Origin of the sequence: Phyllobacterium sp. CCNWLW109 (assembly GCF_037203905.1) — a bacterium.
GTDB classification, from domain to species: Bacteria; Pseudomonadota; Alphaproteobacteria; order Rhizobiales; family Rhizobiaceae; genus Phyllobacterium; species Phyllobacterium ifriqiyense.
This window is the reverse complement of the sequence record NZ_JBBCBK010000004.1, coordinates 748,112-863,454: the sequence shown is the minus strand read 5'-3', so window position 1 is coordinate 863,454 and position 115,343 is coordinate 748,112. Positions and strand designations below refer to the sequence as shown.

The 115,343-nt window shown below is 53.1% G+C and carries 101 protein-coding genes and 3 tRNA genes (1 of these 104 cut by a window edge); 37 read left to right on the top strand and 67 right to left on the bottom strand.

Translation table 11 applies throughout. The annotated features are described in order from the left end of the window. Positions 1-737: the 3' portion of a heparan-alpha-glucosaminide N-acetyltransferase gene (locus V9K92_RS19580; protein WP_337354721.1), read on the top strand. 229 nt of this gene lie to the left of the window's left edge; the window shows 737 of its 966 coding nt (coding positions 230-966); its start codon lies off the left edge, out of view; the stop codon is at positions 735-737. Between the two features lie 4 nt (positions 738-741). On the opposite strand, the gene V9K92_RS19575 is transcribed toward V9K92_RS19580, so the two are convergent. The 6 genes from V9K92_RS19575 to V9K92_RS19550 all read right to left on the bottom strand — a co-directional run bounded on the left by V9K92_RS19575 (position 742) and on the right by V9K92_RS19550 (position 6,913). Next, positions 742-1,128 (bottom strand): MerR family transcriptional regulator, encoded by a 387-nt coding sequence (locus V9K92_RS19575; RefSeq protein ID WP_115053294.1) that lies wholly within the window; start codon positions 1,126-1,128, stop codon positions 742-744. Positions 1,129-1,239: 111 nt separating this feature from the next. Next, a complete protein-coding gene (gene mgtE, locus V9K92_RS19570) occupies positions 1,240-2,652 on the bottom strand; it encodes a magnesium transporter (protein WP_336440056.1) in 1,413 nt (470 codons plus the stop codon). A 50-nt stretch (positions 2,653-2,702) separates the two neighbouring features. After that, positions 2,703-4,151 (bottom strand): aldehyde dehydrogenase family protein, encoded by a 1,449-nt coding sequence (locus V9K92_RS19565; protein ID WP_440809227.1) that lies wholly within the window; start codon positions 4,149-4,151, stop codon positions 2,703-2,705. Between the two features lie 150 nt (positions 4,152-4,301). Continuing rightward, complete coding sequence (locus V9K92_RS19560) at positions 4,302-4,898, bottom strand: anthranilate synthase component II (protein ID WP_337354719.1); 597 nt, start codon at positions 4,896-4,898, stop codon at positions 4,302-4,304. Next, entirely contained in the window at positions 4,895-6,289 is a 1,395-nt protein-coding gene (gene pabB, locus V9K92_RS19555; RefSeq protein ID WP_337354718.1) for an aminodeoxychorismate synthase component I, read from the bottom strand. The genes V9K92_RS19560 and pabB overlap by 4 nt, the downstream gene beginning before the upstream one ends. 201 nt (positions 6,290-6,490) lie before the next feature. Beyond that, the gene (locus V9K92_RS19550) at positions 6,491-6,913 is read right to left on the bottom strand and encodes an Lrp/AsnC family transcriptional regulator (RefSeq protein ID WP_337354717.1); all 423 of its coding nucleotides are present in this window, start codon (positions 6,911-6,913) and stop codon (positions 6,491-6,493) included. A gap of 133 nt (positions 6,914-7,046) precedes the next feature. On the opposite strand from V9K92_RS19550, the gene rocF reads away from it, so the two are divergent. Both rocF and rocD read left to right on the top strand, forming a co-directional pair. Continuing rightward, positions 7,047-8,036 (top strand): arginase, encoded by a 990-nt coding sequence (rocF, locus tag V9K92_RS19545; protein ID WP_307285255.1) that lies wholly within the window; start codon positions 7,047-7,049, stop codon positions 8,034-8,036. 24 nt (positions 8,037-8,060) lie between these two features. Further along, positions 8,061-9,269, top strand: a complete 1,209-nt coding sequence (gene rocD, locus V9K92_RS19540; protein WP_307286544.1) for an ornithine--oxo-acid transaminase — start codon at positions 8,061-8,063, stop codon at positions 9,267-9,269. 45 nt (positions 9,270-9,314) lie between these two features. On the opposite strand, the gene V9K92_RS19535 is transcribed toward rocD, so the two are convergent. After that, positions 9,315-9,953, bottom strand: a complete 639-nt coding sequence (locus tag V9K92_RS19535) for a LysE family translocator (RefSeq protein ID WP_307285258.1) — start codon at positions 9,951-9,953, stop codon at positions 9,315-9,317. Positions 9,954-10,180: 227 nt separating this feature from the next. Here V9K92_RS19535 and V9K92_RS19530 point away from each other — a divergent pair, with 227 nt between their 5' ends. After that, positions 10,181-11,221, top strand: a complete 1,041-nt coding sequence (locus tag V9K92_RS19530; protein WP_337354716.1) for an LLM class flavin-dependent oxidoreductase — start codon at positions 10,181-10,183, stop codon at positions 11,219-11,221. A 1-nt stretch (position 11,222) separates the two neighbouring features. On the opposite strand, the gene murI is transcribed toward V9K92_RS19530, so the two are convergent. From murI to V9K92_RS19515, 3 genes are read right to left on the bottom strand one after another with little or no spacing between them, the layout of a single operon-like run. After that, entirely contained in the window at positions 11,223-12,026 is an 804-nt protein-coding gene (gene murI / locus V9K92_RS19525; RefSeq protein WP_337354715.1) for a glutamate racemase, read from the bottom strand. Further along, positions 12,019-12,885: an RNA methyltransferase gene (locus V9K92_RS19520; protein ID WP_337354714.1), complete on the bottom strand. Its 867-nt coding sequence runs from the start codon at positions 12,883-12,885 to the stop codon at positions 12,019-12,021. The genes murI and V9K92_RS19520 overlap by 8 nt, the downstream gene beginning before the upstream one ends. Next, positions 12,872-13,171, bottom strand: a complete 300-nt coding sequence (locus V9K92_RS19515) for a hypothetical protein (protein WP_307285270.1) — start codon at positions 13,169-13,171, stop codon at positions 12,872-12,874. The genes V9K92_RS19520 and V9K92_RS19515 overlap by 14 nt, the downstream gene beginning before the upstream one ends. Between V9K92_RS19515 and V9K92_RS19510 the strand changes: the two genes are divergently transcribed. Together V9K92_RS19510 and V9K92_RS19505 are read left to right on the top strand one after the other, a co-directional pair. Continuing rightward, positions 13,170-14,384, top strand: coding sequence for an NADP-dependent isocitrate dehydrogenase (locus V9K92_RS19510; RefSeq protein ID WP_307285273.1), 1,215 nt, complete (start codon positions 13,170-13,172; stop codon positions 14,382-14,384). The genes V9K92_RS19515 and V9K92_RS19510 overlap by 2 nt on opposite strands. Positions 14,385-14,538: 154 nt before the next feature. Continuing rightward, on the top strand, positions 14,539-15,759 hold the full coding sequence (locus V9K92_RS19505) for an aminotransferase-like domain-containing protein (RefSeq protein ID WP_337354713.1): 1,221 nt from the start codon (positions 14,539-14,541) through the stop codon (positions 15,757-15,759). A gap of 217 nt (positions 15,760-15,976) precedes the next feature. On the opposite strand, the gene V9K92_RS19500 is transcribed toward V9K92_RS19505, so the two are convergent. The 3 genes from V9K92_RS19500 to recA all read right to left on the bottom strand — a co-directional run bounded on the left by V9K92_RS19500 (position 15,977) and on the right by recA (position 20,688). Next, complete coding sequence (locus V9K92_RS19500) at positions 15,977-16,429, bottom strand: hypothetical protein (RefSeq protein ID WP_337354712.1); 453 nt, start codon at positions 16,427-16,429, stop codon at positions 15,977-15,979. A 308-nt stretch (positions 16,430-16,737) separates the two neighbouring features. Then, positions 16,738-19,395: an alanine--tRNA ligase gene (gene alaS / locus V9K92_RS19495; protein ID WP_337354711.1), complete on the bottom strand. Its 2,658-nt coding sequence runs from the start codon at positions 19,393-19,395 to the stop codon at positions 16,738-16,740. Positions 19,396-19,593: 198 nt separating this feature from the next. Beyond that, complete coding sequence (gene recA, locus V9K92_RS19490) at positions 19,594-20,688, bottom strand: recombinase RecA (RefSeq protein ID WP_115052980.1); 1,095 nt, start codon at positions 20,686-20,688, stop codon at positions 19,594-19,596. A gap of 319 nt (positions 20,689-21,007) precedes the next feature. Between recA and V9K92_RS19485 the strand changes: the two genes are divergently transcribed. Both V9K92_RS19485 and V9K92_RS19480 read left to right on the top strand, forming a co-directional pair. Beyond that, entirely contained in the window at positions 21,008-21,958 is a 951-nt protein-coding gene (locus tag V9K92_RS19485; protein WP_336440048.1) for a carbohydrate kinase family protein, read from the top strand. 10 nt (positions 21,959-21,968) lie between these two features. Then, entirely contained in the window at positions 21,969-22,892 is a 924-nt protein-coding gene (locus tag V9K92_RS19480; protein WP_337354710.1) for a pseudouridine-5'-phosphate glycosidase, read from the top strand. Here V9K92_RS19480 and V9K92_RS19475 read toward each other — a convergent pair. Beyond that, positions 22,882-23,544, bottom strand: a complete 663-nt coding sequence (locus V9K92_RS19475) for an OmpA family protein (protein WP_307285291.1) — start codon at positions 23,542-23,544, stop codon at positions 22,882-22,884. The genes V9K92_RS19480 and V9K92_RS19475 overlap by 11 nt on opposite strands. A 187-nt stretch (positions 23,545-23,731) precedes the next feature. Here V9K92_RS19475 and V9K92_RS19470 point away from each other — a divergent pair, with 187 nt between their 5' ends. Further along, a complete protein-coding gene (locus tag V9K92_RS19470) occupies positions 23,732-24,445 on the top strand; it encodes an SDR family oxidoreductase (protein WP_337354709.1) in 714 nt (237 codons plus the stop codon). Here the strand turns inward: V9K92_RS19470 and V9K92_RS19465 are convergent. Continuing rightward, the gene (locus V9K92_RS19465) at positions 24,442-25,137 is read right to left on the bottom strand and encodes an ArsR/SmtB family transcription factor (protein ID WP_336440045.1); all 696 of its coding nucleotides are present in this window, start codon (positions 25,135-25,137) and stop codon (positions 24,442-24,444) included. The two genes, V9K92_RS19470 and V9K92_RS19465, sit on opposite strands and share 4 nt — an antisense overlap. Positions 25,138-25,329: 192 nt before the next feature. On the opposite strand from V9K92_RS19465, the gene V9K92_RS19460 reads away from it, so the two are divergent. Then, on the top strand, positions 25,330-25,659 hold the full coding sequence (locus V9K92_RS19460; protein ID WP_307285298.1) for an NIPSNAP family protein: 330 nt from the start codon (positions 25,330-25,332) through the stop codon (positions 25,657-25,659). Further along, on the top strand, positions 25,656-26,003 hold the full coding sequence (locus V9K92_RS19455) for an antibiotic biosynthesis monooxygenase family protein (RefSeq protein WP_115052974.1): 348 nt from the start codon (positions 25,656-25,658) through the stop codon (positions 26,001-26,003). The genes V9K92_RS19460 and V9K92_RS19455 overlap by 4 nt, the downstream gene beginning before the upstream one ends. Here the strand turns inward: V9K92_RS19455 and V9K92_RS19450 are convergent. The 4 genes from V9K92_RS19450 to V9K92_RS19435 all read right to left on the bottom strand — a co-directional run bounded on the left by V9K92_RS19450 (position 25,994) and on the right by V9K92_RS19435 (position 32,548). Further along, complete coding sequence (locus tag V9K92_RS19450) at positions 25,994-26,137, bottom strand: hypothetical protein (protein ID WP_337354708.1); 144 nt, start codon at positions 26,135-26,137, stop codon at positions 25,994-25,996. The genes V9K92_RS19455 and V9K92_RS19450 overlap by 10 nt on opposite strands. A gap of 261 nt (positions 26,138-26,398) precedes the next feature. Continuing rightward, entirely contained in the window at positions 26,399-28,843 is a 2,445-nt protein-coding gene (locus tag V9K92_RS19445; RefSeq protein WP_337354707.1) for a GcvT family protein, read from the bottom strand. Beyond that, entirely contained in the window at positions 28,840-31,287 is a 2,448-nt protein-coding gene (locus V9K92_RS19440; RefSeq protein ID WP_337354706.1) for a GcvT family protein, read from the bottom strand. The genes V9K92_RS19445 and V9K92_RS19440 overlap by 4 nt, the downstream gene beginning before the upstream one ends. Before the next feature lie 28 nt (positions 31,288-31,315). Further along, entirely contained in the window at positions 31,316-32,548 is a 1,233-nt protein-coding gene (locus tag V9K92_RS19435; RefSeq protein WP_337354705.1) for an aromatic ring-hydroxylating oxygenase subunit alpha, read from the bottom strand. Between the two features lie 151 nt (positions 32,549-32,699). Between V9K92_RS19435 and V9K92_RS19430 the strand changes: the two genes are divergently transcribed. Continuing rightward, positions 32,700-33,608, top strand: a complete 909-nt coding sequence (locus V9K92_RS19430; RefSeq protein ID WP_337354704.1) for a LysR substrate-binding domain-containing protein — start codon at positions 32,700-32,702, stop codon at positions 33,606-33,608. Here V9K92_RS19430 and V9K92_RS19425 read toward each other — a convergent pair. Both V9K92_RS19425 and V9K92_RS19420 read right to left on the bottom strand, forming a co-directional pair. Next, positions 33,595-34,086 (bottom strand): thioesterase family protein, encoded by a 492-nt coding sequence (locus V9K92_RS19425; protein WP_337354703.1) that lies wholly within the window; start codon positions 34,084-34,086, stop codon positions 33,595-33,597. The two genes, V9K92_RS19430 and V9K92_RS19425, sit on opposite strands and share 14 nt — an antisense overlap. 79 nt (positions 34,087-34,165) lie before the next feature. Next, entirely contained in the window at positions 34,166-35,146 is a 981-nt protein-coding gene (locus V9K92_RS19420) for a helix-turn-helix domain-containing protein (protein ID WP_115052968.1), read from the bottom strand. A 78-nt stretch (positions 35,147-35,224) separates the two neighbouring features. On the opposite strand from V9K92_RS19420, the gene V9K92_RS19415 reads away from it, so the two are divergent. Genes V9K92_RS19415 through V9K92_RS19390 form a run of 6 tightly spaced genes read left to right on the top strand, consistent with a single transcriptional unit; the run spans position 35,225 to position 42,177 of the window. After that, positions 35,225-36,130 (top strand): 3-keto-5-aminohexanoate cleavage protein, encoded by a 906-nt coding sequence (locus V9K92_RS19415; RefSeq protein ID WP_337354702.1) that lies wholly within the window; start codon positions 35,225-35,227, stop codon positions 36,128-36,130. Between the two features lie 4 nt (positions 36,131-36,134). After that, on the top strand, positions 36,135-37,199 hold the full coding sequence (locus V9K92_RS19410) for a carnitine 3-dehydrogenase (protein WP_307285322.1): 1,065 nt from the start codon (positions 36,135-36,137) through the stop codon (positions 37,197-37,199). A gap of 4 nt (positions 37,200-37,203) precedes the next feature. After that, positions 37,204-38,367, top strand: a complete 1,164-nt coding sequence (locus V9K92_RS19405; RefSeq protein WP_336440037.1) for an acyl-CoA dehydrogenase family protein — start codon at positions 37,204-37,206, stop codon at positions 38,365-38,367. A gap of 11 nt (positions 38,368-38,378) precedes the next feature. Further along, a complete protein-coding gene (locus V9K92_RS19400; protein ID WP_337354701.1) occupies positions 38,379-40,451 on the top strand; it encodes an acetate--CoA ligase family protein in 2,073 nt (690 codons plus the stop codon). After that, a complete protein-coding gene (locus tag V9K92_RS19395) occupies positions 40,448-41,230 on the top strand; it encodes a carnitinyl-CoA dehydratase (RefSeq protein WP_307285331.1) in 783 nt (260 codons plus the stop codon). Before V9K92_RS19400 ends, V9K92_RS19395 begins: the two co-directional genes overlap by 4 nt. Further along, entirely contained in the window at positions 41,227-42,177 is a 951-nt protein-coding gene (locus tag V9K92_RS19390) for an alpha/beta hydrolase (protein ID WP_336440035.1), read from the top strand. The genes V9K92_RS19395 and V9K92_RS19390 overlap by 4 nt, the downstream gene beginning before the upstream one ends. A 1-nt stretch (position 42,178) precedes the next feature. Here the strand turns inward: V9K92_RS19390 and V9K92_RS19385 are convergent, their stop codons facing one another. The 9 genes from V9K92_RS19385 to V9K92_RS19345 form a co-directional block, all read right to left on the bottom strand. Continuing rightward, a complete protein-coding gene (locus V9K92_RS19385) occupies positions 42,179-43,840 on the bottom strand; it encodes an ABC transporter ATP-binding protein (RefSeq protein ID WP_115052961.1) in 1,662 nt (553 codons plus the stop codon). Next, positions 43,840-44,664, bottom strand: coding sequence for an ABC transporter permease (locus V9K92_RS19380; RefSeq protein WP_337354700.1), 825 nt, complete (start codon positions 44,662-44,664; stop codon positions 43,840-43,842). The genes V9K92_RS19385 and V9K92_RS19380 overlap by 1 nt, the downstream gene beginning before the upstream one ends. A 10-nt stretch (positions 44,665-44,674) precedes the next feature. After that, a complete protein-coding gene (locus V9K92_RS19375) occupies positions 44,675-45,634 on the bottom strand; it encodes an ABC transporter permease (RefSeq protein WP_115052959.1) in 960 nt (319 codons plus the stop codon). Positions 45,635-45,647: 13 nt separating this feature from the next. After that, positions 45,648-47,237: an ABC transporter substrate-binding protein gene (locus V9K92_RS19370; protein ID WP_115052958.1), complete on the bottom strand. Its 1,590-nt coding sequence runs from the start codon at positions 47,235-47,237 to the stop codon at positions 45,648-45,650. 117 nt (positions 47,238-47,354) lie between these two features. After that, positions 47,355-49,358 (bottom strand): CocE/NonD family hydrolase, encoded by a 2,004-nt coding sequence (locus tag V9K92_RS19365; RefSeq protein WP_337354699.1) that lies wholly within the window; start codon positions 49,356-49,358, stop codon positions 47,355-47,357. Between the two features lie 194 nt (positions 49,359-49,552). Continuing rightward, positions 49,553-50,311: an ABC transporter permease gene (locus V9K92_RS19360; RefSeq protein ID WP_115053290.1), complete on the bottom strand. Its 759-nt coding sequence runs from the start codon at positions 50,309-50,311 to the stop codon at positions 49,553-49,555. A gap of 92 nt (positions 50,312-50,403) precedes the next feature. After that, positions 50,404-51,117, bottom strand: a complete 714-nt coding sequence (locus V9K92_RS19355) for an ABC transporter permease subunit (protein ID WP_162802511.1) — start codon at positions 51,115-51,117, stop codon at positions 50,404-50,406. A gap of 117 nt (positions 51,118-51,234) precedes the next feature. Continuing rightward, positions 51,235-52,017 carry a transporter substrate-binding domain-containing protein gene (locus tag V9K92_RS19350; RefSeq protein WP_370878825.1) on the bottom strand — a complete coding sequence of 261 codons (783 nt, stop codon included), beginning with the start codon at positions 52,015-52,017 and terminating at the stop codon, positions 51,235-51,237. Between the two features lie 52 nt (positions 52,018-52,069). Continuing rightward, on the bottom strand, positions 52,070-52,888 hold the full coding sequence (locus V9K92_RS19345) for an ATP-binding cassette domain-containing protein (protein WP_115052954.1): 819 nt from the start codon (positions 52,886-52,888) through the stop codon (positions 52,070-52,072). 170 nt (positions 52,889-53,058) lie between these two features. Between V9K92_RS19345 and V9K92_RS19340 the strand changes: the two genes are divergently transcribed. Genes V9K92_RS19340 through V9K92_RS19325 form a run of 4 tightly spaced genes read left to right on the top strand, consistent with a single transcriptional unit; the run spans position 53,059 to position 57,354 of the window. Continuing rightward, entirely contained in the window at positions 53,059-53,931 is an 873-nt protein-coding gene (locus V9K92_RS19340; protein WP_307285351.1) for a dimethylarginine dimethylaminohydrolase family protein, read from the top strand. Then, positions 53,928-54,584, top strand: a complete 657-nt coding sequence (locus tag V9K92_RS19335; RefSeq protein ID WP_115052952.1) for a TetR/AcrR family transcriptional regulator — start codon at positions 53,928-53,930, stop codon at positions 54,582-54,584. Before V9K92_RS19340 ends, V9K92_RS19335 begins: the two co-directional genes overlap by 4 nt. Then, a complete protein-coding gene (locus V9K92_RS19330) occupies positions 54,584-55,771 on the top strand; it encodes a pyridoxal phosphate-dependent aminotransferase (RefSeq protein ID WP_307286555.1) in 1,188 nt (395 codons plus the stop codon). The genes V9K92_RS19335 and V9K92_RS19330 overlap by 1 nt, the downstream gene beginning before the upstream one ends. After that, the gene (locus V9K92_RS19325) at positions 55,768-57,354 is read left to right on the top strand and encodes a 5-guanidino-2-oxopentanoate decarboxylase (RefSeq protein WP_337354698.1); all 1,587 of its coding nucleotides are present in this window, start codon (positions 55,768-55,770) and stop codon (positions 57,352-57,354) included. The genes V9K92_RS19330 and V9K92_RS19325 overlap by 4 nt, the downstream gene beginning before the upstream one ends. 28 nt (positions 57,355-57,382) lie before the next feature. Here the strand turns inward: V9K92_RS19325 and V9K92_RS19320 are convergent, their stop codons facing one another. Then, the gene (locus V9K92_RS19320; RefSeq protein ID WP_337354697.1) at positions 57,383-58,807 is read right to left on the bottom strand and encodes an aldehyde dehydrogenase family protein; all 1,425 of its coding nucleotides are present in this window, start codon (positions 58,805-58,807) and stop codon (positions 57,383-57,385) included. Positions 58,808-59,084: 277 nt separating this feature from the next. Between V9K92_RS19320 and V9K92_RS19315 the strand changes: the two genes are divergently transcribed. Continuing rightward, positions 59,085-60,086: a glycine betaine ABC transporter substrate-binding protein gene (locus V9K92_RS19315; protein WP_115052948.1), complete on the top strand. Its 1,002-nt coding sequence runs from the start codon at positions 59,085-59,087 to the stop codon at positions 60,084-60,086. A 56-nt stretch (positions 60,087-60,142) separates the two neighbouring features. Here V9K92_RS19315 and V9K92_RS19310 read toward each other — a convergent pair whose 3' ends face one another. Beyond that, complete coding sequence (locus tag V9K92_RS19310) at positions 60,143-62,185, bottom strand: NADH:flavin oxidoreductase (protein ID WP_337354696.1); 2,043 nt, start codon at positions 62,183-62,185, stop codon at positions 60,143-60,145. Between the two features lie 258 nt (positions 62,186-62,443). Next, positions 62,444-62,525: transfer RNA gene (locus V9K92_RS19305), tRNA-Leu, on the bottom strand. A 228-nt stretch (positions 62,526-62,753) separates the two neighbouring features. Here V9K92_RS19305 and lipB point away from each other — a divergent pair. Next, positions 62,754-63,473, top strand: a complete 720-nt coding sequence (gene lipB / locus V9K92_RS19300) for a lipoyl(octanoyl) transferase LipB (RefSeq protein WP_337354695.1) — start codon at positions 62,754-62,756, stop codon at positions 63,471-63,473. Here the strand turns inward: lipB and V9K92_RS19295 are convergent. After that, positions 63,470-65,482, bottom strand: a complete 2,013-nt coding sequence (locus V9K92_RS19295) for an acetyl/propionyl/methylcrotonyl-CoA carboxylase subunit alpha (RefSeq protein ID WP_337354694.1) — start codon at positions 65,480-65,482, stop codon at positions 63,470-63,472. The genes lipB and V9K92_RS19295 overlap by 4 nt on opposite strands. A gap of 62 nt (positions 65,483-65,544) precedes the next feature. Beyond that, a complete protein-coding gene (locus tag V9K92_RS19290; RefSeq protein WP_115052935.1) occupies positions 65,545-66,471 on the bottom strand; it encodes a DMT family transporter in 927 nt (308 codons plus the stop codon). A 181-nt stretch (positions 66,472-66,652) separates the two neighbouring features. On the opposite strand from V9K92_RS19290, the gene V9K92_RS19285 reads away from it, so the two are divergent. Continuing rightward, on the top strand, positions 66,653-67,027 hold the full coding sequence (locus V9K92_RS19285; protein WP_115052934.1) for a helix-turn-helix domain-containing protein: 375 nt from the start codon (positions 66,653-66,655) through the stop codon (positions 67,025-67,027). Positions 67,028-67,151: 124 nt separating this feature from the next. Further along, positions 67,152-69,257: a DNA topoisomerase IV subunit B gene (gene parE, locus V9K92_RS19280; protein ID WP_337354693.1), complete on the top strand. Its 2,106-nt coding sequence runs from the start codon at positions 67,152-67,154 to the stop codon at positions 69,255-69,257. Positions 69,258-69,443: 186 nt separating this feature from the next. Here the strand turns inward: parE and V9K92_RS19275 are convergent, their stop codons facing one another. Genes V9K92_RS19275 through yajC form a run of 4 tightly spaced genes read right to left on the bottom strand, consistent with a single transcriptional unit; the run spans position 69,444 to position 73,369 of the window. Continuing rightward, positions 69,444-70,280, bottom strand: coding sequence for a phytoene/squalene synthase family protein (locus V9K92_RS19275; RefSeq protein ID WP_337354692.1), 837 nt, complete (start codon positions 70,278-70,280; stop codon positions 69,444-69,446). Positions 70,281-70,307: 27 nt separating this feature from the next. Further along, on the bottom strand, positions 70,308-70,697 hold the full coding sequence (locus V9K92_RS19270) for an Mth938-like domain-containing protein (RefSeq protein ID WP_337354691.1): 390 nt from the start codon (positions 70,695-70,697) through the stop codon (positions 70,308-70,310). Between the two features lie 2 nt (positions 70,698-70,699). After that, positions 70,700-72,970: a protein translocase subunit SecD gene (secD, locus tag V9K92_RS19265; RefSeq protein WP_307285405.1), complete on the bottom strand. Its 2,271-nt coding sequence runs from the start codon at positions 72,968-72,970 to the stop codon at positions 70,700-70,702. Between the two features lie 57 nt (positions 72,971-73,027). Further along, positions 73,028-73,369, bottom strand: coding sequence for a preprotein translocase subunit YajC (yajC, locus tag V9K92_RS19260; RefSeq protein ID WP_106663125.1), 342 nt, complete (start codon positions 73,367-73,369; stop codon positions 73,028-73,030). Between the two features lie 158 nt (positions 73,370-73,527). Between yajC and V9K92_RS19255 the strand changes: the two genes are divergently transcribed. After that, positions 73,528-74,391, top strand: a complete 864-nt coding sequence (locus V9K92_RS19255; RefSeq protein WP_443094484.1) for an ATP-binding protein — start codon at positions 73,528-73,530, stop codon at positions 74,389-74,391. Positions 74,392-74,446: 55 nt separating this feature from the next. Here the strand turns inward: V9K92_RS19255 and V9K92_RS19250 are convergent, their stop codons facing one another. From V9K92_RS19250 to V9K92_RS19190, 13 genes are all read right to left on the bottom strand, one after another. Further along, a complete protein-coding gene (locus tag V9K92_RS19250; protein WP_337354689.1) occupies positions 74,447-75,706 on the bottom strand; it encodes a M23 family metallopeptidase in 1,260 nt (419 codons plus the stop codon). Positions 75,707-75,841: 135 nt separating this feature from the next. Continuing rightward, the gene (locus tag V9K92_RS19245) at positions 75,842-76,495 is read right to left on the bottom strand and encodes a protein-L-isoaspartate(D-aspartate) O-methyltransferase (protein ID WP_115052927.1); all 654 of its coding nucleotides are present in this window, start codon (positions 76,493-76,495) and stop codon (positions 75,842-75,844) included. After that, positions 76,492-77,250, bottom strand: coding sequence for a 5'/3'-nucleotidase SurE (gene surE / locus V9K92_RS19240; protein ID WP_115052926.1), 759 nt, complete (start codon positions 77,248-77,250; stop codon positions 76,492-76,494). Before surE ends, V9K92_RS19245 begins: the two co-directional genes overlap by 4 nt. Positions 77,251-77,267: 17 nt before the next feature. Continuing rightward, positions 77,268-78,551, bottom strand: coding sequence for a serine--tRNA ligase (gene serS, locus V9K92_RS19235; protein ID WP_337354688.1), 1,284 nt, complete (start codon positions 78,549-78,551; stop codon positions 77,268-77,270). A 63-nt stretch (positions 78,552-78,614) separates the two neighbouring features. Continuing rightward, the gene (tatC, locus tag V9K92_RS19230) at positions 78,615-79,430 is read right to left on the bottom strand and encodes a twin-arginine translocase subunit TatC (protein WP_307285424.1); all 816 of its coding nucleotides are present in this window, start codon (positions 79,428-79,430) and stop codon (positions 78,615-78,617) included. Further along, the gene (gene tatB / locus V9K92_RS19225) at positions 79,427-80,047 is read right to left on the bottom strand and encodes a Sec-independent protein translocase protein TatB (protein WP_115052923.1); all 621 of its coding nucleotides are present in this window, start codon (positions 80,045-80,047) and stop codon (positions 79,427-79,429) included. The genes tatC and tatB overlap by 4 nt, the downstream gene beginning before the upstream one ends. Positions 80,048-80,113: 66 nt before the next feature. Beyond that, positions 80,114-80,341, bottom strand: coding sequence for a twin-arginine translocase TatA/TatE family subunit (locus V9K92_RS19220; RefSeq protein ID WP_115052922.1), 228 nt, complete (start codon positions 80,339-80,341; stop codon positions 80,114-80,116). 179 nt (positions 80,342-80,520) lie between these two features. Then, positions 80,521-81,252, bottom strand: coding sequence for an SMC-Scp complex subunit ScpB (scpB, locus tag V9K92_RS19215; RefSeq protein WP_370878826.1), 732 nt, complete (start codon positions 81,250-81,252; stop codon positions 80,521-80,523). Further along, positions 81,236-82,078, bottom strand: a complete 843-nt coding sequence (locus tag V9K92_RS19210; protein ID WP_370878827.1) for a segregation and condensation protein A — start codon at positions 82,076-82,078, stop codon at positions 81,236-81,238. The genes scpB and V9K92_RS19210 overlap by 17 nt, the downstream gene beginning before the upstream one ends. A 28-nt stretch (positions 82,079-82,106) precedes the next feature. Continuing rightward, entirely contained in the window at positions 82,107-83,126 is a 1,020-nt protein-coding gene (gene nagZ / locus V9K92_RS19205; protein WP_115052919.1) for a beta-N-acetylhexosaminidase, read from the bottom strand. 79 nt (positions 83,127-83,205) lie between these two features. After that, positions 83,206-85,725, bottom strand: a complete 2,520-nt coding sequence (locus V9K92_RS19200; RefSeq protein WP_337354687.1) for an SPOR domain-containing protein — start codon at positions 85,723-85,725, stop codon at positions 83,206-83,208. Between the two features lie 100 nt (positions 85,726-85,825). After that, the gene (gene argS, locus V9K92_RS19195) at positions 85,826-87,583 is read right to left on the bottom strand and encodes an arginine--tRNA ligase (RefSeq protein WP_337354686.1); all 1,758 of its coding nucleotides are present in this window, start codon (positions 87,581-87,583) and stop codon (positions 85,826-85,828) included. A gap of 64 nt (positions 87,584-87,647) precedes the next feature. After that, the gene (locus V9K92_RS19190) at positions 87,648-88,856 is read right to left on the bottom strand and encodes a deoxyguanosinetriphosphate triphosphohydrolase (protein ID WP_337354685.1); all 1,209 of its coding nucleotides are present in this window, start codon (positions 88,854-88,856) and stop codon (positions 87,648-87,650) included. A 190-nt stretch (positions 88,857-89,046) separates the two neighbouring features. Between V9K92_RS19190 and erpA the strand changes: the two genes are divergently transcribed. Beyond that, on the top strand, positions 89,047-89,382 hold the full coding sequence (gene erpA / locus V9K92_RS19185; protein ID WP_115052915.1) for an iron-sulfur cluster insertion protein ErpA: 336 nt from the start codon (positions 89,047-89,049) through the stop codon (positions 89,380-89,382). Between the two features lie 63 nt (positions 89,383-89,445). On the opposite strand, the gene V9K92_RS19180 is transcribed toward erpA, so the two are convergent. After that, positions 89,446-90,936: a nucleobase:cation symporter-2 family protein gene (locus tag V9K92_RS19180; protein WP_337354684.1), complete on the bottom strand. Its 1,491-nt coding sequence runs from the start codon at positions 90,934-90,936 to the stop codon at positions 89,446-89,448. 118 nt (positions 90,937-91,054) lie between these two features. Here V9K92_RS19180 and xth point away from each other — a divergent pair, with 118 nt between their 5' ends. Then, positions 91,055-91,834: an exodeoxyribonuclease III gene (xth, locus tag V9K92_RS19175; protein WP_115053287.1), complete on the top strand. Its 780-nt coding sequence runs from the start codon at positions 91,055-91,057 to the stop codon at positions 91,832-91,834. A 76-nt stretch (positions 91,835-91,910) separates the two neighbouring features. Here the strand turns inward: xth and V9K92_RS19170 are convergent, their stop codons facing one another. After that, complete coding sequence (locus V9K92_RS19170) at positions 91,911-92,705, bottom strand: tetratricopeptide repeat protein (RefSeq protein WP_435530139.1); 795 nt, start codon at positions 92,703-92,705, stop codon at positions 91,911-91,913. Between the two features lie 402 nt (positions 92,706-93,107). Between V9K92_RS19170 and V9K92_RS19165 the strand changes: the two genes are divergently transcribed. Beyond that, positions 93,108-93,350 carry a hypothetical protein gene (locus V9K92_RS19165; protein WP_337354683.1) on the top strand — a complete coding sequence of 81 codons (243 nt, stop codon included), beginning with the start codon at positions 93,108-93,110 and terminating at the stop codon, positions 93,348-93,350. On the opposite strand, the gene V9K92_RS19160 is transcribed toward V9K92_RS19165, so the two are convergent. The 5 genes from V9K92_RS19160 to V9K92_RS19140 all read right to left on the bottom strand — a co-directional run bounded on the left by V9K92_RS19160 (position 93,351) and on the right by V9K92_RS19140 (position 101,145). Continuing rightward, entirely contained in the window at positions 93,351-94,589 is a 1,239-nt protein-coding gene (locus V9K92_RS19160) for an OmpP1/FadL family transporter (protein WP_337354682.1), read from the bottom strand. A 384-nt stretch (positions 94,590-94,973) separates the two neighbouring features. Then, positions 94,974-97,760, bottom strand: coding sequence for a valine--tRNA ligase (locus V9K92_RS19155; RefSeq protein ID WP_337354681.1), 2,787 nt, complete (start codon positions 97,758-97,760; stop codon positions 94,974-94,976). Positions 97,761-97,902: 142 nt separating this feature from the next. After that, positions 97,903-98,706 (bottom strand): PopZ family protein, encoded by an 804-nt coding sequence (locus V9K92_RS19150; RefSeq protein ID WP_337354680.1) that lies wholly within the window; start codon positions 98,704-98,706, stop codon positions 97,903-97,905. 197 nt (positions 98,707-98,903) lie between these two features. Beyond that, positions 98,904-100,331: a TolC family outer membrane protein gene (locus tag V9K92_RS19145; RefSeq protein ID WP_115052907.1), complete on the bottom strand. Its 1,428-nt coding sequence runs from the start codon at positions 100,329-100,331 to the stop codon at positions 98,904-98,906. 139 nt (positions 100,332-100,470) lie between these two features. After that, on the bottom strand, positions 100,471-101,145 hold the full coding sequence (locus V9K92_RS19140) for a protein-L-isoaspartate O-methyltransferase family protein (RefSeq protein WP_337354679.1): 675 nt from the start codon (positions 101,143-101,145) through the stop codon (positions 100,471-100,473). Positions 101,146-101,573: 428 nt separating this feature from the next. On the opposite strand from V9K92_RS19140, the gene V9K92_RS19135 reads away from it, so the two are divergent. After that, positions 101,574-102,125 (top strand): diguanylate cyclase domain-containing protein, encoded by a 552-nt coding sequence (locus V9K92_RS19135; RefSeq protein ID WP_115052904.1) that lies wholly within the window; start codon positions 101,574-101,576, stop codon positions 102,123-102,125. Here the strand turns inward: V9K92_RS19135 and V9K92_RS19130 are convergent. Together V9K92_RS19130 and V9K92_RS19125 are read right to left on the bottom strand one after the other, a co-directional pair. After that, positions 102,122-102,901, bottom strand: a complete 780-nt coding sequence (locus V9K92_RS19130) for an APH(3') family aminoglycoside O-phosphotransferase (protein WP_337354678.1) — start codon at positions 102,899-102,901, stop codon at positions 102,122-102,124. The genes V9K92_RS19135 and V9K92_RS19130 overlap by 4 nt on opposite strands. 33 nt (positions 102,902-102,934) lie before the next feature. Then, entirely contained in the window at positions 102,935-104,212 is a 1,278-nt protein-coding gene (locus tag V9K92_RS19125) for a hemolysin family protein (RefSeq protein ID WP_115052902.1), read from the bottom strand. Between the two features lie 457 nt (positions 104,213-104,669). Here V9K92_RS19125 and V9K92_RS19120 point away from each other — a divergent pair, with 457 nt between their 5' ends. Next, on the top strand, positions 104,670-105,680 hold the full coding sequence (locus V9K92_RS19120; protein ID WP_115052901.1) for a hypothetical protein: 1,011 nt from the start codon (positions 104,670-104,672) through the stop codon (positions 105,678-105,680). 342 nt (positions 105,681-106,022) lie between these two features. On the opposite strand, the gene V9K92_RS19115 is transcribed toward V9K92_RS19120, so the two are convergent. Continuing rightward, positions 106,023-106,421: a GlcG/HbpS family heme-binding protein gene (locus V9K92_RS19115; protein ID WP_307285472.1), complete on the bottom strand. Its 399-nt coding sequence runs from the start codon at positions 106,419-106,421 to the stop codon at positions 106,023-106,025. Next, positions 106,414-107,190: an SDR family oxidoreductase gene (locus V9K92_RS19110; RefSeq protein WP_337354677.1), complete on the bottom strand. Its 777-nt coding sequence runs from the start codon at positions 107,188-107,190 to the stop codon at positions 106,414-106,416. The genes V9K92_RS19115 and V9K92_RS19110 overlap by 8 nt, the downstream gene beginning before the upstream one ends. 81 nt (positions 107,191-107,271) lie before the next feature. Here V9K92_RS19110 and V9K92_RS19105 point away from each other — a divergent pair, with 81 nt between their 5' ends. After that, positions 107,272-108,198 carry a LysR substrate-binding domain-containing protein gene (locus V9K92_RS19105; protein WP_337354676.1) on the top strand — a complete coding sequence of 309 codons (927 nt, stop codon included), beginning with the start codon at positions 107,272-107,274 and terminating at the stop codon, positions 108,196-108,198. A gap of 441 nt (positions 108,199-108,639) precedes the next feature. Here V9K92_RS19105 and V9K92_RS19100 read toward each other — a convergent pair whose 3' ends face one another. The 4 genes from V9K92_RS19100 to V9K92_RS19085 all read right to left on the bottom strand — a co-directional run bounded on the left by V9K92_RS19100 (position 108,640) and on the right by V9K92_RS19085 (position 110,923). Further along, positions 108,640-108,984: a hypothetical protein gene (locus V9K92_RS19100; RefSeq protein ID WP_337354675.1), complete on the bottom strand. Its 345-nt coding sequence runs from the start codon at positions 108,982-108,984 to the stop codon at positions 108,640-108,642. A gap of 105 nt (positions 108,985-109,089) precedes the next feature. After that, positions 109,090-109,890: an endonuclease/exonuclease/phosphatase family protein gene (locus V9K92_RS19095; RefSeq protein ID WP_337354674.1), complete on the bottom strand. Its 801-nt coding sequence runs from the start codon at positions 109,888-109,890 to the stop codon at positions 109,090-109,092. A gap of 435 nt (positions 109,891-110,325) precedes the next feature. Further along, a tRNA-Cys gene (locus V9K92_RS19090) sits at positions 110,326-110,399 on the bottom strand. A gap of 206 nt (positions 110,400-110,605) precedes the next feature. Beyond that, positions 110,606-110,923: a hypothetical protein gene (locus V9K92_RS19085; protein ID WP_115052900.1), complete on the bottom strand. Its 318-nt coding sequence runs from the start codon at positions 110,921-110,923 to the stop codon at positions 110,606-110,608. 164 nt (positions 110,924-111,087) lie between these two features. On the opposite strand from V9K92_RS19085, the gene V9K92_RS19080 reads away from it, so the two are divergent. From V9K92_RS19080 to V9K92_RS19065, 4 genes are all read left to right on the top strand, one after another. Further along, positions 111,088-111,162 (top strand) — tRNA-Asn (locus tag V9K92_RS19080). A gap of 145 nt (positions 111,163-111,307) precedes the next feature. Continuing rightward, positions 111,308-111,589: a hypothetical protein gene (locus V9K92_RS19075; RefSeq protein ID WP_337354673.1), complete on the top strand. Its 282-nt coding sequence runs from the start codon at positions 111,308-111,310 to the stop codon at positions 111,587-111,589. 189 nt (positions 111,590-111,778) lie between these two features. Continuing rightward, on the top strand, positions 111,779-112,768 hold the full coding sequence (locus V9K92_RS19070) for a Bug family tripartite tricarboxylate transporter substrate binding protein (protein WP_115052841.1): 990 nt from the start codon (positions 111,779-111,781) through the stop codon (positions 112,766-112,768). Positions 112,769-113,387: 619 nt separating this feature from the next. Next, positions 113,388-115,160: an SLC13 family permease gene (locus tag V9K92_RS19065; RefSeq protein WP_337354672.1), complete on the top strand. Its 1,773-nt coding sequence runs from the start codon at positions 113,388-113,390 to the stop codon at positions 115,158-115,160. Positions 115,161-115,343: the final 183 nt, after the last annotated feature.

Sequence of the window (115,343 nt, the reverse complement as noted above, 5' to 3'; positions counted from 1 at the left end):
ATAGTCGCGGCATTCGCTGGCGACCCTTCGGCATCCGACTAGCGCAAATTGTTGCCGCAGCGCTGGCAATTACAATTGCCACCTATCAATTCACCCCGGACAGCTTTGTATTCTTTGGTATACTCCATCAAATTGCGGCTGCGAGCCTTCTTGGCCTGCTTTTCTTGCGCTTGCCAGCATTTATCATCGCTTTCGCCGCTGCTGGAGTTGTTGCCGCGTCCCATTTTCTGGCATCATCGGCGTTTGATGCCCCGTGGCTATGGCCGCTGGGTCTTTCCGAAATTACGATCCGCTCCAATGATTTTGTACCGATATTTCCTTGGTTCGGAGCGGTATTGGTGGGGATGGCCCTCGCCAAAACATTCCAGCATCTCAATTTGCTGACCTTGTTTGCGGGCAATATCAAACCGGCTTGGCTGGACAAAGGGCTGCGCTTTATCGGTCGCCATAGCCTTGCCTTCTATCTGATTCATCAACCCGTGCTTATCGGTTGTGTCTACGTTATTTCCCAGATTTTTCCCCCATCCCTGCCTGCCAGCCGCTATGCGGGTGAATGTGTGCAAAGCTGCGAAGTGACCTATGACAAGGCCCTTTGCGAAAACTTCTGCGGATGTGTCGTGGGTAGATTTCAGGCAGACGGAATATTCGCTGACGCACTATCGGGAAAGCGAAATCCGCAAACCGATCCGCAAATGCAGGAAATCCAGCAGATTTGTCTTAACGAAACCGGTCAGTGAGACTTCAGGTATTAACGCCCAGCTCAGCGAGCCGCTCAATGCAGCCCTCTTCCACCTGATCTAGTTCTGCCAAGGTTTCTTCGATATCCCGGCGCTTCTGGCGCAGCTCACTGCGTTTTTCTTCCACGCGCTTCATCATAAGATGAATCTGTCCAAGCTCACCGGGGGGCGCCTTGTACATCTGGATGATTTCCTGAATCTCGGAGATCGAGAAACCCAGGCGCTTGCCACGAAGAATCTGCTTTAGCAGATGCCGATCAGAGGGACGGAATAAGCGTGTGCGCCCGCGCCGCACAGGATGGATCAGGCCTTCATCTTCATAAAAGCGCAATGTCCGGGTTGAAACACCGAACTCCCGTGTCAATTCTGTAATTGAATAATATTCGCGGATAGCAGACACAGATCATTCTCTCTTTAACCGATTGAATGTAGTGGTCACGAATTTACGTAAAAGTCAATTGAACGATTGTACTCGGTTGAAAACTTTGGTGCATAACAACTTTTATTTGAAGCCAAACCACCATGTTGCAAGGCCGAGAAATGACGAAAAGCCAACCACATCGGTGATTGTTGTCACGAATACCGCTGAGGCAATCGCCGGATCTGCGCCGAATCGGTGGAGGAGCAGCGGAATGAGGATTCCGCCAAGCGCGGCCGCCAGCATGTTGATTATCATCGCGCAAGCGATGATGCCGCCAAGATTGACGCTGCTGAACCAGAAAGCCGCGACCAGACCTATCAGTATTGCAAAGATGACGCCGTTGATCAGTCCCACGGATGCTTCACGTCTTATGATACGGCCAGCATTATAGATATCCATGTCACGTGTCGCCAGCGCGCGCACTGTAACAGTCATCGTCTGCGTGCCTGCATTGCCGCCCATGGAGGCAACAATCGGCATGAGCACGGCAAGCGCGACCATCTGCTGGATCGTGCCGTCGAAAAGCCCAATGACAGATGCCGATAGAAATGCCGTGAACAGATTGACCACAAGCCACGGCGTACGCGAGCGCGAGGTGGAAAGGATCGAGTCGGAAAGCTCTTCGTCGCCGACGCCGCCGAGGCGCATAATATCTTCCTCGGCCTCTTCTTGAATAACGTCAACGATGTTTTCAATTGTCAGAACACCGACCAGACGCTCATTTTCGTCGACAACAGCGGCAGATAGCAGATCATATTGCTCGAAAATTTGCGCAGCTTCTTCCTGGTCCATCGTTGCCGGGATCGCATGCCGTGTTTCGTGCATGATATCTTCGATCTTCGTATCGCGGCGCGTGCGCAAGATGCGATCAAGATCAATGGCGCCCAGCAGCCGAAACATCGGATCAATGACAAATATCTGCGAAAAGGATTCCGGCAGATCATCATTCTCGCGCATATAGTCGATGGTCTGCCCCACCGTCCAGAACGGCGGCACAGCCACAAACTCGGTCTGCATGCGGCGGCCAGCCGTCTCTTCCGGATAACCCAGTGAACGCCGGAGGCGCACTCGCTCGGTAAATGGCAATTGCGCCAGAATCTCGTCGCGGTCTTCCTGATCGAGATCTTCAAGAATGTAGACGGCATCGTCGGAATCGAGGTCCTGAACGGCCTCGGCAATCTGCCTGTTTGGCATTGCATCGACGATTTCGAGGCGGACAGCCTCGTCCACCTCGGTGAGCGATGCAAAGTCGAACTCATCGCCAAGCAATTCAACCAATGCGCGCCGCTGTTCTGACTGCAAGGCTTCAAGAACATGACCCAACTCGGATTGATGCAGCTTGCCAACATGCGAACGCAGAAACAGCACATCGCGATCGGCAATAGCCGCGCCGACGCGAGCGAGATAAGACGAGCGCACAGCGCCATCTTCGCCATAGATGTCCACGTCCTCAACGTCAGGCGCGGCATTGCTCAGGCGTTCTGTTTCATCCATTCTGTCCGCACCCGTCTGCTGGCATCAATCGTCGTTCAGGCAATACAGGCTCAAGCGGTGCTGTCTTCCCAACCGCTTATGGCCTTCACTTCCAGGAAGTCTTCAAGGCCCCAATGACCGCCTTCGCGGCCGATACCTGACTGCTTATAGCCACCGAAAGGTGCATCTGCCGCATGGCTCGCGCCATTGATACGCACCATGCCTGCACGAAGCTGCTTCGATACGCGTTTGATGCGCTCAACATTACCGGACTGAACATAGGCGGCAAGGCCATAGGGCGTGTCATTGGCGATTTCGACAGCCTCCTCTTCTGTATCAAAGGGTATCATCGTCAGAACCGGACCGAATATTTCTTCGCGAGCAATGGTCATGCCGTTGTTCACGTCAGCAAAAACGGTCGGGCGGACATAGTAGCCACGATTGAAACCCTCGGGACGTCCGGTTCCGCCGGCAATGAGCCGCGCGCCTTCCTTGATGCCCTGTTCTATCAGACCCTGCACCTTGTTGAACTGAAGTTCGGAAACCAAGGGGCCCATATGGTCACCTTCCTGCGAAGGATCGCCAACCTTGGTCGCTTTGGCCGTTTGTGCGGCAACTTCTGTTGCCTTGTCATAGACAGAACGTTCGACGAGCATGCGTGTCGGCGCGTTGCAGGATTGTCCGGTATTATTGAACACATGGGCAACGCCGCGCTTTACCGCTGCTTCAACATCCGTGTCAGCGAAAACAATGTTTGGTGATTTGCCACCAAGTTCCAGCGAAACCCGCTTGACCGTATCGGCAGCAGCTTTGGTGACAGCAATGCCAGCGCGCGTAGAACCGGTAAAGGACATCATATCAATGCCTGGATGACGTGACATAGCTTCGCCCACAGTCGGCCCATCGCCATTGACGAGGTTGAAAACACCTGCGGGCAAGTCAGAAGCGTCAATAATTTCCGCAAAGAGCATGGAGGACATTGGTGCAACTTCAGATGGCTTCAGAATGACTGTGCAGCCCGCAGCAATCGCAGGAACGACTTTCAGCACCACCTGATTCATCGGCCAGTTCCAAGGTGTAATGAGGCCGCAAACGCCAATTGCCTCATAGGCGATACGTACATTCTTGTTGTGTGCATCAAGCGGGCGTTCGAATTCGAAATTCCTCAGCGCGCGCTGAAAGGCCTTGAGGTGCCCCATTCCTGAAGCCGCCTGTTCTTCGAGCGCCATGGTCATGGGTGCACCCATCTCAGACGATATTGCCCTGGCCATATCGGAGAGGCGCGATTCGTAAATGGCGATCAGGCGTTCCAGCCAAGCGAGGCGATCCTCGCGGGTGCTGATACTCCACGTGGTGAAGGCATTGCGGGCAGCGATAACTGCTTTGTCCACATCAGCGGCAGAACCAAGAGAGATCGTGGCAAATGCTTGCTCGTCAGCCGGGTTGATCACTTCAAGCTCTTTGGCGACAATTGGAGCTATCCATTTTCCATCAATATAGAAATCGGTCTTGCGCAGCATGATCTGTCTCCTGCTCATTTGCTTTGTAAAAGGCGATTGTAACAAGACCGCCCACGATCGGCGGACGTCATATTGTGTGTGTAGCGAGGATAGGCGAAACGTCCAACAGGAATATCGAACAAAGAGGCGAAAATTGCGGCGCGCGCTAATTTACACCTTTATTTGTTCGCGATTGAACTGCCGTGCAAGCCGCAAAAAATTCCCGAGCATGGCATGACCATACTCGGTCAATACGGATTCCGGATGGAACTGAACGCCATGGGTTGGGTGGCTTGCATGGGTCAGCCCCATGATTTCACCCGAGCTGGAACGCGCATTAATCAATAATGGACCCGCTTGCGGTTCGTACTCCACGATCAATGAATGATAGCGTCCCGCTTTAAGGGGGCTCGGCAGGCCCTTGAAAACACCCGTGCCGTCATGCTGGATTGCCGACGAGCGACCATGCATTGGTTCGCGTGCCCGCACAACGCTGCCGCCAAACACTTCTCCAATACATTGATGGCCAAGACATATGCCGAGTATAGGAATTTCCCCGCTCAGCTGTTCGATAATTGCCAGCGACTGCCCGGCCTGGCGCGGTCCGCATGGTCCCGGTGAAAGGATAATGGCCTCTGGAGCGAGGTGCTTTACTGCTTCAGCTGATATGGCGTCGTTTCGAACCACTTTCGGGATCGTGCCAAGCTCTGCGAAATAGCGTGCAACGGTAAAAACAAAAGAATCGTAATTATCGATGATCAGGATCACGGCGCATCCTCTTCAAAAACGCTGAAGATGCGAGCGGCTTTATCAAGGGTTTCCTGATACTCGGCTGCCGGATCCGACAGCGCTGTTATCCCGCCGCCAGCTTGAAAAACAGCCTTGCCGCCCTGAAACAACACAGTTCGGATCCCGATATTGCTGTCGCAATTACCATTGAAACCCATATAGCCTATCGAACCGCAATAAATGCCCCGCGCCTGCCGCTCGATCTCGGTAATGATCTCCATTGCCCGCAACTTTGGAGCGCCGGTTATTGATCCTCCGGGGAATGATGCAGCGATCAGATCCATCAATGATGTGTTTTTGGCCAACTCGCCAGTCACCACCGAAACCAGATGATGAACGCTGGCATAGGTTTCCAGACCGCAAAGCACTGGCGTCAGAACCGAGTGTGGACGACAAACGCGCGACAGATCATTGCGCATCAGATCGACAATCATCAGATTTTCGGCCCGGTCCTTTTCAGATCCAAGGAGCATGTCGGCTAGTTGCTTATCCTTCACAGGATCGGAAGATCGCGGCATTGTGCCTTTGATCGGCCGTGTCTCGACGTGGCTTCCAGTGACAGCGAGAAACCGCTCCGGTGAACTTGACGCAATAATGATGTCACCATGATCGAGAAAAGCAGCGAAAGTTGCAGCATTTTTCTGGCGCAATTGCTTGTAGAACTGCCAGGGCGCATAATTTTCGGGAAGGTTTGCGCTGAAACACTGGGCAATGTTCGCCTGAAAAATATCTCCATCGAGAATATATTCCACGACTCGGCTCACCGCCTGCATATAGCTTTCACGGTCAAAATTGGAGTTCCACTCTGTACGGGGGATGGCTGGCTTTCGTTCCGCAACGCCGCTTTCCAATCTGGTGAGTTGGTCTAAAAACAGTCCTGCCCTCTCCGCAGCGCGCTCTGCACGAGCACTTTTTTCCAGTTCCGGAAACCCGGTTGAAATCAGCCAAACTTTTTGTTCTGTGTGATCGAAGGCCAGAACGACATCATAAAAATTCCATATGGCATCCGGCATTGTCCCTTGTTCTGGCACTTCTGGCTTTGGCAATCGCTCAAGCAAGCGCCCGAATTCATAAGAGAAATAGCCTATCGCGCCTCCCTGGAATGGCGGCAATCCGGCTTGTTCTACCGTGCGGTATAATTCGAGATAATGTGAAATAGCGTCCCGTGCGGGCATACTCACCGGCTCATTATTCCATCTTACACTGCCCTGATCGGCGATCAGCTGACCGAACGGATCAGCGGCCACGTAGGAGTACCGTCCGAGGGATTCGTGACGCATCGCACTGTCGAGAAAGCTCAATCCTCCGAGCGTCCGCAAACGTTCGGCAGCATCGACAGGCTCCAGCCATGGAATTTCACGAATATGCAAATGGCTCTCCCGAGAGTATCAGCACCGGACATTAGATATTTTTACAGTAACATTATGCGTGGTTCGACGGGGCTCACCATGAGAAAAGTGGTTTGGCTGCTTTATAAAACAGCTCATAGAAACTGTCTTAAAATCAACTCACCTTCCTCATGGTGAGCCCCGTCGAACCACGCATAATGCTGGTGCAAACATTATAATCGCTTAGCTTTTACGCGTAGACAAAAGGATACTTGTCTCTGTTGAGGTGATTCCGTCAATGTGGCGAATATCACGCAACGTTTTGTCAAAAGCCTCAAGGGTCTCGACCTCAATCTCAGCAACAATATCCCAGCGCCCATTGGTGGTATGCATGGCCCGGATTTCCGGGAAACCCTGAAGGCGGCGAATAACCTTCTCGCCACCCTGCCCGGCAACTTCGATCATGGCGATGGCCCGTACTCCATAGACACCAGCGCCAGCTTTCAAGGTGAGTGTGAAGCCCTGAATAGTGCCATCATTGGTCATTTTGTCGATACGAGTGCGCACGGTGGCGCGCGATATGCCCAGGATTGTAGCCATCGATGAAACCGGCAGGCGGCAATCATCTCTCATCAATGACAAAAGCCGACGATCAATGTCATCCATACCTATCAAACCGATCAATATTATTAAGCAAACTGCTCATTATGTTGCGCATTTCTATCAAGATGCTGGCTTTTTGTCATCATTAAAAAATGCGAACATCAGGAAACGACAATCTGCGAAATGGCGACGATTCATGAATATGCACGGCAATTTTGATGATACTCAAAAGCAAAACCTGACCATTATCGGCGCCCCTATTGAAGAGGGCGCAGGTCGGCTTGGCGCATTGATGGGACCGGCCGCTTTGCGCACGGCAGGGCTTGTGCGTACACTTGAAGAACTCGGCCATGCTGCGGAAGATCGCGGCGACCTGCACCTTCCTGAAATATTGCCCAATGTCCCGCCGGTTAACGGTCTTGCCCATCATATTGAAGAAATCGCCGCATGGTCGCGCATGCTGGCGATCGAAACCTATAACGCAATGAAATCAGGCTCTTTTCCGATTATTCTTGGTGGCGATCATAGTCTTTCCATCGGATCGGTCGGCGGCATTGCGCGCTATTGTGAAGAGCAGAATCGTGAACTCTTCGTGCTTTGGCTTGATGCGCATTCTGATTTCAATACGCCTGCCACTTCGCCATCCGGCAACATGCATGGCATGCCTTTGGCTCTTTTGTGCCGGGAACCCGGCCTCGAAGGCGTTTTCGGCGATGAACCGCATGGTTTCGTCAAACCGGAAAACCTCCACCTTTTTGGCATCCGCTCAATTGACAGCACCGAGCGCGTGCTTCTGCGCGAACGGGGTATTGATGTCGTTGATATGCGCCAGATCGATGAGTTCGGCGTTGCACCGCTCCTGCGCCGAATTCTCGAACGCGTGCAAAAGGCAAATGGCGTTCTCCATGTCAGCTTTGACGTCGATTTTATTGACCCGTCCATTGCACCCGGTGTTGGCACCACAGTGCCCGGCGGCGCGACCTATCGTGAAGCACATCTCGTCATGGAAATGCTGCATGATTCAGGGGTCGTCTGCTCGCTCGATGTTGTCGAGCTGAACCCTTTTCTGGACGAGCGGGGCAAGAGCGCTTTGTTGCTCGTCGATCTCGTGGCCAGCCTTTTTGGCCGCTCAGTTTTCGGAAAACCAAATCGCGTTGATCAGGGCACAACCGCCATCAATGCTTGAATATGGCAATAGGAGGATATTTTGCTGCACACAGCCGCCGATCTCATTTCTACCGAATCCCGTCTTGGGGCACATAACTACAAACCCCTCGACGTAGTGCTGGAGCGCGGTGAAGGTGTCCATGTGTGGGATATTGAAGGCAATCGCTATCTAGATTGCCTGTCTGCCTATTCAGCGGTCAATCAGGGGCATTGCCATCCCAAAATTCTAAAGGCCATGACTGAGCAGGCCAGCAAGTTGACGCTGACCTCCCGCGCCTTTCGCAATGATCAGCTTGCCTTGTTTTATGAAGAACTGGCGGCACTGACCGGCTCTCATAAAATTCTACCCATGAACAGCGGCGCGGAAGCTGTCGAAACAGCGATCAAGGCCGTTCGCAAATGGGGTTATGAAGTAAAAGGCGTTCCGGAAAACAGTGCGGAAATCATCGTCTGTTCCGATAATTTTCATGGCCGGACCATGGGAATTGTTGGCTTCAGCACAGATCCTTCAGCGCGAGAAAACTTCGGACCATTTGCTCCCGGCTTCAAGGTGGTTCCCTTTGGCGACATCGATGCGTTCAGCGCCGCCTTGACCCCTAATACTGTTGCCTTCCTTGTTGAACCCATTCAGGGCGAAGCTGGCGTTATCATTCCACCCCAAGGCTATTTCACTAAAGTGCGCGAGCTTTGCACCAGCAATAATGTGACGCTTATTCTTGATGAAATCCAGACAGGGCTTGGCCGGACAGGCGCGCTACTTGCTGAAGAACATGAAGGCATCGAAGCCGACGTAACGTTAATAGGAAAAGCGCTTTCCGGCGGTTTTTATCCGGTTTCTGCCGTTCTTTCCAATACCGACGTGCTTGGCGTCCTAAAGCCTGGTCAGCATGGCAGCACGTTTGGCGGGAACCCGCTTGCCTGCGCAATTGCCAGAGCAGCGCTCCGCGTACTTACAGAAGAAGGCATGATCGAGAATTCCCGGGTCGAAGGTCAGTACTTCCTTGAACAGCTAAAGGGCATTCGTAGCAACATCGTGCGGGAAGTCCGTGGCCGTGGGTTGATGCTGGCCGTCGAATTGCATCCTGAAGCCGGTGGCGCAAACCGCTTCTGCTATGAGCTGAAAGAGCGTGGCATTCTTGCCAAGGATACCCATGGCGACACAATCCGCATTGCCCCGCCTTTAGTTATCAAGCGCGATCAGGTGGATTGGGCGCTCGAACAATTTGATGAAGTACTGACAAGGCTCAACTAACACAAAACCAAAACTGCTCTGTACTCTGAGTTGTGCGGAGCAGTTTTAGATAGCTGGCCGGTAAGTAGCCAGTTTCAGCCCAAACGCGATGAAAACAACGCCTGTCACCCCCTTGAGCCAGCGCTGGAATTTTCCTTGCCGTGTGAAGGCCGTCAGCTTTGAAAAAAGAAACACAATCGAGCCGAACCAGACAATATTGATCATGGAATGCAGGAAAACGAGCAGAAAAGCCGATGCTACGGGATGAGCATTCAAAGGAATGAATTGCGGGAAAACCGCAAGATAAAACATTGATACTTTGGGATTCAGGCCATTCGTCAGCAACCCCTCGAAGAACGCCTTCAAAAGAGTACGCTGACGCTTTGCGGGGGCGATCCTGGGTGCAGTTTCAACACCCTTGAAGGCAGCCATCAGCGCCTTAATTCCGATCCAGCACAAATAAGCCACGCCAATATATTTGACGATCATAAATGCCGTTGCGGATTTCATGACAATGATGGAAATACCCAGAATTGACAAAGCGCCATGTATGTAAAATGCGGTAAAGAATCCCGCAATATTGGCAAATCCGGCTGCGCGGCCAGAGGTCGGAACCGTCTTGGCAATCAACATGCCGTTGGGTCCGGGTGATGTGACCAAAAGCGTGGCAGTGATCACGAAGGCAAATATTACTGACCAGCTCATATGCGTCACCATCCTTTTGCTTTTGCATATATCTGACAAATGAACATGAATTAGTCACTGCGAATCTTGTCACGGTGGCATGTTCAGCCGGGCATTCCACGCAAATCACGTTTCGACTGCAAATTGAACGGTCACTTTTTGGTGCCTCGGACACTGAAATGTGCGTTCTTCACAATACGAGTCGACAAGCTTACCTACGGTCTAGTTTGAAAACGAAGAGCACAATCATGGAACTTGGCATTTATACATTTGCGGGTATGAGCCCGGACCCAACAACCGGTGTTGCGATTGATGCTCATCAAAGGATGCAGAATCTCATTGAAGAGATGGAACTGGCGGATCAGGTTGGGCTGGATGTATTTGGTATTGGAGAGCATCACCGCCCTGACTTTGTAATCTCTACACCTGCAGTAGCGCTCGCCGCTGGCGCTGCCCGCACCAAGAATATTCGCCTTACCAGCGCCGTTACCGTTCTGAGTTCAGAAGACCCGGTACGGGTGTTCCAGGAATATGCCACACTTGATCTGATTTCGTCTGGCCGCGCTGAGATCATGGCCGGACGCGGCTCTTTCATCGAGTCTTTCCCTTTATTCGGATATGATCTTCGCGATTATGATGAGCTTTTCACAGAAAAACTCGATCTATTGCTGAAGCTACGCGAAAGCACGCGTGTGACATGGCACGGCAAATTGCGGGCACCATTGGATAACATCGCTGTATATCCCCGCCCGGTGCAAAATCCCTTGCCCGTATGGATTGCTGTCGGTGGAACGCCGGAATCGGTTGTCAGAGCCGGCACGCTGGGACTGCCGCTTGCCGTTGCGATCATCGGCGGCGAGCCGCATCGCTTCGCGCCTTTGGTTGAACTCTATCGTGAATCGGGAAGCAAAGCTGGACATTCCCCAGAGACGCTCAAGGTTAGTATCAACTCGCATGGCTATGTGGCTGATACGTCGCAAGAAGCCGCTGATGGATACTGGCCATCTTACGAAGTTGTCATGAATAAAATCGGCCGCGAACGTGGCTGGCCGCCAAGCAATCGCGCGCAATATGAAGCTGGACGCACGCCTCGGGGCGCCCTCTTGGTTGGTTCTCCGCAAGAGATCATCGACAAGATCATGCTGCAATATACTTACTTCAAACATGATCGCTTTATGTTGCAGATTGATCTTGGCAGCTTGCCGCATAAGAACACGCTCAAAGCGATTGAGCTTTACGGTACGAAGGTAGCGCCGGTCATCCGCAAAGAGTTTGGTCAACTTGGCTGAGCTAGACCGGATTTAGTCCAAAACCCTGCAACAGACGCCGCGTTGGAAAATCCGGCAAGCCCGAGGTGAACACGGCGATATCGTCACCATGTTCCGGCTCCACGCCGTCGACATTGGGCTTGAGCAAGGATAATGCCCGCCTTGCTATGGCTTCAGCTGGATCAAGCCAATCCACAGGCCAGGGAGCAAGGCGGCGAAATACATTGACCAGTAGCGGATAGTGGGTGCAGGCCAACACCACGATATCCGTACGCTTGCCATCCTTCTCGTAGAAGCACGGCATAATTTCATCCAGCAGTGCCGTATCATCCAGCTTATCGCCACGCATGTGCATTTCAGCCATTCGGGCGAGTGTTTGACTGCCGACAAGCCTCACGTGGCATTTTGTGGCAAAAGACTGGATGAGATCACGCGTATAGGCGCGTTTCACAGTGCCCGGCGTTGCCAGAACGCTGATCAGACCTGAAGACGTTCTTTCGGCTGCTGGTTTGATCGCGGGAACTGTGCCCACAAACGGCACTGCTGGAAATGCTTTACGCAAATCATCCAGCACGAGTGTCGATGCCGTATTGCAAGGAATGATCACTATTTCAGGATCATAAGTTTTAATGAAACCATCGAAAAGGCCGATGATACGCTGCTTCAAAGCCTCTTCTTCCCAATCGCCATAAGGAAAACCGGCATCATCGGCGATATAGACAAAGCGGCGATCTGGAATGAGCACCCTCGCCTCGCGCAGGACTGTAAGACCTCCAATACCGCTGTCAAAAGCAATAATTGGTCTGTCGCTGGCCGTATTATTCATCGCTTGATGAATCCCTGTCCAAAGTTTGCATGTCATTTTCTGGCGGCATGGACTTTTCGCGCTTGCGCCCCTCGGGCGCGCCGGAACCGCGCGGGGTCTTTGGACTGAAGTAATCCAGCGAAACAACAACGCCGCGTAGCAGTCTTAATTCTGACTCGGAAAAACCAGCTCGCGTCAGTACTCCGCGCAGATTATTGACCATAATCTCCTTACGCGCCATGGGACGGAAGTAACCGCGAGCTTGAAGCGCATCTTCAAGATGGTTGAAAAATCCTTGCAATTGCTCTTTCGGAGCAGGCTCAAGTTCCGGGCCGCGAAAGGCCGTATCGGTTTCCTTTGCAAGTCCTGATTTCATCCACTCGTAAGACATGAGGAGCACTGCCTGCGCGATATTCAACGAAGAAAAAGCCGGATTGACGGGAAAGGTCACAAGTTCATCAGCGAGGCTGATTTCGTCATTGTTGAGGCCGAAACGTTCGCGACCAAACAGAATTCCGGTTTTTTCTTTATTGTTGAAACGTTGCCGCAATATCTGTCCAGCTTCAACAGGACCACGCACCTGCTTGAAAGCGTCACGTTCGCGAGCCGTGGTCGCATAGACAAAATGCAAATCCTTGATCGCCGAAGCCAGATCATCAAAAACCTTTGCATTATCGATAATATGATCGGCACGACTGGCAGCCGAACGCGCCTTCTCATTTGGGAAGGCTTCGCGCGGCTTGACCAATCTCAACTCGGCCAGTCCAAAATTTGCCATTGCCCGCGCCACCATGCCGATATTTTCCGGCAATTGCGGCTCTACCAGAATAATTGCCGGGCCTTCCGCAATAAGGGTGCGCTGTCTGTCAGTTCCGGCCATTTTCAATCCTTGCTTTGATTGCGCCGTAATAGCTCGCGTTTTTTTTACACAAAACCCCAAAAATCTTATTTTGACTGCTGGAGAAGGATTTTGCGCCATTAAAAGCGTTGCGGCGACCTTTGGGCATCAAAAAACAAGCATGGCGTTGTGATGCAATCCAACTGTTTGCGCGAAACCATGTGCGAGCGTCTTTGCGTAACTGTTTTCCAATGCTATAGGGGCGCGAACCCTCAATCAAACCAAAGCCGGCATCCCAAACCCGGCAAAAAAGAGGCCCAATATTCATGGCAAAGATCAAGGTTGCAAATCCGGTTGTCGAGCTCGACGGCGATGAGATGACTCGCATCATCTGGCAATATATCAAGGAAAAGCTGATTCATCCTTACCTCGATATTGATTTGAAATATTATGATCTGGGCATGGAACACCGCGATGCAACGGATGATCAGGTAACGATCGACGCTGCAAACGCTATCAAGCAATATGGTGTGGGCGTAAAGTGCGCCACCATTACGCCTGACGAACAGCGCGTTGAAGAATTTGGCCTGAAGAAGATGTGGAAGTCGCCTAACGGCACCATCCGCAATATTCTTGGCGGCGTTATTTTCCGCGAGCCTATCATCGCCAAAAACGTTCCCCGTCTGGTTCCAGGCTGGACACAGCCAATCATAGTTGGCCGTCATGCCTTTGGTGATCAGTACCGCGCGACAGATTTCAAGTTCCCCGGCAAGGGCAAGTTGTCGATCAAGTTCGTCGGCGAAGATGGCCAGACCATAGAGCACGATGTCTATGACGCACCAAGCGCTGGTGTAGCCATGGCCATGTACAATCTTGACGACTCAATTCGCGATTTTGCGCGTGCATCACTGAACTACGCATATAATCGCGGCGTTCCTTGCTATCTGTCGACCAAGAATACAATTCTCAAAGCCTATGACGGCCGCTTCAAGGACATTTTCCAGGAAGTCTTCGATACGGAGTTCAAGGAAAAGTTTGCTGAAAAGAAGATCGGCTATGAGCATCGCCTGATCGATGACATGGTTGCTTCGGCACTAAAATGGTCTGGCGGCTACGTATGGGCTTGCAAGAACTATGATGGCGACGTTCAGTCTGACATCGTTGCGCAGGGCTTTGGCTCGCTTGGTCTGATGACTTCCGTTCTGATGACCCCAGATGGCCAGACAGTGGAAGCAGAAGCTGCTCACGGCACGGTTACCCGTCACTATCGCCAGCACCAGAAGGGACAGGAAACATCGACAAACTCCATCGCGTCGATTTTTGCATGGACCCGCGGTCTGGCACATCGTGCCAAGCTTGATGGCAATGCTGAGCTTGATCGTTTCGCAAGCACGCTTGAAAAAGTCTGTGTCGACACCGTTGAATCGGGCTTCATGACCAAGGATCTGGCGCTTTTGATCGGCCCTGATCAGCCTTGGCTCTCAACAACAGGCTTCCTCGACAAGATCAGCGAAAATCTTACAAAAGCTATGGCTGCCTGATAAAACCACTTGAATTCAAAAGCCGCGTTCACACTGTGACGGGGCTTTTTTAGTAAATGCGGTCTTTTTTGCTCCAAAGCAATAAATATACGACAGCATTGTTGACATATTATCTATTTTGCAGTCGAGTGCCTGCAAAATTGCGGAGGAAGAAATGAGCAATCGCAACGACCGATATTCAACGCGCATCGATAATATGCGTGCTTCCGAAGTTCGCGAACTGCTCAAGCTCCTGGATCAGCCCGGCATTATCTCTTTTGCCGGCGGCATACCTGATCCGGCGCTGTTTCCGAAAGATGCGATTCAGGAAGCTTACAACGCGATTCTGAGTGAAAATGCTGGCGCAGCACTGCAATATTCGGTCAGCGAGGGTTATAAGCCACTGCGTGAGTGGCTCGTTGGCCATATGGCATCGCTCGGTGTTGAATGCACGATAGACAATATCATCATTACCACGGGTTCTCAGCAGGCGCTCGACTATCTGGGTAAGCTGTTTATTTCGCCAGGCGATACGATACTTACCACCTGGCCCACCTATCTCGGAGCACTTCAGGCATTCAATGCCTATGAGCCACGTTATGATCGTCTGACACCGGAAGGCGGCAATACGACCCCTGCAGCTTATATGCAGAGCGCAGAGAAAGCCGGCGGGCAGGTAAAACTCGCCTATCTCACCGCTGATTTTTCCAATCCGACTGGCGAAACAATCGGACGCAGCGAGCGTGCCAAGCTGATCGAGCTTGCCCATGAGCTCGATATTCCCCTCATAGAAGATGCCGCTTACCGGTCACTGCGGTTCAACGGCGAGAACGCCCCTTCCATGCTTGCTCTCGATATTGAGCGCGAGGGAGACATCGACAAGACGCGGGTTATTTACTCCGGCAGTTTCTCAAAAACCCTGACGCCCGGCCTTCGAGTGGGCTGGGTTTGTGCGGCAAAGCCCATCATCTCCAAGCTGGTCCTGATAAAACAGGCTGCCGATTTGCACAGCCCGACAATCAACCAGATGGTTATTCACCATGTGGCTGAGCGGCACTTTGACCAACAGGTCAGCAAGGCCTGCGATAGCTACAGGCTGCGCCGCGATCACATGTTGCAAGCCTTACAAAATTACATGCCAGAGGGTGTTACCTGGACAAAACCGGAAGGCGGAATGTTTGTGTGGATGACGCTACCCGAACATATGGACGGTGCGGATCTGCTGGCAAAATCGATAAAAGAAATCCAGGTGGCTTTCGTGCCCGGATCCGCATTCTTTGCCGATGGCAGCGGCAAGAACACAATCAGACTGAACTACTCCCTGCCAAATGCCGAAGCCATTGATACGGGTATGGCCCGCTTTGGAACGCTTATCAAACACCAATTGGCTGTTTGATAAGCGCCATTTTAATTAGCTCACACAATGTTGCCGGACATAGACAGTTCCCGGCGGCATTGGTTCAAAGATGATTCACAAATCAGTGCACAAGCGCGTTCCCGAATTGCAGCTGCATGGTGCCTTGACCGCAAACCGATTTTCAGCGCCAGCGTTGACCTTGTCCAAGGCATGATTGTGCAAATGCAGGTCTATACGAGCGATCTTAATGGTAATGCTATTGATCGCCCTCCTGCCCGGCCACAACCTGTTCTGCTGAAGAGCTTACAGATGGCGCGGCAGGTGGACCGAGTTTACTCTTGAGTTTCAGAGCATCGCGAAAGGCCTGTGGGTTCACCTTGCCAACCACCTTACCCGACTTGCCAACGAGCTCAAAGGCAAACCCATTGGACGACGCCTCCAGGAACTCTGCTTCGGTCAAGATCACAATGCCATTCGAAAAGACCATGCACGGCGCCTGAAAACATGGCTGCCTCTCGAAAGTGCCTTTGGTGAATTCAAGCCGTTTTCCAAAACTCCAGGCTTCCTCGAAATTAACCCTGTCAAAAGCCGCATAGACAGTTTTGAAGCCGTAACCGGCCGTCGTCGAATAGAATGGTTGAACTTGCAAGAAAGAGAATACTGCATAGTAAGCCGTGGCAATCGAACCATATGCCGTCTTGTCGTTCATATGAACATCGTTCACAACACTTGGTGGAGTTAAACAAGAACTCAGAGAAATCGAAATAAACAATAAACCAAGTATTCTCTTCACGGAATTCCCTAAATATTTAAAAGAAAATACAAATTTTGCGTGTGACTGTAAAATATACAATTCAATAAGATCAATAAGAAATATAAAGTATTTCAATGCACTTACAGAGTTTAAATAAAAACTCAAAACACGCAATAAACAATAAGTCTAATGACCAATATATGCCCAATAACAATTAAAAAGTGTACTCCTACCCGACTTACACTCGGGTAGGAGTACGAAAATTAATTCAGCAAAGCTTGACGAACCGCAGAGACTGCCTCTTCCGCCTTTGCCCCATCGGGACCCCCGGCCTGCGCCATGTCCGGGCGACCGCCCCCGCCAGCACCGCCCAGCGCCGCAGATGCAATGCGGACGAGTTCGACAGCGCTGTACTTCCCGAGCAGATCGTCGGTAACGCCAACCACAGCACTTGCCTTTCCATCGTCCGAGACGCCAACAAAAGCGACGATGCCAGAGCCAACTGTTTTCTTGGCATCATCTGCCAATGGCTTGAGGTCGCGTGGATTGACACCGGAAACCACTTTACCAAGGAAACCCACGCCATTGATGGTTTCAGACTTGGCACCGGCAGATGCTGCGCCTCCCAAAGCGAGCTGTTTGCGCGCTTCGGTAAGTTCGCGTTCAAGCTTGCGCCGTTCGTCGATGAGTGCCGTTACACGAGACAATGCGTCGGCGGGCGATGATTTGAGTGCGCCCGCAATTGCCTTTACCCGGTCATCCTGCTCTTCGAGATAACGGCGGGCAGCTTCGCCCGTCAACGCTTCCATGCGACGAACACCAGCTGCCACCGCGCTTTCAGAAACAACGCGAATAAGACCAATATCGCCCGTTGCGCGCACATGCGTGCCGCCGCAAAGCTCTGTGGAATAACTTTTTCCGGCCTTTTCTCCGTGAAGCGCAGTGCCCATCGAAACGACACGCACCTCGTCTCCGTATTTTTCTCCGAACAATGCCATTGCGCCTTCGGCAATTGCATCATCAACCGCCATCAGCCGCGTTGAAACGGGCGCGTTCTGCAAAACAATTTCATTGGCAAGATCTTCAATCGCCGCAAGTTCCTTGTCGGAAATCGGCTTGGGATGTGAGAAGTCGAAACGCAGGCGATCAGGCGCAACAAGCGATCCCTTCTGCGCCACATGGGTTCCTAATGTTTCGCGCAAAGCCTCATGCAATAAATGCGTTGCCGAGTGGTTGGAGCGAATGCGGTTGCGACGAGCGCTATCCACGACAAGCTCAACCGCCGCATCCACTTTTACTGTGCCCTTGGTGACTGTGCCAATATGAACGAACACGCCATCATTTTTCTTCTGCGTATCGCTGATGGTGATGCTGAAGCCTTCACCGGTAATTACGCCCGTATCGCCCTGCTGACCACCGGACTCGCCATAAAATGGTGTTTGATTGACCACAACAGATACGGATTGCCCTTCGCTGGCACTGTCGACCGTTTTGCCGTTTTGAACCAATGCGGTGACAACGCCTTCGGCTTTCTCCGTCTCATAGCCGAGAAATTCGGTCGAGCCCACCTTGTCTCGAACCGAGAACCACACAGTTTCGGTAGCAGCGTCACCGGAACCTGACCAATGCGCTCGCGCTTCAGCCTTCTGCCGCTCCATGGCAGCGGAGAACCCATCGGTATCGACATTGATGCCGCGCTGACGCAAAGCATCCTGCGTCAAATCAAGCGGAAAGCCAAAAGTGTCATATAGCTTGAATGCGGTTTCGCCATCCAGGCTGTCGCCCTCACCCAAAGATTCCGTTGCATCGCCCAAAAGTCCAAGACCACGCTCCAATGTCTTGCGGAAGCGTGTTTCCTCTAATTTGAGCGTTTCCGAGATCAACGACTCTGCGCGAACAAGCTCTGGATAGGCCTGTCCCATTTCCCGCACCAAAGCCGGAAGCAAACGCCACATCAGCGGATCGCGGGCACCGAGCAATTGCGCATGGCGCATGGCGCGGCGCATAATGCGCCGAAGCACATAGCCACGGCCTTCGTTGGATGGCAGCACGCCATCGGCAATAAGGAAGCTTGCCGAGCGCAGATGATCAGCGATCACACGATGACTGGCGCGAAACTTACCTTCGGCTTTCACGCCGGTTGCATCTTCCGATGCCCGGATCAACGCACGAAACAGATCAATATCATAATTGTCATGCTCGTTCTGAAGCACGGCAGCAAGGCGTTCAAGCCCCATTCCGGTATCAATAGAGGGACGTGGCAGCTCTATCCGCTCTTCCTTGGTCAATTGCTCGAACTGCATGAAGACCAGATTCCAGATCTCGATAAAGCGATCTCCGTCCTCATTTGCGCTACCGGGAGGACCGCCCCAAATATCCTCGCCGTGATCGTAGAATATTTCAGAGCAAGGCCCACAAGGTCCGGTATCGCCCATGGCCCAGAAATTATCACTGGTCGCAATGCGAATGATCCGGTCATCCGAAAGGCCTGCGATTTTTTTCCAGTATTCCGCAGCAGCGTCGTCCGTATGATAGACGGTCACAAGCAATTTGTCCTTGTCCAGGCCAAACTCCTTGGTGATCAAATTCCAGGCGAGAGAAATCGCTTCTTCCTTGAAGTAATCGCCAAAGGAAAAATTGCCCAGCATTTCGAAGAAGGTATGATGACGGGCAGTATAGCCGACATTATCCAGATCATTATGCTTGCCGCCTGCTCGCACGCATTTTTGCGAAGTCGTCGCGCGGTTATAGGGGCGCTGCTCAACACCTGTGAAAACATTCTTGAACTGGACCATTCCGGCATTGGTAAACATCAGCGTCGGATCATTGCGGGGCACAAGCGGGCTCGACGCGACAATCTCATGGCCGTTCTTCTTAAAATAGTTCAGAAATGTCGACCGTATCTCGTTGACGCCACTCATAATTCTCAGCCTCTGATCCTGTATATCCAATGCGGATTCACTACTTCCCCAAAATGAAGGGATAGAACGAAACGCTTGTAGCGATGCGTTCTGCCGCTGTCCAGAAAATCCCTCTTCCCGCGGCAATGGATTACAAAAAACCCGCAACCTTGAAGGTGTGCGGGTTATTGCAACTATCAAATAACGCTGTTTATCGGCTTAGCCTTCAGCAGCATCCAAATTGTCATCATCCTCAATATCATTCGGACCCTTGTCGAGCATCTGCTCGGAGATCAATCCCGCATTCTGGCGGATTGCAAGTTCGATCTCATTGGCCAGATCGGGATTTTCCTTCAAGAACAATTTGGCATTGTCTCGGCCCTGACCGAGGCGCTGCGAATTATAGGAGAACCAGGATCCAGACTTTTCGACCAGTCCAGCCTTGACACCAAGATCAACAAGTTCACCCGTCTTCGAAACACCTTCACCATACATGATATCGAATTCAACCTGCTTGAAGGGCGGAGCAAGCTTGTTCTTGACCACTTTTACACGAGTCTGATTGCCCACGACTTCATCACGCTCTTTTAGCGAACCGATGCGCCGAATATCAAGGCGAACCGAAGCGTAGAATTTAAGCGCATTGCCGCCAGTCGTTGTTTCGGGCGAGCCAAACATCACGCCGATCTTCATGCGGATCTGGTTGATGAAAATGACCATGCAGTTGGAACGTGAAATCGAAGCTGTCAGCTTGCGCAGTGCCTGACTCATCAACCGAGCCTGCAAGCCTGGCAGGCTATCGCCCATTTCGCCTTCAATTTCGGCACGTGGTGTCAGTGCAGCAACAGAGTCGATAACCAAAACATCGATTGCGCCAGAACGAACCAGCGTATCGGTGATTTCAAGCGCCTGCTCCCCCGTATCGGGCTGGGAGATCAGCAAATTCTCCAGATCAACGCCGAGCTTGCGTGCATAGACCGGATCAAGCGCGTGTTCCGCATCGACAAAGGCGCAAATCCCGCCCTTCTTCTGCGCTTCTGCAATTGTATGCAGTGCGAGCGTCGTCTTACCAGAACTTTCCGGTCCATAAATTTCTACGATACGTCCCTTGGGAAGACCGCCAACACCGAGCGCAATGTCGAGCGACAATGAACCGGTAGGCACAGTTTCAATCTCAACGACCTGCTCGTTGCGCCCCAGCCGCATAATCGACCCCTTACCAAAGGATCTTTCAATCTGCGACAATGCCGCATCAAGCGCTTTAGTTTTATCCACCGAATTACCCTCAACCAACCGCAAAGAATTCTGAGCCATGTTACACTACCCCTGTGATATGCATGAAGTCCGGATGTTCCTGTTTGTGAACTTATTTGTATCTGCTTTGTTCTTATTTTGCAATAGCGCTATGTAGCTGAAATTAATATAGAAATCAATTTTGTTCCCATAATGTTCTTGTCATGACTGCCACCGCCGTCCACATTTTGTTTTGACCTGTTTTACCAAGCACCGGGGTTAAGATCGCTCGATGTGGTCGAATCGCTCTCATTGTTGCGTCGGGCGATTCCGCGGTCTAGAGAAAGAGGAACGCGATCAACGTCGCAACCTTCAGTTTTATCCAGGCAAGTTTTCAACCATGGCCACATATATTAAACCGCTGCTCTTTGCTGTCGGCGGTGCTCATCTCGACCGGCGGGGCCAAAGCACAGTACCTTTTGTTCCTGGAGCCTCCAATCCCGGAATTATGCGCGAAGAAGCCGGCGGCGGTGTTTTCAACGCCCTCAGGCTAGCGGTGCAGCGCGGCATTTCAGCTGATATTCTTTCGGTGCGGGGTGCGGATCCTGCCGGGGATGCGGTGGCATTGGCAATGGAATTGGCAGGCATAAAGGACAGTTCTGTCGTGTTTATGGATCGGCCCACGCCAAGCTATACGGCTATCCTCGATGAAAACGGCGACGTGGTTGCTGCCATCGCCGATATGGCGCTTTACGAACTTGCGCTGCCAAAGCAATTGCGCCGTCGCAAGGTGCGTGATGCCATCTCATCCGCCAATGCGATATTCTGTGATGCCAACCTGCCGCCGGAAGGGTTAAAGCGCCTTGCCGAGCTGGCCGGCAGTCTGCCAATCTTCGCCTTGGCGATTTCCCCTGCAAAGTCTCTCCGCTTGCGCCCTGTCTTTCCCGAACTTGCTTGCCTTTTCATGAACCGGCGCGAGGCTTTGGCTCTTTCGGACCTGGAGCAAGATGCCTCACTTACTCAAATTCATGCCGCTTTACGCGATCAGGGGCTTCGTAGCGCAATTATAACCAATGGAGGTAACGCCGCGCTCGCCTTTAACAGCGATGACGTCTTTACGATCCAGCCGCCGGAGGTTCCCGGTATTGCAGATGTAACGGGCGCCGGTGATGCAGTAGCAGGAGGCACCATTGCTGCACTCATGCGCGGCGAGCCATTTGAGCAGGCGTGCCGCGAAGGAATGGCCGCATCCTTGCTGACGCTACAGGTCCACTCAGCCAGCCCCAAATTTTCACAACACGAATTCGACCAAGCGCTTGCGTGCATCCCCGCCGCAAATCCGCTCGCATAAGGAAGCGATAATGACAATGAACCTGAACCAATACACGGACATCTCCAGTGATGTGGAAAACGCTCTCGCGGCAGGAAAGCCTGTAGTTGCCCTTGAAAGCACAATAATTACGCATGGTATGCCCTATCCAGACAATAGCCGCATGGCAGCCGATGTGGAGGCCATCATCACGCAGGAAGGTGCTGTTCCCGCTACAATCGCTATCGTCGATGGGAGATTGAAAATTGGTCTTTCCATTGAAGAGCGCGAAGCACTTGCGCAAGTGAAGGGAGCGATGAAACTCTCCCGAGCCGATTTGGCATTTGCGCTGTCCGAAGGCCGCACCGGGGGAACAACCGTTGCAGCTACAATGCTCGCCGCTCATCTTGCTGGTATCAAGGTTTTTGCCACCGGAGGTATCGGGGGTGTCCACAAGGGTGCAGAAACCAGCTTTGACATATCTGCGGATCTGGAAGAGCTTGGCCGCACGCCCGTTATCGTCGTGTCGGCAGGCGCGAAGGCAATTCTGGATATTGAGAAAACGCTCGAAGTGCTTGAAACAAAAGGCGTGCCGGTAATCGTCTATGGTTCAGATACAATGCCGGCATTCTGGTCGCGGCAATCCCCGCTCAAAGCGCCTCTGCGCCTTGATGCGGCCGAAAACATTGCTGATTTTCAAAAAGCACGTGAAGCCATTGGCGTTATTGGCGGCATGTTGATTGCCAATCCCATTCCGCAGGCAAGCGAAATTCCTGCAGAAATCATGGCCGGCTACATAAGCGAAGCACTTTCCCGCGCCACAAGAAATGGCATTACCGGTAAAGCCGTAACGCCATTCCTGTTGTCGGAAATACTGACGATAACCAAGGGCGAGAGTCTTGTGGCAAACATCGCCCTTGTAGAAAATAATGCTCGTCTCGCCGCAAAAATCGCGGTGGCGCTCTCTACTCGGTAAGCGGCGAAATCTGAATCTCGACGCGGCGGTTTTGCGCGCGGCCGGACTCGCTGGCATTGCTGGCGACCGGCTCTGTCGGGCCATAGCCACGAACGTCGAAGCGGCGATTGTCGATGCCCTGCTGCGTCAGATAATTGGCAACAGAAAGCGCGCGGCGCTCCGAGAGCAACTGATTGTGTTCCATACTGCCGGTTGAGTCCGTGTGACCCGCAACGTCGACAATGGTCCGGTCAAACTTGCGCAAGACAACGGCAACCGACGCCAATGTTGAGAAAAACTCGGGTTTTACCTGGTCGCGATCAATATTGAAGGTGATGGCGGACGGCATATTGAGAATGATGCGATCGCCATTCCGGGTAACGGATACGCCGGTACCTTGCAGCTGCGCGCGCAACTCCGATTCCTGTCGATCCATGTAATTGCCGATAGCACCTCCACCGAGGGCACCAAGACCAGCACCGATCAGCACGGCATTGCGCTGCGCCCGTCCACTGCCACCAACTGCCAGACCGGCAAGAGCACCAGCCGCCGTACCAATCAAAGCACCGCCCGCGGTGTTCGACATTTTCTGCTCGCCCGTATAGGGGTCAGTCGTTGTACAGCCTGCCAGAAACGTCGCCGCAAGACAGGCGATGGCAAATTTCTTAATCATGGAATCAGTCCCCGTTGAATATGGCAGCGAATATACAATTGATTTAGGCGAAAAAACGCCAACGAATTCCCTTGGCCTGTCCTGTCAATCGTTCAATATATTTGAGCGAAGTATGGCCTGAAATTCATTTGCTTCAATGGCATTGATCGAACATGCTCTGCCAGTTCAATAAATCAAGGCAAATACGATGACCGATAAAACACAAGCTCCCGTCGCAATCATAACTGGCGGAGGGCGCGGCATGGGCGCCGCCATAGCTCGGGAATTGCACGATCGCGGCTACAGGCTTGGCTTGATGTCGCCATCGGGCAGCGCTGTTGAACTGGCTGCCGAGCTTGGGGGCATCGGTATCAAGGGTTCGGCTGGCGAGGCGAGCGATCTGGAGCAACTCGTGAATAAAACCGTCGAGGCCTATGGACGTGTGGATGCGGTCGTCAACCACACCGGCCATCCGCCGAAGGGCGATTTGATCGACATAACCGATGAAAAGTGGGTTGCTGGCAATGATCTGATGGTTCTGAGCGTTGTTCGCATGGCGCGGCTTGTAACGCCTTATATGCTCAAGCAAGGCAAAGGTGCCTGGGTGAATATTACCACCTTTGCAGCATTTGAGCCAAGCTTGGTATTCCCTGTGTCCTGCGCGTATCGGGCTGCTGTCGGCGCATATACCAAGCTTTATGCTGATCGTTATGGCGCAAATAACATCCGTATGAATGCGCTTTTACCCGGTTTTATCGATAGTTTGGATCACAAGCCAGGCACCGGAGACAATGTGCCGATGAAACGGGTCGGCACAATGAATGAAATCGCAAAAACCGCAGCTTTCCTGCTTTCAGACGATGCAGGTTATATCACCGGCCAAAACATTCGCGTCGATGGCGGTATCACAAGGCATGTCTAGGCGAGGTTAACGCCAAAGGTCGCGCGTAGCTGTCGCTGCCCATTGGGGGTTATCGAGACAGCACGCGTGCCTTCTATGCGCCTGATCCAACCTTGATCGAAACAGTGGCTGCATAAAGCGGCACCAATAGCGCCTGCGAGATGGGGCCTGCGCTCGCTCCAATCCAGGCATGGCCGGCAAAGAATACGGCTGCTCTTTGCCGTAATCGTTTCAACATTTATTCCCGCGCTTTCAAACAGCTTGATTCCGCTCAATGTCACCTCGCCTGCATCGATTCCAAGATCAATATGACCGGCATCGATCAACGTATCTGCAATGGACACGCCAAGATGTCCCGCCAGGTGGTCGTAGCATGTGCGCCCTGCCCGCAATGCTGCATCACGAGGCCCGGTTCTGACCGACTTGCCGCATGCGGCAGGTGCGGCCAGTCGCATGATGCTTTCAATCATCTGCGCCACTGCCGGGGAAGCAAGGCGATGATAGCGGTGACGGCCCTGTTTTTCGACCTGTAACAGGCCCGCTTCCGTCATGCGCATCAAATGACTGCTTGCAGTCTGCGCTGTAACCCCGGCCAACTGCGCTAATTCAGATGCGGTCAACGCACGCCCGTCCATAAGGCCGGTGAGCATGCTGGCGCGCCCCGGATCTCCGGCAAGGGCTGCTATTTCTGCAAATCGTGCATTGTTGGGCATGGTGCGGTTCCGTGTTGTCACTTGTGAGACATTGAGCGAAGCAAGGCCATGTTGCTTCGGAAATGGTCGAACTATCAAGACGCATCGCAAAGTCTCCTGACAGGTTCAAAAGGCTGCAACACTTCGATCATCCTCGAAGCATCAATAGTTCTGCACGCTCATAGTGAAGACAGTCACAAAGGAGCAACGAAAATGCCTATCACCTGTTTCATCCAATATGAGATAGACCCGTTTCAGAAAGATGCATTTGAGGAATATGCCCGCAATTGGAATGAAGCGATTCCTCGCTGCGGAGCCGACCTGATCGGCTATTATGCACCACATGAAGGGTCATCTACGCTGGCCTATGGGGTATATAATATTGAAAATCTCGCCGCATATGAAGAATATCGTTCCCGGCTTATGGCCGATCCGGTTGGGCGAGCAAATTATGAATTCGCAAGGGAAAAACGCTTTATTCGCCGCGAGGATCGAACCTTTCTGCGTCTTGTGACCGGTACGAATGGAGGATTAGTCAAATGATAGCGGTGATTTTCGAAGTCGAGCCAGCAGAGGGACGCGGCAAAGACTATTTTGAGCGGGCCGCAAATCTGCGGCCAATACTCGAAACAATGGATGGATTTATTTCCGTGGAAAGGTTTCGCAGCCTATCGGATGAAAACCGCTATCTGTCACTGTCATTCTGGCGCGACGAGGAATCAGTTGCGGCTTGGCGCAACACCGAAGAACATCGAATGGCCCAAAGTGATGGCAGAGCCGGAATCTTTGCTGATTATCGGCTGAGGATCGCGTCCGTTATGCGCGACTATGGATTGCGTGCCCGTGATGAGGCTCCGCTTGATGCGAGAGTATATCATCACGCCTGAACGCTGGATCCGTGATTGCGTTGCGCGCAAGCCGGTCCAGGACCACGCATATAATGGCGCTCTGGCCGATAGCTTGGAACAACAAATTCACGGACGATACGAAGCGTATCGCGCAGCTGGAAAATCATGGTCATTGTCGTGTGCCTTGGTTCATGCTCATGCTTGCCGGAAAAAGCCGGATAGCGATCAATTAGCTAAAACTTAACTTAAAAAGATGAACGGCTCCTGAACGCATTTGGTTAAAATCATCTGAATTCATGAAAAATTAGCTTTAACCAGTAAGGCAAACTGCAGCGCAACGGGCTGAATTATGCCCGTTTTGCTGGATTTTCAGGCAAGTAACAAACGTCTTCGGTTAAGCTTTTCCAAACGCGAAACTGCCCCTATTCGTTAATTTACATTCGCACCCGTTCTGCCTTCGGATCATAGATCGGCTTCAACGAAGCCTCCGCCTTGACGCGCGTTCCGGCAATTTCGATTTCATAGGAGGAAGCCAATATTTGATCGGCAGTCTCACCCTTTGCGGGGACGTAGCCGAGGCCGACTGCTCCACCAAGATGATGCCCATAATTGCCCGATGTAATCGTCCCGACTATCGCGCCGTCGCGTATGATTGCCTCGTTGTGAAACAGCAATGGTTCTGGATCGCTGAGGCGAAACTGCACAAGTCGCCGATCAAGCCCGGTCTCTTTTTTCTTCAACACGGCATCACGACCGATGAAGCTTCCCTTGTCGACCTTTACCGCAAAGCCCAATCCCGCTTCCAGAATGTGATCTTCATCGGTGATGTCGTGGCCGAAATGCCTGAAGGCTTTCTCGATACGGCAAGAATCAAGCGTATGCAGCCCACAGAGCTTTAAACCGAGTTCTCGCCCTGCCTCTTCGATCTGCTCGAAAACATGTGCCGTCTGATCGGTCGAGACATATAGCTCCCAGCCAAGTTCCCCGACATAAGTTACGCGGTGTGCACGCGCCAACCCCATGCCAATCTCGATTTCCCGCGCCGTACCGAAAGGATTGGCTTCATTGGAAAAATCATTGGGGCTGATTTTCTGGATCAGCTCGCGTGATTTTGGCCCCATGAGGCAAAGCACCGATTCTGCGGCGGTTGCGTCTGTGATGACAACAAACTCGTCCTTGAGATGTTTGCGCATCCAGGCCAGATCGCGTTGCAAAGTAGCCCCGGGCACGACGGCCAGAAATGACGTCTCGGAAAGCCGCGTGACTGTCAGGTCGCTTTCAATCCCTCCGCGATTATTGAGCATTTGCGTGTAGACGATGCGACCGGCTTCCACATCAAGCTGGTTGGCACAAAGCTTTTGCAGAAATGCAAGCGCATCGCGGCCCTCGATGCGGATTTTACCGAATGACGTCATATCGAACAGACCGACGCCGTTGCGTACGGCCAAATGCTCGTCGCGTTGATTATCAAACCAGTTTTGCCGCTTCCACGAATAGCGATACTCGCGTTCCTGGCCTTCTCGGGCAAACCAGTTTGCCCGCTCCCAACCTGCAACTTCGCCAAAAACGGCGCCGCGCACCTTGAGGTGTTCATGAATGGGCGAGCGACGAATATTGCGCGATGTTGCCATCTGGCGATATGGGAAATGATCGGCGTAGAGCAGCCCAAGCGTTTCAGAAACGCGCTCTTTCAGATAGCGCCGGTTTTTCTGGAATGGTTGCGCGCGGCGAATATCGACTTCCCAAAGATCGAATGGCGCTTCGCCATCATGTATCCATTGCGCAAGCGCCATTCCAGCACCGCCCGAAGATACAATGCCGATCGAGTTGTAACCGGCTGCAACCCAATAACCGCCCAATTCCGGCGCTTCACCAAGATAATACCGATCATCAGGCGTGAAGCTTTCTGGGCCGTTGAAAAACGTATGAATGCCAGCAGTGCCGAGCATCGGCATTCGGTTGACACCCATTTCGAGGATGGGTTCAAAATGCTCAAAGTCTTCAGGCAACTGGTCAAAGCAGAAATCTTCAGAAATGCCGTTCATGCCCCATGGCTTGGCAACGGGCTCGAACGCGCCAAGCATCATCTTGCCGGCGTCTTCTTTGTAATAGGCGCATTCGTCCGGGACACGAAGTACAGGCAACCGCCCCAATCCCTCAATCGGCTCGGAAACCAGATAGAAATGCTCGCAAGCATGCAGTGGCACAGTGACGCCGGAACTCGCAGCCAGATCACGCGCCCACATTCCCGCGCAATTGATCACAACATCCGTCTCGATTGTTCCCTGTTCCTCGCCCTTGGCCCAAGACACACCCGCAACCCGGCCATTCTTTTTGAGAACCTCGGTGACCTTCACATTCTCAACAATCTTCGCGCCGCGCTGACGCGCACCTTTCGCCAAGGCCATGGCGATATTGCCAGGATCACATTGTCCATCCAGCGGCAGATGCACAGCGCCAACTACATCCGCGATATTAAGATGCGGATACATCTCCTTGACTTCATTAGGAGATATTTCCCTAACGTCCACATCAAATGCTCGCGCCAGTGACGCCTGCCGATATATTTCGTGCTTGCGCTCTTCGGTCAGCGCGACTGTAATTGATCCGACCTGTCGCATACCAGTGGCGACTTCCGTTTCGGCCTCGAGCTTGACGTAAAGATCGGCGGAATATTTCGCCAGACGCGTCATATTTTGCGAAGCACGAAGCTGTCCGATCAACCCGGCAGCATGCCATGTTGTGCCGGAAGTTAGCTGTTTGCGTTCGAGAAGGACGATATCCGTCCACCCCAGCTTTGCCAGATGATATGCAACAGAGCAGCCGGAAATACCGCCGCCGATGATAACGGCCCGGGCCTTGGCCGGTAGAGAACTCATGCGCGGATTCTTTCGTTCTTTGGGTCCCAGAGAGGTTCATCCGGATGAACCATTGCTTTGTATCGTTCGCCAAAGATTTCCACTTCGACTTCGGTTCCAGGTTCAGTCAATTCAGTTTTCAACATGCCGAGGGCAATGGATTTATCAATGCGATGCCCCCAGCCACCGGACGTGGTTTCACCCACGATTGATCCATTATGCCAGAGTGTGGACATATACGGCGCGTCACAATCTCCGGCTTCCACCGTGAGTGTAACAAAGCGTTTCTTCACTCCCTGCTGCTTTTCACTTTCAAGCGCGCTCTTGCCGAGAAATTCTGGCTTCTCCCATTTGATAAAGCGCTCAAGACCACTTTGCAGGGGCGTATAGTCGGTCGAAAGATCACCCTTCCAAGCGCGATAACCTTTTTCCAGGCGCAATGAATCAAGTGCAAACATGCCGAATGGCTTGATCCCGTATTTCTGGCCGGTTTCCAAAACCGCGTCGAAAATCGCCGCAGTATCATCAATTTTCGTATGAATTTCCCAGCCAAGTTCACCGGCAAAAGACACGCGTACCAATTGGCAATAGCGCCCGGCGATCTGTGTCGTTTGATGCGACAGCCAGGATTTCTCAAGGTCCGCATCGCAAATATCACTGAACAATGCGCGTGCTTTTGGTCCCGTGACGATTTGGCATGAAAAATCATCTGTAACATTGCTGATCGTAATGGCGCTATCTTTTGGAAGATGATTCATCAACCAATCGCGGTCATGCCACTCTGCAACACCCGCAGTAATGAGAAAGAATACATCCTCATCAATGGCCATGATGGACATTTCGGTGACAACGCGGCCCTTGTCATCCGAGAAATATCCGAGTCCAATACGGCCCGGCTTTGGCACAATCCCTGTGACGAGTGTCGTCAACCAGGCGCGCGCACCCTCACCGCTCACTTTAAAACGCGAGAATCCCGGCAGATCGAGAATGCCGACCGCATCGCGAACCGCGTGGCATTCTTCGCGGATGCGCTTTTGCCATGGCCCTTCCCGCGTAAAAGTCTGTGTCGCTTCTTCGGAAATATCATCGCTGGGTTGCGCATACCAGTTTGCCCGTTCCCAACCATTATATGCGCCGAACTGCGCGCCCAATCCTGCAATACGATCATGGATTGGCGAAAGCTTTTTATTGCGCCCTGCTGGCCAAGTATGACGGGGGAAATGAATGGCATATTCGTGCCCGTAGACTTCCATGCCCTTGGCAACGCAGTAGTCCTTATCCGTAAAGCCGGTAAAGCGGCGTGGATCGCAGGACCACATATCCCACTCGGTCGCGCCCTCCATCACCCATTCTGCGAGCACTTTTCCTGCTCCTCCGGCCTGTGCAATGCCGAATGTAAATACACATGCCTCAAACGCATTGGGAACACCGGGCATAGGTCCGATCAGCGGATTGCCGTCTGGAACATAAGGAATGGGACCATTAATGATTTTCGACAATCCGGCAGTCCCGAGGATGGGAACACGCGCGATTGCATCGTTGAGATACCACTCCAATCGCTCAAGATCATCCGGGAAAAGCTGGAAAGAGAAATCGTCCGGCATTGGATCGTCTGCTGTTGCCCAATGCGCACGGCAATTGCGCTCATAAGGCCCAAGATTCATACCGTTCTTTTCTTGTCGAAGGTAATAAGAGGAATCGACATCGCGGAGAAGCGGTAGCTTTTGGCCGTGCTCCCTAGACCATGCTGCAATTTCCGGAATTTCATCAAAGAGCAAATATTGATGGCTCATCACCATCATAGGGACATCGCGCCCAAACAATTTTCCAATTTCTTGCGCGCGATAGCCAGCTGCATTGACTACATATTCGCAGCGAATTTCGCCTTGCGGGGTTGTAATGATCCACTCTTCATTTTCGCGCCGCGCGCCTGTAACGGGACAGAACCGAATAATCTTGGCGCCCAAATCACGCGCGCCTTTTGCCAAAGCCTGCGTGAGCTGTGCCGGGTCAATATCTCCATCATTGGGATCGTAAAGTGCACCGGCCAGCTCATGCGTCGCAATGAATGGATAGCGGCCATTGATTTCGTCAACGCCCAGCACGTCAATATCCATTCCTTGATATCGGCCCATGCTCTTGACGCGCTGAAACTCGCGCATGCGCTCCTTGGTATGAGCAAGGCGCAACGAACCGGTGACATGATAATTCATTGGGTAGTCAACTTCGGCAGCGAGCCCCCGATAAAGCTCGGCTGAATAACGCTGCATATTCATTACGGACCACGAAGCCGAAAATGTGGGTACGTTGCCCGCCGCATGCCAAGTGGAACCTGATGTCAGCTCGTTTTTCTCAAGCAGCACACAATCCGTCCAGCCTGCTTTTGCGAGGTGATAAAGCGAAGAAACACCGACCGCCCCGCCGCCTATGATGACGACGCGCGCCGATGTTGGAAAATCAGACATACATAGTCTCCCGCATTATCATGCTGTTTCAGGCCCGTGCGATTTCATCGAGGTACCACTGGATGTACCGCAACTCGTTATATTCCATTGGTGCGATTGGCCCCGGCACAAAGTAATGCGAACGAACACCCCGCGAGGTATGCTCGATAATCGTCTTGTCTTCGGCGGTGGTTACTTTCCACAACCAGGTAAGCTTTTCGAGATCGTAATCCTTGCCTTCTTCGGCATCGCCTCGCACCAGCCAGATCAACTCCATTTCACACGTATCGACTGTTTTCGGAATGAAGCGATAGATCATGCCATGGTCTGGATAGCAGACCAGAAAGCTCGTGCCTCCAAGGTGGATGGATGTTACCCCGCCATCAAATTGGGTGAAGCGGCCCATTAGCGGACCAACTGGCGATCCATCCTCGCTGCCGCTCGAAACGCCGTCATAAAGCGCATAGCGGAAAGTGTGGATTGCCTCATATCCCTGCGCTGAATTTTGCCAATGATCTCCCGTAGCAATATCTATACCGAGTGCGCAGGTGCGCTGCTCCATACGCGCATTAAGCTCTACGATTTTCTCTGCGGGCTGCTCCAGCGCATGGGTTTGCGAATATTCCGGATGAGCCGGACCGCAATGATAGCATTCGACGTAATTTTCAACGGCCAGCTTCCAGTTGGCATCAACTGGATAGGTTTCCCGATGTGCTACTTTGGCATCCGCCCAGCCATATTGCCCGCAAGTCGTGCGCAGTGACTGCTCTACAACTGAAAAATCCAGAGGTTCGTCGGCAAAGCAGATGAAAATCAAGCCTTCAGCAACACGCACATGCAATTTTTTCAATCCATGAGCGTTGCGGTCAAAATCTCTCGGCATAAGCCGTGCAGCTCGTAGGCTGCCATCATTGGTATAGGTCCAGGCATGATAGGGACACACGAAAAAGCGCGCATTGCCCTTGGATTTTGTGCAAACCTCTGCGCCTCTATGGCGGCAGACATTCAGAAATGCGTGGATGGAACCGTCTTCCGTGCGCGAAACAATGACAGCTTCCGTATCAATCTTGAACAGCTCAAAATCACCGGCATTCGGGATAATGCTGGCATGCCCGATACAATGCCAATGGCGGCGGAACACACGTTCCATATCCCGCGCATAGATATCCGGGTCTATGTAGAAGGCCCGAACGAGTCCATGACCCGCTCTATGTTCCGCGATTAGCCGATCAATCTTCTCCAGAGGCGGCGCAATTTCTGCAAATGCCTGTTCTGCACCCATTTTATTCTCCGAAAGCATTGTTCCCGGACGCTTGTTTTCTCAAAGTGCGCGTCTCAGTTTAGAATGATTCCGCATTGCGCAGCATTCAAGCGATGGTTACTCATAAAGACATGAATTATTCTCACCCGTCTCAATGTGAAAGTTTTCACCAATGATGTCCAAGCCAAGAATACCGCCGCTGGGTTCGCTCCGAGCCTTTGAGGCATCAGCGCGGCTTTTGAGCTTTCGGCTTGCAGGTGATGAACTTGGGGTGACGCAGTCTGCGATAAGCCACCGCATTGCAGAGCTTGAAACGATCCTTGGCGTCAAGCTGTTTGAGCGGCTGCCACGCGGCGTTTCGCTCACAGATTCCGGAACGCTGTATTATCCCTATATGCGCGACGCATTCGAAAAGATTGCACGCGGCACGGCACTTATAAACCGTATCGGCACTGCAGACGATCTCGCCATCGAGACCTATGCGACCTTCGCCATTCGCTGGCTCATTCCGCGCTTGACTGACTTTCGGAAGATCAATCCAAATCTTGCCATCCGCATCGGCACAAGCCAACTGGATTGGGAATTGAACATCGATAGCTCTGATATTGGCATTATCCATACCACACGTCCGGAGCGCATGAATCTGCATTATCGCCAATTGGTAAAAGCCCAAATGCGACCCGTATGCAGTCCGGCAGTTGCTGAGCGCATTACCGGGGATACCGATGCCAAAGCTCTTGGAAAAGTACCCCGCCTGGCACTTTACACTGCGCCGGAGGACTGGGGCACCTGGCTCGATGCTGCTGGTATCACCGACACGGCAAGAACTGATACTTTGAAGTTCGACACCTATCTTGCGGCGTTACAATCGGCGCTCGATGGTCAGGGAGTTGTCGTTGCCCCTGACTTTCTGGTCCAGGAAGATATCAAGGCTGGCAGGCTGGTCGCCCCGTTCTCGTTGAAGGTGCCACAGCCCGGTGCCTGGTATATGATCTGCCGCAAAGAGCGCGTTGGCGAAGCACGCATAAAAAAGTTCGAGAACTGGCTGGCCGATCAATTCAGCCGTGTCACTTCCTCTTGATGCCTATTGCCCGGCCTACGCGCTCAGGCCTTGGCAATTTCTCGTGTGCCTCTTTGTAAAATTCAAGCTTTGGCAACACATCGTCCGGAAACGGCACGACTTTCGGACCATTCATGTCAACATGCAATGACAGTACTTCCGCGGTCGCCGCCAGCCATCCGTCCACATGAACAATCTCATTATAGGTATGAAGGCGCTTGCCATCGAAATCAATGAGTTGGCTTGTAACCGTGACGAGATGGTCGAGATGAATTTCCTGAACGTAGCAAATATGCACTTCCGCCGTGTATATCGTAAGCCTGCGTGCGGCGGCATATTGGGGCCCAAAGCCCAGCTCGGCCAGAAACTCATCGCCACCACGATCAAACACTACATTGTAATAAGCCATGTTCAGATGGCCATTATAGTCAATCCACTCCTTTTCCATGGAGATCGGTGCTGACCTGTATAATTCTCCGGACTGATGATTGATTAGCATCGAGTGCTCCTGACTCTGGAAATTGATGTTTTAGCTTGAAGCATGGATGGGCAATTCATCGCTTTGTCAAAAGCGACTCTCATTGAACAGGCCGGAAAGCACTTGGCGGCTTGCCCTCAAAACTCCGAAATGTGCGGGTGAACGCTGCGGCAGAGGAAAATCCCGTTCGTGCAGCAATATCGGCAAGCGGCGACTTGGTATCGGTGATTAGTCGGCGCGCGACTTTCAAGCGCAAGCGCAGATAGTACCGCCCCGGCCCTTCCCCGACAGCTTTTGCAAATATCTTCTCAAGGCTTCGGGCACTAAGTCCGCATCGTTTGGCGATTGCTCCAACCGTCAGCGGCTGCTCGATATGACCTTCCATCAATCGGATAGCGACCGCTAGCTTTGGATGCACATTGTCCAGCCTTCCGAGTGAGACCAAAGGCTGTGCATCATTGGACGCATGGGCCTCGTCATAGATGAACACGCTTGCAACATCGAGCGCGACCGACATGCCGTAGCGCGAGCGGATCAAATGCAGCATGAGATCGAAAGTCGGCGATGCGCCGCCGCTCGTGAAAACCGGGCCATCAATGACATAGCGATCCGGTCTGATGTCCGCATCAGGAAACTCTGCGGTAAACTCCTCCATATCCTCCCAATGGGTGGTTGCGCGACGCCCGGTCAATAGTCCGGCACGCCCGAGCAACCATGAACCTGCCTCGATGCCGCCGATCATTTGATAATTGTGTACTGCCCGCCGAAGATTGGCGGTGAATGTCGTGCGTGCAATGTCCGCAGTGCCAAAGCCCCCGACGACCAGCAGCATATCGCCCTTTTCCGATGCATTAAACTGACCGGAAACAGCGATAGGCAAGCCACAGGTCGTCATGGTGGGTTTACCGTCAAGGGAAACGACTTGCCATTTGAACAATGATGCGCCTGAAACCCGGTTCGCTGCTCGCATGGGGTCAATTGTCGAGGCAACACACATCAGGGAAGCGCCACTGAATACGAGAACCGTTACATTTAACGGCTCGGTATTGGGCAAAAACAGTGGAGATATTTCGTTATTCATCAATTTCAATTCGTATATCGCAAAGCATTCCTTGGCAATGGGGGCATGATCAGGTCAATAAATAATGGGAGCAGACAAATGGGACTTACCCCCAATCGCGAAGTATTTATCACTTGCGCCGTTACTGGCGCTGGCGACACGACAGGCCGTTCGGACAAGGTGCCGGTAACTCCCCGCCAGATCGCTGATGAGTGTATTGCCGCTGCCAATGCGGGTGCTGCGATTGCTCATATTCACGTACGCGACCCGAAAACTGGTAAGGGTTCACGCGATATAACTCTCTACACGGAAGTCGTTGAGCACATAAAGGCCTCTGGCGTGGACATAGTGCTCAATTTGACCGCAGGCATGGGCGGGGATCTGACGCTCGGCAGTGTCGAGCAGCCTATGCCGCCTTCCGCAGATGGAACGGACATGGCCGGCGCGACGGAGCGTTTGGAACATGTGGCTAAACTTCGCCCCGAAATCTGCACGCTCGACTGTGGCACCATGAATTTTGGTGAAGGCGACTATGTCATGACCAATACGCCAGCCATGCTGAAAGCAATGGCAGCACAGATTCAGGCGCTGGGCGTTCGCCCTGAAGTCGAAATCTTCGACACGGGTCACCTCCTTCTCGCCAAATGGCTCTATGATCAGGGTCTGCTCGATGATCCTGTTATGGTTCAACTCTGCATGGGTATTCCTTGGGGTGCGCCAGACGATATTGGTACATTGCTTGCCCTGACCAACAACCTGCCCTCCAACTGGACCTTTTCCGCATTTTCTATTGGTCGCAACCAAATGCCCTATGCGGCAATGGCGATGCTTGCGGGCGGAAATATCCGTGTCGGTCTGGAAGATAATATCTGGCTCGATAAAGGCGTGCTGGCGACAAACGGCCCATTGGTAGAACGAGCCGTAAAAGTTGCCGAAGGCATGGGAGCCCGTATTCTCGGTCCTCAAGAAGTTCGTGAACGCATGAAATTGACAAAGGGCTGGTAAAATCATGGCAAGCATTCGCAAGGCAGCCGCTGTCGGTGGCGGAGTTATTGGTGCTGGCTGGGTAGCCCGCCTGCTTCTCAACGGAATTGATGTTTCAATATTCGATCCCGATCCGGAAGCAGAACGCAAAGTCAGCGAGGTGATGAAGAATTCGCGTCGCGCCTATAAGACGATGTTGCCGGATGGGTTGCCTAAAGAAGGCAAGTTGACTTTTGCCAAGTCGATTGAGGAAGCCGTTGCTGGTGCAAACTTCATCCAGGAAAGCGTTCCCGAACGTCTCGACCTGAAACACAAAGTGCTGGCCGAAATAGATAAATATGCCGATGTGACCGCGATCATTGGGTCTTCGACTTCCGGCATTCTCCCGTCTGACATGCAAACATCAATGAAACACCCGGAACGTCTGGTTGTTGGCCACCCCTACAATCCGGTCTACCTTTTGCCACTGGTGGAGATTGTCGGAGGCAAACTGACATCTCCGGAAGCGGTCGAAAAAGCGCGGGAACTTTACGCGTCTATTGGCATGAAACCTGTGGTCATTCGCAAGGAAATTGAGGCTTTTGTCGGTGATCGTCTGCTTGAAGCTGTTTGGCGCGAAGCTCTCTGGCTCATCAAAGATGACATCACGACCGTTGAAGAACTTGACGACATCATGCGCTACTCCTTCGGCATTCGCTGGGCGCAAATGGGTATGTTCCAGGTCTACCGCGTTGCTGGAGGCGAAGCCGGGATGCGTCATTTCATTGCCCAGTTCGGTCCGTGCCTGTCATGGCCATGGACCAAGCTCATGGATGTGCCGGAACTGACCGAAGAACTGGTCGACAAGATTGCCAACCAATCTGACGAACAGGCTCACGGACTTTCCATTCGTGAACTCGAACGCATACGTGACGACAATCTCGTGGCCATCATGGATGCTCTTTCCAAGCAGAATAAGGGCAAAGGATGGGGTGCTGGTGCGCTCTATAAGGACTATACGAAGCGCCTTTCAAAACTGGCACAAAAACCCGCTCTGTCCAAGGCAGCAGCAAAGGCCGTGACGAGTAAGCCCAAAAAGAAGAAAGGCTGAAACAATGGATTTTGGTCTTTCGGAAGAACAACGCCTGATCGTTGATACGACGCGGGCTTTTGTCGAGAATGAGCTTTATCCGCATGAGGCAGAAGTCGAACGCACTGGCATCCTGCGAAAAGAACTCGCGGACGAGTTGAAGCAAAAGGCCATTGAAGCAGGCCTTTATGCGGCCAACATGCCGGAATCAGTTGGCGGTGCTGGTCTCGATACTGTTACCTGGCTGCTCTATGAAAAAGAACTCGGCCGCGCAAACTATGCCCTGCACTGGACCTGTGTCGGACGTCCGTCGAATATATTGCTCGCGGGAACTGACGCACAAAAAGAGAAATATCTCTATCCATGTATTCGGGGCGAGAAATCCGATTGTCTGGCCATGACAGAGCCCGGCGCTGGTTCCGATTTGCGCGGCATGAAAGCATCTGCCGTCGAGAATAATGGCGATTGGGTGGTGAATGGCACGAAACACTTCATAAGCCACGCGCTTGAGGCCGATTTCGTTATTCTTTTCGTGGCTTCAGGCGAGGAAGACACGCCGCGCGGCAAGAAAAAGAAAATCACGGCATTCTTTGTCGATAAAGGTCATCCGGGCATGACCATCCGCGAAGGCTACCGCAATGTTTCGCACCGTGGATATAGCAATGCGATTATCGAGTTCGATGATTGCCGCTTGCCGCAAGATGCTATTCTGGGTGAAGTGCATAAAGGCTTTGAAGTGGCCAATACCTGGCTGGGCGCTACCCGTTTGCAGGTTGCAGCGACCTGTTTGGGTCGTGCTGAACGCGCACTCGCTCACGCAATTGAATATGCTGCACAGCGTCAGCAGTTCGGCCAGCAGATCGGCAAGTTTCAGGGTGTGTCGTTCAAATTGGCTGATATGGCAACTGAATTAAAAGCGGCGGATCTGCTCACGTTTGAAGCCGGCTGGAAATTCGATCAAGGCACCGTTACGGATCAGGATATGGCAATGGCCAAGCTCAAAGCCACTGAAATGCTGGCTTTCGTTGCCGATGAAGCGATCCAGATTCATGGCGGAATGGGATTGATGGATGATCTGCCGCTGGAGCGAATTTGGCGCGACGCCCGGGTCGAGCGCATCTGGGAAGGCACGTCCGAGATTCAGCGGCATATCATATCGCGCGCCCTGCTCCGTCCGCATGGCGCGTAACGGAGTATTTGATGGCGCATAAACTGGATCGCCTGCTTCGGCCCAAGACCATTGCTGTCTTCGGCGGCCTTCAAGCTGCCGAAGTCATAAAGCAATCGCAAAAAATGGGTTTTTCCGGTGAGATATGGCCGGTGCATCCCAAACATGATGAAATATGCGGGTTGAAAGTCTACCGCTCGGTTGCCGACTTACCGGCAGGTCCTGACGCCGCATTTATCGGAGTTAATCGCTTTCTAACGCTCGATATTGTGCGTGAACTGCGCGCGATCGGAACGGGCGTGGCAGTCTGCTATGCATCGGGTTTCCTCGAAGCAGGCGCGGATGACGCCGACGGCGCAAGACTTCAGGAAGAACTGATCGAGGCGGCGGGTGAAATGCCGATCATCGGGCCTAATTGCTATGGGCTTATCAATTATTGTGATGGCGCTCTGCTTTGGCCCGATCAACATGGCGGCAGACGGCTGGAGCCGGACGAACGGGGCGTAGCCATCATCACGCAGTCGTCCAACATCGCCATCAATATGACGATGCAGACCCGCGGACTGCCGATTGCTCACGTCATGACGGCGGGCAACCAGGCTCAGACCGGCTTGCCTGACATGGCGATTGCCCTGCTTGAGGATGAACGCGTCACAGCGCTCGGTCTGCATATTGAGGCTTTTCAATCGGCATCCAAATTTGAACTACTGGCAAAGCGCGCCCGTGAACTCGGCAAGCCGATCGTTGCGATGAAAGTTGGACGCTCAGAACAAGCACGAGCTGCGACAGTTTCCCATACGGCTTCGCTGGCTGGTTCGGATGCTGCTTCCGATGCATTTCTGAAAAGGCTGGGCATTGCTCGTGTCAATTCAATCGCATCGTTCCTCGAGACGCTCAAATTGTTGCACGTGCATGGACCACTTGATGGAAACACGCTCTGTTCAATGAGTTGTTCGGGCGGTGAAGCCTCTGTTATGGCTGACAGTGCTGAAGGCCGCCTGGTTCACTTCCCTGCTTTGACGCCGGAACATCGCGCCAAAGTGAAGTCGACGCTCGGACCTCTCGTTGCGGTGGCCAATCCGCTCGATTACCACACTTTTATCTGGAATAATGAACCAGCACTGACTGAAACATTTACGACGATGGTCGCGGGCGGGTTTTCTTTGAGCTGTCTTGTCCTCGATTTTCCGCGCAAGGACCGGTGCTCGGACGTTGATTGGTGGTCCACTGTTCGCGGCTTTGAGAATGCATTGCGCACGAACAATGCTAAGGGCGCTATCGTGGCCTCATTGCCTGAAAACATTCCGGAAGAATATATGGCGCAGCTCATCGCCAAAGGCATCGCCCCACTTTGCGGAATTGTCGAAGCTTTTGACGCTGCTGAGGCGGCAGCGTTCATCGGCAAGGCTTGGGTCACAGAAATTGCTCTGCCGGTGGCTACTCCCGGTAAAAACTTTGGCAACACGGCAGCACCTGATGAAGCTCAAGCTAAAACCATTTTGAAAGCCGCAGGCTTGCCGGTTCCTGAAGGTCAACGCTGTACGACGTCTGCTGAAGCCGTAGACGTCGCCAATAAACTGGCCTATCCGGTCGCCCTCAAGGCGCTCGGCATTTCCCACAAGTCAGAGCAAAATGCCGTCAGGCTGAATCTAAAGAATGCAGATGCAGTCAAAGCAGCGGCGGACGACCTGATTGATCTTGGTTCCGGCATTTATGTCGAGCGCATGGTAACAGGTACAGTGGCAGAACTCATTGTCGGCATTATCGACGATCCGCAGTTCGGCCCTGTTATGACGCTGGGTACTGGCGGGGTCATGGTAGAATTGCTGCAAGACACGGTAACGCTGCTTCTGCCATCAAGCCGCAGCGATATTGAAACCGCTTTGCGTTCACTGCGTATGTTCCCCTTGCTTGATGGCTTCCGCAATAGACCGAAGGCTGATCTGGATGCGGCTTTGGACGCTATTATGGGGATCGCTACATTTGCGGTCAAAAATGCAGGAAAAATTGTTGAACTCGATATTAATCCGCTGCTGATCTGTGGCGTGGCACAAGGTGCCTGGATCGCCGATGCGCTGCTGGTTACAAAGGGAGAACTTTCATGAATGATGTTGTCAGAACGCGGCGCGAGGGAGGCATTCTCGAAGTTACGCTTGATCGGCCAAAGGCCAATGCCATTGATCTTACAACCAGCAGACTGCTGGGCGAAACATTCAAAAAGTTCCGCGATGATCCGGAACTACGTGTGGCAATCGTACAAACCGAGGGTGACAAGTTCTTTTGCGCCGGCTGGGATTTGAAGGCAGCTGCCAGCGGCGATGCTGTGGATGGTGATTACGGTGTTGGCGGCTTCGGCGGCCTGCAAGAATTACTGGATCTTAACAAGCCGGTTATTGCTGCCGTCAATGGCATGGCGGTCGGCGGTGGTTTTGAACTCGCCCTTTCCTGCGATCTGATTTATGCCTCCGATCATTCGAGTTTTGCACTGCCGGAAATACGCGCTGGTACGCTGGCAGATGCCGCGACTGTAAAATTGCCAAAACGCATTCCCTACCATGTTGCAATGGACCTGCTCCTGACTGGCCGCTGGATGGATGTTGCTGAAGCCCATCGTTGGGGGCTGGTCAACGAGGTGCTGCCGAAAGACAATCTCATGGCACGCGTTTGGGAAATTGCCCGCATGCTTGAAAGCGGACCTCCATTGGTTTTCGCTGCCATCAAGGAAGTCGCGCGCGAAGCGGAAAGCATGGGCTTTCAGGAAGCCATGAACTGGATCACAAAGCGGAAATTCCGTACAGTCGACACACTTTATGCTTCGGAAGATGGGCAAGAAGGGTTCAAGGCATTCGCCGAAAAACGCGATCCCGTTTGGAAGGGAAAATGACCACTGACTACTCCACCCTGATCGACGAGCAGACCTGGGCTTTCATTGAGCGGACCAATAGTTTTTATCCGCCGGATTCTACGGATCATTCCATTGCCCGGCAACGCGAAATCTACAACACCATGTGCCGGGCATTCTTTTCGCAATATCCAGGATCGGTTTCCTCGACTAACAAATTCGTTCATACCGCAGAACAGCGGATACCGATCCGGGTCTACGAAAAGTCTGATAGCGATCCAGAGGCTGTATGCCTCTATTTCCATGGTGGCGGATTTGTCGTGGGTGGGCTTGAGAGCCATGATGATGTCTGTGCTGAGCTTTGCGACGCTACCGGCTTTCGTATCGTCTCGGTTGATTATCGTTTAGCGCCTGAACATTTGCATCCAGCAGCATTCCTTGACTGCCTCGCGGCGTTTGAACACGTCGCATCCACCTGCGAATTGCCGATCATTTTATGCGGTGACAGTGCTGGCGGAAATCTCGCCGCCGCGGTCACACATCATGTGCGCCGTCACGAACGTGCTCCCGTTGGTCAGGTTCTTATCTATCCCGGGCTGGGTGGTGAAACAGATCAAGGCTCGTATCTCACCCATGCTCAAGCACCAATGCTGACGACGCGCGATACGCTCTACTATGCTGAAATTCGCGGTGGTGGTTTTAATTGGTCAAACGATCCGCGCTTTGCACCTTTGAATGATCAGGATTTCAACGGATTGCCCGATACGATCGCCATCTCGGCGGAATGTGACCCACTATCCGACGATGGCCGCGACTATTGCAACAAAATCAGCGCTGCCGGGGGAAAGGCGCTCTGGAACAATGAACCCGGTCTTGTTCATGGTTACCTTCGTGCGCGCCACAGCGTTGATCGTGCGCGAGCGAGCTTTCGCCGGATCACAACCGCCGTACATTTGCTCGGCCAAGGCCGTTGGCCCGGCCAGATTTAACTTAGTTTCCAGCGCTTGCCATTCGCCTTGTCTTCATAGCCGTTTCCAGCCAGCCGAGTTCCATTTCTGGAACCGACGACAAGAGCAAATCCGTGTAATCGTCAAATGGCGGTTTCAACACGTCCGACTTCGGACCGTAGCGAACCACCTCGCCCCGATACATGACTGCGATGGAGTCGGATATGGATTTCACTGTCGCAAGGTCATGCGTGATAAAAAGATAAGCGACGTTTTCATCCTTTTGCAAATTCAAAAGCAGTTTCAAAATACCGTCAGCGACCAAGGGATCAAGCGCGCTGGTTACCTCGTCGCAGATGATGAGCTTGGGTTTTGCAGCCAGTGCGCGCGCGATGCAAACACGCTGCTTCTGCCCGCCGGACAGTTCTGCCGGATAGCAGCCAGCAAAATTTTTGCCCATTTCCATTTTTTCCAGCAATTCGGCAACGCGCTTGTCGCGTTCCTTGCCACCCATACCGAAATAGAATTCCAACGGACGGCCGATAATGGTTCCGACCGTTTGGCGTGGATTCATCGCGGTATCAGCCATTTGATAGATCATCTGCAATTCACGCAGATCGTCGCGCGTGCGATTGGCAAGTCGCGCCGATAATGTTCTGCCTTCAAAGGTAATCGCCCCTTCCATCGGCGGCAAAAGCCCAGTGATGACGCGAGCAAGTGTTGATTTACCAGAACCGGATTCACCGACCACAGCCAAGGTCTGACCGAGATGTATATCGACAGAAACGTTCTTGAGCACTTTGACCAATCCGCCGCCATAGGCAGCGGTGATGTTCCTCACCGATAGAATTGGCTTGTCGGCGGGACTTTTTTGTTCGTGCGGAATGTGATGCACGGACACAAGCTGTTTTGTATAGGCTTGGCGCGGCGCTTTGATTATCTGTTGTGTATCTCCGTATTCGACCTGTTTGCCATGGCGCAAGACGAGAATGTCGTCAGCGACCTGTGCAACCACAGCAAGATCGTGCGTGATATAGAGTGCGGCGACATTCGTATCGCGGATTGCATCCTTGATAGAAGCCAGCACATCAATCTGCGTGGTCACATCAAGAGCCGTCGTTGGCTCATCAAAGACAATCAGATCCGGCTCCGAACATAGAGCCATGGCTGTCATGGCACGTTGTAGCTGTCCGCCCGATACCTGATGCGGAAAGCGCTGGCCAAAAGTTTCAGGATTTGGAAGACCCAGCTTTTTGAAAAGTCCGACCGCGCGCTTTTCAGCCTCGGCCTTGGTGCATATTTTGTGAAGCAGCGCGGCTTCAATCACCTGATCCATCAATTTGCGCGCAGGATTGAAGGCCGCAGCAGCCGATTGCGCCACGTAGCAAACTTCGCGGCCCCGTATCTGTCGCAATATCTTGGCGCCGCCTTTCAGAATATCTCGGCCGTTCAACAGCACTTCACCACCGGTAATGCGTACACCACCCCTGCCATAGCCCATGCTGGAGAGCCCGATTGTCGATTTGCCCGCACCGGATTCGCCTATAAGTCCGAGCACCTTGCCCCGCTCAAGCTTTACCGACACATCGTCGACAATAATAATATTCCTGGGCGGTTCTCCAGGCGGATAACTGGTTGCTTCGATACGCAGATTGCGGATGTCGAGAAGAAGGCCTGTTTTGTCTTTCAATGGAGCTTTGACCATTATCCGCGACCTCCCTTCAGGCTGGTGGTTCGGTTCAATATCCAGTCCGCGACAAGGTTGACCGAGATCGCAAGCACAGCAATGGCCGCAGCAGGTATCAAAGCTGCAGGAATGCCAAAGACGATACCCTCCTTGTTTTCCTTCACCATTCCACCCCAATCAGCGTCAGGTGGCTGGACACCGAGGCCAAGGAAGGAAAGTGCCGAAAGGAAAAGAACTGCAAATATGAATCTCAGGCCAAGCTCTGCGATCAAAGGTGTCAGGGCATTGGGTAATATTTCCCGGAAAATAATCCAGATACGGCCCTCGCCACGAAGTTTCGCAGCCTCGACAAAGTCCATGACATTGATATCAACGGCTACTGCCCGGGCCAGCCGGTAAACGCGCGTCGCATCCAATAGCCCCATGACGAGGATCAATGTCATTATATTTGCCGGCAAAACCGAAAGCACGACAAGCGCAAAAATCAGGGTCGGAATAGCCATGATCAGATCGACAAACCGGGACATGAGCTGATCAAACCAGCCTCCGATTACGGCTGCGGCGAAACCTAGAACGGAACCCAAAATGAACGATAGTGCCGTTGCTGTGGCCGCAATGAAGATGGTGATGCGTGCGCCAAAAATCATGCGTGAGAGCAAATCGCGACCCAGATTATCTGTGCCAAGCAAAAATTTGGCCGACATCGGTTCCCATACGTCACCAACCGTCTCCCCCACAGGATAAGGAGCAACCCACGGCGCAAAAACCGCTGCGAAGACGAATACAGCAGTGACGAGAAGTCCGATCCACGCACTGATAGGAATATTTTTTACATTCAACATTGCGTGGGCCTCACTTCGGGTGTCTGAGGCGGGGATTGGAAACAATCGCCACGATGTCAGCAATGATATTCAGGCTGACATATACAGCCGCGAAAATAAGCCCACATGCCTGAACAACCGGCACGTCGCGTTTGGCCACGTGGTCCACAAGGTACTGTCCCATGCCGGGATAGACAAAGATAACCTCGACTACGACAACGCCGACGACCAAGAATGCCAGATTGAGCATGACCACATTGACGATCGGCGCGATGGCATTTGGAAATGCGTGCCGCGTGATGATCTGCAAGGGCGAAAGCCCCTTGAGTTCCGCTGTCTCCACATAGGCAGACTGCATGACGTTTAAAATGGCGGCGCGTGTCATGCGCATCATATGCGCCAGCACAACCAGTGTCAGGACCGTGACCGGCAAGGCAATGGCGCTGAGCCTTTCACCCAGCGGCATGCCTTCATAAACCGTTGAAACACTTGGGAACCATTGCAGACGAACGGCGACAAAGTAGATCAGCAGGTATCCGGTAAAAAACTCGGGCAACGAAGTTGAGGCCAGACCGAGGCCGGAAATGAGCTTGTCCACAAAACCATTGCGATAGCGCACTGCCAACAGTCCCAGACCAATAGCCAATGGAATGGAAACAATTGCTGCCCAGAATGCAAGGAACAAGGTGTTCCACAGCCTTCCTTTCAGTGAGCTTGCAATGTCCTGCCCGCTTGAGAGGGCCGTTCCCAAATCACCGGTCAATATGCCGCCAAGCCAATGGAGATAGCGGATATAGGCTGGATCATTCAGGCCCATATCACGTCGCAGGTTTTCAAGCGCTTGCGGCGTGGCTGATTGCCCGAGTATGGATTGCGCAACGTCTCCAGGCAGAATCTGGGTGCCTGCAAAAATCAGCACGGAAACTGCAAGAAGAAGAAGGATGCCCATCGCGATGCGTTGGGCAACCAGTTTCAGGACAGGTGTACTCATCTCACGCGGCCGATCAGGCGTTCAGCCAGCAACGCGACAATGCGTAACCGCCGCTCATCTCCTGATTGCCATCTGGTACCCAACCGCCCACCTTTGCGCTTGTCGCATCAATGAAGTCGTTGAACATTGGCACGATCACCCCACCCTCATCGCGCACGATGACTGACATGTCGCGGTACATCGACTTGCGCTTGGCTTCGTCCAGTTCGCCGCGTGCCGTAATCAGCATCTTGTCAAACTTTTCATTGAAGAAGCGCGTGTCATTCCAATCGGCGGTAGAAAGGTAGGCCGTCGAATACATCTGATCTTGCGTTGGACGCCCGCCCCAATAGGATTCGGAAAATGGCTGTTTGTTCCACACTTCTGACCAATAGCCATCGCCGGGCTCACGCTTGACCTCAATGGTAATGCCGGCCTTTGCAGCGCTCTGCTGATAAAGCTGAGCCGCATCCACAGCGCCCGGGAAGGCAACGTCGGATGTGCGAAGCAGTATTGGCCCGTCATGGCCTGACTTTTTGAAGTGGAAGGCGGCTTTATCAGGATCGTATGCGCGCTGCTCAATATCGTCAGAGAATAATGGATAGGCCTTGTTGATCGGGAAATCATTGCCGACCGAACCGTAACCACGCAGAATTTTCTGCACCATGTCCTCACGGTTCATCGCATATTTAAGCGCCAACCGCAGGTCGTTATTATTGAATGGCGCCGTGTTGCAATGAGCGATGAAAACGTAGTGTCCCTTACCGGCCACGTTCTGAATGGTAACGCCCGGCACGCGCTTGACCAGATCGACAATCTTCGGCTCGACCCGGTTGATCATGTGCACCTGACCCGACTGCAGCGCGGAAGTACGTGCAGTTGCATCATTGATCACGATGATTTCAATTTGCTCGGCATGACCGCGCTTGTCGCCATTCCAATAGTTTTCAAACTTTGCGCCGATATGGCGAACGCCGGGCTCGTCAGTCACGACCTTATAGGGACCCGTGCCAATACCGGCTGTGGGCTTGTCCTTGCCGCCATTCGGCTGAATCATGAGATGGTAGTCATCCATCAGGAATGGCAGGTCGGCATTGGCTTCTTTCAGTGTAAATACAACGGTATCGCCGTCTTTCTTCACATTGGAGATACCACCCATGACGCCTAGCGCACCGGACTTGGAATTCGCGTCGGAGTGGCGTTCCATCGTTGCCACAACATCGTCCGGCGTCATGTCCTTGCCGTCGTGAAACTGAACGCCTTTGCGGATCTTGAATGTCCAGACTTTGGCGTCGTCCGATGAGCCCCACTCTTCGGCAAGCTTGGGTTGCAGCGTTCCATCCGGTTGGATTTCAACGAGTTGCTCACCCCACTGGCGCCCAAACTTGTAGGGAACCTGACTTTGCCAGGTGGCTGGATCAAGACTGTCAGTCGATGCGCCACCCTGCATACCGGCTTTAAGCGTACCGCCTTTGACCGGCCCCTCAGCCAAGGCTGCGCTGGTCAGGAGTGAATTGGCAAAAACTGTGGTGACGCCGAGCGCAGCGGCGCGACCCAGGAAATCCCGGCGCGAAAGCTTTCCAAGTGCAACCCTGCGGCTGAGATAGTCGAGTTCATTAGACATTGAATTCCCCTTCTTGTCTAAGACGCTTTGCGCCTTCTGGTTTTCTCTAATTATGCGACCTGATAGCTATGTATTTCAACCTTTAGATACTTCTTCATGCGCGAATGCCGGACATTCTCATATGAAATTTCGATCAATTGTTTCCGCAAAATCACGCTCGAATACGAGATTGTCATTCTCATAGGCCTCGATCCGGCCCGTGAGATAAAATTTGTGCTTGTCAGAATGCATGCTCGTAAAAGTCTCAGTTCTGATACGCCAATTGTCACGCCCCGAAATCTCGGTCCAATGGGTTTCACCCCGCGCCGATAGCGGATCATCGGCCTGAATTTCCCAGCGTTCACGCGCCACACCGCCATGGATCAGACCGTGGTCCTTGTCTCGCGCTTCGCCGAAATCATCTTCGATCAACAATACAATCTTTCCACTGACCTGATCATGGACAATTGAGCGACTATTGGCACTGTCGCGCAACGTCTCCAATTGCCATGGCGATGCTGCTTCCGGCTCGGCGAAGGTCCACTCGTCACCCTCAGCCATTGCCCGCGACGGAACAGCAACTGTTCCAGATTGAATTGTCAGACTGACGGGTTCCGGTGAAGGCCAGACCATTGGCCAGTATGACGAGGATACGGCAACCCGCAACTTATGCCCCGCAGGGAGGCGATAAGCGATATCATCAAGCTTGAAGCTGATTTCATAGCTTTTGCCCGGCTCCAATGCTTCGGGTACAGCGTGACTATTGCGATGGCAAAGATTGAAAACACCATAGGTGATGCGTGTTGAGGCGCCGTCCGGATGCACATCGCAAAGTCGCACGGCAACCATGGCAACAGGCTTGTCGCTCGTCAGTTTCAATGTAATTTCGGGCGCACCGACAATATCCATCGACCGATCGAGTTGCATATCATAGCAAACGGAAAGAGCGTCATCGCGGCGCTGATCGCCTGGCATTTCCGGACCCAGCCAGATCGCGCAGTATTCGCCTCCCATCATCCCGCAATCCTGCGGCGATGACACCAGATGTGAAAATGCATCCGAGGCCTGCATGGACAGACTGCCATCCCCGCCAAGATGAAACTCTTCGCTTGCAATGGATTGCGATGGCCATTGTTCTTCTGCAATCCAGCGACCAGGCCGCTCCGTATACCAGCTTTTAGGCCGTACAGAATCCATCAGATAGCCGCGATAGGCCGGATCATTCTCAACGCCGGTCTCAATGTCCTTAAGCCATCGATCCCACCAGCGCAGAGCCTCTTGGAGAAAGCCGATACGCGGCCCCGGCACCGCAAAATGCGGATATTTGTGCACCCAAGGCCCAATAATACCTTTTACCGGCGCCGTAATTCCAGTCATCAATCTGGAAACGGCATTCTTGTAAGCGTCGCCCCATCCTCCAACTGCAAGTGTCGCGGCCTTTATCTTCGAAAAATCTTCGCAAACGGAGCCGCGCTGCCAATAGCCATCGCGCGTCTGGTGATTCAACCAGACAGCAGGCAAAAATGGCTCATTGTCCAAGCGCTCGAGCCACATACCCCGCCATTTTTCACCAACCAAGGCCGGATCAGGCGCCCGGGACGAATAGGACAGCATCGTTGCGCCCCAACCCAGATTTTCATTCAGCAGAAGACCGCCCTTATAGTGAATATCGTCGGCATAACGATCATCGGTCGAACAAAGCGTAATGATGGCTTTGAGTGCATCCGGTTGCATTGCCGCCACTTGAAGCGAGTTAAAACCGCCCCAGGAAATGCCCATCATGCCAACCTTGCCGGTCGACCAGGATTGAGCCGCAATCCATTTGATGACATCGCAGGCATCCTGCAATTCCTGTTCGGAATATTCGTCTTCCATCAATCCTTCGGAATCGCCATTCCCGCGCATATCAACACGCAAGCAGGCATAGCCATGCCCGGCAAAATAAGGATGGGTCAGATTATCGCGCGCGGTCGTTCCGTCACGTTTGCGATATGGCAGAAATTCAAGAATGGCCGGAACAGGATTTTCGTCAGCTTCCTCGGGCATCCAGACCCGCGCTGAAAGGCGGCAGCCGTCGGGCATGACGATGCCCATATCGGCTTGCTCTGTGATCTTATGCGGAAAAGTTTCGACTGTTCGCATTACCACCTTTCGCCCTCACATGGATACGAAAATGGCGATGCATACCGGGCGGAGCGCCCGCGAATGATACAATCCCATTTTCTCGTCTTTGCGAGGCGTTCCCTTATGCTCACACTATGCGCATTTGCCCACGATAACACACCAAACACTTGCGACATAAGTCCCGCCATTTGCGTCAAACATCAGTATATTCGTCAGCCAAGGCGAGAGGGAACAAGCCGCTCCAAACGCCTGAACAGGAAGACAATTATTCCGGTTATGATCAGGTAGCCCGCCGCCAGCAAAAGCAGCGGTTCATAGGTGATGAACGTATCCTGGCGAATCCGCGACGCCACCGAATAAAGGTCCACGACGGTAATCGTTGCTACAAGAGGCGTAGATTTCAGCTGCAATACCGCCTCACCCGCAAGTGTTGGCAGAGCACGATGAATAGCTTGTGGAAGCCAGATGCGCCTTAGTATCGTGAATCGGCGCATTCCAAATGCCCGTGCAGCTTCCAATTGTCCCTTGGGCACACCGGCAAAAGCACCGCGCATGACCTCACCTTCATAGCCCGCATAAGACAGCGTAAGGGCAAGCACCGCATAAGGCCATGCCTGCCTCAAATACGGCCAAAGCTCTGACCCGCGTATCCAGGGATATTGAGGGAAAAGTGACCCCAATCCGTAGTAAAGGAGCCAAAGCTGCAGGAGAAGCGGCGTTCCGCGAATGATCGTGCAAAACCAGCGTGCTGGAACAGCGAGAATGGCAGGCCCTGCAGCTTGCGCGAGACCCAGCGGAACCGCCAGCAGAAAGCCGAGAAACACTGTGACGCATAATATCCAGATGGTGCGCCATAATCCTTGGAGAATAAGTCCGCCATAATTGGGCAACCAATCCCAGCGCAGAAAGAATATCGCGGATGCCACGAGCGCCAGACCGATCAATATCAGAACAATCCGGTGCGGCTGCATCCACTCACGCGGTCGATCGGGGTCCGCATCCTTATGAATGGGAAAGGTCTCAAGGGGGATTTCAATTTTCGTATCAACAGTCAGGTTGGACATTACCCTGCCTCCCTGACCGACGGCATACCACGCCGCGCCCATTTCTCAATTCGCCCAACTATGAGATTGGAGAAAAGCGTGGTGAGCAGATAGAGCACCCCCGCAGCCATAAAGAACAGGAAATATGCTTTGGTCGTTCCTGCGGCTTGCCGGGTTTCCAGCGTCAATTCACTAAAACCGACAACAGCAAGTAACGCCGTATCCTTGGTGGCTATCAGCCAGAGATTGGCCAGACCTGGCAAAGCATAAGGCAGCATTGAGGGAAGCGTTATGCGGCGCATCATCAATATTGGAGACATGCCATAGGCGCGAGCTGCTTCTATCTCCCCATAAGGAATCGCCTTTATGGCACCGCGCAACACTTCGGTAGCATAGGCGCCCTGCACGAAACCAAGCACGACTATGCCGGCCACCAAGCCGCTAATATCAATACGTTGATATCCGGCCATCTCAAGAATGCGATTGATAAGGTCGGTACCCGCATAATAGAGCAGCAGGATCAATACGAGTTCCGGCACTGCCCGGACGATGGTTGTGTAAATCCCGGCCAGATCCCGAACCAAGGGCGATCCATAAAGCTTCCCATATGCACCCAGAGTGCCGATTATCAGCCCCATACCAAATGCTCCCAATGCGATCTGCAGTGAGTGCACAAGCCCGCGGAGCAGATTACCACCCCAGCCGGGTGGGCTGGGAGAAAGCAATGTCAGCATCTGCGATAGTGTTTCAGGAATAATCGACACGTCGGCCAAGCCGTCCTCGATTCAGCGCTGTCAGCGCAGTTCTGCAAGATAATCCGGGCGGGTCATACCCGCCCGGCCAAAGGCATATCAGCCACCATACATATCGAAGTTGAAATACTTCTTTGAGATTTCGTCATATTTGCCATTAGCGCGAATGCCTTTGATCGCGGCATTCATTTTTTCCTTGAGTGCCGTATCGCCCTTACGCAAACCAACACCGACGCCAGGTCCCAACACTTCGAGATCGTCGGCAACCTTGCCTTTGATTTCACAGCACGCTTTTCCGGCATCCGTTGCCGCAAAGGTTTCCAGTGCCAGCGCATCTGCCTGTGTCGCATCAATACGACCGGCCGCAAGATCCTGATTGGCCTCGTCCTGTGTCTGATATTCCTTGATCTCAGCTGCCGTGCCAGCGAAATGCTTCTTCACGTAGACCTGGTGTACTGTCGAAACCTGCACACCGATAATCCTGTCTTTCAACCCTTCCGGCGTAGGCTCCATCTTGATGTCTTTTGAGCCCAGGATAACAGTCGGCGTGTTGTAATATTTATCCGAGAAATCGATTGTCTTTTCGCGTTCAGCCGTGATCGACATTGAAGCGGTGATAATGTCGATCTTCTTGGTCGTCAGAGCCGGAATAATGCCATCCCACGAGACCGGAGTAATAACACAATCCAGTTTCGCTTCTTCACAAAGCGCCATGGCAATGTCGACCTCCCAGCCCTGCCATTTGCCCGATGCGTCCGGCGAGGCGAATGGCGGATATGGCTCTGCCGCAATGCCAACCTTGATTGTTTCAGCATTTGCCACGCCCAATCCGGCCAGAATAACAAAGGCCGCAACTGTTGATTTCAATAGTGTCTTCATCATTATCTCCACTCTTGCTGTTCCCCGGGATTATTCCCCGTATTATTGATTCAGTTTATGAGACAGTTCGGATAAACTGTTTTAAACGTTCTGATTTTGGTGATCCGAACAAATCTTCCGGTGGTCCCTCTTCCTCGACAATGCCGTTGTGCAGGTACATGACATGGCTTGCCACTTCGCGCGCAAACTTCATCTCGTGCGTAACGAGAAGCATTGTCCGGCCTTCCTTGGCCAGATCCGCAATCACTTTCAGGACTTCGCCGACAAGTTCGGGATCAAGCGCTGAGGTTGGTTCGTCAAACAACATGACACGCGGCTGAATAGCCAACGCACGGGCAATAGCGCCGCGTTGCTGCTGGCCGCCGGACAGATAAGCAGGATAAACATCACGTTTGGCAGACAGCCCAACACGCTCAAGAAGTTGTTCGCCCACGGCAATCGCTTCATCGCGTTTCACGCCAAGCACATGCACTGGCACTTCGATGACGTTCTGCAACAGTGTCATATGCTGCCAGAGGTTGAAGTTTTGAAAGACCATTCCCAGACGGCTACGAATACGCTCGATCTGGCGGCGATTGGCAGGATATTGCCCACCCACCCCGTCGCTGACCATTTCAATGTCTTCGCCATTGATGCGTATAACGCCGCTTGTGGGGTTTTCGAGAAAATTGATGCAGCGCAGAAAGGTGGATTTGCCGGAACCGCTACCACCGATCAGTGCAACGACATCGCCATCTCTGGCAGTCATGGAAACGCCCTTGAGTACCTCAAGCGAACCAAAGCGCTTATGTAAATTCCACACATGAATGGCTTCAGCCTGCTCAGCTGACTGCGGTTGGAGCGGGTCCGTTAAAACCGCATCGCTCACCGTCATGCGGGAGCTCCAGTCTGTCTTGGTCGTGCAGAATCACTCATGACAATCTCAATCCGCCTCTTTTGTCAGCACAGGTCTAATTTGCCTGAATTAACCGCATCACACCACTTGCGCTCTAATTATGCAAGCGTATAAATACGGGAAGTTGCAATTTTTTGAGAGCATCCGGCATGAGCGCATTCGGTTCCCAATCCATGGCCCTTCCCTTGAAACGCGTCATCATGCGTCTGCCCGATCGCGTTATGGCCGGTGCCGAGCGCGATGTCTGGCACTATGGACCTCAGTTTGATCCACGCAAGGCGTCTGAGCAGCACAGTGTGTTTGCAGATCTGGTCGCAAAATCAGGTGCCGATATTACCTGGATTCGTGACGGCAATGACGGGCTTTCAGACTCCATCTTCACCCACGATCCATCGCTCGTAACCGACAAGGGTGCTGTTCTCTTGCGCATGGGTAAAAGTCTGCGGCTAGATGAAACCGATCTTCACGAGGAAACCTATCGCGAGATGAATGTGCCGGTCCTTGGCCGTATTGAAGCGCCGGGCACCGTCGAAGGTGGTGATTGCGTGTGGGTGGATAGCAAAACGCTTGCAGTCGGCCGTGGCGTTCGCACCAATCAGTCGGGTATTGATCAGCTTCGTGCAATTCTTGAGCCGCTAGGCATTGCTGTTCTGGGCTTTGACTTGCCACTTTGGCAGGGCGAGGAAGCCTGCTTGCATCTCATGTCGATCATTTCACCGCTCGCGGAAGATTTGGCGTTGGTCCATTTGCCTCTTTTGCCAGCCGCATTCTACCAGCTCCTGAAAGAGCGCGGCATTCGTCTCGTTGTAGCACCGGAAGAAGAGTTTGCGGCAAGCAATGGTCTTAATCTCAATGTCCTCCCCACTGCTCCTTACGAAGTGATAGCGGTGGCCGGATTTGAGAAGACCAAGGCCGCAATGGAAGCTGCCGGTTGCACCGTTACGACATTCGACGCGGATGCACTGTGCATCGCCTGTGAAGGCGGCCCTACTTGCCTCACCCGCCCTGTCTGGCGTCAATGAAAACACAGAGCGCCACACGCAAGAGCTTTCGCCGCGAGGGTGAAGACAAACGCCGCGAGGACCTTATCGCGGCAACGCTCGAATGTGTGGCGGAACGTGGACTTGCCGGTGCGACGGTGCGTGAAATTGCATTGCGTGCTGATGTTACTCCGGGGCTGATCCGTTATTATTTTCCGGTCAAAGATGATTTGATCGGCGCGGCGTACAGGGCGGTGATGAGTCGCATGACTGTGCAGGCTAGCGATGCGCTGAAGAACGCGGACTCGGACCCCCGCGCCCGTCTTAGTGCATTCGTGACCGCCAATCTGGGCACGCCAATTATGGACCCCCATAATCTGTCGCTCTGGGCCGGCTTTATCGGTCTCGTTCACGCAGATCCCGCAATGGCAGCTGCACACCGTGACGGCTATTTGGGGTTTCGCGATGAGCTGGAAGCGCTTATTCGTGACGCCTTGCTTGCCACCTCCAAGCCTGCCGACGGCTCGATAACAAGGCGATATGCTATAGCTATCAACGCCATCATCGACGGGTTATGGCTTGAAGGATGTTTGGCCGGCGATATTTTTGCCGACGGGGAGTTGGCGGAAACCGGCATTGCCGCTATCGAGGCGGTTCTTGGAATTTCACTTAGCACCAAAGGAGGCGCGATATGATGCGCTTTGCGTCTGTTACTGATCGTCTGGCCGGATTAGGCTCAGATAAATGGGCCGTGCATATGCGTGCGCGTGAGATGAAACACGCCGGTGCCAAGATCATCGAATTGACCATTGGTGAACCTGATATTCCTACTCCAACCGACATGATGGACGTGGCCGAAAGCGCGATGCGTTCGGGCCGCACCGGCTATTCGAATGGCCGCGGCGAGCCTGCGGTCCTTGCTGAACTGTCAAAAAAATATACCGCCCGCACTGGTCGGCAGATTAATCCGGATAATATCATGTGCTTTCCCGGCACACAGACAGCGCTCTCGCTGGTCATGCTGGGACTGGCTGAAGAAGGCGACGAGATTATCACCGGTGATCCCCTTTATGCGACTTATGACGGCGTGGTGCGCGCCACCGGCGCCACTCGTGTTTCAGTGCCGCTTCGTCCGGAAAAAGGTTTTCGCATGCAGGCGTCTGATCTTGAAAAGGTGATTACGCCAAACGCCAAAGTCCTCTTGCTCAATACGCCGCATAATCCAACTGGAGCTGTATTAAGCGAGAAGGAAGTTGCAGAAATTGGTGAAGTCTGCCGCAAGCACAATCTCTGGATCGTCTCCGACGAGGTGTACGAGCTGCTGATTTTCGACGGCAAATTCGCCTCTCCCTTGGATAGACCAGAGCTGGCAGACCGGACAGTTGCCGTCGCATCGATCTCCAAATCGCATGCGGCCCCCGGCTTCCGCAGTGGATGGTGTGTTGGACCAAAAGAGTTTACGCAAAAGCTATTGCCCTTGTCGGAATCGATCCTTTTTGGCGTTCAGCCATTCATCGCGGACATGACAGCCTATGCGCTCAGCCAACCGGCAGCTGCTGCCGCAATCATGAAGGCAAACTTTTTGCACCGCGCGCAAATGATTTCCGAGCGTCTCGATGGGGTAGCAGGAATCTCCGCCAAACCACCACAAGCTGGCATGTTCATTCTGGTCGACATCCGGGCAACAGGCCTTTCAGGGCAAGATTTTGCCATGCGCTTGCTGGAAGAAGAGCTTGTTGCTGTCATGCCGGGTGAATCCTTTGGCGAAAACCTTTCCGGCTATCTTCGCCTCAGCCTTAGCGTTGCTGAAGACAAGATTGACGCTGCTTGCGCCGGTATTGTCCGCCTCGCTTCCCGCTTGCAACAACGGAAATCCGCATGACCACTGTCGGTGAAGCTCTGGTTCAACTGCTCGAATCTTATGATGTCGACACGGTTTTCGGCATTCCTGGCGTCCATACGATAGAACTCTACCGTGGGCTTGCCGGATCCAAAATACGCCATATTACACCGCGCCACGAGCAAGGTGCTGGCTTTATGGCCGATGGTTACGCGCGGGCTACGGGCAAACCGGGCGTTGCATTTGTAATCACCGGCCCTGGTATCACCAACACGATCACGGCGATGGGACAGGCACGGGCGGACTCCATTCCGATGCTGGTCATTTCCGGGGTAAATCAGCGCGATTCGCTCGGCAAGGGCATGGGTTTTCTGCATGAACTGCCCAATCAACGCGCCATGTTGCAAACCGTCGCCATGTTCTCGCATCGCATTGAACAGCCGGACGAGCTTCCGATTGTTCTGGCAAGGGCTTTTGCCTTGTTCGCATCCCGACGGCCCGGCCCTGTTCACATCGAAATTCCGCTCGATATCATGGCCCTTCCGCTGGAAAATGCGTCACGCCTGCTCTCCGATGCTCCAATTCCACAGGCATCTACTGAGACAATGGTGGAATTAACCCGCCTGTGTCTCAATGCACGGCGTCCGGTACTCCTCATAGGCGGCGGCGCGAAAGCAGCTGCGGACGGTCTGGTAGAACTTTCCGAAAAGCTCGATGCACCGGTCGTCGCCACGACCAATGCACGCGGCATCATGCATGATCACCCTTTGCTTATCCCTGCCAGCCCCAGCCTTAAGGCAGTGCGGGAGCTTATCGCCGACAGTGACCTTGTGATTGCCATCGGCACAGAAATGGGTCCGACCGATTATGACATGTATGGCGACGGTGGCTTTCCCGAACTGACGCGCTTTGTCCGTATCGATATTGATGCGAGCCAGCTCGATCGCTGGCCGGCATTTCTGCCAATAGAAGCCTCAGCCAAGGAAACGGTCGAGAAATTGGCTGGCGCATTGCCGGAACGTCGCAATGCTCAATCCGGTGAAGATCGCGCACGCAAGGCCCGCGAGAGTGCATGGGCTGACATTGATACCCGCACACAAGGCCAAGTGCGGTTTTTGAATACACTGCGCGATACGTTGCCCAATTCATTGATCGTGGGTGATTCCACCCAGACCATCTATTCCGGCAATATGTATTACGACCACGACCGCGTAGGCGGCTGGTTCAATGCAGCTACAGGCTTTGGCGCGCTTGGCTTCGGTCCTCCCGCAGCAATTGGTGCGGCATTAGGCAAGCCGGACACCACGACGATTTGTATTGTCGGCGATGGCGGGTTTCAGTTTGTTCTCGGCGAACTTGGCGCTGCAATTGACGAACAAGTCCCCGTTATCTTCATCGTCTGGAACAATCAGGGCTATCAAGAAATCGAACGCGCAATGGTTGAGGTCAATATCAATCCGGTTGGTGTCCGCCCCTCGGCTCCAGATTATATCAAGATCGCTGAAGCCTATGGTCTGCCTTCAAAGCGGCTCAGCAATATCAATGAGCTGCCTTCCGCTCTTTTAGCGGCAAAAGAGAGCGAAAAGCCCTATCTCATTGAAATAGATGAAAAACTGGTTGGCTGAGGATGTCCTACCAGCCAACCCGATTTGCCTATGGCCTATGGATTGTTTTGACTTCCAGAAAATCCTCAAGCCCGAATTTTCCACCCTCGCGCCCGTTACCGGATTGCTTGTAGCCACCAAACGGGCTGCCATAGCGATGGGGGCCACCATTGATATGCACCATTCCCGCCTTGAGGCGTGACGCAACCCGTTCCGCCCGCTTTGCATCTCCCGTCTGCACATAGGCCGCAAGGCCATAGGGCGTGTCATTGGCAATTGCGATAGCTTCTTCTTCCGTGTCGAACGGGATTAGTGCCAGAACCGGACCGAACACTTCTTCCTTGGCGATGCGCATGTCATTATTCACGTCGGCAAAAATGGTTGGTTGCACGAAATAGCCGGTCTCATATCCTTTCGGCTTGCCAGCGCCGCCAACCAATACACGAGCGCCTTCTGCAATACCGGCCTCGATCAGACTTTGGACGCGGCCATACTGAACATTGCTGACAAGTGGGCCGATATGGTCGCCCTCCTCTTCCGGATTGCCAACGCGTGCTTGCTTTCCGGTTTCTTCCGCAATTTTCACAACCTTGTCATAGACCGAGCGCTGCACGAGCATACGCGTCGGCGCATCACATGATTGACCGCTATTGTTGAAGCACTCAAACACGCTACTGGAAACCCGGTCTTCAAGGTCTGCATCCTCAAATACAATATTGGGAGATTTGCCCCCCAGTTCCAGCGTGACACGCTTTACGGTATCTGCCGCATCCTTGCTGACGGCGATGCCAGCGCGCGTGGAACCGGTGAATGACATCATGTCGACGTCCTTGTGCTTTGAAAGCGCAGCACCGACTGAAGGCCCATCACCATTGATGAGATTAAAAGTTCCGGCCGGAAATCCTGCCTCATGCACCATTTCCGCATAGAGCATCGCATTAAGCGGCGTGAACTCACTTGGTTTCAATACGCAGGTGCTGCCTGTCGCCAGAGCTGGAATGACCTTCAATGCAATTTGATTCACCGGCCAGTTCCATGGCGTAATCAGCCCGCAAACGCCGATTGGCTCACGTACCAGCAGGTCGCCATTGGGCAAATCCTCTCGCATATGAATGCTTTTGAGGGCATCTATAAAGCCCTGAAGATGTCCCACACCAACATCGGCCTGCTGCTGCGTGCTCATTGTAATCGGAGCGCCCAGTTCCAGCGTGATCGTCCGTGCCATCTCATCATAACGACGTCGGTAAACTGCCAGCAGTTTTTCGAGTAACGCCAGCCGCTCCTCTACCGACGTCCGGCTGTAACTTTCAAAGGCTTTCTTTGCCGCTGCGACTGCACGATTAACATCCGCCGCAGTCCCCATTGAAATAACGGCAATCGGCTTTTCCGTTGCCGGATTAAGCACTTCCAGATCATTTGGTTGCAGCGGATCGACCCATTCACCATTGATATAGAATTTGCGTTTGTCGAGCATAGATCATCCTCCTGCTAACCGAACTTTCCCCATTCTGACCATCAATCAGACGATGGCAAGGCCCGCTGTGGCTGAATATATTTGATGTCGCAGACAATATACGACTTGCCGCATCCAAGCTTCTTGGCTGTGTGTTGCGGTACTATCCTCGCCCTATGGTTCATTCCTGCATCGAGCACGTGCAATCACAACCGGGCGCTGCTCACAGCATCCGGTCAATGGCGAATGCCCATAACTTCCAAGCCAGAATTCAAATAAAAAATGAAGGGGTACTTTGATGAAATCACTCTTATTGAGCAGCGTTATGGGATTGGCGTTACTCGGCGCGGTCAGCAACGCATCCGCTGCGGAATGCGGCGATGTCACCATTGCCAGCATGAACTGGCAGTCGGCGGAGGTTCTCGCTAATCTCGACAAGATCATCCTCAATGCTGGCTATGGCTGCAACGCAGACGTTGTGCAAGGCGACACTATTCCGACCCTCACCTCAATGACGGAAAAGGGACAGCCGGACATTGCGCCCGAAGGTTGGATCGATTTCATGCGCGATATCATGGACAAGGCCGTAGCTGACGGCAAACTTGTCTATGCTTCCAAGTCGCTATCGGATGGCGGCGTGCAGGGTTGGTGGATTCCAAAATATTTGGCTGACGCTCATCCCGATATTAAAACAATCGATGATGCGCTTAAGCATCCGGAACTTTTCCCCGCTCCCGAAGACAAGACAAAAGGCGCGGTATTCAACGGACCTCCCGGCTGGGGCGGTACTGTGGCAACCGCCCAGTTCTTCAAGGCCTATGATGCCGAAAAGAAAGGCTTCACGCTCGTGGACACAGGATCGGCCGCCGGTCTTGATGGCTCACTGGCTAAGGCATATGAACGCAAGGAAGGTTGGGTCGGATATTACTGGGAACCGACAGCCCTTCTTGGCAAATATGCGATGGTCAAACTGGATCATGGCGTGAAATTTGATGCTGCCGAATGGAAGCGCTGCAACACGGTTGCCGATTGTCCTGACCCGAAGAAAAATGATTGGGAAATCGCCGAGGTCGACACAGTCGTTACCAAGAAGTTCAGCGAAAATGCCGGCCCCATCATGGATTATTTGAAAGCCCGCTCCTGGGACAACAAAACGGTCAACGAACTGCTCGCCTGGATGACAGACAATCAGGCGACAGGCGAAGATGGTGCAAAGCACTTCCTGAAGAACAATGAAGCGATCTGGACCAAATGGGTCAGCGCTGAAGTGGCCGAAAAGGTAAAAGCTGAAATCAACTAACCCAGAAAATAGGGGGCAGCGGCTTGGTCGCTGCCCTCCATTCTAGGGTCCGGACCCTAAAAGCGTGTTGCGTAACGCAGGCCGTCATAGATCGCCGCATGAATGTTGCGGGCATGAACGGCATCGCCAATGCGCAAAAGATCGAATTGCCCCTCCGAACGAACCGGGAAAATCGCTCCGCCATTGACCAGCCTGTCATAATCGACCGCACCACCATTGCGCGAAAGCGGCTTCAATTCGCGGTAGAGATCGTCGATGGGCAATGTGCCATGCTCGACAACCACCTGGTCGACCGTTCTTTCTTCCCGATAGTCTGGTGCGTAATCAGAGCCCAATATGGCGATGAGTTGATTGCCAAGGCGCTTAACCGACAACAGCCGAGTATTGATCGTCACGCGCACGCCTTGCTGTTGAAACACGCGCATATAGGGCACGTGATTCATGCCTCCCATCTCTGGCGCGAAAAAGCGCTCAGGACTAACCAGCTCCAGCTTTGAACCACCTTGCGCGATGACTTCAGCCGCACTCATACCTTGGTGCCCGCCATTATCGTCGTAGAGCAGGACATTTTCACCGGGTTTCACGGATCCAGCCAAAATATCCCAGCTCGACGTAACCAGATCGTCCCCGGCAGCAAGTGGCGGGTTCTGTGGCAGTCCACCCGTTGCGATAACGACAATATCCGGATCAAGAGATATAATATCATTAGCCTCAGCCCATATATTGTATTGCAGCGGAACACCGAGGCGCTCAAGCTCGGCAAGACGCCAATCAACAATGCCGATCATTTCCTTACGGCGGGGGTTTTTTGAAGCCAACATCACTTGGCCGCCCGCTTTATCAGCAGCCTCGAGTATTTCAACCCTGTGGCCAGCCTCAGCTGCAACGCGTGCCACTTCAAGTCCTGCGGGACCTGCTCCTACGACAACCACCGACTTGCTTTGGCTGGCTTTGGAAATCACATGCGGCATCGAAAGCTCGCGGCCTGTTGCAGCATTGTGAATACACAGCGCCTCTCCGCCCTCGTAAATGCGATCAAGGCAATAGGTTGCTCCAACGCAGGGCCGTATACGGTGCTCTTCGCCTGCCATTATTTTACGTACGATATGCGGGTCAGCGATATGAGCACGTGTCATCCCCACCATATCCAGCTTGCCCTCGGCAACCGCATGTCTGGCAGTGGCAACATCGGCAATTCTGGCCGCATGAAACACAGGAAACTTTGTCGCCTCGCGAACATCTCCGGCAAAATCGAGATGCGGGGAAGAGCGCATGCCCTGAATGGGAATCACTTCATTCAGCGCCGCATCCGTATCGATATGACCACGAATAATATTCAGAAAATCAAACTTTCCCGATGCTGCGATACGCCGGGCAATCTCCATACCTTCCTGTTTTGAAAGCCCCTGCTCCCAATCTTCATCCGCAACCATGCGAATGCCGACGATGAAATCCGGTCCGACAGCTTTGCGTACAGCATCGATCACCAACCATGTAAAACGCAGACGATTATCCAGCGAACCGCCATATTCGTCTCCTCGTTTATTCGTGGCGGGCGACCAGAAACCATCCATAAGATGGCCATATGCCTCGAACTCAATGCCATCCAATCCGGCTGCCTGCATGCGCTGCGCCGCAGAAGCATAATCCATGATGATCCGTTCAATATCCCAGTCCTCGGCCTCTTTGGGAAAAGCGCGGTGGGCTGGCTCGCGTATGGGTGATGCTGATATGACGGGCAGCCAATCGGCCTTGTTCCAGCTGGTGCGGCGGCCAAGATGTGTAAGCTGTATCATCACGGCAGCACCGTGCTCATGACAATCATCTGTCAATTCGCGCAACCACGGCACGATCTCATCGTTATAGGCGTGCAGATTACCGAAAGCAGGCGGCGATTCCCGCGACACGACAGCCGAACCAGCGGTCATCGTCAGCGCAATGCCGCCCTTTGCCTTTTCCGTATGATAAAGCCTGTACCGCTGCTTCGGCATGCCATCTTCTGAATAGGCAGGCTCATGACTGGTCGACATGATGCGGTTTTTAAGCCGCAAATGTTTCAGCTGATAGGGTTGCAAAAGCGGATCATCATGTGACGGCAATGGACCAGTCCCCTTTTATTTGGGTTCATCCTAATCCAGCAATCGGCCTATGAGTTTCTTGCCCGCGACCTCTTTTGACACGCATCCGCCGCGCTTCCACAATGTCAGCGCTAATACCCTAGGGGACCTGCCGAACTCGACATCGGATATAATGTCGACCGCTTTTCTTGTTCAGGGTGTCACCCATCTGTTTCGAAGCAAGAGTTGGGAACTAGGCATCAAGCGAACAAGTTAGGGCAATGAGTTGAGGAAGAATAATGCTGTCGAGAAGATTCGAACTTCCACGTCTTGCGACACAGCGATCTCAACGCTGCGCGTCTACCAATTCCGCCACGACCGCACTGTGGTAGAAGCCGAACATGTCGGCTTGGCGCTAGTAGAAAATAGGTTTCGGGGAAACAAGCCCTATCATGCTTTATCTCAGATAGTTTTTCATAAACTTGTCAAAAAGCCGCTCTTGTCGCATCCCACTGGAAATAATCCGCGAAAAAGTCCATATGCGCGGGACCCATCCTTGATCTCCGCGCGCGGAGCATGACAGGCAGTCTTAATTGGAATTATCCGCTCTATGAAGTCCAGCCGCGATGAACTCGCTCCCGCCTTTTTACCCCTCGAGGGATCATCGCCGGTTGCATGGGCAGTTGCCGACGGCCTCACTGATTATGATTTCGCCCTCGCCTTCATGGAAGAACGCGTCGCAGCCATCAGAGATGGAACAGCGTCCGAACTGGTCTGGTTCGTCGAGCATCCACCGCTTTACACGGCCGGCACGAGCGCCAAGGAGATAGACCTGCTGGCAACCGACCGCTTCCCGGTCTATGCAACCGGTCGTGGCGGCGAATATACTTATCACGGACCCGGCCAGCGCGTGGTTTATGTCATGCTGGACCTGAAAAAGCGGCGCGAAGATATCCGTGCATTCGTGACAGCGCTCGAACAATGGATCATTTTCACGCTCGCTTCATTCAATGTGAAGGGCGAACGGCGTGAAGATCGCGTCGGCGTTTGGGTGAGCAGACCGGAACGCCCAGCGCTGGCAGATGGCTCGCCTGCGGAAGACAAAATCGCCGCCATTGGCATTCGTTTGCGTAAATGGGTCAGTTTTCACGGCATCTCCATCAACGTCGAGCCGGAGCTGTCACATTTTGACGGAATTGTTCCGTGTGGCGTGCGCGGCCATGGCGTCACCAGCCTTGTTGATCTGGGGTTGCCGGTCGAAATGCATGATCTCGACCGCGCGCTGCTAGAATCTTTTGAAAGCGTCTTTGGCCCTATCGAGCCGGCTTAGTCAAACTCCATAATGACAGCGTCCACGGCAAGGCTGTCACCCTGCTTTGCATTGATGACGGAGACGGTCAGATCGCGCTCGGCGCGCAACACATTCTCCATCTTCATGGCTTCAACGATAGCAAGTGTTTCGCCCGCCTTGACCTCCTGCCCAGCACTCACATTTACCGAGACGAGCAATCCCGGCATAGGACAAAGCAACAATTTTGACGTGTCCGGCGGAATCTTGACCGGCATCAGCTTTTCCAGCGCCGCAACATGCTTTTGCATGGGATGGGCGATGATCGACATCCCCTTCCAGTCAATTCGCATACCGTTGGAAACGGGGCGTAACTGAGCTTTGACAGGGCGCTCGTTGACATAGCCATCCCAAACGGCCTCGCCCGGACGCCAATCGCTACGAACGGTGACAAAGTCCCCACCCCGCAAGGAGAGCTCAAGCTTGACGGGAGGTTTGGCTGCGCTGCTGCGAATAATCACCGGCACATAATCGTCACCGATCCGCACCTCCCATTCCGCGTGAATCCTGCCGGAATGCGGGCGCAGCCGGTCACCCAGACGGTCCAGGCGCTCTTTGCGTACAAGCTCGGCAGAAAGTCCAATTGCCGCCAGAACATCAAGGTCATCTGCGGTTGGGGATATCGGCTGGAACCCGTCCGGAAATTCCTCGGCGATAAAAGCCGTTGAAAGCCTGCCTTCCCTCCAGCGGGGGTGCTGCATAAGCGCCGCGAGAAATGGAATATTATGCTCAATTCCGTCGACAACAAAATTGTCGAGCGCATCGGCCATCGCATCGACAGCTTCCAGCCGTGTCGGTGCCCAGGTGCAAAGCTTTGCCACCATAGGATCATAGAACATCGAAATTTCGGACCCTTCCGTCACGCCCGTATCATTCCGGATGACAGCTTTGCCCACAGGACCCTCCAGCGGCGGACGATACCGCGTCAGCCGCCCGATTGATGGCAGAAAATTACGATATGGATCTTCTGCATAAAGACGGCTTTCAACGGCCCATCCATTGAGCTTCACCTCGTTTTGCTTGATTGCAAGCTTTTCCCCAGCGGCAATGCGGATCATCTGTTCAACCAGATCGATGCCGGTAATCAGCTCGGTTACAGGGTGCTCAACCTGCAAGCGTGTATTCATCTCAAGGAAATAAAAGTTGCGGTCCTTGTCTACGATAAATTCGACGGTGCCGGCGCTCTGATAATCAACGGCTTTGGACAGCGCCACAGCCTGTTCGCCCATTGCTTTGCGAGTTGCCTCATCCAAAAATGGTGATGGTGCCTCTTCGACGACCTTCTGGTTGCGCCGTTGTACGGAACATTCCCTTTCGCCAAGATAAATGCAATTGCCAAAGCTATCTGCAAGAACCTGAATTTCGATGTGGCGCGGATCGACAATGAATTTTTCGATAAAAATACGATCATCTCCGAAGGAATTACGTGCTTCCGAGGTCGCGCGTTCAAATCCGTCACGCACTTCAGCCTTGTTCCAGGCTATGCGCATGCCCTTACCGCCGCCACCAGCGGAAGCCTTGATCATGACGGGATAGCCGATTTCTCCGGCGATCCGTTCAGCATGTGCAACGTCAATAATCACAGCGGGTGAACCGGGCACAGTGCTGACCTTTGCCTCATTGGCAAATTTTTTCGATTCGATTTTGTCGCCCATCGCGATGATCGCGCGGGGCTTCGGACCAATGAATATAATGCCCTGCTTTTCCAGCTCTTCGCAAAAAGAGGCGCGTTCGGAAAGAAAGCCATAACCGGGATGGACAGCCTCTGCCCCGGTTTCCTTGCAAGCAGCGATAATCTTTTCAGGGACGAGATAGCTTTCGGATGCCGCAGCTGGTCCGATATGCACGGCCTCATCCGCCATCTCAACATGCACAGCATCACGATCAGCGTCAGAATAGACCGCTACTGTTGCAATTCCCATTTTCCGTGCAGACTTGATAACGCGGCACGCAATCTCACCACGATTGGCAATCAGAATTTTTTTAAACACTTAGACCTCCCAACAGATCTTTGTTTCTATTGTGAAACACAACTTTGCTCAACAGCTGTCAATTAATTGTACGCCGGTTCCGTGGTCTCTCGCTTCTTGCCCTCGCGCCAGATCAGATAGGCGCCTGATGCAACGATGATGATGATCCCGACCCATTTAGACGGCGTTGGAAAATCACCGAAAACCAATAAGCCGATGAGAACTGCCATGACAATTTCGAGATATTGGAATGATGCCAGCAGGGAAGCCGGTGCAAGTCGTGAGGCATGTGTGATCAGGAGATGTCCGATTGTGGCTATCAATCCCATCATGAACAGCAAAAACCACGACATGGCATTTCCTGGCATGGCGAATGTCATGTCTTGAATACCCAGAAATGCAGCAGGTATGAGGGCAATCAAAACGGTAATCGTTCCGCCAATCCCGGCATAAAGCTGCATCACAAGCGGCGTATCGACAGTGCCATAGCGGCGATTGAGGATAAGGTAGATTGCAAAGACCGCTGCTGTTCCAAGCGGCAGCAACGATACCCACCCAAACAGCTCCCAGCTTGGCTGTATGACGATCAATGTTCCAATGAAGCCGATTGCCACTGCAACCCGGCGTCGCCAACCAACTTGCTCCTTTAGAATAAGCGCCGACAAGACGGTCAACATCAGTGGCTCAACGAAAAACACCGCCATTGCGTCTGCGAGCGGCATATATTTGACGGCTGCATAAAAGCACAGGCTGCCAATACCCATAAGGAAGCCGCGAAACAGATTTCCCCACAGTTTCACAGGTATCAGGGATTTGAAGCCCGTCATGGGCACAATGATCATCATGGTCAAAATGGTTTGGACAACAAACCTGAAAAGCGTAGCTGTTGCAGGCGGCAGGCTGTCAAAGACCGAAAGCCATTTGGCTATAGCGTCCATCATAGGCAGGAAGAACATGGCAGCAGCCATCGCAGAAACGCCCCGCACCTGTTGTGAGGTCGTATTTTCCATCGCCAATACCTTTCTGAAGAAAGTCCGCTGGTAGGAATTTTGGCATATCTGCTCCACCAGAAAAAGCAATCTCGGCGCTTAAACAATCTCGCGCAATAGCTGCAAAATTTGACTTTTGGGGCCGTAAATGGTGCAACGAGCCCTCCCAAGACTGAAAAAACAAGAAAAACTGGAGAATTCCATGAATTTTCGCTCGAATATCATGACCGAAACGCCTGACATGGACACCATGGGTGGACGGCTGCTACGGGCCCGCGATGCCAAATCCATGAGTGTTTCGCAAGTTGCCGAGCGCATTGGCGTCAAGACCCAGACAATCCTTGCATGGGAGTCGGACCGGTCAGAGCCGCGGGCCAATAGGCTTGTCATGCTTGCCGGGTTTCTCGGTGTTACGCCAACATGGTTGATGCACGGTATTGGTCAGGCCCCTGTGGATACCGCTGAAGATGCGGCGACCATCAATGCCGAAATAAGCATACTCAAGAACCATCATGAAAAACTCGGCAATCGGATTTCCAATCTGGAAGATCGTATAGCAGCGCTCAAAGCAGCGTAAAATATGGGGATTCACCGTTATGTTCAGCGGCGAACCTTGGAACATATGGCGAACGCCCATCGCGTTTAAACCGGAACCATGCAAAGATTAAAAGTGATTCGAAACCATAAAATACTGGCCTGCCATGGATGATACTAACGACCTATTTTCAGCAATCGTGAAGACTGCACGCGAGCGGCAGGAAGCAATAGCACCGGCCCAAAAAACCGAAGCACCTTCACAGGTTGCTGCGGCTTTGCCTGTTACGCCGACCAAGCCAGTTCCGGCTCGCGCTCCTGCGCGTGCCGTTCCGGAAACGAGCGGTAATTATAACGCGTCGGACATTGAGGTTCTCGAAGGTCTGGAGCCGGTTCGGCGTCGCCCCGGCATGTATATCGGTGGCACGGATGAGCGGGCGCTGCATCACCTTTTTGCTGAAGTCATCGACAATTCCATGGATGAGGCCGTTGCCGGTCATGCCAATTTTATTGACATTGATCTGGATGAAAACGGCTATCTCTCAGTAACGGATAATGGTCGTGGTATCCCAGTCGATGCTCACCCGAAATTCAAGGATAAGTCCGCCCTCGAAGTCATCATGACGACATTGCATGCGGGCGGTAAGTTTGATTCCAAGGTCTATGAAACATCCGGCGGTCTGCATGGTGTCGGCGTATCAGTGGTAAACGCGCTTTCCGACCATCTTGAGGTAGAAGTTGCGCGAAATCGACGCCTTTATCGCCAACGTTTCTCACGCGGCATAGCGCTTGGCCCGCTTGAAGAAGTGGGTGAAGTGCAAAACCGTCGTGGCACGCGCATAACTTTCCATCCGGATGCAGAAATCTTTGGGCAGGAAGCAAAGTTCGATCCCGCGCGCCTGTACAAGATGGCCCGCTCCAAGGCCTATTTGTTCGGCGGCGTTGAGATTCGTTGGAATTGCGCTCCCTCGCTGCTCGATCCCAAGGATCCGACACCGGACAAAGCAGTTTTCCATTTTCCCGGAGGTCTGAAAGAATATCTGGCCGCTTCGCTGGGCAAGGATTTTCAAGTTACCCGCGAAATGTTTGCCGGTAAGACGGAAAAATCCGGCGGGCATGGATCAATGGAATGGGCGGTTGCCTGGTATGGCGGCGATGGGTTCGTCAACTCCTATTGCAACACCATTCCCACAGGCGAAGGTGGAACGCATGAAGCGGGACTCCGCATCGCCCTCACCCGTGGGTTGAAAGCCTATGCGGAACTGACGAACAACAAGCGGGCATCGATCATCACCACTGACGACGTGATGATTTCATCTGCTGCCATGCTTTCCGTCTTTATTCGCGAACCTGAATTTGTCGGCCAAACCAAGGATAAGCTTGCAACGGTGGAAGCACAGCGCCTTGTTGAAAACGCCATTCGCGACCCGTTCGACCATTGGCTTGCTGCATCGCCGCAAGAAGCATCGAAACTGCTCGATTGGGTGGTGGACCGCGCGGAAGAGCGGGTAAAACGCCGTCAGGAAAAAGAGGTCAACCGTAAATCAGCGGTGAAAAAACTGCGTCTGCCGGGCAAACTGGCTGATTGCAGTCAAACCGGAGCGCTCGGTGCAGAACTCTTTATCGTTGAGGGGGATTCCGCCGGTGGTTCAGCAAAGCAGGCGCGGGATCGTGCGACGCAGGCTGTTCTGCCGTTGCGCGGCAAGATTTTGAATGTTGTCAGCGCCGGCCGGGAAAAAATGACGGCCAATCAGCAGATTAGCGATCTTATACAAGCGCTTGGCTGCGGTACCCGGTCAAAATATCGCGATGAAGATCTGCGCTATGATCGCATCATCATCATGACCGATGCTGACGTTGACGGCGCTCATATCGCATCGCTCTTGATCACATTCTTTTATCAGGAAATGCCCGACCTTATCCGCAATGGCCATTTGTTCCTTGGCGTCCCGCCACTTTACCGCATCGCTCAAGGCGGAACAGTGGCCTATGCGCGCAACGACGCGCATAAGGACGAGTTGATGAAGACGCTTTTCACGGGTCGTGGAAAGATCGAAATCGGCCGGTTCAAGGGACTGGGCGAGATGCGCGCCGATCAGCTCAAAGAAACCACGATGGATCGCAAGAAGCGCACGCTGCTTCGCGTTCAGATTGATGAAGAGTGGGCCAATGAAACGCGCCTTGCAGTCGACGATCTGATGGGAACGCGTCCTGACGCGCGCTTCCGGTTCATTCAGGATCGCGCTGCCTTTGTTGAAGAGCTGGATATTTAGAACAAGGTGGCATGAGCTTCATGCGTAGTTCGCCCTTCGACAAGCTCAGGATTGCTTACCATGAGGAAGGTGGCTTGGCTGCATAGATAGCTATGAGTTAGCAGAACTACTCCCTGCAAACTTCAACCTTCCTCATGGTGAGCTTGTCGAATCACGCAGAATAGTCTTGCAGCCAAGTCGAATAATCTAACCTATCGATGCTCTAAACGCCGTCCATTGGCGGCGCAGAGGTGAGATTTCTGCGATCTCGGTCGACGCATCGAAACCCTTCGCTTTCAACCGCTTCAAGTAGACCGGCGTCAGCCAAACGGGCAGATAAGCGGGGCGCAAAGATTTCGGCAATCCTTTAGAACCTGCCTGAAATTTGGAAAAATGATCCTCAGCCAGCGCGATCATGGCCGCGACAGCACGCTCGGTCGCTTGCCGGTCAGTGCCATCCAGCAGGACCTGCGAGGTACACCCCACAGCGCTAAGTACATCAGCAGGTATATAAACTTGGCCGCGACGGCGGTGTAACGGCAAACTCCGCAAAAGTCCTGTGATGGCTTGGGCAACACCGGCATGTCCTGCAAGATCGGCATGCTTTGCCGCCTGCTCCGTGTCAAGGATCAGCGATGCAAGCTGGATCATGGCTGAAGCCGTTTCTCCGCAATAACCTTCCAGATCATTTCGGCTCGGCATGGGATCATCGTAAAAGTCAAAAATCCGCGCTTCGCAATAATTGTCGAAAGCCGCATGGGGCAGATTGTATGTTTGAATAGTATCCACAAGGGCGGCGGCAACCGGGTTACCTGCTGCTGCACCATGCTCTGTGCCATTGATCAGATCGCGCCACCATTGCAGCCGCACTTCGCCCGGCAAAGGATCGTGAATCAAATCGCGAATCCGCGCGATTTCGACATTAAACGCGTAAAGAGCCGCTAAAGCGCCCCGCTTGGCTTCCGGTGCATATAAGACGGACAGATAGCGATCAGGATCGGCGTCCCGCAGCAACTGGATGCAGTGAGTTTCATTGACATTCATGGCGTGAGATATAGCCGGACCGGAGAATTAATCCACCGCAAACAACGCCGCAGCCACGGCGCGGTTTTCAGCCAAGAGCACATTGTAGGTACGCACCGCCGCGCCGGTGCTCATCGGATCAGAGGAGATACGGTGCTTGCGCAATATTTCCCGCAACTCTTCCGGCAAACGGCGCAGTTCTGTACCAGTGCCGACCAGCAGGATTTCAATTTCCGCAGATTGTTCGAGAACAAGGGTCAAATCAGCCGCAGTCGGTACGGGCGGTGTTTTTGGCTCCCAGCCATGTATTCCGGAAGGAAGGCACAGGATCGAGCCGCGATGTGACATATCGGCAAACCGAAAACCGCCATTGCCATAAGCGTCAATGGGTGCGCGCCCTGGAAAATGCGCATCCCTAATCTCTATGCCTTTTGCCACTTTTAAATCCTGCTTTCGTCGGTAATTGGCGCAGGATGCTGCTCATCCATGACGTCGCGGCCCTTAAGCCCGAAGAGCATCAATAGCGGGCCAGCAACGAAGATCGAGGAGTATGTCGCAACAATAATGCCCACACCGATGGTCAACGCGAAGGAACGCACGTCATCGCCGCCATAGAGGTAAAGCACAATGAGGGCCAGAAAGGTCGCCAGAGACGTGAGAATGGTACGTGATAGCGTTTGATTAATAGACGCATCCAATATGCTGGACAGCGAAACATTGCTGCCATATTTGCGCAAATTCTCGCGTACCCGATCATAAATGACCACTGTATCGTTCAGCGAATAGCCAACAATCGCCAGCAAGGCGGCAATGCTCCAGAGATTGAATTCCATCTTGAAGACAATGAACATCAAAAGCAGAAGCAGCACATCGTGGATCGTTGCGAGAATAGCACCGAGAGCAAAGTGCCACTCAAATCGGAACCAGACATAGGCAAAGATCAAGACGAGGCAAAGGCCCACAGCCAAAATGCCTGCTTGAGACAATTCCGATGATACGGACGGCCCAATGACGTCTACCCGTGGAAGATTATACTCGTCCTGAAACTCGCCGCGGATTTTGACGCCCACGGTCTGTTCCGCATCTTCGCCCTCGCCCTGACTTCCCACAGTAATCAACGCCCGGTCGTCGGATTTGAAGCGTTCGATCTTCACGTCACCGATATTGAGTTCATCGAGGCGGCTGTAGACGTCATCAAGATCGATTGCACCTTCCGACGATTGCATTTCGACCATCGTTCCACCCTTGAAATCAATGCCGAAATTCATCCCGATGATCAGGAAAAGCGCAATCGCTGCAATGCTTGAAAGGGCGGAAAAGCCCAGCGTCAAACTCCGCAGCTTCATGAAGGCGATCTTGGTATTGTAAGGAACAAGCTTGAGCAGCGCGCCAGGCACTTCTTTTGGCTTGGAGCGTTGCACCCAAACCGAAACAAGCAATCGGGTCAAAGTGAACGTGGTGAACAATGTCGTGACAATGCCGATGGTAACCGTCAGCGCAAATCCATGCACGGGGCCGCTGCCAAGTGTGAAGAGGACCAGAGCTGCGATCAATGTCGTGACATTGGCATCGACAATAGTCGCAAGAGCACGGGCGAAGCCCGAATCTATAGCCTGGATAACCGAGAAACCAGCCCGCCTGTCCTCGCGAATACGCTCATAAATAAGTACATTGGAATCGACAGCCATTCCGATGGTGAGAACGATACCGGCAACGCCGGCAAGCGTCAGCGGCGCACCGAACAATGTCAGGACGGCCAAGATGAGAATGACGTTCACAACCAGAGCAATGCTGGCGATCACACCCAGCAACCCATAAGTCAAAAGCATGAACAGGATAACCAATGCTGCGCCAACAAGGGCAGCGATTTTCCCGTAGGAGACGGAGGCAGCACCAAGGTCAGTACCCACGGTGCGCTCTTCAATGACAGTTACACTGGCAGGCAGCGAACCGGCGCGCATGACGAGTGCGAGATTGCTGGCACCTGAAAGATCGAAATTTCCAGCAATTTGCCCCGTATTTCCGGGTATCGCTTCCTGAATAACAGGAGCCGAGAGAACCTGATTATCGAGAACAATGGCGAATGACTGTCCGATACCGGCTTTTGTCGCCTTGGAGAAGCGATCCGCACCGACACTGTCGAGGTGGAATGTAATCACCGGCTGCTGCGTGGCCGTGTCAATTCCCGCTTGTGCATCGACAAAATTCTCGTTGGTAACGAGCGGCTCTTTTTTGACGAGATAGGCAACAGGCGGATCGTCAAAAGAGTAGACTACCTCATCGCCTTCGGGCGGCGTGCCGTCTATCGCCTGCTGCACCGGCACGGAAGAATCGACCATGCGGAAACTTAATTCGCCTGTGAGACTTAGAATGTCCTTGAGTAGCTGGGAATCGTAAAGACCAGGCACTTCAATCAACACCCGGCCATTGCGTTCAGTCACAACATGCGGGTTGGCGTAGCCAAGCTCGCTGAGACGGCGCGTAAGAACTGCAACGGTGGCATCGGTATCAGGCAGATGTTCTTTATCCACCTGCAGGCGCATGCGTGAGCCGCCTTCAAGATCAAGCCCGAGAGCAAGCTGTTTCTTGGGTAGCCAGTCCGGCAAACTGTCCAGCTGGCTCTGCGTAAAGGCATTGGGAAGCGAAAGTATCAGTCCGGCAAGGACCACAGTCCAGATGAGAACAGTCTTCCAGCGGCTAAAGTAAAGCATACGGTCGCAACCTCAAGAATCAGAAGGGCGGCTCCAGGGCCGCCCATCACTTAAGCTTTATTTCTTGTTGTCGGCAACCGGTTCGCCTTTAACGCGAACATCTGCAACCATGCCACGAAGAACACGAGCCTTTACGCCATCACCGATTTCAACGTCGAGCTCACCAGTGTCTTCATAAACTTTCGTAACCTTGGCGATAAAACCACCACCGGTAATAATGGTGTCGCCGCGGCGAATATTCTTCAGCTGCTCTTCACGCTTCTTCGCGGCTGTACGCTGCGGGCGGATGATCAGGAAATACATGATCACGAAGATCAAAATGAAGGGAAGAATGCTCATCAGCATTTCCGGAGCGCCACCGGCACCCGTTGCCTGTGCATATGCGGGAGTTACGAACATAGAACCTCCAGATAGATCAAATTTGAAACAGTCAGAACCAGCGCAATACAATGTTTAAGCTGGCAAAAGCAACAGTACAAAACCACCACGACTGCTTTTCCATTATCAGTCAACATGATAGTGACGTTCAAACTGAAGAATGTAAGGGCATGTCTGGTATGATTGAGGAATTGCTGAGCGAAAAACTTGACCGTTTGATTGCTGTGCTAGAGCGCATGGCGCCGCCAACCCCGCAGCCTGTCAATCTGGAAATTGCCGATTGTTTTGTATGGAACCCTTCCCGTCTCGGTTTCGATCCCGTCAATAAGGTCAATCGCGTCGACATTTCCTTGATCAGAGGTGTCGATACGGTCCGCGACATTCTCTTTGATAATACCAAACGGTTTGCCGATGGCATGCAGGCAAATAATGTTCTGCTCTGGGGTGCGCGCGGCATGGGCAAGTCTTCGCTTGTGAAAGCCGTGCACGCTTCGGTAAATGCTGAAGCTCCGGCCGTCGCTCACCCGCTCAAACTCATTGAAATTCACCGCGAAGACATTGATAGCCTGCCAGCCTTGATGGGCATCATCAAGAATACGCCCTACCTGTTTATCCTGTTCTGCGATGATCTTTCTTTCGACCATGATGATACATCGTACAAATCATTGAAAGCCGCGCTCGAGGGCGGTGTCGAAGGCCGTCCGGACAATGTGATTTTTTATGCGACATCGAACCGCCGCCATCTGCTCCCGCGGGATATGATCGAGAACGAGCGTTCAACAGCCATCAATCCATCGGAAGCCGTAGAAGAAAAGGTGTCTCTATCGGACCGCTTTGGCCTTTGGCTTGGATTTCACAAGTGTAGCCAAGATGATTATTTTGCAATGATCGACGGCTACGCCGCACATTTTGATCTGGCTATGAAAAAAGATCAGCTTCATGCGCAGGCACTTGAATGGTCAACCACGCGTGGCGCGCGCTCCGGTCGCGTTGCGTGGCAGTTCATACAGGATCTTGCCGGGCGCCTTGGCAAGAAGCTTTAAAATAAAAAAGCCCGTATCGAAACAATACGGGCTTTTTTTGGAATCAATCAACTGACTAGAGTTCGAGATATTTTGTAGGATCCACAGGCGTCGAATTCTTGCGAACTTCGAAGTGAAGCTTCGGCGTTGTAGCATTGCCAGTCATGCCGGATGCGCCCAGCTCTTCGCCACGCTTGACCTTCTGGCCGCGCTGAACGTTCAGCTTGCTCGCATTACCGTAAACGGTGACCAAGCCATTGTCATGGCGGACCAGAACCGTATTGCCGAATTCCTTCAGTCCATCGCCCGAATAGATCACGACACCGCTTTCGGCGGCCTTGATTGGGGTGCCTTCCGGAACCGAAATGTCTATGCCGTCGCTACCTTTGCCGTAATTGGCGACAACGCGGCCCCGTACAGGCCAGCGCAATTGCGATGCACCCGAAGCCGATGGAATTGATGCGACTTCCTTCTCCGCTTCACCTGCAGCCTTTTCACTCGCTTGCGGCGGGGTATAGGGCTTGGCTTCCGATCCGGCGGCGGCTGTAGCAGGCGCAGGCGCAGCAGGTGCGCTTGCAACAACCTTAGGCTGTTCGACAGGCGGAGTAGCAGCAGTTTTCACCTGGTCAGTGCCGCCCTTGGGCTTCATCGTATTGGCAACATTTTGTGCCAGCGATGAATTGGATGGCGGAATGATCAGCGATTGCCCGAGACGGACTGTTCCATCCTGCATATTATTGGCTTGCTTGATCGCATCGACATTCGCGCCTGTCTTGCGCGAAATGGCATGAAGCGTATCGCCGGATTGAACCTTATAGGTGCCGCTTGCCGTTGAAGTCGTGATGGGTTTTGCTGCGGCCTGCGCGGGCGCAGTAGCGGCAGGCATTCTGGCTTCGCGTCCATCTGGTGTCTTCAAAGTTGCAGACCCTGCGGGCGCTGTCTGCATGGGTGCCGCCATGGCGACCTGCTGCTGACGTACTGGCGCATTGTTCGCAACGGGAGCGAGAGCCGGGCGCGAAGGCTGCGAGGAAACCGGCGGCAATGAAGAAGCACTTTGGCTGCCAACGGGCGGCAGACTACCGCGCTGAACACCGCCCGATGAGCGGATCGGCGCATTATTGACCGAAGCAGTGTAGGTTGAATCGACCGGCGCCACCGAACCGCTGTTCTGGGTCTGCATGATCGATCTCTGGTTATCACTGTAACCAGAGCTGAAATCTGCACTGGAGAAACGTGACACCCCGGAGCTGCAACCGGCAGCAATGCCGGCAACTGTGAGAATGGCGGCATTGAGAGCCAACCGCCGTGACGCTTTGTCTAGTGTACTCAAACGCATCGCTTAATCCCGCCCGTACTCATACAAGAATATTAGACGCATTAGATCGCGTTAATGTTACCCGACCGTTAAAACTTTCGAAAATTTGCAAAAAATTCACCAAGCTCGTAAACGCTTGGCTCGGTCGCAGTCAGGTTAAAGCGCCGAGGAAACCCCTTCGGCCAAGGGCAGGAACCTTACGCGCATCAACTCCTGCTGGTCAAAACGGCTGCCAATCTTTGTTAGACGTGCAACTGTCTGCTCCCCGTCAACAGGGCCGATAGGCGCCACCAAAATACCGTTGGACGAAAGGAGATCGACAAAATGCCTTGGCATAGCGTCGAACGCAGACCAGACGATGATCCGGTCAAAGGGGCCATCGCTTGCGAGCCCCAACCGGCCGTCTGCATGTTTGATAATACAGTTTTCAATTTTCAAAGCCTGAAGACGCTGCTGCGCAAGCTCAACCAGTGTGCGATAGCGTTCAAGTGATAGGACACGTCCTGAAAGCCGGGCCATGACTGCGGCGGTAAAACCGGAACCCGTTCCAATTTCCAAAACCCGGTGCGATGGTTCCAGCTCGAGCGCCTTGATCAACTGAGCCTGGAGGTCCAAGCCTTCAATGAATTCTCCGCACTCAATAGGCAATACACCCTTACTATAAGCGACATTGCCAAGGTTACCGCTCACGAAACTCATGCGAGGCGTGGCTTCAAGAGCGCTCATCAATCTCTGGTCGCTTAGGCCCAACCTGCGCATACGCAGCACAAAAGCCGCAAAACCTTCACGCTCGGACATGGCCGGTTTCATATAAATGTTTCCTCAAGAACGGCTCGCATCTCATGCGCGGTCAGATCAAGCTGCAATGGCGTAATGGAAATGTAGTTGTTGCGGATCGCAGCGACATCGCTGTTTTCGGCAGGCACATCCTTACCCCGTCCATATCGAAGCCAGTAATAGGGCAAACCGCGCCCATCGTGACGCTCTTCAATCGTCAACCCGTGCGAAAGCTTTCCCTGTACCGTCACGCGGGTGCCTGCGATCTCGGAAGCCTGGCAACTGGGGAAATTGATGTTGACGAGAACGCCCTTGCTCAATTCAACACCAAGCACTTTTCGAAGCACATCCGGAGCGCGCTCTTCCACAATCTCCCATGGCAGGACGCGAGCGCCACCGTTGAGATTATACTCTTGTGATAAAGCGATGGATTTGATCCCCAGCAAGGTGCCTTCAATGGCTGCGGCGATCGTACCCGAATAAGTTACGTCATCTGCAGTATTTGATCCGGAGTTGACGCCGGAAAGCACAAGATCTGGTGGCTCGGGCATCACATGCTTGACGCCCATGATGACGCAATCGGTCGGCGTGCCGCTCACTGCAAAATGGCGGTCATCAATCTTACGCAGCCGTAATGGGTTGGAAAGCGTCAGCGAGTGAGCAAGTCCACTCTGGTCCGTCTCAGGCGCAATGACCCAAACATCGTCAGAAAGCTGGCGGGCGACACGTTCAAGAACACTCAGACCTTCCGCATGAATTCCGTCATCGTTGGTCAAGAGAATCCGCATCGCCCTACCCCGTTTGTTTAAGCCGCTTTTTCGATCCGTGTCAGCCCACCCATATAAGGCACAAGTGCTTGAGGAACTGTAACGCTGCCGTCTTCATTCTGATAATTTTCGACAACTGCAATCAAAGCACGGCCAACAGCAGTGCCCGAACCATTCAATGTGTGGACAAAACGGGTGGATTTCTCGCCCTCTGGCCGGTAACGGGCATTCATCCGCCGGCCTTGAAAATCACCGCAAACAGAACAGCTTGAAATTTCGCGGTAAGATTTCTGTCCTGGAAGCCATACTTCCAGATCATAGGTCTTTTGCGCGCCGAACCCCATATCGCCGGTGCAAAGCGTCATGGTACGGAATGACAGATCAAGGCGCTTAAGCACCTCTTCCGCGCAGGCAGTCATGCGTTCATGCTCTTCGACAGCGCGTTCCGCATCGGTGATCGATACCAGTTCCACCTTCATGAATTGGTGCTGGCGCAGCATGCCGCGCGTATCGCGTCCAGCGGAACCTGCCTCGGAACGGAAACAAGCGGTCAGCGCGGTCATACGGATCGGCAGATCGCGAATATCGAGAATCTCGTCGCGCACCAGATTGGTCAGCGGCACCTCGGCAGTGGGGATGAGATAGCGGCCGTCAGTGGTCTTGAAGAGATCTTCGGCAAATTTCGGCAATTGCCCGGTGCCATAAAGCGTATCGTCATTGACCAATAGCGGCGGATTGACCTCCATATAGCCATGCTCCGTCGTGTGCATGTCCAACATGAACTGACCAAGAGCCCGTTCCAGCCGCGCAAGCTGGCTCTTCAATACGGTAAAACGGCTGCCGGACAGTCGCGCAGCCCGCTCGAAATCCATATATCCAAGCTTCTCGCCTATTTCGAAATGTTCTTTCGGTTCAAACGAAAAGTTCTTCAGATGGCCGACGCGGCGCGTTTCCACATTGCCACTTTCATCCTTGCCCAAAGGCACACTATCCAGTGGAATATTGGGCAGCACTTCAAGCGCCTCAGTGAGCGCGCGCTCTAGCTGGCGCTCTTCCTCTTCTGCAGAAGTCAGCGCTTGCTTGATATCGGCGACTTCCGCCTTCAACTGATCGGCCGCTACCTGATCTTTGGCGGCCATCGCCTTGCCAATTTCCTTGGAAGCGGCATTGCGACGCTCCTGCAGCCCTTGAGATTTTGCAATGGATTGCCGCCGCTTTTCGTCTAGCTCTATCAAGCGCGACGAAATCGGCTCCATTCCGCGCTTGGCCATTGCGGCGTCGAAAGCCTGCGGATTCTGGACGATCCATTTAATGTCATGCATGAGAGTAAAGCCGTACTGGAATAATTATATCTTATGGGGCGAACCCCGGCGAACTGGAGAGTGTCAGGACGAGATTTCGCTCGACTGTGCTTCTGTCTCAGCCGCACGCTTTTTCTCGATCAGACGCGCCATCCAGATGGAAATCTCGTAGAGAAGGATGGTGGGAAGCGCAAGACCGATCTGGCTGACAGGATCAGGCGGGGTAATCACCGCGGCAACAATGAAGGCAATCACAATCGCATATTTGCGCTTTGATCTGAGACCTTCATAGCCGACCAACCCAACCCGGGCCAAAAGGGTTGTCACGACCGGCAACTGAAAAACGAGTCCGAATGCAAATATCAGCGTCATGATAAGGCTGAGATATTCGGAAACCTTGGGCAGCAAGGAAATTTGCACTTCACCGGCCCCGCCGGTCTGCTGCATGGCAAGGAAGAACCACATAACCATCGGCGTGAAGAAAAAGTAGACCAGAGCACCGCCCATGAGAAACAGAATTGGTGAGGCGATCAAAAACGGCAAGAAGGCCATGCGCTCATTCTTGTAGAGCCCGGGCGCAACAAATTTATAAATCTGGGAAGCAATAACAGGGAAGGCAATGACGATACCGCCAAACATGGCAATCTTGACCTGCGTGAAGAAAAACTCCTGTGGTGCGGTGTAAATCAGCTGCGCCTTTGCCGGATCAAATCCTGCCCAGCCCACTGCCCATTGATAGGGAATAACCAACAGGTTGAAAAGCTGCTTGCCAAAATGGAAGCAACCCAGGAACGCGACGAAAAAAGCCAGCAGAGCCCAGATAAGACGACGGCGCAGCTCAATCAGATGCTCTATCAGCGGCGCTGAACTCTTGTCGATTTCATCGTCGGTATTGCTCAAGATTTCGTCCCCGTATCACTGCTCTTGGCACGTGGCTTAGCCGTCTTTTTGACCGGCGCTGCGGCTGCTTTGGCAGCAGTCTGTTTTGTGACAGTCTGTTTTGTTGTGCCTGGCTTAACAGCGACTGCCTTTGCAGGCCCCGCGCTGGCGGGTTTAGCGGTCGTCGTGGTTTTGGGGGCTGCCTTTGGCTTGGCCGCAGCCCTCGGCTTTTTCTTTGGCTCGTCAACAGGCGGCAATGGCTCCATCACCACAGGTTGCGCCTGCGTGGCACCAGGCGCTGATGGGTCGGGAATGGCCACATTATCCTTCGCCGTATCCGTCGCATCTTTCAATGTAGAGCGTATTTCCTCGCCTATTGTTCTGACGGGATCGAATACTTTGCGTATGTCATTGCGCGGGTCGAGGCTCTTTGCATCATTTATAATGCCACGAACATCATCAAGTTCGGCTTCTTTCAGAGCTTCATCAAACTGCTTGCGAAACTCACCTGCAGTTGCCCGAAACTTAGTCGTCGCCTTGCCGAACGCACGCAGCATTTTGGGCAAGTCTTTCGGACCTACAACCACAATCAGAACGACCGCGATGACCAGTATTTCCGACCAACCAACATCAAACATTTATCATGCTCCAGCCACAACGCGGCCATTCAGCCACGCGCAGGGCAAGGCTCCCGCCCTTACCGTTCAAGACTTCTTGGTCTTTTCCTTGACTGAATTCACTGGCTCACTTGTCGTGTTGTCAATGGTCTTGGAATTATTGGCGTCCGCAGCATCTTCGTCGCTCATGCCGCTTTTGAAGTTCTTGATACCCTTGGCAACATCGCCCATCAGCTCAGGAATTTTGCCGCGTCCGAAGAGAAGCAACACGACCGCAAGCACGATAAGCCAGTGCCAGATTGAAAAACTACCCATTTTACCCTCACATTCGCCCAGTGGTTTGAGCTGATCTAAGCTTTTTCCCCGTGCTTTTCAAACACAAGTCGCTTTTGTTCTTTCACATTCGCGTAAACCCAGCGCAAGCCCGAATTGATTTGCGAGGTACGAATTTTGCCTTAAGGGACTATCCGCCGCAAATGTGGCGAGAAATAATGTCACTCCTGCTCAACCTTAGGTGTCAAAAGGCCCAGTTCTTCCAGATCGATATCTGTCAAAGGATCTTCATCCTCGGTCAGTTCGTCCGGATCGTTGAAAGGCACAGGAATTGCAAAATTGGTTGGCATGCGGGCGGAAAGCAGCCCTGCCCCGCGCAGCTCATCTATGCCGGGCAGATCGCGTACTTCCTGTAACCCGAAGTGATCGAGGAACGAGGCTGTTGTTCCATAAGTTATGGGGCGACCGGGCGTGCGGCGACGCCCCCGGAATTTGATCCAGCCCGTTTCCATCAGCACATCAAGCGTGCCCTTGGAGGTTTCAACACCGCGAATATCTTCGAGTTCCGCACGCGTTACCGGCTGGTGATAGGCAATGATAGCAAGCACTTCGAGAGCTGCCCGCGACAATTTCTTGAGCTGTACAGCCTCGCGATTCATCAGGAATGCAAGATCTGCGGCAGTGCGGAATGCCCACGCACCACCAACCTGCCGCAGATTTATACCGCGATTGGAGTATATTTCCTGCAACTCTCCCAGCAACATCGCAACGTCAACATCCGATGGCAGGCGCTCTTTGAGGGCTTTTTCTGTTACAGGCTGCGCCGATGCAAACAGGATCGCCTCAACCATTCGCAACGCGTCTGATGTTTTGACTGCCGTATTCCAGTTGTCCTCAGCCTCTTGCCTGTCAATTTTGACATCGTCATTTGCAGGATCAGCCATTGACCACATCCTTCATTGGTTCTTCCGGCCGGTTGCGGAGGTAGATCGGTTTGAAAGCGCCCGTCTGGCGGATTTCCAGATGTCCCTCGCGGACCATTTCAAGACTTGCAGCAAAAGAACTTGCTATTGCCGAAGCACGTTCTGCCGGAGTCGTAATAAATTCCAGCAAATATTGGTCCAGCGCGGTCCAGTCTTTCATCTCGCCAACGAGACGCATCAATATTTCCCGAGCATCCTTGAGCGACCAGACGGAACGCCGCGCAATCTGCACATGCGAGGTCGCGCGCTTTTGCCTTTGTGAGGCATAGGCAGTCAGAAGCTCATATAGCGTGGCTGAATAAGCATTTGTCTGATCAACAATAACAGCTTCCGGCATGCCACGAGGAAAGACATCACGGCCAAGACGATTGCAGTTGATAAGCTTCATCGCCGCGTCGCGCATTGCCTCAAGCCGTTTCAACCTGAATTGCAAAGTGGCGGCCAGTTCTTCGCCGCTTTCACCTTCTTCGCCCGGAGCTTTCGGGATGAGCAGCTTCGATTTCAAATATGTTAGCCAGGCGGCCATGACCAGATAATCAGCCGCCAGTTCAAGGCGAAGGGCCTGTGCCTGCCGGATAAACACGAGATATTGTTCAACAAGGGCAACAACAGAAATTCGCGCCAGATCGACACGCTGATTTCGCGCAAGATGCAGCAAAAGATCAAGCGGCCCCTCAAACCCTTGAATGTCGATGACAAGGGAAGGCTCGCTGGCAGCGCGATCAACCTGGCTCTCCCAAAGCGCCTCCATTGGAGCTGCTTTGTTGCCATTCATGTTTTTTTCGCTAACTGCCAAACCTGTCTCGCTTCCCTGTTATCGCACTTTATGCAACCGCCTCGAACATGCTGCGGAATTCGTCCCTGAGCTCTTCTTCACTGGAAGCGTCGGGTTTCCGTTTGTATTTTATGGCCTTTACCGCCCGTTCAAGTGCCTTGCCTTGCAGCTCCGGAGTGCATGAGGCAACCGCCGTCATTTGCTCCATAATCCCGTGACAATGAAGCACCATATCCAATCCTGCCGCAAAGATTGCTTTGGTTCGGTCGAAGTAATCCCCAGAAAGTGCATTCATGGAGACGTCATCGCTCATCAAAAGCCCGTCAAAGCCTATATAGTCACGGATAATCTCTTCGACCACCTTACCAGACGTCGTAGCCGGATATTTAGGGTCGACCGCTGAAAAGATCACATGAGCGCTCATGGCCATTGGCAGATGCGATAGCGCTTTGAAGGGCGCAAAATCATGCTCAGCCAGTTCATCCAGCCCGGTCGCAACGGTCGGTAGCTCGTGATGCGTATCAGCAAAGGCCCTGCCGTGACCGGGAATATGTTTCATGACCGGCAGCATGCCGCCCGCCAGCAATCCTTCTGCTGCCGCACTGCCCATGGCTGTTACAATGTCCGGATGCTTGCCATAGGCGCGCGTACCGATCACATCATTGGCACCTTCCACCGGCACATCCAGCACTGGCAGGCAATCCACGTCAATGCCAAGCTTCAACAGATCAAACGCATGCAGGCGGGACAAAAGCCAAGCCGCCCGCAGCCCCTTCTCCTCATTTTCGCGGTAGAGAGCGCCCAGCGCCGAACCCGATGGATAATCAGGGGCCAATGGCGGGCGTAAACGTTGCACACGTCCACCCTCCTGGTCGATTAGCACAGGCGCATCATTGCGCCCGACCAGATCACGCAAATGCGCGCACAAATCTTCGATCTGTGCAGCTTCGCTCACATTGCGTGCAAAGAGAATAAAACCCCAAGGACGTTCATCGCGAAAAAACGCAATCTCATCCGGAGTCAGTTTCAGGCCGGTGGTACCGGCAATCCATGCTTTTGATTCGCTCATATTGGGAGTCTACTGCTTCAATGCACAAAAAGAAAAGGCGGCCAGTGGCCGCCTTTTCTCTTATTTTTGTCTGTTCGGTCTATTGCGTCACAAAGCAGCTTCCGCCTGCGGATTTGTACTTGGAGCACAAATTCACCGCGTCGCTCTTCGAACCGGCAGGGATACGTACACGATAGAATGTGCCCTTTCCTGCAATCTCGGCCTGCTTGATATCGACACCACGTCCGCCAATAACGCCCGCATGTTTCTGCGACAGCGATGCATAGGTCTTCTGCGCACCCTCAACGCTTGGCTGCGAAGCAACCTGGATGAAGTAGCTTCCAGCAGCAGGTGCAGCCGAAGCCACCTGTTGTGCAGGAGCATTTTTGGCTGGCACGCGATCAACAATATCGAGCGGCTGTTCCGCAGGACGCGACTCCACCACGGGAACGTTTTTCGGAGCAACCGAGGCGACTGTTTCCTGTGTGATCTTCTTCGTTTCTACCGGCTTGGCCGCAACTTGAGCTTTTGGAGCAGCGGGTGCCGCAGCGGCTGGCGCTTCTGGCGCAAGCGCTGGTTCCGGCTCAACCGGATCTCCTCCCGCAAGTGCAGCAACAGGATCATCCGCTGAGACAGGCCCCGTTGCTGTGTTGCCGGGACGTTCCACGGGAGCAGCGGCGGCACCAGTGCCTGCCGGCGGCGCGTCAGGAGTAATGGAGGCAACCATCGTTCCGTCCGGCTTGACGACCATTGTCTGAACCTTACGCGGTGCAAGTGCACCATTGCGTTCCGGAGCTGGCTCATTTGCCGCCAGATCTTGATCGGCAGGGTCGATACGCGCATCAACCTTGTCGGCGATTGGCACTTCATCGTCTTCATCGGCTGCAAGATCAACAGGATCCTGGCGCGTTGTTACCAATTGCTCCTGTTTAGGCGTTACCGGAGCAGCGGTTGCGTCCTTATCGAAAACAGCCTTGTCCTGATTGGGAACGACAGCGCTCGCCGTTGCTTCTGGCTGAACCTTCATCGGCGTCTTATCGGCCATGATGACCACGGGTTCACCACCCGTCGAGCCAGTCCACTTATATGCGAGCGCACCCGCAACAGCGACCAGAACCACAGCAGCAGCCACACCCGGAACGAACAGAGGATTACGGCGCGGCCTGTTTTCGTTCTGCGCATAGGCTCCAGCAGCAATGTCGACATCATCCTGACGCGGATCATAACCGAAATTAGCATCGTCCTCAGGACCGTGCTGATAACGGGCCGAGGCAGCAGGAGCCTGCAATGCTGCTCCGGCTATACCTGCCGCAGCGACACCGGCAGCCGCATAGCCAGCTTCATTGTAACGGCTTTGTTCGGCTTCATTGCCAAAGACATCGGCATAGATTTCAGCAAACTCGTCCTTTGCAGGTTCCGGCTGTGCCTGTTCCTTGGGCGTTGCAGCAAAATCATTGTGCTGTGTGTCGGATTCGATCGAGCCGAATACTTCGGCAAACTCGCTCTCCAGCTCGTTGAGACCATTGTTCTGGGGAGCATCGTCTTCGTAGTTCACCATCGGAAGATCGAGTGACTCGGTGTAGTCAACCCGACTTTCGGTAACGGCGATAGTATCCACATCAGGTGCTTGAACCGGCTTGGCGGCACGATCGAGTTCATCCGCATAATCGCTCAAGGCATGAACTTCTGGAACCTTAGGCACCCCGGCAATAGGAGCAGCAACTGGAACGGCGATCTGTTCCCGCACTGGCGCAAGCTCTTCCTCGGCATCCATCGGCACTTCAAAATCATCAAGCGCTGCCATCAGTTCCTGATCATTGAAAGCATCTTCGATTTCCGTGTCGGAATTTTCCTGCTCGGCATAGGAAACCTGCGGCTCATAAGAAGGCTCTGGTGCAGCATAAGCAACCGGCGCAGCAATCTCCTCCACAGGCGGCTCATACGCAGCAGCGGGCGATGCTGGTGCATAAGCGACCGGAGCAGGCGCTGGCGCTGCTTCTGGCTGCTGGTAGGCAGTTGCGCGGCTGATAATCGGCGCTGCTTCCGTGCGACCGGCTACATTGGAACGTGAACCGTATCCCCAGGATGCATTCGCAGACCTCTGCACAACTGGCCTTGCCGATCCGGCAAGCAGTGTTTCCAATTCATCTTCAAGGCTGATCGCCGGCGCGGCCGCAACTGGCGCAGCGGGAGCTCCAGCGCCTGTATTTGAAATTACACCCTCGCCTGCTTCATTGTCGGCATAAGCCGTCTCCGGCTCATAATCCGCATAGTCAGGCTCTTCGTAAGCGGCGACGGGTTGCGCAGGAATGTCGTAAGGCTGCTCAGGCTGCATGGCCGAAAGCTCGCGCTCGATTGACTCCTGAAATTCGCTAGCGTCAGGCTCGTCATTCTGCTGATTGCGATCTGATTCAGCCGAAGCGGACTGTGAGGTGACTTCGTCATCGAAGCCTCCCATCAGTTCGCGTTCAAGATCCAGAGCAAAATCATCATTGGACCCGGAAGGTGACTCATCCTGCTCCGGAGTTCCCATAATGCGGGATAGCTCCATCAGAGGATCATCAATACCGAATCGCGAATCATCCTGCCGGTTAGAACGCTGAAGATAGTTTTCCGCCATGGCGTTAATCCTGTACTCTCAACTGTGGGACGTCCGAAAACGTCACGCATTGGCCATACCAGCGCAATGTGGGCAAAAGTTGACAGGATTTCTACGCTTATTAGCGCATTTCAGTCGGAGCGTCCGCACCAATGATTGACAAACCGGACGCCAAAACCTTCGAAACAACCTGAACCAGCCCTAGCCTGGCTTGGGACAAGTTTGGATCGTTAACCTTAATAAAACGTAAGTCCGGATTTTCAGTGCCTTTATTCCACTGTCCATGCAGCGAACTTGCAAGGTCATAAAGGTAAAATGCGACCCGGTGTGGCTCTTGATGAAGCGCAGCTGTTTCGATCATGCGCGGATATTCGGCAAGCTTGCGGATAAGCGCAATTTCACTCTCGTCGGTCAGCAAATTGAAATGCTTCGCGCTCGCCGCCAGATCCACTTCGCCAATGCCAAGCTGCTCAATCGCCTGCCGGAACACCGAATGGCACCGTGCGGACGCATATTGTACGTAGAACACAGGATTATCTTTCGAATGTTCCGTTACTTTGGCAAAATCGAAATCAAGGGGTGCATCATTCTTCCGGTACAGCATCATGAATCGGACGGGATCGCGGCCAACTTCCTCAACCACATCCCGCAGGGTCACAAATTCGCCGGACCGCTTCGACATCCGCACCGGCTCGCCATTGCGGTAAAGTTTGACGAGCTGGCAAATCAGTACCGTCAGCTTTGCCGTGCCGCCCGAAACTGCGCGCGCCAGTGATTCCAGCCGCTTGACGTAGCCGCCATGGTCTGCACCAAGCACATAGATCATCTCATCGAAATGCCGGTCATACTTGTCTTTGAAATAGGCAACGTCCGCCGCAAAATAAGTGAACTGACCATCCGACTTCACCAATGGCCGATCGATATCATCACCCACATCTGTCGACCGGAATAGGGTTTGTTCCCTGTCTTCCCAATCTTCCGGCACTTGGCCTTTGGGTGGAGGAAGCTTACCCTTGTAGACATGCCCCTTCAGCGTCAGATCATTGATGGCCGAGCGGATGAGCTTCGCATTATTGGCGTGCAGCGTCCGCTCGGAGAAAAAGATGTCGTGATGAACGTTGAGCGAAGCCAGATCGTCACGGATCATTGCCATCATTGCGTCGATAGTCCGGTCCTTGACGATCGCAAGGCTTTTTTCTTCCGGCATTTCGAGCAATTTCGTACCGTAATCGTCGGCCAGCGCCTTGCCGACAGGAATGAGATAGTCGCCCGGATATAAACCGGCAGGAATCTCACCGATCTGTTCTCCCAAAGCCTCGCGGTACCGGAGCATGACAGAATTTGCCAACACGTCGATCTGCGCGCCGGCATCGTTGATGTAATATTCCTTGCCAACTTCGTAACCGGCAAAAGATAGAAGATTGGCCAGCGCATCACCCACCACTGCGCCGCGGCAGTGCCCGACATGCATTGGACCTGTCGGATTGGCTGAAACATACTCGACATTGACCCTATGGCCATAGCCGAGCTTTGACCGGCCATAATCGAGTCCGGCATCCAGCATGGTGGAGAGTTGCTGTTGCCAGTAACTGTCTTTCAGCCTCAAATTGATGAAGCCCGGACCTGCAACATCGACTGAGCCGACATCAGGATCATTCTTCAGCGCATCACCGATTTTAACGGCAAGTTCGCGTGGATTCTGACCGACGGCTTTCGACAACACCATCGCTGCATTGGTTGCAATATCGCCATGACTTGCATCGCGAGGTGGCTCGACGCCAACGCGCGACAGATCGACTGCTGCACCATCAGTTGTTTTCAAATCAAGTGCTTGCAGGGCGTTCTTAATCCGCGCATCGAAGTCCGCGAAGATGTTCATGACGTAATTCTCATTCGAGGTTTATAGAAAAGTCTGGGGCCTCATGGCCAAAGTTGAGCCTGCTCTAGGACAATTCGGGCGTATGGTCAAACAGCCTGCGATGCTCGCGCACAGCATAAGTGTCGGTCATACCACTCAGGAAATCGGCAACCAGGCGAGCGCGGGCGGGCATATCTGCCTGAACTTGCTCGTTCCTCCAGCCTTCCGGCATTGCTTGAGCGTCATTCATATAGGCTTCAAAAAGATCTCTCACAATCTTGTCAGCCGATTTGCGCACTCTTAGAACACTTTCGTGAAAATACAGATTGTCGTAGAGAAATGTCTTCAGTGCCTTCTCTTGCAATCTCATAGCCTCGGTGAAGGCGACAATGTTTTGCCCAGCATTGTGTATGTCTTCGATCTTTTGAGGTTGGATACGATCAAGATTGGCTTGTGACTGACTTATAACGTTCTCAACCATCAGGGTTATCTGGCGTCTGACAATCTCATGTGTCGTGCGAACTTCATCAAGTTTGGGATATTTTGTCCTTACAGTCCGCAAAATATCGCCGATTATTGCCACATCTTCCAGAGCGTCCAAGGATAGGAGGCCCGAACGAAGCCCATCGTCAATGTCGTGAGCATTATAAGCGATATCGTCTGCTATTGCGGCGCATTGCGCTTCAAGAGAGGCATGGTGCCCAAGTTCCAGATTAAACTGGGCATTATACTCAAGGATCGCCGCCGGAACAGGATGACCAATGCCTCGCCCTTGGGAATCCATTAGCGGGCCATTATGTTTGACAAGCCCCTCCAGCGTCTCCCAGGTCAGGTTCAGACCATCAAACTCGGCATATCGCCTTTCAAGACTGGTTACGATCCGCAGCGACTGCGCGTTATGGTCAAAGCCGCCAAAATCGCGCATCTTTTCATCCAACGCGTCTTCGCCGGTATGGCCAAAGGGCGTGTGACCAAAATCATGTACCAGGGCAATCGCTTCAGCCAAATCCTCATCAAGACGCATTGAGCGAGCCAGGGCTCGGGCAATCTGCGCCACCTCAATCGTGTGCGTGAGCCTCGTGCGGTAATGGTCGCCCTCATGGGCAATAAAAACCTGAGTTTTATGTTTCAGACGGCGAAACGCCGTCGAGTGAATAATTCTGTCGCGATCGCGCTGAAATACGGTGCGCGTTGGACTTTCGCTCTCAGCTACGAGCCGCCCACGGCTATGCTGTGGATCGCTGGCATAAGATGCCCGTTCCCTGTAACCAAAACCCACATCCTGCATCGACATTATTTCACTTCCCGCCTTCTTGTGCATGCTTCGGAACATGCGAGCACAGCAGTACCACCCATTAACACGCATGCCGTTGACTTCACCGTCGCCAATTCTTAGCTATGGTGTATAATGAATGGCAAGGCATGACATGATGATGTTCTGTCTTTAGAGCCGGGCGGATGTTTCCCGCGAAGGAATGTGAAGAATGACCGAAGTTGTAAATGTTTCTGTCTCCGACGCTGCGGCCAAGCGCATCTCGGCAATTTTGAAATCCGACCCTGACAAAACCGCCCTGCGCATCTCTGTCGAAGGTGGCGGCTGCTCAGGCTTTTCCTATAAGTACGATCTGGTCGATGCACAGGATGCAGATGACATCGTAATCGAAAAATTGGGAGCAAAGGTTTTGATTGATTCGATTTCACTGCCCTATATTGGCGGGTCGGAGATTGATTTTGTCGATGACCTGATGGGCCAGTCTTTTCAAATCCGCAACCCGAATGCCACATCCTCATGCGGTTGCGGCACGAGTTTCTCCGTCTAGGCTGCTCGCCTCTTCTCAAGCTGTTTCAAAAGGCTGTCTCGCGACGGCCTTTTTTATTTCCCCTCAAGCTTCAGCGCCTTTTGCCGCCTCGCGCAAATCGTCGGCACTCCCCAAAGCCCCATTGAAATACCAATTCAGCAAAACTGACGAGACCGATGCCAGAAGAATGCCGGATTCGATCAAGGGATGAACGGCGTGCGGCATCCACATTTTGAAGTCGGGGGCCACCAGCGGGATCATTCCCAAAGCCAACGATACTGCCACAATGAAAAGATTGTTGCGGCTTGATTGGAATTCCACCTTCGACAATATGCGTATGCCCGTCGCTGCCACCATGCCGAACATCACCAGCCCTGCCCCGCCAAGAACAAATTGCGGCAATGATTCAACGAGAGCGCCCATTTTGGGCATCAGCCCGAGTATGAGCAGTATCAGACCGGCCGCCACGCATACGAAGCGGCTTTTGACGCCGGTCACGCCTACGAGCCCGACATTTTGCGAGAAGCTCGTATAGGGAAACGTGTTAAAGACACCCCCAATGACTGTTCCCAGACCATCTGTGCGAAGTCCGGCTGATAACATTGGCCGGGTTATTTTCTTTCCCGTCAGATCGCCAAGAGCCAGAAACATGCCCGTAGATTCGATCATCACGACGATCATGACAAGACTCATGGTGATGATCAGCACAGGATCGAAAATCGGCATGCCGAAATGAAACGGCGTGATGATTGCAAACCAGCGGGCGGAAGCAACTTTCTCGAAACCCATCATGCCCAGACTTGTTGCCACGAGCGCGCCAATGACGATACCGAGGAGCACGGCAATGTTTGAGATGAACCCCTTGCCGAAGCGCGCAATGAGCAGGATCGAGACAAGCACAACAGCGGAGATCGCAATATTCGAAAGCGGCGCATAAGCAGGATTTTGCAGCGAAGGTGCAAGCGCCAGCTTTTGCGGCAATGCCGGTAAAGCAGAACCCGGCGCGGCGGCCAGCTCGGTAATCGTTTTAAGCCATGCCGCATGTTCGGGAGAAACAATTTTAGGAGCCGTGGGGCCAAAGGGATTACCGAAAACCCAATTGATACCGACCCGCATCAGCGAAACCCCGATGACCAGGATAATCGTGCCTGTCACCACCGGCGGAAAGAAACGCAGCAGACGGCTCATAAGCGGTGCCAGCAGCATTGCTACAAACCCTGCACCGATAATGGCGCCGAAAATCAGCCGCGCTCCGTCCGGCCCCGTATTGGCATTGGCCATGGCGACCATGGGACCTACGGCAGCGAATGTTACGCCCATCATCACCGGCAGCTTTATCCCAAACCACTGGGTTGCGCCAAGCGACTGGATGATCGTCACGATCCCGCAGACAAAGAGATCGGCGGAGATCAGAAAAGCAACGTCTGCAGGCGCTAACTGCAAGGCGCGGCCTACGATCAAAGGCACCGCAATCGCCCCCGCATACATGACGAGGACGTGCTGAATGCCCAAGGCTGCAAGACGGGGCACGGGCAAGCCCGCATCAACATCATGAATATGTGAAGGACTGCTCATAAATACCCCCAATGGCTTGACCGGTTGATGACCGGACGAGTATCGTTTTCCCCACTAATGAGAATGACCTATATTGGTCGTTGCGCAACCGAAAACTCAGCAAAGCCAAGTGTTTCCCATGAAAATTGTCACCTGGAACATCAACGGCGTCAAAGCTCGCATCGAGGTTCTCAAGGCTTGGTTGCGGGAGTCCGATCCGGATATTGTTTGTTTGCAGGAAATCAAATCTGTCGACGAGGGTTTTCCCCGCGAAGAAATTGAAGCGCTTGGCTACCATGTGGAGACGAATGGACAAAAGGGCTTCAATGGCGTCGCTATCTTGTCGAAAACCTCGCCCGAAGAAGTAACGCGAGGACTTCCCGGCGAAGACGAGGACGACCATGCGCGTTTTATCGAGGCGGTTTTCTCAACGGAAAAGGGCATGTTGCGCGTCGTCTCGCTCTATCTGCCCAATGGCAATCCGATCGATACGGAAAAATTCCCCTACAAGCTGCGCTGGATGGCCCGTTTGGAAAAATGGGCTGAGGAGCGTTTGAGCCTCGAAGAGCCGCTGATCCTGGCCGGCGATTATAATGTCATCGCTGAGCCTATCGATGCGCGCAATCCCGAAGCCTGGGTAAATGATGCGCTGTTTCAACCTGAAACGCGACAGGCTTTCCGCCGTTTGGAAAATCTGGGTTTCACCGATGCGGTGCGCAGCGTGACCGATGCGGCTGGAACTTATACATTCTGGGATTATCAGGCGGGCGCCTGGCAAAAGAACAATGGCATTCGGATTGACCATCTCATGCTGTCACCGGAAGCGGCCAATCGTCTGGAATCTGCCAGCATAGAAAAACATGTCCGTGCCTGGGAAAAGCCTTCGGATCACGTCCCGGTCGCGATAATTATCGTCTAGAGCGGATTTTAACGCTATGCGGATACGATGATGGGTTCAAGCCAAGTTCATCGAACTTGGTTTGCGCTGACAGCTATTAGAAATCGCCAGTCTTTACGATATCGCCAGCCAGAACCATGGCCGTGCGGCGATCCGCTTCATCCGCAATCGAAAATGCCTGTTCCTGAATATCACCGATCCAGATGCGATCCTTGCCGGTTGCGTGTTCAAGCGCTGCCGTCATCATTGCCAGCCCGCGAACGGTCTTGCCAGCCTGAAACAACAGATTGCCAAGCATCGCTTGAGCACCGGCATGGCCCTTTTGTGCTGAGAGCCGGAACCAGCGTGCTGCCTGATTGGGGCTTGCACTGCCACCCTCGCCGCGCATCAGCATTTTGCCGAGTTCGAACTGTGCGTCCGGATCGCCAAAATTCGACGCTGCCTGCAGATAAAGGTCGCGGGCGGCACTTGGGTTGGAATTGATGGGTGAATTTGGGATGCCGCGTTTTACATATCCGGCAAGAGCTACGAGCGCATCTGCAACATAACTCTCATTCTCGGTGCCTTGATCAGCGCCTTCCTGGATAACTTGCTCAAACATCTTATAGGCTTCGTAATCGTCTTCTTTTACGCCGTCGCCTTCGGCATACATCCGTCCGAGTTTCCAGTTTGCGCCCTGATGACCTTTTTCAGCGGCAAAACGCAAGGCTTTGACTGCCTCATCCTTGTGACCGTTTTTGTAGGCAGAAAAACCAAACTTGAAGAGAGCAAAAGGGCTGGAATCCTCGTTCATCTCATTCTTGGTATCAAAAGCCATGCAGGGCAGAGTCATGGCGCCCAGGAAAAGACCAATTCCCACAATGGGAGCGAGAAAACGATCAGCAATCAGCATGGCAGCTTAATTCCTTCGCTCGGGCTCGCCATTGTCGCAGCCGCTAGGCGCGCCGTAACGGCAGACCGGATTTCAACACCGCCAGTCAACACCCTTATGGCGGCTCGCAACGGAATTGTAGAATATTTCAGATCATTTGAGCCATGGTTAGGCAGATTTCCGGCAATAGTGCGGCTGCGCTTTGCAGAATTATTCCAGTATTCAAGGTCTGGATTAATGGCCGATGATCGCAACTCTAAAATAGAATTGCGATATGCCACTGCGTGGTGGCTTTTCGAAGCTTCATGCGAAAGTAGTGTCGCGTCCATCATTACCCCAAAACGGTACGCCAGCAATATTGCCTGACGTTATACCTCTAAAAGGTTACCGCCTTATCGAGGTGCTCCGGGTTTGTGGCGCAAAATGGGCAAATTTGGCTGCCGAAAGCGCTGTGTGAATCATCCTGGCCACACTGTTGCCGAATCGTCACAAAAAGTGATGCCTAAACACAAACCGGCATGGATGCCGGACGCTGTCTGCCGCTACGGTTTCCTCCGGGCACAGGTGGCCATCGATCAAATGCGGGCATTGACCAAGGAAGCCACGCTACCAATAAAAAAGCCCGGCATCTCTGCCGGGCTCTTTCGCTATTTCGTTAAGCAGTGATCAGAACTTCAGCTTGCCTGAGATCGACAGCGCTGACACGAAGTCATCGCCGAAATCATACTTGGCATCATTGCCGCAGCCAGTGTTGACGGTGCACTTTGTCGGACCATACGAACCGGAAGTGAGCATACCAACTGCACCGCCTACGCGCAGTTCAACATTCTTGTTAGGCGACCAGGAAACGCCGCTCGACAGCAACCATGTGTCTGTCTGAGTGGTTAAGCCTGTCGAAGTTCCACGGTCCCAGGAAACCTGAACCTGACCGCTCCATTGGTCGTTGAACTTGTGACCAACACCTGCAGCAACCGTCCAGCCATCCCGGAACATAAGATCGATCGATGTCGCCTTGGCAGGTGAGTTAGGTCCGCAGGAAACTGCACCCCTCGTGGATATTGGGCAGAATGACACGACTTCGAGAACGCTCCAGTCAACCCACTTAACCGAACCGAAAGCCAGCCAATCGGGAGCGATACCTGTTTGGATTTTGAATTCCAAAGACTGTGGCATTGTCGCTGTCCCGTAAACATCGGTTACGCGGCCTGTAAGGGGGTTAGTAGGAAGGGATGGTAAATTTGTAAGATCGAGCGTGCCTTCTACGTCACCAAGATCAACCTCGGCATTGTAGATTAAGCTAGCACGGAACGCGATTTCTGGAATTTCGTAAGCAGCCCCAATGCGCCAGCCGATGCCGTCGCCTTCAAGTTCGAGCAAACCGTTGCCAGATAGTCCGAGTGGTCGAAAAGCCGGGCTGACCAGACGCTCCTTGAAGCCTTCAACCTTCTGATAAGAAACACCGCCGAGTGCGCGGAGGAAGCCTTTGCCAACATCGAACTTGTAAGAGCAAGTCAAACCATAATCATGGCTTTCGATCTTGGTTTCGATGTTCTGGTTGGAGCCCTTCCAATCGTCACCTGGGTTGGTATGAACTCCCCATGGCTGGCTATACTGAGCCAAGCAATCGAAATCCTCAGTGATGCCAACTTTAACGCCGACGCGAGGAATGGTGTAATTTTCGGTCTCGCTGACAGAAGATTTGCCACCTGCATTAAGACCCTGTGCATTCTTGATCTTGCGATCAGGCATGACATAGATCACGCCAGCTTCAGAGGCGAAACGATCTTCGCTGAACAGCAGATCGTAATTGTAGCCTCCGCGCTCAAGCCCCCCGGCTTGCGCAGCAGAGGCCACACCAGTCAACAATAGTGCCCCGCCCAACATTGTCGAAATAGCTTTAGACATTAATTCCTCCCCCGAAAGCTTTATAATGTGCCCCGAATGTCAGCCTAATTCGGGAAATATTACCAATACGTAATAGGTAACAAAGCAATCTTATTGAGTGCAATATCTTTGATTGCGCCCCGTTATGGGAGAAAAACGGGAGATTCTTCAAAAACTGACTTTTTTCGAAAATCAGTTCAAAATTATCGCGGGTTTCCCACTAGTCACAAAGCATTATGGGGAAAATAGCGGTTTTTTAGCCAAAAAACGTCATTGTTGCGCAAATGCAACGCACTTCAAAAATGACAAAATTGGGGCTTTTGATCGACGAAAATGGGGTGGCTCGCCGCATGTTTCAAGGGACGAGCCACTCCAAATTTCATTATCGGCAATAAAACTCCGGAATCAGCTCGCCTCGCGAACGCGCCGTATCGCCACTTCGATTTTACCAGCGGCCTCCTGAAGCTCGGCCAGTCGTTCGCGTTCTGCCTGCACGATCTCCGGTTTGGCATTGGCAACGAATTTCTCATTGCCGAGCTTTTTACCGATCTTGTCGCTTTCATCGGCGATCTTACCGGCCTCCTTGGTCAGACGCGCAATTTCAGCATTGACGTCAATAAGGCTGCCCAGTGGCAGGCAGGCTGTAGCTTCGCCGATGACAAATTGTGCCGAACCCTTAGGGGCCTCGCTTCCCAGCGTAATCGTGTCCACGCGCGCCCGCCACTTGATCGCAGCTTCGTGACGCTGCAAGCGCGCCTCGGTGGCTTCATTGGCACCGATGACGACGAGCGGAGCTACAGCGGAAGCAGGGACATTCATCTCGGCCCGAACAGAACGGATACCGGTTACCAGATCGATCAACCAATTGATCTCTGAGGCGGCATCGGCATCAACAAATGATGACACTGGCCATTCAGCATGGCACAGCAGGGTTTCACGCTTCGCGCCCTCGCCCGCCGTATGCGCCCAGAGCTCCTCCGTCATGAATGGCATGAACGGATGCAGAAGCTTGTAGATCTCATCAAGCACATAGGCTGCACAGGCTTGTGCTTCCGCCTTTGCCTCGGCATCGTCACCATTGAATACAGGCTTCAACAGCTCGATGTACCAGTCGCAGAACTGGTTCCATACAAAACGATAGACCGCGCTTGCAGCTTCATTGAAGCGATAAGTGGCGATACCGTCGGTGACATCGCGCACAGCATTGGTGAGCTCGGTCAGAATCCAGCGGTTAACCGTCAGCTTGGCATCGTCCGGCTTGAAAGACGGGTTGCGCGCAACACCATTCATTTCAGCAAAGCGCGTTGAGTTCCAAAGCTTGGTACCAAAATTGCGATATCCGGCAATACGGCTGGTATCCAGTTTCACGTCACGGCCCTGAGCGGCCATGATGGCAAGTGTAAACCGCAACGCATCAGCGCCGTATTCATCCATCAGTTCCAGCGGATCAATAACGTTGCCTTTGGACTTCGACATCTTCGCACCGTTCTTGTCGCGAACAAGCGCGTGCATATAGACGGTGTGAAACGGCTCCTTATCCATAAAGTGCAGGCCCATCATCATCATCCGGGCAACCCAGAAAAATATGATATCAAAGCCGCTCACCAGAACGCTGGTTGGATAATAGGTCGAAAGCTCCGGTGTCTTGTCGGGCCAGCCAAGCGTTGAAAACGGCCAGAGCGCCGAAGAGAACCATGTATCGAGCACATCTTCATCGCGCGTCAGGATTTCTCCGGGCTTCAGGTTCTCCAGAAGGTTCTGCACATGCGCCTTCATAGGTCCTTCATGGGCGAGATAATGCTGAACGGCTGCGCTGAGCGCTTCTTCTTCTGTGCGCTCGACGAAAACCTGACCATCCGGTCCATACCAGGCGGGAATTTGATGCCCCCACCACAATTGCCGTGAAATCGCCCAGGGCTGGATGTTTTCCATCCAGTCATAATAGGTTTTTTCCCAGTTTTTCGGCACAAAATTGGTCCGGCCCTCACGAACACTGGCAATGGCTGGCTTGGCGAGCTCGCCCGCATTCACATACCACTGATCTGTCAGATAAGGCTCAATCGGCACATCACCGCGATCGCCATGGGGTACGGAATGGGTGTGGTCCTCGATCTTCTCAAGATAACCGCCATCGTCCATCATAGCGACAATCAGCTTGCGTGCTGCAAAACGATCCTTGCCGTCCAGTGCGTGGATAAACTGATCCAGATGGCTCGATTTCTCCAAACCCTCCAGGAAATCATTGTTTTCCTTGAGGAAAATCGATGCATTCGTATTAAGAATATTGATCTGCCGGAGATCATTGCGCTTGCCCACTTCAAAATCGTTGAAATCGTGCGCAGGCGTAATCTTCACAGCGCCGGATCCGGCTTCAGGATCAGCATAATCATCGGCAACGATAGGAATATGACGACCGATGAGCGGCAGAACAACATTATTGCCAATAAGCGCATGATAGCGGGCATCGTCAGGATTGACGGCAACGCCCGTATCGCCAAGCATTGTCTCTGGCCGGGTTGTTGCGACAACAATATATGTATGCGGATTTTCCGGATCGAAGGCGACATTCTCCAGCGGATAGCGGAAATGCCACAAATGCCCCTTCATCTCGCGCGACTCAACCTCAATATCCGAAATCGCAGTCAGCAGCTTGGGGTCCCAATTGACCAGACGTTTGTCTTTGTAAATGAGCCCCTGCTTGTAAAGTGTAACGAAAACCTCAAGAACGGCCTTCGACAAGCCTTCATCCATGGTAAAGCGTTCGCGCGACCAATCGCAGGACGCACCCAGGCGTTTCAGCTGTCCGGCAATAATCCCGCCAGACTCCGCCTTCCACTCCCACACACGCTCGACAAACTTCTCACGGCCCATCTCACGGCGACTCGGCTGTTGACGCTCCATCAATTGCCGCTCGACAACCATTTGCGTTGCAATACCGGCATGATCCATGCCCGGCTGCCACAAGACATTCTTGCCACGCATCCGCTCAAAGCGGACCATAATGTCCTGAATGGTATTATTCAGTGCATGGCCCATATGCAGAGAGCCGGTCACATTTGGCGGCGGTATGACAATCGCAAAGGGATCTGCGCCCGGCTTGGAACCGGCACCGGCCTTAAAGGCACCCGCCTCTTCCCAACGTTTTGCAATCTCTGGCTCTACGGCCGCGGCGTCATAAGTCTTCTCAAGCATAAAACTGTCCGTCATTTTGCGGAAAAAAGGATTGTTAGGGTGTAAACCCAATGGCGAGGCTCAAGTCAATGATATCGTACGCCTGAAACGAAAAGACCGCCATCTGGCGGCCCCTACAAGCTCGACGAGGTATTTCTGGGCTCTAACGCTTGCCGCCGCGCGCAACGCGTTCAATTTCTTCGCGAACAAGGCGCTCCACCAAGGTCGGTAAATTATTGTCCAGCCAATCCTGCAGCAAAGGCCGCATGATTTCCTGTGCGATTTCATCAAAGGAACGCCGCTGCTCGCTGCGAACGGCAAATGACAGATCCTCAAACGCAGCACTAACCTGGCGCTCAGTGCTTTCAGAAAGAATCGGCTCCAGCGCCTGCGCCAGATCAAGCGACACTTCTTCCTCCATATTCGTCTCGAATTCATCGATAGCTATAGGCATCGAAGACTTTACTGCCGGACCAGATTCCGGGACGCTCGCTGGCTCAGCAAAGCGCATATTAGCGCTTGTATCGGGTTGCGAGGGTGCTGCCGGCTTTTCGGCAACCTGCTCTGCAACGAGCAATTCTTCCTCGGCAAGAATCTGTGGAGCTGGGGCAACAGCTTCGGCGGGCGATTTCGCCTCAGGCTTGTTCGTCTCATGCGGCTTTGATTCCACGTCGGGCAAACGAGGCGAAAACATCGCCTCAGGCATTTTCTGGACAGGCGGCGTAACAGCAATACCTTGCCGCGGAGCAAGTTCGGCCTCGTCGCTTTCCAGATTATCTTCGACCTGTAAATTGGAAGTAGTTTGAGCTGGCATATCGGAATTTACAGCCGTTGGCGGCACATCATCAGGCCGTGCCGTGTCGCTCTCTTCAATGATGCGGCGTATCGAGGCCAGAATCTCTTCCATGGAAGGTTCGCGCGTCGCGCTTGATAAGCCTGCGGATGCCCCGATTGGTGATTGTGCCATGATCAACTTGCCTACTACATCTTGTTTCGGTGCGGTGCAACGAATCTGCATGCAGTGTAGAGGCTGGTTGTCTATTTGAGAATCCCTCAGAGCAATGTTTCGGGCTAACCCACAGACTTTTGATTCGCCCCGCTGAAATGAATTGGCCGCCGGATTTATCCAGCGGCCAAATTTCTATTTTATCGTAGCAGGATCGATCAGCGGCTATCAGGCGTGCGAAGGCCGATCCACTTGTCCTTGACCGCTTCGTAATGCTCTTCCGGCCGGTGCTCAGCCACCTGCAATCCAAGTTGGGCTGCCGTCAAACGGCCAGTTCCCGACAGAGCAGCATAGCTGGTAACAACCGCATCGCGCTCAGCCTGCACAAGATTGATTTGCGCTGTCAGAACATTGGTCTGCTCGTTCAATACGTCGAGTGTCGTGCGCTGACCAACTTTACGTTCTTCAATAACGCCGTTCAATGCGAGCTGAGCAGCGGCGACAGCAGTCCTTTGAGCAACAATGGATGCCTTGGCGGCTTCCATTTCGGCAAAAGCGCTGGCGATAGCCTGACGAACATCGTCACGCGCTACGTCAACTTCGATCCGGCGCTGCGCCACGGTTTCCTTGCCTTGGCGAACACGAGCCGATGTGCGGCCACCGCTGTAAATCGGAACGGTAACCTGAATTCCAGCCGACGCGCTTGTCGAATTATTGCTGCTGGTAGAAAGATCGCTTGGCTCGCCCCATATTTCGTCGCGGCTGATCTCGCCTCTCAAATTCACCTGAGGAAGCAATTCGCCTTCTGTTGCCTTGACCGTATAGCCAGCGGCATCCACGGCATAGCGTGTCGACAGAATAGCAGGATGCGTATTCTCGGCTATGGCATAGGCTTCGTCCATATTGCGCGGCAATGACTTTTTGGCAGCTGGTGCGCGCTCAAGTCGTCCCGGTGCTTCGCCGACCACCTGAATATAGGTTGCCTCGGCGGTTTTTTCGTTTGATTTGGCAAGGTTCAGCTGCGCAATGGCCGTTGCTTTCTGGGCATCTGCCTGTGCAACGTCGGTACGCGTACCCTCACCCACGTCAAAACGAGCGCGCGCAGCACGAAGCTGTTCGTCAAGCGCTTCGATATTCCGCTGGCGAAGAACGACGATCTGACGGGTCAGATAGACATCCATATAGGCTTGCACCGCAGCGAAAAGCTGATTCTGTTCCGTGTTGCGCAGGTTTTCACGGGCGGCCAGAACCTGGGTTTTTGAGGCTGAGACCGTGTTCTTGGTGGTGAACCCGTCAAAGAGCATCTGATTGACAGTAACGCCGAACACGGCGGTATTTGAGGTGCCGTCATTCACAAACCCCGTGCCTGTCGATCGGCCCCGTCCATCCAGTCTGGTATAGGTCGATGTGAGGTTTGCGGAAGCAGAGATAGTCGGCCGGTAGCCCGACTTGGCAATCGCCACGCCTTCATCAGTAACGCGAACGCCTGCCCTTGTGGCGTTAAGAGTGGAGTTGTTGTTGTAGGCTTTGGCCATTGCGCCAAAGATCGTCTCAGCCATTGAAGGCGTAGAGGCTAGTACCGTGGCTGACATCAGCGCTGCGGTCAGTAATCGCTTACCCGCTATGAACACTATAAACCCCTTCATGTCTCAATATTCAGACCGAACCAATCGGTTCGACGTTGTAACTTCAATACAAGCCAATTTCCGAATTGACCACAGTTGCAAACCCCAATTCGCAAACAAAGTGGTCAACCGTTGCACTTATGTCTCACGTGCGACACGCTTAGAATTCGAATTCAGGAACTTTGCCGAAGCCTGGGAGAGGCTTTATCGCCGAATTGAAAGCGCGACGTCCTGATACGATTCCTTCGTTCTTCACGTAAATCATTGATTTTCCGGAGTTTCCGCTGCCTTCAACGGCAACGAGTCGCCCCCCATCCTTCAACTGATCGAATAATGTAACAGGAACGTGGTCAACGCTACCCTCAATTATGATTACATCAAAAGGTGCTTCAGACGCGTAGCCCTTTTCCAGCGGCCCGGTTAAGACCACGACATTATCATAGCCCAGGGACGACAGGATTGAAGTAGCCTGACCGGCGAGATTTGCATCAGCCTCCACAGCGATAACCGAGCTGGAGATTCGCGAGAGAATGGCTGCCGAATATCCTGTCGCGCAACCGATATCGAGAACAACATCTTCAGGCTGGATATTGGCAAGCTGAACGAGCTTGGCAAAAGGCGAAGCTTGCATGATGTAGCGCGCTCCTGCCTCGGCCGTCGGCGTTGAGACCATGACATCGTCATCAATATAAGCGAGCGGTGCACGAACACTTGGTACGAATTTCTCGCGCGGGACATCCAGAAACGCCTGCAACAGAGGCTTGTCCGTCACATCAGTTGTACGCAACTGGTTATCGACCATCTTGGTCCGCAGATCTTCGAAATTCAGCACCATATTCCAAGCTTTCCTAACAGCACGAGCACTGCGATCACGTTATGCATCCAACAAAGGCGCAATGCGCAAAAGCATTATGAGACTCCGTATAACCTTTTCCGGAAGGCGATTCCAGTATGAGGTTATGCAGAACACTTCGACCATGCAAAACATGTTTATGCCAGTTGGGCACGGATCCGGTGAACTCGAAAGCATATTGGAACCAGAACGCCAACCCACAAGGGGTGTGTCAAAAAATGAAGGGCACGTCAATTGAGCGCGGCGGTGCAAAATATTTCTACTGACTTTCCAGTACCGGTTACTTTCGGTTTGTGATAAAACCTTCTTAACCCTATGAATCTTCCTGTATTGTATCCAATGTCGGCACCTGTCATTCTACACACAGCAAAAATGGAGTCGTTCAAGTGAACGATGGGAACTTTAGGCGAATGATTGAAACCAAGGGATTTGGTGATTTTCCTGTCAGCCAGGACGAGCTCACGGGACTCGCCGACCGCGCTGCACTGGAAGAACATCTCGATAGTCTGTTCGGCTCCTACGCTGATAGCGACTTTGACGACCGGCTGCAATTTGCGATTCTCTGCATTGATCTGGACGGCTTCAAGCAATTCAACGAAAAATACGGGCGCGCCGAAGGTGATCTTGTCTTAAAGCTTGTCGCTGACCGCCTTCAAACATGCATGCGCAAGAATGATGTCGTCTACCGCATTGATGGTGACGAATTTGCCGTCGTGTTGCTTCAGGTCACTGCCAATGAAGTTGCAAGCGTGGCAGACCGTATCATCGGCAGCGTTTCTCAGCCCTATGATCTTACCAATGCGGATTCGGCAGCTATCACGGTTACCATTGGAGCAGCTCTTGCGCCACGTGATGGCGATACGCCGGAAAGCTTGCTTTGGTGCGGAGATGCAGCCCTTTATATTGCCAAGAAGGCAGGCAAAGGCATCTATCGTCGTTATTCCGAGCGTCGTTCCAGCTAAAAGAACTCATCAAGCAGCCGGTAATAAGTTACGCGGGTAGAATCCGCCTCAACACCATATAGCTTGAAAAATGGTTCGACCCATTCAGCGCCCAGATTATCCTCAATGCTCCTGCTGGCCAGAGCAAGATCCTGATACCGATCTGCGATCCCAAGGCGTGCGCAATCAACAAAACCGGTAAATTGCGAGCCGTCGCTCAATATATTCGGCAGGCACGCGTCGCCGTGCGTTACCACCAAATCCTCATTGCTTGGGCGTGTTGCTACAAGTCTCTCGAAAAGTTCAGCAGCAGTGGGTCCAACCTCATCGAAATCAGTTTCGTCCACCTGATTGCCAATCACTCGGGAAAGGGCAATTGGAATTCGATCTTCAAGACTATGGTTAAACGGACAGCCCGCTATATCAAGCTGGTGTAAAGCTTTAAGCGACCGGGCAACAATTCTGATGACAGCTTCGGCGGAAATCTCCACGTTTGATGCGAGATCACGCCCCTGCACCGCGCTCATCAGCAACCAGAGGCGATCGCCCTGTTCTGCCTGATCCAGAACGCGCGGTGCTGCAATAGCTTGCCCTGCCAACCATTGCAGCCGCTTTATCTCATCGAATAGTTCGGTGAACTCTCCAATCAGCTCGCTTTTTACGAATAAGGTCGGACGCTCTGCCGCTTCGAGACGAAATACCAGCGCTCCGGATTCTCCGATGGTTTGCGTTATCCAACTATACTTCGCTAGCCGCTCCTCCCATACGGATGGCATAGCGTAATCTTGATCAGTCATTTGGTAAGGCCTCGAATTGGGAGCAATTTCTGGCTAGGAGAGGCGCGACGCCAAAACCTTGTCGACGCGGCGATGATCAAGATCGACAACCTCGAAACGCCAATCATCAAACTCCATGGATTCGCCCGTCATTGGAATTCGCTGCAAACGGTCAATGACAAAACCGGCCACCGTTTCATATGGCCTTGTCGCGGGCAGGTCTATTCCCAAGAGGTCCGCCATCTCATCAACCGGCATCCAGCCTGCAAGAAGCCAGGAACCATCCTCCCGCCTCACCGCTTCCGGCTCTGATTGATCTTCATCCGAGGCGAACGCGCCTGCGATGGCATCAAGAATATCGGCGGGCGTCAGCAGGCCTTCAAAATGGCCGTATTCATCATGGACGAGTGCCATGGGAACGTCAGAGTCACGCAAGACTTTGAGCGCAGCCAGCGCATCAAGCGTATCCGGGATGATGGGTGCGTGCCTGACATGCTCGCGGATCACGACCATTGACGAGGCAAGCATGGGTTCGATCATGTCCCTGAGCATGATGACGCCAATGACATTGTCGCGGTCGCCTTCAAAAGCTGGAAGACAGGAATGATTTGCGGATATCAATTTGCGCTTCAGCGCTATGGCATCTTCATCGATATCAACCATTTCAACTTCCGTGCGCGGGGTCATGACGGCCCGCACGCTTCGATCACCCAGCCGGATAACGCCGGAAATCATGGACCTCTCGGCCTCTTCGATCACGCCGGTATTTCCCGCCTCTGCTACAATTGTCAGGATCTCCTCATCGGTAATCGAGCTTTCCGATGCGGTGGAAATACCGAGCAGCCGGAACACACCCCTTGTCGATGCGTCCAGCGCCCAGACGGCAGGTGCCGCCACCCGTGACAGGATATTCATGGGCCGCGCGATGAAACAGGCGATGCGTTCAGGGTTTTTCAGCGCCAAATGTTTTGGCACAAGTTCCCCGATGATGACTGACAGATAGGTAATGATGCCAATAACCAACGCATAGCCGCCTATATCGGCAATATCCGGGCGAACGCCGATGCCAACCAGAAAACCGCTCATGCGCGCGCCTAGCGTGGCGCCCGAAAACGCACCAGCAACAATGCCGACAAGCGTAATGCCGATCTGCACGGTGGACAGGAACTTTCCGGGGTTTTCTGAAAGGGCAATCGCCGCACGGGCTCCGGCAATACCACGGTCTGCCAACATCTCAAGACGGGCCTTCCTGGCCGAAACGACCGCCAGTTCCGAAAGCGCAAATACGCCATTGAGGATAATAAGAAACCCGACGACAGCCAATTCAAACATGAAGCAAGAAAATCCCAAATAAACCAATCTCTTATAGATTGGCCATGAAGTGTTTTATGTGAAGAAATCAGCCGATTGGAAAGCTGTTTTCCAAATTGTACCAACGGATATCATATTGCACCGGCATGCAACATGAATTCGTAATTTACCTGCAATATGCCGGCTACCAAGAGTATTATTTTCACGATAGAACCCGGCATATTGATCCAAAGAGCCAAATTAAATCAATACTATAGCTTGGTTCCAGTATGGCCAAATCCGCTTACCGTCATCAATCACGGTCATCGGCACCCCTACGCCTTCATGCCTCACCGATTGGTCATTTCACTGATCCCGGGGGCTTTTGTCACCCCCCAGCCATATTTGCACCGGCAGATTTCAATTGACCCGGCATGATGAATGGAATGTACTCAAGGTTGTATGGTTGCAAATATTCAACCACTTGAGGGAGCGAAGCATGTCAATGATGCGAAATCTTTTATATGCGGGTGTACTGGCTTCGGCATCGTTTGCCGTTGCGCCTGCCTATGCCTTGACGGCGAAGGAATGCAGCGTGAAATATCAGGCTGCCAAAGACGCAGGAACGCTGGGCGGCCTGAAGTGGAACGATTTCCGCAAGGCGGAGTGCGCTTCGGACGATTCGCCTGCGGCTAGTACAAAGACAACAACCGCGAAAAAAGCAAAAACGACCGCTGCAGCCAGTAATGACGACGACAGCGGATTGACCATGAAGGAATGCAGCGCCAAGTACCAGGCAGCAAAGAGCGCGGGTACACTTGGCGATGTCAAATGGAACGATTTCCGCAAAACGCAATGCAGTGCGGACGCTGCTGCTGCGCCGGTTACAAAGACCAAGACAGCGAAGTCGCAAGCCAATGACGACGATGATTCCGGTGGCGGACTGACGATGAAAGAATGCAGCGCCAAGTATCAGGCGGCAAAGAGCGCCGGCACACTTGGCGATGTCAAATGGAATGATTTCCGCAAATCGCAATGCAGCGCAGGTGCTGCTGCAGCGCCGGTCACAAAAACCAAGACGGCAAAGTCACAAGCCAACGACAATGATGATTCAGGTAGCGGCCTGACGATGAAGGAATGCAGCGTGAAATATCAGGCTGCCAAAGACGCTGGAACGCTGGGTGGCCTGAAGTGGAACGACTTCCGCAAGGCACAATGCGCCGCCGGAGCAACCGCAGCCAATGATGATGACGATGATTCTGCGCCATCCGTGGACAATGCCACCTATACAGATGATCCGCCCGCCCCAACGACAAGGGCTCCGCGCGGCGTGGCTTTTCCGAGCGCCGTTTCCACGAAATATTCTACGGAAAGCCCAGGCAAGGCACGTATGCATACCTGTCTGGACCAATATTACGCCAACAAGCAGAGAAATTCTCTTGGCAGCCTGAAATGGATACAGAAAGGCGGAGGATATTACAGCCTCTGCAATTCACGGCTAAAAAGCTGATTTGCGTCAAGGAGAACAGGCCGCACACCGCGTCCTGTTCTCCGGCACATTTACGTCACACCGCAAATCATGGACTGCTGTAGATTCGGAGACGAATCTACAGGCCAATAAAAACAACTGGCGCGCTGCAACACCCTTGATGAAATTGCCCACACCAACTCAGCCGGTTAATCGCCGCTTGCGTATAGAATGGTGGGACCGGAGGGACACCGGAAAGCATTTCAGCTCAATAGGTTACAGCAGAGTGGGACAATTCCCTGCCCTTTGAAATCATTATAGAATTTGCATCGACTGTCCCGCTTCACTCGCCATATTTAATTGGGCAAATGATTTACTGCTTGATCAACTTGCGGCCGCGCGTGCGAGAGCCGCATCCTGCTCTGGCGTCCCACCAGAAACTCCGATAGCACCGATTAATACACCGTCGCCATTAAACAGCGGGAGGCCGCCGCCCATTAGCAGCAAGCCGCCCGCGTGGATGTGATCAAAATGCGGGACCGGCTCACCAACTTGTGGCGGAGCGTTCAGTGCCTCACTTGGTGCCTGGAACATCACGGAGGCGCGAGCCTTGGCGATGGCCAACTCGTTTGAAGCCAGCCATGCACCATCCATCCGGGAGAAAGTGACAAGGTGTGCGCCAGTGTCAAGGATCGCGAAGACGGCATTAAGGCCGGCTTCTTTTGCAGCGCCGTGGCCCTGAACTACAATTTGGTGCGCATGATCAAGTGTCAGATCAGGCATTTTGCGTCCACTCTGTTTCTTGCCACCGCTTCGCAGCTTCAATGGTCGCGTGCGGGCGCATGGTGCGATATAGGTGTTCCTCAGCAGGGATGATCTCAACCATGGCATCAATCATCTCCTTCGGGTCAGCTTGACCAACCAAGCTGTCACCAAAATCCGGCATCGGTACCACTGCGGAATCCGCATTGTACCATTGCACATAACTCTCAGCGCCGGTGTCATTGAAACCCGTGCCAAAGACACCAGGATTGACAGTGGCCACTTTGACGCCGTAGGGCGCAAGTTCCGCCTTCATCGAGCCAGCGATGGCCTCGATTGCATGTTTCGTAGCGCAGTAGACACCGAGGAATGGCACCACAAGAATACCGCCCATTGATGAGGTCCATACAATTTTTCCGGATTTTCGGGCTACCATCTTCGGGACGATGGCTTGGACTAATTGCAGATGTCCAAACACGTTGATGTCGAATGACTCTCGTACGCGTTGCATTGGAATATCGACTATAGAACCGCCCTCCATGACACCGGCGTTGAGAACCAATACGTCAGGGTCGAACGAGCCCGCGTGGGCGATGTCGAGTTCGTCGAGCAGGTTCAACTTGATTACATCAAGTTTGACGCCCGCCTCGGCAGCGTCGGCGCGCAGACTGCGAACCTGCGGCCAAGTTTCGGCGGTAGCCACTACCGCGTGCCCGAGACGCGCAAGTTCTATCGCTGCGCCGCAGCCAAAACCAGAACTGGCGCCTGTAATCAGTATTTTTTTGAACATGTGTTTTCCTTGCGATTGTTATTCCGGGGAGTGTATGGAACATACTGAATCAAAACAATCTCATGAATGCTTGATGCTTATATGAAGAACTCTCATCAATTAAAGGGCGGCGATTTATTCGCCTATACCGTTTTCCTGGCAATTGCGACGCACCGCAGTTTTCGTGGAGCTGCAACTGAGCTCAATATTACCGCATCAGCAGTCAGTCATTCGCTCAAGACATTTGAGCAGCGCTTGGGTGTCCGTCTCTTCAATCGTACGACACGTAGCGTCTCTCTAACCGAGGCGGGAGAACGGCTCGCAGCCAAACTCCGTCCGGCAGTGTCTGCAATTGAAGAAGCTATACAAGAAGTGGACGATCTGCGCGAAACTCCAAGTGGGACGTTGAGAATCAATGCCAGCGAAGGTGCGATACGTTTGATCCTCCGACCGATCCTTGCACGGTTTCTGCGAACCTATCCCCAAATTCACCTCGATATCGTGAGCGATGGTCGGCTCAGCAATATTGTCGCGGACGGGTTCGATGCCGGCATCCGACTTGCCGAGGCCGTGCCGCAGGACATGATAGCCATCCCTTTGACTGGCAACATCCACTTTGCGGCAGTCGCGTCTCCTGAATACCTCACTGTTCGTGGTCGGCCGACAACACCTCAGGACCTCCATAACCATGACTGCATCCGTTTTCGCTTTGAAAGCGGCGCGATCTACAACTGGGAATTTGAGCGGCACGGTAATGTCGAAACGATAAATGTCACCGGGCCGTTAACCTTGTCTGACCAGCCATTGATGGTGGATGCGGCGATCGATGGAATTGGCATTGCCTTTGTCCCGGACCACCTTGCCACGGATGCCCTGCGCGATGGTCGCCTCGAGCGTGTCTTGGAAGATTGGTGTCCCCCATTTCCGGGGCTGTGTCTTTACTACCCTGGCCATCGCCACATACCCCTCGCTCTACGCTTGTTAATCACTACGATCAAAGATAGACAATCTCTGGGGCGACGATCTTAGACAACACCGCGCGCTCGGGTACTGACGGGTCGTTTGCTCCGCATCGTGCGCTGCGTCTTGTAAAACCTACAATGGGGCATTGTTTGAAGGAGCGCAGCATGACGGGGCCACGACTTATTGCAAGTTGCCCAAAATGCGTTCGGAGGAAACAAAGTGATAACTCCTCCAAGGCTGATCAAAACACTTCGTCGTGCTCGTATCATCCCAAAAGAACTCGCAGTTCTGCTACAGGATATTCAGTCTAAATAAAGAACAATCAATGAGGTTAAACGTCCGGCGTGACAGGCCGATAGATTGCCTTGTTAAAACAAAGAATGTTTCAATTTCCTCCGCACAATAACGCGCTATAAAAAACACTAAAGTTGAACTCAGGCGGGATCGTGCCCACAAGTGTGTTGACTCTTTCTTCAGACGAGAACATTGGCTCGCCTTTGGTCCATCTCATTTGAACAGGCCTTGAACTTGATCCGAGTTCTCCTTGATCCACTCAAGGTGGTGAGCAAGGTTGTTGTTCACATCATCGATGATGTCCGACAGGTAAATTTTGTCTGCCGACAGACTGATCGTTGAAAGAGCACCTTCTGGACTGGCCACAGACTGACAACGGAATATGCCGCTTGCCGAGTACACGCCGGTATCCGTGTCCAAGATGCTCAAGCCCTTCAAGCTCACTTCCCGTCCACCAGTGCTTGCCAGTTTTACTGGATCTGCAACGCGAGGAAGTGCTGCAGCAGCGGTTGCAATAGGCGCAAAGCCGATGAGAGCTAAAAGGCTGCGACGGTTCATGCTGGTTCTCCCATATCAAGGGCGGCAACGATATCTCGGTACGAACAGCGCAGAAGCGCTCCGATAGCTGAGATACCGATTTCCTTGAGCAGACCGTCGACATCGTCATATCTCAAGAACAAGCGGGCAGTGGTCTGACACCTCTGGTTCGGTCACCACCGTGAAATGCTGAATTGAGACGTACTGATTCACGAGCATGTAGTCGGCAAACTTACCCGGCTTTCGATAGTACGAGCTTCGCGTTCCTTCGAACCCTCCGGTCGTGACAAGGTCCATCAGACCGATCTGGGCCAGCACGGCGAACGTCTCGCTTCCCGGCTCAATGTTAAAATCCCCGCACACGATTAGCGGATCGTCCGGCTCCGCGACTTGCTTCATCAGGTCCGCGAGTCTTTCGGCTTGGACACGTCTTTCGGGAGTATCCATTTTTCCGCCGAGATCGCGCAGTCCATGCATGTGTCCGATACATATCGCCCGTTCCCTTGTGTAGTCATAGATGCGGATCGCATGGGCGCACCGCGACCTTGGGTGATCGCCATATCCGTGAGGAGAAAACGACTTATGCACGAACCCTTGTGCTTGCGCCGTGATCGGCAGAGAACGATGAACGAACGTGGCCAGTCCCCATTGCGATGGGACTACCTTCTCGCCATCCCAGAGCACCCCTTGGGCTGCCGGGCAGAATAGGGCGGCATGATCGGGCAAAGCCGCAGCAACGTCGCGGAAGAAATTCGCGCGTTGAGGCAAGATGTGGTCCCCATCCCGATAGATGAGCCAATCTTTCTCGGTTTCTGGGCTATGAACCACCTCTTGCAGGCAAAGGACATCAGGCTGGTCGGACTGAAGATACGATATCAACGCCTCGTGCAGTTTCCCGCCCCAGCCATTTAGACTCATGATTCTCATTTTAACTCGTTCCCGGCATTTCATGTCTAAAGGAACTTGGAGGTTCAATTCGTCCTGTCCCGTTGTTCGCTCTATCTTATCGTCACAGCTATATCATCCCCATGGCTCTGGACTAGATGAAGTATCAGGACGCACTGTAATCGTGCCTCCTTTTTATGAGGCTGGCAGTCTACGCGAGCTTTCCCCTGCCTTTTAACCGACTAGACGAACCAGTCGCCAGACTGGCGGATCGTCTATGCTGGCGATGCAGCCGTCCTGAATTGCTATAGATGGAACTAAAATCGGACTGGTCTAATCCACCTCTGAATAAATCAAGAGGTTGGAAATGCCCGACAAAAAACCGAAGAATGACAACCGCCAGAGATTAAGAGAACTTTCAGATGATGATCGAGAAGTCCTTATAATTCAGATACTTATGCTTGGGGATTTAGGCGTTGGAGGCCTCGCCCGGAATCGAACCGGGGTGCAAGGATTTGCAGTCCTCTGCGTAACCACTCCGCCACGAGGCCTCAACTGCAAAATAGCTAATGAAATTAACTACTTATGGAAGTGACGCATTTTCATTCTGAACTCGGTCACTCGCGGCGTTCTGAATAGTCGTTTTTGTTTTGTGCTGCAACAGCTAAAATCACTCATTCACAGACAGGCCGCATTCTGCTTAACAAATGGAAACTGTCACACAGCACAACTTCGGCATAGAGTGCCGTAAGCAGCGTCAATTTTTGTCTTTGTCCGTGCCAAACCGGCTGGCTTTCCAGCGGCGCAGAATTTTGACTTCGAGCTGGCGGCGTTTGCGCCGGACGATGGCCGAATCCTGCGAGAGCACGACGAGACCTAAAGGAACCATCCAAAATCCAAGCACGGGCAGAAAGCCCAATATGCCTCCCGCAACCAACCCTCCGCCAAGCGTGCGACGCATTGCCACCGACTGCGGCACGGGTATGTGCCGTCCGAGAATGCGGATATGCCGTCGCCTGTGAGGCTTTTCGGCGTGATCGCCAAGGTTATCGGTCTGTTTAGGTCCGTCGGACACTCAAAATCCTTCTGCTTCACTGGACGGGATAGCCCTGATGTAGGAAGTGTTTTTGCTGATGCCAGCGTTTTGTTGTGCACATTAAGTGAAAAAAAGTGAAATGGTCCTTTGCAAAAGCGAAACCCTTTTGCTATAGGCCACCTCGCTGATGACTGAAAAGCTATTCCCCGGTAGCTCAGTGGTAGAGCAACCGGCTGTTAACCGGTTGGTCGCTGGTTCGAATCCGGCCCGGGGAGCCAGTCACTTCAAAGGCTTAGCGAGAAATCGCTAAGCCTTTTGCTTTTCTGGCGTTCTGCCGCGGGAAAACCACCTCATAATCACGTGGACATAGAGAAAAACCAATATAAGCTTGTGTCATCTTAAGCTCCGCTCTGAGAGAGGCTGATGCCATTCGGATCACGCAAAGAAACGCAATTCACGCCGCATGAGTGGGACATTATGGACCGCGCTCATGAAACAGCCTCCACTATTCTTGGCCGGGATCGCCGGCTTCATCCCGATGCAAGCAGGCTAGCCCGAATCGTCATGACGCTTTTTGCGCAAGGATTACGCGATCCGGAGGAAATTGCTTCCCTTGCCGCTGATCGTGAACTTGGCAATGAGTTGACGACCGGGGCTATGGTCCCGGGACGCAAGGCTCCTATCGACGATTCGGATTTTGAGTAACACACCTGATTGTGTCGTGGCGTCAGCGGCCCGTGCGGCAAATGACGACGCCAAAAAAATGCTGATTGCGTTTACTTGATTCAACAATGCTGCGCCTCCAATCGAACATTCGACCTAACGTGCTTCCGTCAGGCAGCTTCGCGTGCTTTACTAACTCCATCACCTAAGCGACATCAGGGAGGAAAATGAATGTCACTATCTGCGATCACCCGGCGTGCTAGTCTCGCCCTCGGCCTTTCACTGCTGGCAGCAACAGCTCTTGGAGGCTCCGCACAGGCGCAGGCCTTCCCCGATCGCCCCGTAACATTGGTGATTCCTTTCGCAGCCGGCGGGTCGACCGACGTGGTCGGACGCGTGATCGCCAATAAAATGTCCGACATACTTGGGCAGCAGATCGTGGTTCAGAATGTCGGCGGCGCTGGCGGCAGCCTCGGTACAGGCAATGTGGTTCGCGCTGATCCGGATGGCTATACGATCCTTATGGGAACGGTTGCAACGCACGCGCTCAATCCGCTCATCCTGAAAACCAAGCCATATGATGCTGAAAAGGACTTCACGCCGATTTCGCTACTGGTCATCGTGCCGAATGTCCTGGTTGTCAATCCGGAGCTGCCTGTAAAGAATGTCAAGGAACTGGTCGACCTCTTGAAGGCCAATCCGGATAAGTACAGCTATGCCTCTTCGGGCAACGGAACGCCGCTGCATCTTTCCGGAGAGTTGTTCAAGAAAATGGCCGGTGTCTCCCTGCAGCACATTCCGTATAAAGGTGCTGGCCCCGCTCTGAACGACGTGGTTGGCAATCAGGTGCCGATCATGTTTGACAATCTTCCTTCTTCTTCTTCCCATATGAAGGGCGGCACATTACGGGCGCTCGGCGTGACAACGACTAAGCGAGCAGCTTCCTTCCCCGATGTACCAACCATTGCCGAGACAATCCCCGGCTATGAAACCTATAGCTGGAATGCTCTGTTTGCTCCGGCCGGAACACCACCGGAAGTGGTCGCAACCTTAAACAAGGCAGCTGTAGAGGCCATGAAGGACCCTGTCGTGGTCGGTAAAATGAAGGAATTCAGCGCCGATATCGTTGGCTCCACTCCAGAAGAACTGGCCGCCCACGTCAAGGCTGAGATCACCAAATGGACGCCGGTCGTTAAAGACGCCAACGTCCAGATGGATTAATGAAAAGGGGATAACGGGCGCAAGCGCCTGTTATCCCCTCACCGCTATAGTCAAGAACGCATCAGCAAGGTTTCGCAAGATTAGAATCGTTCATCGCATGGAATATTTTAGAATTACTTTTAAACTATATGTATAGCGATCAAATCTGTTTAATAAGACATTCGAATGTCGCTTTTTTTAAACGGCCCGATTATGGTCAAAAAAATTGGTTAGCTTATATTTCCTTCGCATACGGGACTGTTTAATGAGACATCAGTGTATTGTAACTGCCGTTCTTATCGGTTTATTTTGCCTTTTAGGCGCTGTGGCCCTCCTTTCCAAAGACGATGTTTCCCCGGTTCAATCTCAAACCGACAGTCTTTCTGCCCCGATACCTCCGTCGAAATAACGCTTAGCTGGTGCGCGTGCCCAACTTTGCGTGGCTGTCGCTCAGATGCAGTTTGTGGTTCTGCATGGGTGCGATACACGGCGCATTGTTCAAACTTGTCAGACACTGTTTTACTCCGCCAGGGAATCACGCTCTTAGATCTCCTACGAATGCAGAACGATTTTTCCTGTTTTCCGAGCTGGGGCGGAACAAATTTGCCTTATCGCGAATTCGGTACAAAACGAGACTCTTATGACCACTCAACAAATCCTGTCCTTTACGGTCATCGCTCTCATGATGGCTGCCTTCATATCGGGACGCTTCCGCTATGACGTCGTGGCAATGTGTTCGCTGCTTGTGGCTGTGCTTGTCGGTGTCGTGCCTTATAAAGATGCGTTTCGCGGCTTCAGCGACGAGATTGTGATTATTGTTGGCAGCGCATTGGTGGTCAGCGCGGGGGTAGCACGGTCCGGACTCATGGAAGCAGCGGTTCAGCGCTTTGTGCCAAGCCTGTCATCGGTCCGGGCGCAACTTGCCATTCTCGTGATTGTCGTCACCATTCTAGCGGCTTTTGTTAAAAATATAGGCGCTCTGGCGATCATGATCCCAATCGCTTTTCAGTTTGCACGCCGCTCCAACGTATCGCCCTCGGTATTTTTAATGCCGATGTCGTTCGGTGCGCTGCTTGGCGGCCTGATGACTCAGATCGGCACGTCACCCAATATTGTCGTTTCGCGCATCCGCGCCGATATGGTGGGTGAAAGCTTCACCATGTTTGATTTCACGCCGGTTGGCGCGACTCTTGCGGCGGTGGGTATCATTTATCTTGTGCTGTTCTATTGGCTTGTGCCGGTGCGAACCCGCGAAGATATCTCTGCCGACGAAGCAATTGAAATACGAAATTATGTTTCCGAAGCCACTGTAGCCAAGGAATCCACGGTTATCGGCAAAAGCATGAGCGATGTGGTGAAGCCGGCGGAGGGTGGCGCTGTCGTGACATCCATCATTCGCAATGAAAGACATGTCACGCCCCTGCCCGATACGAAACTTGCCGAGGGTGACATCCTCATTTTGCAGGGCGATCCAAAAGCCCTTGATGCCATTGTCAACAGCGGAAAGCTGAAATTATCCCGCGATCGTTCCCATTCGGAGTCGGGTGGCCTTGCCGAAATCGATTCCATTGAGGCTGTTGTCGGTGATACTTCGCCATTGATCGGGCTTTCGGCGCGGGAACTGGCCTTGTTTGATCGCTATGATGTCAATCTTCTTGCCATCAGCAGACAGGGTGAACGGATCAAGGATCGCCTTGGTGAAGTGCGGTTTCAGTTGGGCGATGTCATTGTGCTTCAAGGCCGCGATAGCGTGCTTCCCAATCTGCTGCGTGAATTCGGCTGCCTTCCCCTGGCAAAGCGAACCATATTGCTGGGTAGCGTGCGCCGCGGGCTGGTGCCGCTGCTCATTCTGCTGGCAGCTATTGGCGTTACGGCTTTTAGCCTCCTGCCCGTATCTATAGCCTTCTTTGCGGCAGCAGTGGCCATGGTCTTGTTCAAGGCCATACCGCTGCGTGATTTATATACGGCAATTGACGGACCGATCCTCGTTATGCTCGCAGCGCTTATTCCAGTCAGCGATGCTTTGAGAACCACCGGCGGAACAGATTTGATTGGACATTTCCTCACGCAGATCGCTCATCAATTACCGCCCTTCGCGGCATTGGCGCTGATCCTTATTGCCGCAATGGCCGTGACGCCATTTCTCAATAATGCGGCGACAGTGCTGGTCATGGCTCCCATTGCGACAAGCTTTGCAACCGGCCTTGGCTTCCGGCCAGAGGCTTTTTTAATGGCGGTGGCAATTGGTGCCGGGTGCGATTTTCTCACCCCTATCGGGCATCAGTGCAATACGCTGGTCATGGGCCCAGGCGGCTATAAGTTCAACGATTACCCCAAGCTTGGCTTGCCCCTGTCGCTGATCATCGTGCTGACCGCCGTTCCTGCTCTGATGCTGTTTTGGCCGCTTAAATAGCCTGAGATTACGATATCAATTCCCTTTGAAATCTGTCACAAGCCATCTGCCCGCAAGGGCAAGGCGCGACTGCTATCAAATTGAGGATAGGGTCGGGCGGGCTGATTGACGTCTCTCCTGCCGCCGCGAAGTAACGTGGCCGTCTTTATTCTTTCCGCTGTGCCACAGCCTTTGCATTACAAA

Coding starts and splice junctions, on each gene's coding strand:
- V9K92_RS19350 (WP_370878825.1), bottom strand. CDS start 52,017: ATGATGAAGACACTATTGAAATCAACAGTTGCGGCCTTTGTTATTCTG.
- V9K92_RS19440 (WP_337354706.1), bottom strand. CDS start 31,287: ATGTCTGATTTTCCAACATCGGCGCGCGTCGTCATCATAGGCGGCGGG.
- V9K92_RS19275 (WP_337354692.1), bottom strand. CDS start 70,280: ATGAATGTCAATGAAACTCACTGCATCCAGTTGCTGCGGGACGCCGAT.
- V9K92_RS19320 (WP_337354697.1), bottom strand. CDS start 58,807: ATGCTCGACAAACGCAAATTCTATATCAATGGTGAATGGGTCGATCCG.
- V9K92_RS19535 (WP_307285258.1), bottom strand. CDS start 9,953: ATGAGCTGGTCAGTAATATTTGCCTTCGTGATCACTGCCACGCTTTTG.
- serS (WP_337354688.1), bottom strand. CDS start 78,551: ATGCATGACATTAAATGGATCGTCCAGAATCCGCAGGCTTTCGACGCC.
- V9K92_RS19315 (WP_115052948.1), top strand. CDS start 59,085: ATGAAATCACTCTTATTGAGCAGCGTTATGGGATTGGCGTTACTCGGC.
- V9K92_RS19420 (WP_115052968.1), bottom strand. CDS start 35,146: ATGAATAACGAAATATCTCCACTGTTTTTGCCCAATACCGAGCCGTTA.
- V9K92_RS19095 (WP_337354674.1), bottom strand. CDS start 109,890: ATGAGAATCATGAGTCTAAATGGCTGGGGCGGGAAACTGCACGAGGCG.
- V9K92_RS19485 (WP_336440048.1), top strand. CDS start 21,008: ATGGCCACATATATTAAACCGCTGCTCTTTGCTGTCGGCGGTGCTCAT.
- V9K92_RS19070 (WP_115052841.1), top strand. CDS start 111,779: ATGTCACTATCTGCGATCACCCGGCGTGCTAGTCTCGCCCTCGGCCTT.
- V9K92_RS19135 (WP_115052904.1), top strand. CDS start 101,574: ATGATTGAAACCAAGGGATTTGGTGATTTTCCTGTCAGCCAGGACGAG.
- tatB (WP_115052923.1), bottom strand. CDS start 80,047: ATGTTTGATGTTGGTTGGTCGGAAATACTGGTCATCGCGGTCGTTCTG.
- V9K92_RS19400 (WP_337354701.1), top strand. CDS start 38,379: ATGGCGCATAAACTGGATCGCCTGCTTCGGCCCAAGACCATTGCTGTC.
- V9K92_RS19455 (WP_115052974.1), top strand. CDS start 25,656: ATGATAGCGGTGATTTTCGAAGTCGAGCCAGCAGAGGGACGCGGCAAA.
- V9K92_RS19335 (WP_115052952.1), top strand. CDS start 53,928: ATGAAAACACAGAGCGCCACACGCAAGAGCTTTCGCCGCGAGGGTGAA.
- V9K92_RS19460 (WP_307285298.1), top strand. CDS start 25,330: ATGCCTATCACCTGTTTCATCCAATATGAGATAGACCCGTTTCAGAAA.
- V9K92_RS19370 (WP_115052958.1), bottom strand. CDS start 47,237: ATGTCTAATGAACTCGACTATCTCAGCCGCAGGGTTGCACTTGGAAAG.
- V9K92_RS19285 (WP_115052934.1), top strand. CDS start 66,653: ATGAATTTTCGCTCGAATATCATGACCGAAACGCCTGACATGGACACC.
- xth (WP_115053287.1), top strand. CDS start 91,055: ATGAAAATTGTCACCTGGAACATCAACGGCGTCAAAGCTCGCATCGAG.
- V9K92_RS19325 (WP_337354698.1), top strand. CDS start 55,768: ATGACCACTGTCGGTGAAGCTCTGGTTCAACTGCTCGAATCTTATGAT.
- V9K92_RS19065 (WP_337354672.1), top strand. CDS start 113,388: ATGACCACTCAACAAATCCTGTCCTTTACGGTCATCGCTCTCATGATG.
- V9K92_RS19255 (WP_443094484.1), top strand. CDS start 73,528: ATGATTGAGGAATTGCTGAGCGAAAAACTTGACCGTTTGATTGCTGTG.
- V9K92_RS19250 (WP_337354689.1), bottom strand. CDS start 75,706: ATGCGTTTGAGTACACTAGACAAAGCGTCACGGCGGTTGGCTCTCAAT.
- recA (WP_115052980.1), bottom strand. CDS start 20,688: ATGGCTCAGAATTCTTTGCGGTTGGTTGAGGGTAATTCGGTGGATAAA.
- lipB (WP_337354695.1), top strand. CDS start 62,754: ATGAAGTCCAGCCGCGATGAACTCGCTCCCGCCTTTTTACCCCTCGAG.
- scpB (WP_370878826.1), bottom strand. CDS start 81,252: ATGTGGTCAATGGCTGATCCTGCAAATGACGATGTCAAAATTGACAGG.
- V9K92_RS19450 (WP_337354708.1), bottom strand. CDS start 26,137: ATGACCATGATTTTCCAGCTGCGCGATACGCTTCGTATCGTCCGTGAA.
- V9K92_RS19220 (WP_115052922.1), bottom strand. CDS start 80,341: ATGGGTAGTTTTTCAATCTGGCACTGGCTTATCGTGCTTGCGGTCGTG.
- V9K92_RS19155 (WP_337354681.1), bottom strand. CDS start 97,760: ATGCTTGAGAAGACTTATGACGCCGCGGCCGTAGAGCCAGAGATTGCA.
- murI (WP_337354715.1), bottom strand. CDS start 12,026: ATGAATAATACGGCCAGCGACAGACCAATTATTGCTTTTGACAGCGGT.
- V9K92_RS19430 (WP_337354704.1), top strand. CDS start 32,700: ATGATGTCCAAGCCAAGAATACCGCCGCTGGGTTCGCTCCGAGCCTTT.
- V9K92_RS19565 (WP_440809227.1), bottom strand. CDS start 4,151: ATGCTGCGCAAGACCGATTTCTATATTGATGGAAAATGGATAGCTCCA.
- V9K92_RS19500 (WP_337354712.1), bottom strand. CDS start 16,429: ATGAACGACAAGACGGCATATGGTTCGATTGCCACGGCTTACTATGCA.
- V9K92_RS19405 (WP_336440037.1), top strand. CDS start 37,204: ATGGATTTTGGTCTTTCGGAAGAACAACGCCTGATCGTTGATACGACG.
- V9K92_RS19160 (WP_337354682.1), bottom strand. CDS start 94,589: ATGTCTAAAGCTATTTCGACAATGTTGGGCGGGGCACTATTGTTGACT.
- alaS (WP_337354711.1), bottom strand. CDS start 19,395: ATGAGTGGCGTCAACGAGATACGGTCGACATTTCTGAACTATTTTAAG.
- V9K92_RS19375 (WP_115052959.1), bottom strand. CDS start 45,634: ATGAGTACACCTGTCCTGAAACTGGTTGCCCAACGCATCGCGATGGGC.
- surE (WP_115052926.1), bottom strand. CDS start 77,250: ATGCGGATTCTCTTGACCAACGATGACGGAATTCATGCGGAAGGTCTG.
- V9K92_RS19355 (WP_162802511.1), bottom strand. CDS start 51,117: ATGCTGACATTGCTTTCTCCCAGCCCACCCGGCTGGGGTGGTAATCTG.
- V9K92_RS19290 (WP_115052935.1), bottom strand. CDS start 66,471: ATGGAAAATACGACCTCACAACAGGTGCGGGGCGTTTCTGCGATGGCT.
- V9K92_RS19480 (WP_337354710.1), top strand. CDS start 21,969: ATGACAATGAACCTGAACCAATACACGGACATCTCCAGTGATGTGGAA.
- argS (WP_337354686.1), bottom strand. CDS start 87,583: ATGAACATCTTCGCGGACTTCGATGCGCGGATTAAGAACGCCCTGCAA.
- rocF (WP_307285255.1), top strand. CDS start 7,047: ATGAATATGCACGGCAATTTTGATGATACTCAAAAGCAAAACCTGACC.
- V9K92_RS19475 (WP_307285291.1), bottom strand. CDS start 23,544: ATGATTAAGAAATTTGCCATCGCCTGTCTTGCGGCGACGTTTCTGGCA.
- erpA (WP_115052915.1), top strand. CDS start 89,047: ATGACCGAAGTTGTAAATGTTTCTGTCTCCGACGCTGCGGCCAAGCGC.
- V9K92_RS19520 (WP_337354714.1), bottom strand. CDS start 12,885: ATGGCCGGAACTGACAGACAGCGCACCCTTATTGCGGAAGGCCCGGCA.
- V9K92_RS19200 (WP_337354687.1), bottom strand. CDS start 85,725: ATGGCGGAAAACTATCTTCAGCGTTCTAACCGGCAGGATGATTCGCGA.
- V9K92_RS19410 (WP_307285322.1), top strand. CDS start 36,135: ATGGCAAGCATTCGCAAGGCAGCCGCTGTCGGTGGCGGAGTTATTGGT.
- V9K92_RS19380 (WP_337354700.1), bottom strand. CDS start 44,664: ATGTTGAATGTAAAAAATATTCCTATCAGTGCGTGGATCGGACTTCTC.
- V9K92_RS19190 (WP_337354685.1), bottom strand. CDS start 88,856: ATGTCGATGCAGGATGTGGGTTTTGGTTACAGGGAACGGGCATCTTAT.
- V9K92_RS19445 (WP_337354707.1), bottom strand. CDS start 28,843: ATGAGTTCTCTACCGGCCAAGGCCCGGGCCGTTATCATCGGCGGCGGT.
- yajC (WP_106663125.1), bottom strand. CDS start 73,369: ATGTTCGTAACTCCCGCATATGCACAGGCAACGGGTGCCGGTGGCGCT.
- V9K92_RS19180 (WP_337354684.1), bottom strand. CDS start 90,936: ATGAGCAGTCCTTCACATATTCATGATGTTGATGCGGGCTTGCCCGTG.
- V9K92_RS19125 (WP_115052902.1), bottom strand. CDS start 104,212: ATGTTTGAATTGGCTGTCGTCGGGTTTCTTATTATCCTCAATGGCGTA.
- V9K92_RS19425 (WP_337354703.1), bottom strand. CDS start 34,086: ATGCTAATCAATCATCAGTCCGGAGAATTATACAGGTCAGCACCGATC.
- parE (WP_337354693.1), top strand. CDS start 67,152: ATGGATGATACTAACGACCTATTTTCAGCAATCGTGAAGACTGCACGC.
- V9K92_RS19515 (WP_307285270.1), bottom strand. CDS start 13,171: ATGAATATTGGGCCTCTTTTTTGCCGGGTTTGGGATGCCGGCTTTGGT.
- V9K92_RS19390 (WP_336440035.1), top strand. CDS start 41,227: ATGACCACTGACTACTCCACCCTGATCGACGAGCAGACCTGGGCTTTC.
- V9K92_RS19395 (WP_307285331.1), top strand. CDS start 40,448: ATGAATGATGTTGTCAGAACGCGGCGCGAGGGAGGCATTCTCGAAGTT.
- V9K92_RS19165 (WP_337354683.1), top strand. CDS start 93,108: ATGGGCAAATTTGGCTGCCGAAAGCGCTGTGTGAATCATCCTGGCCAC.
- V9K92_RS19550 (WP_337354717.1), bottom strand. CDS start 6,913: ATGGATGACATTGATCGTCGGCTTTTGTCATTGATGAGAGATGATTGC.
- V9K92_RS19150 (WP_337354680.1), bottom strand. CDS start 98,706: ATGGCACAATCACCAATCGGGGCATCCGCAGGCTTATCAAGCGCGACG.
- V9K92_RS19170 (WP_435530139.1), bottom strand. CDS start 92,705: ATGCTGATTGCTGATCGTTTTCTCGCTCCCATTGTGGGAATTGGTCTT.
- V9K92_RS19075 (WP_337354673.1), top strand. CDS start 111,308: ATGCCATTCGGATCACGCAAAGAAACGCAATTCACGCCGCATGAGTGG.
- V9K92_RS19435 (WP_337354705.1), bottom strand. CDS start 32,548: ATGGGTGCAGAACAGGCATTTGCAGAAATTGCGCCGCCTCTGGAGAAG.
- V9K92_RS19365 (WP_337354699.1), bottom strand. CDS start 49,358: ATGCGAACAGTCGAAACTTTTCCGCATAAGATCACAGAGCAAGCCGAT.
- V9K92_RS19330 (WP_307286555.1), top strand. CDS start 54,584: ATGCGCTTTGCGTCTGTTACTGATCGTCTGGCCGGATTAGGCTCAGAT.
- V9K92_RS19470 (WP_337354709.1), top strand. CDS start 23,732: ATGACCGATAAAACACAAGCTCCCGTCGCAATCATAACTGGCGGAGGG.
- V9K92_RS19510 (WP_307285273.1), top strand. CDS start 13,170: ATGGCAAAGATCAAGGTTGCAAATCCGGTTGTCGAGCTCGACGGCGAT.
- V9K92_RS19120 (WP_115052901.1), top strand. CDS start 104,670: ATGTCAATGATGCGAAATCTTTTATATGCGGGTGTACTGGCTTCGGCA.
- V9K92_RS19465 (WP_336440045.1), bottom strand. CDS start 25,137: ATGCCCAACAATGCACGATTTGCAGAAATAGCAGCCCTTGCCGGAGAT.
- mgtE (WP_336440056.1), bottom strand. CDS start 2,652: ATGGATGAAACAGAACGCCTGAGCAATGCCGCGCCTGACGTTGAGGAC.
- V9K92_RS19145 (WP_115052907.1), bottom strand. CDS start 100,331: ATGAAGGGGTTTATAGTGTTCATAGCGGGTAAGCGATTACTGACCGCA.
- secD (WP_307285405.1), bottom strand. CDS start 72,970: ATGCTTTACTTTAGCCGCTGGAAGACTGTTCTCATCTGGACTGTGGTC.
- V9K92_RS19100 (WP_337354675.1), bottom strand. CDS start 108,984: ATGAACCGTCGCAGCCTTTTAGCTCTCATCGGCTTTGCGCCTATTGCA.
- V9K92_RS19110 (WP_337354677.1), bottom strand. CDS start 107,190: ATGTTCAAAAAAATACTGATTACAGGCGCCAGTTCTGGTTTTGGCTGC.
- V9K92_RS19340 (WP_307285351.1), top strand. CDS start 53,059: ATGAGCGCATTCGGTTCCCAATCCATGGCCCTTCCCTTGAAACGCGTC.
- V9K92_RS19505 (WP_337354713.1), top strand. CDS start 14,539: ATGAGCAATCGCAACGACCGATATTCAACGCGCATCGATAATATGCGT.
- V9K92_RS19415 (WP_337354702.1), top strand. CDS start 35,225: ATGGGACTTACCCCCAATCGCGAAGTATTTATCACTTGCGCCGTTACT.
- V9K92_RS19360 (WP_115053290.1), bottom strand. CDS start 50,311: ATGCAGCCGCACCGGATTGTTCTGATATTGATCGGTCTGGCGCTCGTG.
- V9K92_RS19140 (WP_337354679.1), bottom strand. CDS start 101,145: ATGGTGCTGAATTTCGAAGATCTGCGGACCAAGATGGTCGATAACCAG.
- V9K92_RS19105 (WP_337354676.1), top strand. CDS start 107,272: ATGAAGAACTCTCATCAATTAAAGGGCGGCGATTTATTCGCCTATACC.
- nagZ (WP_115052919.1), bottom strand. CDS start 83,126: ATGAGCGAATCAAAAGCATGGATTGCCGGTACCACCGGCCTGAAACTG.
- V9K92_RS19530 (WP_337354716.1), top strand. CDS start 10,181: ATGGAACTTGGCATTTATACATTTGCGGGTATGAGCCCGGACCCAACA.
- V9K92_RS19130 (WP_337354678.1), bottom strand. CDS start 102,901: ATGACTGATCAAGATTACGCTATGCCATCCGTATGGGAGGAGCGGCTA.
- V9K92_RS19385 (WP_115052961.1), bottom strand. CDS start 43,840: ATGGTCAAAGCTCCATTGAAAGACAAAACAGGCCTTCTTCTCGACATC.
- V9K92_RS19115 (WP_307285472.1), bottom strand. CDS start 106,421: ATGCCTGATCTGACACTTGATCATGCGCACCAAATTGTAGTTCAGGGC.
- V9K92_RS19345 (WP_115052954.1), bottom strand. CDS start 52,888: ATGACGGTGAGCGATGCGGTTTTAACGGACCCGCTCCAACCGCAGTCA.
- V9K92_RS19245 (WP_115052927.1), bottom strand. CDS start 76,495: ATGAAACCGGCCATGTCCGAGCGTGAAGGTTTTGCGGCTTTTGTGCTG.